Raw genomic sequence first — 104,550 nt, 5'->3', positions numbered from 1 at the left:
GGGCGTCGACGACGCCGGAGCCGCGGGTGCCTTGGCAGCCGGGGCGGCCGGCGCGGGGGCCGACGGCGTCGCGGCTGCCGGAGCAGCCTTCGGGGGCGCGGCCGGAGTCGCGCCGGTGGGGGCGGCCTTGGGGGCCGCCGGCTTGTTGTCGCCGCCGGAGGAGCCTTCCCGGGGGAAGGTCTCGATGATCTTGCGGACGACGGGGGGCTCGATGGTCGACGATGCCGACCGGACGAACTCTCCCTGGCTCTTCAAGTGTGCGAGCAGTGTCTTGCTCTCGACTCCGAGCTCCTTGGCGAGCTCGTAGACCCGGACCTTAGCCACATCTCTCCTGTTCCTGGTCCGGCCTGAACAGGGTGTGGCCGAACCGTGGGTTATTGCTGGGGCTTGCTCATCGCTGAGTACTCATCGGGTGCTCATAGCGTTTCAACCCGCCTTGTGGTTCGTTGACTGATCTCTGACTGATCCGGCGCGACCCCCGACGGGGGCGACGCCATGCGTGCTACGGGTGCTGGATCCCGAGGTGTCGTGCCACCGGTCCGACGTCGACCGCCACCTGCAGGCGCAGGGCACGTCCGAACGCCTTGCGGCGCACTGCCAGCTCGAGACAGTCGGGGGTCGGGTGCAACCATGCACCGCGTCCCGGCATCCGGTGCCGTGGGTCGGGGCGAAGCGTGACCGGGGGGTTGCCCCCGGAGTGCTCGTCCGTCACCGCGACCACTCGCAGCAGGGCCGACCAGCTATCCATTCCTCGACATCCCACACAGGTGCGGGACGGCTCAGCACGGAGTCCAGTCCGGTCGGCCACAGGAAAGTCTACCGCGTCCGGGCGGTCACCCGCTCCACGGGTGCCGCCGGACCGCCGGTCAGACGTCGTCGGGGGCCGCGTCGTCGCCACCACGGGGGGCGGGACCACCCGCCGCGTCGGTGTCGGGGCGGATGTCGATGCGCCAGCCCGTCAGCTTGGCGGCGAGACGGGCGTTCTGCCCCTCCTTGCCGATCGCGAGGCTGAGCTGGTAGTCCGGCACCACGACTCGAGCCGCGCGGGCCGACGCGTCGACGATCTCGACCGACTGCACCCGGGCCGGTGAGAGCGCGGCCGCCACGAACGTGGCCGGGTCGTCCGCGTAGTCGACGATGTCGATCTTCTCGCCACGCAGCTCGGTCATGACCGCGCGCACGCGGGCCCCCATCGGACCGATGCAGGCACCCTTGGCGTTGACCCCCGCGACCCGGCTGTGGACCGCGATCTTCGTGCGGTGGCCCGCCTCACGGGCCAGGGCCGCGATCTCGACGGTGCCGTCGGCGATCTCGGGGACCTCGAACTTGAAGAGGGTGCGGACGAGGTTGGGGTGCGTACGGCTCAGGCCGACCTGCGGCCCCTTCGGCCCGCGCTTGACGCTGACGACGAAGCAGCGCAGGCGCTCCCCGTGGACGTAGCGCTCGCCGGGCACCTGCTCGGCGAGGGGCAGGATGCCCTCGACCGTGCCGAAGTCGACGAGGACGTTCCGCGGGTCCTGGCTCTGCTGGATGATGCCCGAGATCACGTCGCCCTCGCGACCCTTGAAGTCGCCGAGGATGGCCTCGTCCTCGAGGTCACGCAGGCGCTGCACGATGACCTGGCGGGCGGTCGACGCGGCGATGCGGCCGAACCCGACCGGGGTGTCGTCGAACTCGGGACCGGGCTCGCCACGCTGCGGGCGCTCGCCCTCCTCGGTCACGGGGAGCAGCTCGCCCTCCTCGCGCGCCCAGACGATGACGTGGCCCGTCTTGCGGTCGAGCTCGACGCGGGCGATGCGCTGGCTGCCGTCGGTGCGGTGGTAGGCCACGAGCAGGGCCTGCTCGATGGCCGGGATGAGCACGTCGAGGCTGATGTCGCGTTCTCGTTCGAGGGCGCGCAGGGCTGCGAGGTCGATGTCCATCAGTGGTCCCCTTCCAGGGCGGACGTGTCGTCCGAGTCGTCGGTGTCGGTGGTGTCGTCAGCGGCCGCGGCGTCTGCGGCGGTGTCTGCGGCTCCGGGCCGGGTGAACTCGACCTGCACGGTGCCTCGCTGGACCGTGTCGAGATCGAGCTCGAGGCGGCGCGAGGGTGTCTTCTTCGTGGCAGGGACCTCGAGGACGAGCGTGTCGGAGCCGACCTCCACGAGTCGTCCGGTGTCGGTGCCGCCCTGGTGGACGACCTCGACGAGGCGGCCCACCTGGCGGCGGAGCTGGTCACGCGAGGCGAGCGGTCGACCGACGCCGGGTGAGGACACCTCGAGGACGTATGCCGTCTCACCCAGGACGTCGCTGTCGTCGAGCATGTCGCTCACGGCGCGCGTCGCCTCGGCGACGGCGTCGAGCGAGAGCGGCGTCACGGTGCTGCTCGTGTCGGCGACGTCGAGGCTGCTGATGTCGGAGTCGACGAGCACGCGTACGAGACGGCGTTTGCCGGCGGGCGACACGGTGACGTCCTCGACGACGAGCCCGAGGGGCTCGAGCACCGGCTCGAGCGTCGCTCTGATCTCCTGGGCCGTGCTCATCAGTCGACGCCTCCTGCTCTTCTCGAATGTCCGGCGCAGACGTCCCGTGGGCAGGGACGAGCGCCGCGTGCCCTCCACTCTATCGGCGCCCGGGTGTCGTCGCCGACCGCCGCTCGCGTGCGAAGATCTCGGCATGGACGGCGACACCCGTGGGCTCGGGTCACGGGTGGGGGACGGCATGGGCCGTCCCTCTCGCCGTCTCTTCGCGCTCGGGGCGGGCGCCGCCGTCCTCGCACTCCTCGTCGACCGGGGGCTGCGGCTGGACGTCCCCCCGCCGCCTCCGCCCGTCCCCACCCGACGCCCGGCGCCCGACGAGGCCCTTCTCCTGTCGGCCGTGGTCGACCTCGACCACGTCGTCAGGGCCGAGACCGCGGCGCTCGCCGGCCCGGACGCAGGGCCTCTCGTCCGGCAGCTGCGCTCGGTCAACCGTGAGCAGCTCACCGTCCTGCGCGGACGACTGACGAACGCAGGGGTGCCCACGGCGGTCATCGACGCGGCCCTGGCCCGCGGCCCGCTGCCGGCCTCCTCCGCGTCGACCCCCTCGTCGTCGAACCCGAGCGCCACCACGAGCGCGACCGGGACGCCCACGCCGAGCCGTTCCACGGCCCCGTCGGCACCGTCACTCCCCCGTACCAGCCGGGAGCTCGCCACTCTGCTCGACTCGATCGGCCAGGAGGACTGGGTCGCCGCGAGCACCGCCACCCCGGGCACCCGTGAGCTGCTGCTCTCGGCCTGGTCCCAACGCCTGGCCGGGGCCGCCCTGCTCGGCCGTGACGTCGCCGTCGCCGCACCCAGTCCCGTCCGGCCCGCGATCATCGAGCGCACCCAGCCCCTCGTCTACGCCTTCCAGGTCGTGGCGGCGCAGAGCACCGGCAGCCAGCAGGTGACGGCCCTGCGCACGCTCGACGCCCTGACGCGGCTCGAGATCGCCGTCGCAGGCTCGACCTCGACGACGCCGGCCGGCTGGGCGCTGCCCCACCCCGTCACGACCCCCGCCGAGGCACGCCGCCTCGCCACCGAGACGCTCGCGGCCGCCGTCGAGGCCGGCACCGAGATCGCCGGACCCCGGCCCAGCCCGGCCACCCTCGAGGACGTCGCCCGTTGGAGCGCCGACGTCCAGGCCGTCGCGGCCGACTGGAACGTGCCACCGACCGCCTTCCCGGGAGCCACTGCATGAGCTACGACCCGATGTACGACCTCATCCCGGCGCACTTCGCCCATGCGGTCAGCTCCTACGAGCCGGACGGGCACGCCTCGGGTGACGACTGGATCGACGCGCTCCCGGGTCTCATCCGCGACCTGCTCGCCGAGTGGGAGCTCGAGCCGATCGGCCGCAGCTCGAGCGGCGTGTGTGCCGTGGCGATCCCCGTCCGCCTGCTCGGGGCCGGGCGCGACGTCGTGGGGGTCAGCGGCGAGGGCGTCCTCAAGATCACCTGGCCCCACCCGGAGGCCGCCACCGAGCACCTGGCCCTGCAGACGTGGAACGGGCACGGCGCCGTGCGCCTCGTCCGCGCCGACCCCTCCCGCTTCGCCATGCTCCTCGAGCGCCTGCACACCCGCGACCTGAGCCGGGTCGACATCGACGACGCCTGTGGCGTCATCGGCGACCTCCTCTCGGTGCTGCGGCGCCCGCCGCACCCACGCGTGCCCAGCCTCACGGCATACGCCCTCAGGCAGGCCGACGAGCTGCGGGCGGCGCCCGCGGTGCTCCCCCGGCGCTACCTCGACCAGGCGGCCGCGCTCGCCCGGGAGCTGACCGACCGCACGGCGACGGAGGACCGTCTGCTCCACACCGACCTGCACTACACCAACGTGCTCGCCGCCTACCGGTCACCCTGGCTCGCCATCGATCCCAAGCCGATGGCCGGCGACCCTGCCTTCGAGGTGGCCCCCGCACTCTGGAACCGCGCCGACGAGCTGGGCACGGGGTCCGATGTGCGCTGGTCGCTGCGACGTCGCCTCGAGATCATCTGCGAGCGCGCCGGGCTCGACGAGGGTCGGGCGCGGGCGTGGACGATCGTGCGCGAGGCCGACAACGCCCTCGACGCCGCGGAGCAGCTCTCGGACAGCCCGGCCGACGACGCCTGGGCGCACGACCGCATCAGCCTGGCCGTGACGATCATCAAGGCGATGAACGACTGACCTCCGCAGCCGCGACGACACGACGCGGGCGCGCCGGTCAAATCGTTTCGACTCACGGCCCGACACGCCGTAGCCTTGACGCGCTCCCCCACCTCGTTGTCGAAAGGCACTCGCATGCCTCGCCCTGCCATGCCCGTCTCCCGCGACCGTCGATCGGCACCGCCGACGCCGGCCCGTGAGATCGCGCGCATCGCCGTGCCGGTGAGCATGGAGTTCGTCCTCATGCTGGTGCTCAACTTCGTCAACCAGATCGTCGTCGGCAGCCTGGGGGCGACCGCCATCGCGGCCGTGGGCTTCTCCAACAGCCTCACCTTCATCCTCGCGGTGACGCTCGGCTGCCTCGGGACCTCGGTGAGCATCCTCGTGGCCCGGGCGCACGGCGCCGGCCGGCGCGGCGACCTCGACCACACCGTCACGGCAGCGCTGCTCGTGGCGGTCGGGCTCGGCGTCGTCGTCTCGCTCGTGCCCTGGTTCTTCGCCGACCACCTCATGTCGCTCGTCGGGGCCTCGCCGTCGGTGGCGGCCGCGGGCACCGACTACTTCCGCCTCACCGTGCTCGCGACCCTGCCCGTCATGCTCAGCGCGATCCTCTCCGGCGTGCTCCGCTCGGCCGGACGGCCGACGAGCCCGATGATCGCGACGATGGTCACCGTCGTCGCAAACTCGGTGATCGCCTACTCCCTCGTCGTCGGGCTCGGCCCACTCCCGTCGCTCGGGGTCGCCGGCGCCGGGTGGGCCACCCTCGTCACGGCGGTCGCCAAGGCGCTCATCCTGCTGTGGATGGCCTACGGCCGGCGTGGTGTCGTCGGCTGGAGCCTGCCCGACAGCCTGCGCCAGTGGCGCGCCGTCATCGTGCCGCTCTTCGTGCTCGCGCTGCCGCTCGGCGTCACCGAGCTCTTCTGGACGGTGGGGACCTTCCTCTACAACGTCGTCTTCCAGAAGCTCGGCGACGAGGCGCTCGCGGCCGCCCAGATCGTCACGACGCTCGAGGGCGTCTTCATCGTCGGCAGCATCGGGCTCATGAGCGCGACGACGACCCTCGTCGGGCGATCGGTCGGCCGGGGCGACGTCGACGACGCGATGGCCTGGGTGCGGCGGCTCACCCGCGCCGGCATCGGGACGGCTGCCGCCTTCGGTGTGCTCTTCGCCGGCTCGGTCCTGCTGCTCGACGCCCTGTTCGGCGAGGCCGGGCGCGACGTGCGCACCATGGCAGGGGTGGGCATCCTCATCAATGCCGCCTTCCAGGTGGTCAAGGTGCGCAACATGATCGTCGGCGCCGGCGTCCTGCCCAGCGCCAACGACGTCCGCGGGGTCATCATGGGCGACGTCGTGGGCGCCTTCGCCATCGGGCTCCCGCTCGCGGTGCTGCTCGGGCTGCACACGCCGCTCGGCTACGTCGGCATCTTCGTCGCGCGCATCCTCGAGGAGCTGGCGAAGCTGGCGATCTTCACCTGGCGGGCCAAGCGGGTGCGCTGGGACGTGCTCGTGGCGAAGGCGGCTCCGTCAGCCGTCCAACCGACTCAGCCGGTGACGACGAGCTCCTGACGCATCCCGTCGGCGTAGTGGTTCTGCAGGTTGCAGACGAGCTCGTAGCGACCCGGGGCCAGCGTCAGGGTCACCCAGCCCACTGACCCGGAGGCGATGCCGTCACCGGGGCCGGCGGCGCACGAGCGGGAGGCCTCCCCGAGGCTCCCCTTCTCGTCCACCTTCCCGTCCGGCCCGACGGCCCGCTGCCCGACGACGGTGCCGGCGGCCATGGGGAGGACGACGACCTCGTGGGTGCGCCAGCCCGCATTGTCGACGACGACGCTGACCCGGCTGCCGTGGACCGTCGCCGGCTGTGCGGTGAGGAACATCCGGGCGCCCCTGGGTGCGGTGCCGCCCATCATGCGTGACATGCCCATGTCGGTCAGCGTCACCGTGACGCGTTCGCCTGGCAGGTCGACGGGTGCGGCGCACGTCAGCGGAGCCGCCATGCGGATGCCCGGCACCGGCGCGGACCGCAGCACGGCGGTGCCGCCACCCATCGGGCCCATGCCGCCCGCGGGACCGGTCGTGACGTCGGTCGTCGAGCAGCCGGCCAGCACGCCCCCCACCGCGAGGACAGCGACCCAGCGCAGCAGCGAAGCAGGGATGTCAACGCCCGTTTCCATACCTCGACGGTAACCCCGGGGGGTATCAGTGAGCGCGCACTGTGACGCACCAGTCCACGGAGCGCGACGGGCGTGCGCGAGAGTGGGTGTCATGCCCAACCGCCTCGGAGCCGCCACCAGCCCGTACCTGCTCCAGCACCGCGACAACCCGGTGGACTGGCAGGAGTGGGGCGACGAGGCGTTCGCCGAGGCCCGTCGGCGCAACGTGCCCGTCCTGCTGTCCGTCGGCTACGCCGCCTGCCACTGGTGCCACGTGATGGCCCACGAGTCCTTCGAGGACGAGGCGGTCGCCGCGGTCCTCAACGAGCGCTTCGTCTCGGTCAAGGTCGACCGGGAGGAGCGGCCCGACATCGATGCCGTGTACATGTCCGCGGTCACGGCGACCACGGGTCACGGCGGGTGGCCGATGACGGTCTTCCTGACCCCCGAGGGCGAGCCCTTCTTCTGCGGCACGTACTTCCCCCGTGACCACTTCCTCACCGTGCTCGGCGCGCTCGACGAGGCGTGGCGCACCCGCGAGGAGGAGGTGCGTGCCTCCGGTACGCACATCGCCACGAGCCTCGCCGACGCTCTCCGGCCGCCGACACCGTATGCCGTGGAGCCCGCTGCGCTCGACAGCGCCGTCGACCTCCTGGCGCGCCAGTTCGACCGCGTTGCAGGCGGTTTCGGTGGCGCACCGAAGTTCCCCCCGTCGATGGTGCTCGAGTTCCTGCTGCGCCACCACGCCCGCACCGGCGACGAGGCGTCGCTGGACATGTCGACCCGGACTCTGGAGGCGATGGCGCGCAGCGGACTCTACGACCAGCTCGCCGGCGGCTTCGCGAGGTATGCCGTCGACGCGCAGTGGGTGGTGCCGCACTTCGAGAAGATGCTCTATGACAACGCCCTGCTCCTCCGGGCCTGCACGACGTGGTGGAAGGTGACCCGCGACCCCCTCGCCGAGCGGATCGCCCGGGAGACCGCCGACTTCGTCGTGCGCGACCTCGGCACCCCTGAGGGCGGGTTCGCGTCGTCCCTGGACGCCGACGCCGACGGCGTGGAGGGACTGACCTACGCCTGGACGCCGCACCACCTGCGCGAGGTCCTCGGGGACGACGCCGACCGCGCCGCAGGGCTCCTCGTCGTCACCACGGAGGGGACCTTCGAGCACGGGTCGTCCACCCTGCAGCTGCCCGTCGACCCCGACGACGCCGTGTGGTTCGAAGGGGTGCGGTCACGCCTGCTTGCTGCGCGCGCCCAGCGGCCCCAGCCGGGACGCGACGACAAGGTCGTCACGTCGTGGAACGGGCTCGCCGTCGCCGCGCTCGCCGACGCCGGTGCGACGTTCGACCGTCCCGACTGGGTGGCCGCGGCGGCCCGGTGCGCCACGCACCTCCTCGACGTCCACGTCGTCGACGGTCGGCTGCGGCGAACCTCGCGCCGGGGTGAGGTCGGCACGGCCCGCGCCGTCGCCGACGACCACGGCAACCTCGCGGAGGGCCTGCTGCTGCTCCACCAGGTCACCGGCCGCCTGCCCTGGCTCGAAGCCGCCCGCGCGGTGCTGGACGCGGCTCGGGACTTCGCGGCCGACGACGGCGGCTTCCACGACACGGCCGGGGACGCCGAGGCGCTCTACCTGCGCCCCCGCAGCGCGGCCGACAACGCGGAGCCGTCCGGACAGTCCGCTCTCGCCGGGGCCCTCGTGATGCTCGGCGCAGTGACCGGCGACCCGGCGACGCTCGACGCCGGGGCCCGAGCCACCGCGGCCGGACTTGGGCTGGCTGTCCGCGAGCCCCGTTTCGGCGGCTGGTCCCTCGCCGTCGCGGAGGCCCTCGTCGCAGGTCCGCGCCAGGTCGCCGTCGTCGGGTCGGGGCCTGCGGCGGACGACCTCGAACGGGTTGCTCGCCGTGCCCCGGCACCCGGGCTCGTCGTCCTCCGGGGCGAACCGGACGCCCCCGGCATCGCGCTGCTCGCCGGCCGCCCCCTCGTGGGCGGCGCCCCCGCGGCATACGTCTGTCGCCACATGGTCTGCGAGCTGCCCACGACGAGCCCGACCGAGCTGCTCGTGCGGCTCGGTCGGGCCTAGGGTGGACGATCGGCGGAGGCGCGAACCGCCCATCCTGCGGATCTGTCGGGCCAAACCCTCGCATTCTGCAAGAATCACCGCATGATGGGCTCCGAACGCACCGCAGTCGTCGTCGAGGACGACGACGACATCCGCGAGCTCATCACGCACAGCCTCACGATGCAGGGCTTCGACGTGTCGACCGCGTCGTCCGGTCAGGCGGGCATCGAGCTCGTCGTCGCCACCGACCCGGACCTCGTCACGCTCGACCTCGGGCTGCCCGACCTCGACGGCATCGAGGTGTGCCGTCGGGTGCGAGACGTGAGCCAGGCCTACGTCGTCATGATCAGCGCGCGCACCGACGAGATCGACCGCCTCATGGGGCTCGAGATCGGCGCCGACGACTACCTCACGAAGCCCTTCAGCCCCCGCGAGCTGCAGGCCCGCGTCAACGCGATGTTCCGCCGGCCGCGCACCGTGGGCTCGGCCACGGTCGCGGAGTCCGCCGCCGCGGCGACGCCCGACGGGGCAGCAGCACCGGTCTCGGTCGCCACCGCGGAGGCCACTCCTCCGGAGACCGACCACTCCCTCGTCAGACACGGCCGCATCGCGGTCGACCCCGAGGGTCGAGTCGTCACGGTCGACGACCAGGAGGTCGACCTGACGCGCACCGAGTTCGACCTGCTCAGCACCCTGCTCAGCGCACCACGTCGGGTGTGGTCCCGCGCCGTGCTGCTCGACAGCCTCTGGGGACCGGGCTGGTCCGAGGAGCACCTCGTGGAGGTGCACGTCGGCAACCTGCGCCGCAAGCTGAGCCGGCTCGGTCCCGACGGCCTGCGTGCCCCGATCCGGACCGTGCGTGGCGTCGGCTACCGCATGGAGGAGCCCGACGCCTTCTGACGCCGTGGCCCCCGGCGGCACGCGCTCCTCAGAGTGGGCGGTCGACGACGGGCCGTAGGTGCGGGACCACCACGTGCGGGTGCTCGAGGTGCGCGTCACGCCGCACCTCGAGCTGCGTCTCGAGGTGCGAGCAGAGGGCCAGTCGGGCGCCGTCCGCCAGACCGCGCATCGACGCCCCCCGCTGCCTGGCCAGCTCGTGCTCGCCACGGCGCACGGCGTCGATGACGCAGCGCACGGCGGACTCCAGTCGCACGAGTCCGACGGTGGCGGACGAGACGCGCAGGCTGAGCAGCACGTCCATGGCCGCGACCTCGTCGCGACGCTCGAGCGCGGAGGCGGCGCGGGTGAGCCGAGCGTCGAGCATCCGCAGGTAGGTGTGCGCGATGGACCGGGCGAGCTCGTCGCTCTCCAGCTCGGACGCGAGGCGCGTCAGGGCGCCGGGATCGAGCTCCTCGGCCGTGAGCCCGTGACAGACCGGGCCCGACAGCTGCTCAGCGGCCACGTTCGGCGCCGGTGACGCAGGGCGCCACGGCGGACGCACGGCCGCGCGCGGCACCTGCTGACGGCTGGTTCGGAGCGGGCCGGCCTCCCACCGGCCGGCCCACCCCGATCCGGATCCATCCCCCCAACGGAGTCCTCGAGTGGGCCCGCCGTCCGGGGCGGGCGCCGTGTCCGCGCTCCGTCGCTGCAGGGTCAGTGACGGCGCTGGCGGTCATGGCGCTCCTCTCCCCGGATCGGCGGGCTCTCGCCCGAAGGTCTCTGTGCCAGCCGGCGGTCCCCCGACCGTTCCTGCTGGTGAGGACGACTCTGCCGGGCCAACTGCAAGGCCCGAACCGCGTGCCGCGCATGGTTTGCGCAAGAAAGTCGCAAGCACGTCCCGGTTGCTGGCGGAGTGCGGCTTTCGTCCCGGCGCCCCGCGCCTCCCTGCCCCCGGGCGCGGCCCGCTGGTGTCGGCGCAGACGGGGTCAGAGCGCCGTCGACAGGTAGTCGGTCGCCCGGGTGGCGAAGGCCTCGCTCGTGCGCTGCGAACCGACGAAGAGGGCCGTGGCCCAGATGTCGGCCCACAGCAGGGTGGGACCGGTCACGGTGACCGAACCGGGCCGGCCGACGAGCTCACGCGCCGCAGGGTCGTAGAGGTGGGCGCCTCGCGCGGCCGTGCCGGAGGTCGCCACAGCGCCCCGCGCCAGGGTGAGGGTGCTGGCGATCCGTTGCTGGTCGAGCGGGTCCTCGACCCCGACACGCCACATGACGGCCCCGGCGCCCGTGGTCGGCATGTCCGGGTGCGCGCCGATGAGGATGTCGCCGCCGGCGTTGATGCAGAACGAGACTCCCTCGAGCGTCAGCAACGGGACGGAGGCCCGGTCGACCGCCCACCCCTTGACGAGGCCGGTCGGGTCGAACGCCAGGTCACCGTCGCCCGTGGGCAGCAACGTCGTGAACGCCCCCTCGGTGGCGACCTCGGCCTCCTGCCCGATGCGCAGCGCCTCCTCGACGAGTGGGCTGCACTGCGACACCTGGACCTCCTCGCGGCGCAGCCGCATGAGATCGGAGTCGTCGCGGTAGGTCGAGAAGATCGAGTCCATCTCGCGCAGGATCCGGAAGGACTCGGCCACGGCGGCCTGCGCCTCCGGGCGGTCGACGTCCTCGCCGCGCAGGTGGATCGAGATCGGCATCCCCATGATCTGCTGCACCCAGGCGCGCCGAGCCGGAGCGGCGGGCACCTCCGCAGCCGGAGGACGGGACAGGGTCGACAGGGCAGACAGGGCTGGGAGGACGGGCTTGACGGGCTTGTCGGACCGGCCCTGTGGTCCGGGCCCGCCGGGCTGGATGGGGGTCGATGGTCTGCTCATGGGTGGCTCCTTCGTCGCCTGGTCCAAGACTGCCTCACAGGTGGGCCTGGTCGATGGCGGACTGGAGGGACTGGGTGTAGCCGTCCCACGTGAAGGTCGCGCCGGAGACGACGTCGATCTGGGCCGACTGCGCGCTCACGGCCTCCTGGTTGTAGACCGGCACGGCCGAGGAGTTGATCATCTGGTCGTGGCGGTCGTTCATCGGGACCTGCAGCACGTCTGCCGAGGTGATCTTGCCGTTCTGGACGGTGATCTGGACCTGGACGTTGCCGTAGCGCGTCATGATCGCGTCGCCGGCGTACGTCTTGGGCGCCGACGTCGTGGCCGTCGGCTTCGGGGTCGACGAGGTCGTCGACGTCGACTTCTTGGAGGAGGCACCGCTCGACGAGCTCGACGCGGTGCCGGTCCCCGTCGAGGTGTCGGTGGGCTGCTGGCCGGACGAGTCGGTGGCGGACGCGGACGAGGACCCCGAGCCGGAGCCGTTGCTCCCGGACGACTTGCTCGTCGTCGTGACGGTGCGGGTCTCGGCGGCCACGAGGGTGGTCGAGCTGCGGGAGGTGCTGTAGCTGAAGAGGAGCACGAGCACGGTCAGGGTGCTCATGGCCCAGAGGACGATGCGTCGCATGGCGGTGGGCTCGTTTCGTGTGGTGCGGACGCGGGTGCGTGGTCGCAGTGGGTCAGGACGTGGGTCGGTATGTGGGTCGGTATGTGGGTCGGGGTGGGTCAGTAGCTGAAGCGTTCGTGATGCACGGCCCGGTCCGGCACGCCGGCCTCGTGGGCCGCGGCGATGACGGTGTCCATCCAGGCGGGGTTGCCGCACACGTAGACGTCGCGCTCGGCGATGTCGGGCACGATCCGGGTCAGGGCCTCGGCGTCCGTCAGGTGCCGCGAGTCCACCGGAAGCCAGCTGGCGCGCTCGCGGTTGCGGTGGCCGACGACGGCGACGACGCGCCCACCCTTGGCCCGCGTCAGGTCGAGCAGCTCGTCGGCGAGGACGATGTCGGACTGGCTGCCGACGCGGTAGATGACGACGACGCCGTCCGGGGCGGCCGGGAGCGCCTCGAGGATGGCACGGAGCGGCGTGATGCCGATGCCGGCACCGATGAGCACGGCCTTGTCGCTCGTGCGCACCCCGGCGTGGAGGCGACCGTAGGGGCCCTCGACGAGCACCTTCGTGCCCAGACGCAGCGACGCGAGTCGGGCGCTCGAGGCGCCGACGGCCTCGGCCGTGATGCGCAGGGAGCGCCCGTCGGGCGCTGCCGACAGCGAGTAGGGGTTGCCCCGCGTCCAGCCGGCGCCGTCGAGGAAGCGCCACTGGAAGAACTGCCCGGCGCGGACCGGCAGCCGGTCGAGGCGGCGACCGGTCATGACGACGGAGGTCACCGTGGGTGACTCCGCGACGACCTCGGCGACGACGAGGCGGTGGCGGCTCGAGCGGATGAGCGGCAGACCGATCCGGTAGACGAGGACCGCGACCAGGGCGAAGGCGTACAGCCCCCACCAGAACACGGTGGCCGTGACGTTCGCCTTGAAGTCCTGGCCGGTCCACAGCTGGTGCGGCAGCGCGAGGCCGGCGCCGAGGTAGGCGTAGAGGTGCAGGAGGTGCCACGACTCGTACTTCAGCTTCGCCCGCGCCTTCTTGACCGAGGTCACGACGACCATGACGAGCGCGATGGTGCCGGCGAGTGCGAGGAGCATGCCCGGCGAGTGCAGCACCTGGTCGACGAAGGTGGCGATGACGCCGAGGTCGGTGCCGGCGCTGTAGCCGATCGTCGTGAGGACGATGTGCACGATCATGAGGTTGAAGGAGGTGAAGCCGACGAGCCGGTGCACTCGGGCCAGCTCGTCCTGCCCCCAGGCCTGCTCGACCATCGGGATGCGGGCCATGAGCAGCACCTGCAGGAGCATGAGCACCGAGGCCACGAGACCGGTGAGGCGACCGATGTTGGTCAGGCCCTCACCGAGGGTGCTGAAGGCCGTCAGGCCTCCGCCGGCGACCCAGAGTGCGACGACGAACAGCGTGACGCCCCAGGCGAACACGGCGGACGCGTCACGCCACCAGATGGGCGTGGGGGCGAGGGCCTGACGCCGCGACGCGGCCGGCACCGAGAGGTCGCGGCTCTCGGGGAGGGCGAGTGAGGTCATGACACAGAGATTCGTGCTCGACCCTGTGCGTGTGCTGTGTCACACGGATGTCACGGGTGTGAGTCAGGGGCCACCGTTGCGCGCTCCGTTCGGCGCCAGCGCGAGAGGTCGGTCGCGCGGGGCACGACGCCGAGCCGCTCCCGCAGCAGGGTCGTGTCGAAGACCCGGCTGACCGCGAGGTGCGACACGGCGTATGCCGTCAGCACCGGAGGAGCGGAGGCGCGGGAGAGCCTGGCTGCCCCTTCGAGGGCGAGAGCCGCGGCCCAGGCGGTGGGCGGCCCGGTGAAGAGCGGGCGCTCGGACCAGCAGTTGGCGCCGGCTACGCCCTCCGCGACGGCCGCGAGGCGCAGGGGTTGCGCGTCGGCCACGTTGACGACCTTCGGGCTGCGGGGGTTCTCGCAGGCTGCCGCGACCGCCTCGGCGAGGAGGCGGACGTCCGTGAGATGGACGAGGGTGTCGGCTCCCCCGGGGCACACGAGCCGTCCGCGACGACGGGCTCGCGCGAGCCGCGGCAGCAGCGTCGGGTCGTCGAGGCCGTGGACCGCGTGGGGCCGGAGCACGACCGCGCCGGCGCGGTCGAGGACGAGCCGCTCCTGGGCGGCCTTGGCACGTGGGTAGGCCGAGAGCGGGTGCCGGGTCGGTGGCACGTCCTCGCTCAGGAGGTGTCGCGGGTCTCGGGAAGCCCGGAGGGGGTAGACGCTGCACGACGACACGAGCACGACCCGGGCGCCGGGCCACGTCGTCAGCACGGCGCGGGTGCCGGCGACGGTGACCGCCTCGTGCACGGCCCAGGGGTCCCACTCGTCGACGTGGGCGGCCGCGTGCACCACGACGTCGACCGGTGGAGGGTCCGCGAGCGGACCCGTCGTCAGGTCCCACCGTCGGTGCTCGAGGCCGGCCCGAGGCGCCACGGGGCGGCGGCTGACCGCGAGCACGTCGTGGCCCCGCGACAGCAGCACGTCGAGGACCGCGCCGCCGACGAAGCCGCTGGCGCCCGTGACGGCGACCCTCATCCCGACACCGTCGGGAGCCGGCAGGAGAGGACCGATCGAAGGGCGTCCAGGTCGACCGCCGCGGACCGGCCCCGGCGCGGGACCGCCTCGACCGCGACGACGTCGTCCGGGCGCCAGGCCTCGTCGGCGAGGCTCTGCCACACCCGGTGCACGCGACGCGAGAGGGCCGCCTCCCCCGTTCGTCGGGAGGCATCGGTGGGCACCAGGGCGAGCACGACGCGCTCGTCTCCCGTGACCGAATCTGGTAGGCCGACGAGCGCACCATCGGTCACGACGTCGCGGAGGCTGTCGAGCAGGAGCGGCTCGACGAGCTCGGGATAGATGTTGGCCTGCCCCCGGATGATCATGTTCTTGGCGCGCCCCGCGAGCAGCAGCCGTCCGTCCCCGTCGAGCTCTCCGAGGTCTCCGGTGTGCACCTCGGCCCCGGCCTGCTCCCCCGCCAGTCGGTGGCGCGCCTGTGGCCCGTGCACGACGATCTCACCGACCCCGTCGGGGCCGTGTGGCTCGATGCACACCGTCACCCCGGGCACGGGGTGTCCCAGACAGGTGCGCCCGGGTGGAGAGGCGAGCACCTCCTCTCCTGTGGCGACGGCGACGGGCAGTGCCTCGGTGAGGCCGTACACCGCCCGCACCTCCACGGTGGGCGCGAGGGAGCCCAGCCGGCGCACCGTGACGGGCAGGACGGGCGCACCTCCCGTCGCCAGGTGGCGGACCGAGGGCGGCAGGCCGTGGGTGGCAGCGGCGAGCAGCTTGGCCGGGACGGCATACGCGTGCGTGGCCTGCTCGGCGGCGGCCTGCCGCAGCCACGCTCGTGTCGACGCCGTGACGGGCGGCAGCGACCACACCCCGCCCGCGGCGAGCGTCGGCAGGCCGATCATCAGCTGGTCGGTGTGCATGACGACCCGCTCGTCGAGCTCGAGGGCCGCGACGGCCGCACGCACCCCGGCGGAGAGGGAGCCGAGGGTGTGCACGACAGCTCGGGGGGCCGCCGTCGAGCCGGACGTGAACACGACCAGCGCGTCAGCGGCCGGGTCGGCGGCGACGCTTTGCGGGACGACCTGCGGCAGGTGCTCCCACCGCGTGGCACCACGCGGTACCCCGGGCAGCCGTGGTCCGGTCACGACGTGCACGAGGCCGGGCGTCGACAGGTCGGGCAGGCGCAACCCCGCCGTGGCCGGCAGGCGAGCGAGTATGGACGACAGTGGTTTTCGCGTCGCGGAGTGCACGACCGTGTCGGCGACCGCGGCCCGCACGGGGACCGTCCGGCGGCGGACGTCGAGGAGGGCCTCGCCGGCACCCGGGTCGGCGACGACGACGACACCTCCGGCTCGGACCACCCCGAGCGCCGCGGCCACGGCGCGGGGTGAGGGCCGGACGGCCAGCAGCACGCCGTCGCCGGCGCCGAGGCCGTGCGACGTCAGGTGCGCCGCGACGCCGTCGATGCGTGCGGCGAGCTCGCCGAACGACACGGAACGGCGCCGATGGTCGCGGATGGCCACGCGGCGCGGCTCGTCCGCGGCCCGGGCGAGGATCGCCGTCACGAGGTCGTCCGTCGGGGTCATGCTGCCCGACCCGTCCGAGGCGCCGCACGGGACGGCGACCGCCCCCGCGGCGCGCGCACGGTCAGCTCCGCGTAACGCGGGACGAGCACTCGACGGGCGGCCCGTCGAGAGGTCACGACGAGTCCCTGCTCCGCCGCCACCTCGAGGAGCATCGCGGTCATCACGTGCAGCTCGGCGAGGGCCAGGGGCGCGCCGAGGCAGAAGTGGGAGCCTGCGCCGAACCAGAGGTGGCGCAGGTCGCCGGTGGCAGGACGTCCCGGTTCGAAGCCACCGTCGCGGCGGGTGGCCCACCACAGCAGCACGACGACGCGCTCGTCGGTAGCCAGGGCGACACCGCCGAGATCAGTCGGGGCGATGCACCGCCGCAGCGTCGCCGGGCTGGGCGTCGTCATGCGCAGGCCCTCGGTGACGACGTCGTCGACACGACACGAGGCGGCACCGGCTGGGACGAGGAGCCCGGCATCGGCGAGCTGCGCGGCGATCCGTGGCAGCGCGCTGCTGACGGTGCCGGTGCCGGTGAGGAAGAGAGCGGCCGCCAGTGAGCGTGCCTCGGCCAGCGATGCGCCTCGACGTGCCAGCCGACCCATGACGGTGTCGGGCTCCCCTGCGGCGTGGGCTGATTCGGCGGCATCCTGGACCACGGCGAGCGAGGCGCGGGCACGCGCCACCGCGCTGTCGTCGAAGGATCGCGTGCGCCACGTGACCATCGACTCGATGGCGTCGCTCGCCTCGAGCAGCACGGAGGGTGGCGCCTCCCGGTCGAGACCCACCACCTCGCCGATCACGGCGGCCGAGACCTCACGTGCGAGGCGGACGACGTCGAGGGACTCCCCTCGCCGCAGCCTGGCCGCGGCGTCCTCGACGAGCGGGCCGGCTGTGGCGTCACAGACCTCGCGCACGACGCGCGGCGAGAAGAGGTCGGTGAGCGAACGCCTGAGCACCCGGTGGTCGTGCCCCTCCATGTTGAGCAGCACCCTCTCCCCGAGGACCGGCGTCCAGAGCGCGCCCGACGAGCCGGGGCCGTTCTTGGCGAAGCGGTCCGCGTCCGTGAGCACGAGCCGCGCGACTGCCGGGTCGGCCACGAGCACGCCCACGCCGGGCAGGCGCACCACCCCACGACGGGACACCGCGGCGTCGACCACCCGCGCCACCACGGGGTGCGCCGAGCGGATCAGCCGTGCCTCCCAGCGGCTCCCCGCGTCCCCGCGCGCCAGGGCTCTCACGCGATGTTCCGGACGTCGACGACGTCAGGGTGGTGGCCGTGGTCGAGGTACCACCGCAGGGTGTCGCGCAGGCCGTAGGCGCGCAACCGCCGCACCGAGGCGTGCACGGCGAGGTCGCGGTGGTACTCCACGCGGGTGCTGACGCGACGGACCCGGTTGACGAGCTCGCGGTCCTCGTGGAGCTCCTCGATGGCCGTGCGCGGGAAGCCCCCGCTCGCCTCGTAGGCAGTGGCGCTGACACCGATGTTGCAGCCCGGGCTCATCCGGTAGGGGCCCTTGAGCTCCGGCGCACGGTTGCTGGGGCGGAACCTGCCGAAGGTCTGGCAGAGACCGATGACGCCCGGCAGCACGACGCGCTCCCACGGCCGCAGACGCACCTCGTCGGTGCGCGCCCGCATGGGACCGGTCACGAGGTCGGCCCCGGCTGCGAACGCCCGGCGCCCGGCCGCGGTCCACCCCGGGTCGGGCAGCGTGTCGGCGTCGGTACGCAGCACGTGCGTCGCACCGTGGGCGATCGCGTGACGCACCCCCGTGTCGGACGCCGCGCCCGTGCCCTTGCGACTCTCCATGACGACGACGACACCGAGTCCGTATGCCGCACAGGCCTTCTCGGTCTCGGCCGCGGTGCCGTCGGTGCTGGCATTGTCGACGACGACGAGCCGGAAGTCGCGGTCGTGCTGGGCGGCCAGTGCGGCGAGGGTGCGAGCGATGCCGGCACGCTCGTCGAAGGCCGGGACGACGACCCAGAGGCGGACGCCACCGGCCCCCAGCGGTGCCGGAGTGGTCACCAGCGCACCGCGATCGTGCCGACGCTGATGCCGCCCGCGAGTCCGACGAGGAGCACGGGACTGCCGGGCTCGGCGAGATGGAGTCGCTCGACCTGCTGCCACTGGAGAGGCAGGGTGGCCGAGGCGCAGTTGCCGTGCTCGGGCAGCGTCTCGACGACGAGGTCCCGGCGCAGGCCGAGGCGCGCCGCGAAGACGTCGAGGTAGGGCATCGCCACCTGGTGCACGGCCACGGCGACGAAGTCCTCGACGCCGAGGCCGTCGGACTTCAGCGCCCGGTGGATCTCCTCCACGTCGACGCTGTCGAAGGCCCGGCGCAGGCGTGCGCCGTCCATGACGAAGTAGCCCTTGTCGACGTCCCGCGGGTGGCGAGTGCCGCCGGCCGGGAGCTGCCCCACGGACCAGTGGCGCGACTCGGCGGTGAACCAGCGGTGCAGGATCTCGCCGCGGTCTCCAGGCGAGGTTCGCTCGACGAGGCACGCGGCGCCGGCGTCACTCATCGTGTAGCCGGGCACCGACTCGACGAACTGGGCCGCGTCACGCACGCTCCACCTGGCGGCGCGGGACGGCATCTCACCGGTGACCACGAGGACGCGGTGGTACTGCCCCATCGCGATGAGTGCCTCCGCGACCTGCACCCCGTTGAGCCACGAGTTGCAGGCGTTCTTGACGTCCATGACGGGGCAGCGGCCCCCGAGCAGGTCGGCCACGATGTGCGACGTGGCGGGCTCGACCATGTCCTGTGATGCCGACGCGAACACGAGCAGGTCGACGTCGGCGACGTCGAGGCCGAGCGAGGCCAGGGTGGTGCGAGCCGCAGCGGCGGCGAGGTCGGACGCCTGGGTCTCGGTCCCGGCGTGGTGGATGCGCCGCACGCCGGTCAGGCGGCCGAGGACCCCACTGGGCGGGAGGAACCCGTCACTGGACTGGCTGATGCGGGCCTCGACCTCGTCGATCGTCAGGGCGTTCTCGGCGACGTGGGCGCTCACGCCGGCGATGCGAACGGACATGTTGTCCTGCCCCTCCCCTGGCTCTGCGACGCTCTCCCGGTGGAGCCGTGCCGGAAGTTTACGGTGAGGGCGCCGGGCGCGTGGTGAGCCGACGTACTCACCCGTGGCACGGCGTGACCCGGACCCGTCAGGGCCACCAGCCGACGAGGCTCCCGGCGATCTTGACGATGAAGGCGCTGACGATGAGGACGAAGACCGCCCGGACGAAACCGCTCCCCCTCGCCACCGCGGTCCGGGCTCCGACGTAGCCACCGAGCAGGTTGGCCCCGGCGATGACGAGGCCGACCTTGATGATGACGAGACCCATGGGGGCGAAGACGGTCAGCGCTCCGAGGTTCGTGGCGAAGTTGGCGATCTTCGCCTTGGCGCTCGCCTCGAGGAAGTTGTAGCCGAGCAGTCCGACGAGGGCGAAGACGAGGAAGCTGCCGGTGCCCGGGCCGAGCGCCCCGTCGTAGGCTCCGATGACGAAGCCGGTCAGCATGGCGAGGACGGTGTGCCGGGCGCCGTGGAAGCGTCGGATCGACTCGGACCCGAGGTCGGGCTTGAAGAGCGTGTAGGCGCCGACGAGGACGAGGAGCACGAGGATGATCGGGTTGAAGGCGGCCTTGGGGATGTGCAGCCCGATGAGCGCCCCACCGATGGACCCGACGTAGGCGACGGCGGCCATCGGCAGGGCCGTGCGCAGGTCGGGCCGCACCCGGCGGTAGTAGGTCACCGAGCTCGTCGCCGTGCCGAAGATCGAGCCGAACTTGTTCGTGGCGAGCAGCTGCGCAGGCGAGGCACCGGGCAGGCCGATGAGGAGGGCCGGGAGCTGCACGAGGCCGCCGCCCCCGACGACGGCATCGATCCAGCCGGCGACGAACGCTGCGGCGGCGAGCAGGGCCAGAGTCGTGAGCGTGGGGTCGCTCACGCCTCACCCGCCTCCCTGGCCTCGTGGTTCCAGAGGGCGACGATGCCGGCGACGTCGAGCAGCTCGTGGGCGACGGCGTCGGGGCGCGCGTCGACCGCCGTGCGCTGGTTGGCCGGGATGTCGGAGTGGGGCACGAGGATGGCGCGCATCCCGACCTGCTGTGGGCCGTGGACGTCCTCGAAGATCCGGTCCCCGACGTAGACCGCGTGCTCCGGGACGACGTCCAGGGCCTCGCACACCGCCCGGAAGGCGTCGGGGTGCGGCTTCACGACGTGGATCTCCGAGGAGTAGACGTCGGCATCGAGCAGGTCGAGCACCCCGTCGCGCTCGAAGACCTCACGGTGGTAGTCGCGGGTCCAGATGGTGTTGGACAGCACACCGACGCGAATGTCCTTGCGCTGCAGGGACTCCCACAAAGGGCGCACCTGCTCGTCGGTGTGGGTGTGCGGCTCCCAGAAGCGCTGGTAGGCCGCGAGCGCGAGGTGGTGCCGGTCGTGCTCCGGGTCGACACCGGCAGCCTCGAGGATCGCGGCGATCGATGCGCTCTCGTGCGTCTCGCGTCCCCGTCGCCAGGCGCGCTCCTCGGCGTCGTGGATGCGCATCGCGAGGGAGTCCGCCTCGGCGAGGTCCTCGGCAGGCATGGCCGGGTCCTCGACGGGGAGACCGTGGACCGTGCGGGCGAAGACGCGCCACTGCTGCGGGAGGTCGACCTCGTGCCAGGGCGTCAGCGTGCCTCCCCAGTCGAAGACCACCGCCTCGACGGGCCGGGGCGACGCCGTCACGAGCGCTCGACCTCGGCCGTGACCTCGGCCGTCAGGGCCGCGACGGCGTCGTCGACGGCGACCTCGCGTCGCTCGCCGCTGCGGCGGTCCTTGATCTCGACCTTGCCGTCGGCGAGCCCGCGGCCGATGACGAGGATCGTCGGGATGCCGATGAGCTCGGAGTCCTTGAACTTCACGCCGGGGCTGACGCCCTTGCGGTCGTCGACGAGGACGGAGAGGCCCTGCACCTCGAGCTCGCGGGCGATCTCCTCGGCCTTGACGAAGAGGGCTTCGTCCTTGCCGGCTGCGACGACGTGCACGTCGGCGGGCGCCAGCTCGCGGGGCCAGATGATGCCCGACTCGTCGTGGTTGCCCTCGACGACGCAGGCCACCGCGCGGGAGACGCCGACGCCGTAGGAGCCCATGACGACGGTGACGAGCTTGCCGTTCTGGTCGAGCACCTTGAGGTCGAGCGCCTCCGCGTACTTCGTGCCGAGCTGGAAGACGTGGCCCATCTCGATGCCGCGGGCGGCGGAGAGCGTGTGGTCGCAGGTGGGGCACGGGTCTCCGGGGCGCACCTCGGCCGCCTCGATGGTGCCGTCGGCGGAGAAGTCGCGGCCGGCGACGAGGTCGATGACGTGCTGCCCGGCGACGTCGGCCCCGGTGACCCACCGGGTCCCCTCGGCGATGCGGGGGTCGAGCAGGTAGCGGATGCCGGACGAGCCCTCCAGACCCAGGGCGCCCGGGCCGATGTAGCCCTTGACGAGCGCCGGGTTGGCGGCGAAGTCGGCCTCGGTGAAGGCCTCCACCTCGGCCGGCTCGACCTGGGCCCCGAGGCGCTTCTCGTCGACCTCGCGGTCGCCGGGGACGCCGATCGCGAGCGGCTCGCGCGTGCCGTCGGGGTTGACCAGGGTGACGACGACGTTCTTCAGGGTGTCGCCGGCCTCCCACGGACGGTCGTCCCGCGGGAAGCGCTCGTTGAGGTGGGTCACCAGCGTGTCGATGGTGGGGGTGTCGGGGGTGTCCTCGGCGTGCGCGGCCGGCACGTCCTCCCACCCGACCGGGCTGGGAGCGGGGACGCGCACGGCCTCGACGTTGGCGGCATACCCGCAGCTCGTGCAGTGGACGTAGGTGTCCTCGCCGACCTCGGCCGTGGCGAGGAACTCCTCGCTCTTGCTGCCACCCATGGCGCCCGCCATCGCCTCGACGATGACGTAGTGGAAGCCGAGGCGGTCGAAGATGCGGACGTAGGCCTCGCGGTGCAGCTGGTAGCTCTTGTCGAGGCCGGCGGCGTCGACGTCGAAGGAGTAGCTGTCCTTCATGACGAACTCACGGCCCCGGAGCACGCCGGCACGGGGACGTGCCTCGTCCCGGTACTTCGTCTGGATCTGGTAGATCGACAGCGGCAGGTCCTTGTAGGAGCTGTAGAGGTCCTTGACCGTGAGGGTGAACATCTCCTCGTGGGTCGGGCCGAGCAGGTGGTCGGCGCCCTTGCGGTCCTGCAGGCGGAAGATGTTGTCGCCGTACTCGGTCCAGCGGCCGGTGGCCTCGAAGGGCTCCTTAGGAAGAAGGGCGGGGAAGAGCAGCTCCTGGGCGCCGATCGCGTCCATCTCCTCGCGCACGATCTTCTCGACGTTGCGCAGCACGCGGAGTCCGAGCGGCAGCCACGTGTAGACGCCGGGGCTGACGCGTCGCACGTAGCCGGCCCGGACGAGCAGGCGGTGGCTCGGGACCTCTGCGTCCGCCGGGTCCTCGCGAAGGGTTCGCAGGAACAGGGACGACATGTGCAGGGCCACCGGGTCTCCTCTTGTGGTGCTGGCTGCACGGCGAGTCTCACGCGCGCAGGTGCGGAACCTTGGAAGGATATCGGCCGTCCCGAGAGGCCGCTGGCCAGCGCCGTGTCCGGTCATTGTCCGGACCGGACAAGAAGTGGTCATGTCCTTGACCGCGAGCACGACCACCGGTTCAGTGACCGTGCCGGACGGTGACGGCAGACCTCGTCCAGAGATCGTGACGTCCTTGTGACGAAACGACGCGGTGTTCGGCCACGTGGGCCCGAGCCGTGAGGAACAATCAGGACGGGCCTTTGCGCCTCACGAACACCACAAAGGAGTGTTGACGACCAGATGAGCAACCCCTCCATCCCGGCTCCTGGGTCATCGGGTGCCGACGCGACCGGCGCCGGGGCGACCGAGGTCACCCCGCCCGGGAGCGTCATCCTCGAGATGCGATCCATCACCAAGGAGTTCCCGGGCGTCAAGGCCCTCTCCGACGTCTCGATGGCGGTCCGCCGAGGCGAGGTGCACGCGATCTGCGGGGAGAACGGCGCCGGGAAGTCCACCCTCATGAAGGTCCTCTCCGGGGTGCACCCCGCCGGCACCTACGACGGTGAGATCCACTTCGAGGGTCGGCTGTGCGAGTTCAACAACATCCGCGACAGCGAGCACGCCGGCATCGTCATCATCCACCAGGAGCTCGCGCTCATCCCGGAGATGTCGATCGCCGAGAACATCTTCCTCGGCAACGAGACCGCCTCCGGCGGGGTCATCGACTGGCTGGCCACCCGCGTCAAGGCGCGCGAGCTGCTCGCCCGCGTGGGCCTGGAGGAGGAGCCCGACACCAAGATCCGCGACATCGGCGTCGGCAAGCAGCAGCTCGTCGAGATCGCCAAGGCTCTCTCCAAGGACGTCAAGCTCCTCATCCTCGACGAGCCGACGGCAGCCCTCAACGAGGGCGACTCCCAGCACCTGCTCGACCTCATCGCCGGTCTGCGCTCCAAGGGCGTGACCTGCATCATGATCAGCCACAAGCTCAACGAGATCGAGCAGATCGCCGACTCCATCACCATCATCCGCGACGGCAGGTCCATCGAGACCCTGCGCGTCAAGGAGGACGGCGTCGACGAGAACCGCATCATCCGCGGCATGGTCGGGCGCGACCTCGAGTCGCGCTTCCCCGACCACACGCCGGAGATCGGCGAGGTCTTCTTCGAGGTGAAGAACTGGACCGTCCGGCACCCGAGCGTGCCCGACCGCCTCGTGGCCAAGCACAGCGACTTCTTCGTCCGCCGCGGCGAGATCGTCGGTTTCGCCGGACTCATGGGGGCCGGTCGCACCGAGCTGATGCGGAGCCTCTTCGGCCGCTCCTACGGCACCTACGTCGAGGGGCAGATCATCAAGGACGGCCACGAGCTCCGGCTCCGGTCCGTCTCCGACGCCATCGACGCCGGGCTGGCCTACGTCACCGAGGACCGCAAGACCCTCGGCCTCAACCTCCTCGACGACATCAAGCGCACGACGGTGTCTGCGCGGCTCAAGCGCATCACCCGCGGCTTCGTCGTCGACGAGCGGGAGGAGTACAACTTCGCCGAGTCCTACCGGAAGTCCTTGCGCACCAAGGCCCCGAACGTCGACGAGGGCGTCGCCAAGCTCTCCGGCGGCAACCAGCAGAAGGTCGTGCTCGCCAAGTGGCTCTTCACCGAGCCCGACCTGCTCATCCTCGACGAGCCGACCCGCGGCATCGACGTCGGCGCCAAGTTCGAGATCTACGGGATCATCCAGCGCATGGCCTCGGAGGGGAAGGGCGTCATCCTCGTCTCCTCCGAGCTGCCCGAGCTGATCGGCCTGTCCGACCGCATCTACACCATCGCCGAGGGTGCGGTCACCGGCGTGCTCTCCCGCGAGGAGGCGGATCAGGAGTCCCTGATGCGCCTCATGACCCGGCGGACCCACGGCGGCTCGCAGGCGACCACCGAAACGCGCGAGAGCGCGTGAGCGCCGCGCCGACGCCGACCACTCCCCCATCCACCTCCAAGACAGCCAGGACTGCACCCATGGACAAGGTCAAGAAGATCTTCGGTGGCGACACCCGTCAGCTCGGCATGATCTTCGCCCTCGTGGCGCTGATCATCTTCTTCCAGATCTGGACCGGCGGGCTCACGCTCACACCGGACAACGTCATCAACATCTTCCAGCAGAACTCCTACATCCTCGTGCTCGCCATCGGCATGGTGCTCGTCATCATCGCCGGCCACATCGACCTCTCCGTCGGCTCCGTCGCGGCGTTCGTCGGCATCTGCGTGGCCATCGCGATGCGTGACTGGAACCTCAGCTGGTGGGTGGGCATCCTGCTCGGCCTCGGCATCGGCGCCCTCGTCGGCGCCTGGCAGGGCCTGTGGACCGCGTACGTCGGCATCCCCGCCTTCATCGTCACGCTGTCGGGCATGCTCCTGTTCCGCGGCGCCAACCAGTACGTCGGCAAGTCGAACTCGGTGCCGGTGTCCGACGACTTCCAGGTCATCGGCGGCGGCTACCTGCCCGAGATCGGCCCGAACACCGGCTACAACAACCTCACGGTGCTCATCGGCCTGCTGCTCGCGGTCGGCATCGTCATCGGTGCGATGCGCAGCCGACGCGCGCTCGTCAAGCTCGGCGCCGAGGTCGAGGAGGCCTGGATCATGTGGGTGCGCCTCGGGCTCATCTGCGCGGCCATCATCGGCGCCACGCTGCTCTTCGGCTCTGGCCGTCCCGGCACGTCGTTCCCGATCTCCGGCATCATCCTCGCGGTGCTCGTGCTCCTCTACGGCTTCATCTCCAACCGCACCGTCATCGGCCGTCACATCTACGCGGTCGGTGGCAACCGGCACGCGGCCGAGCTGTCCGGCGTCAAGAGCAAGAAGGTCAACTTCCTCGTCATGATGAACATGTCGATCCTGGCGGCCCTGGCCGGCATGATCTTCGTGGCTCGCTCGACGGCGTCTGGTCCCTCCGACGGCGTCGGCTGGGAGCTCGACGCCATCGCCGCCGTCTTCATCGGTGGCGCGGCCGTCACCGGTGGTGTCGGCACCGTGGTCGGCTCGATCGTCGGTGGCCTCGTCATGGCCGTGCTCAACAACGGCCTGCAGCTGCAGGGCATCGGCGCCGACGCGACCCAGATGATCAAGGGGCTCGTCCTGCTCGTCGCCGTCGCCTTCGACGTCTACAACAAGTCGCAGGGACGGGCCTCGCTCATCGGGATGATGATGAAGAACTTCCGCCGCAACGACGACGACTCCTCTGCCCCGCCGCCCCCGTCGGCGGCGACCGAGACGACGCCCGTCAGCGAGACCATCCGTCAGTCCAGCTGACGGATCCCGGGCCGGCGGCCTCCCGCCGCCGGCCCACCCCGGCCGACACCGGGACCCACTGAAAACGCACCACCCACAGACCCGGTCAGGGCGCCGCCCGAGACCGAGAAGGATCCGCGTTCCGCCCGGACGCGATGAGAGGAAAGAGAGCACATGCGTACCTTCACCAAGGTGCTGGGCGTCACGGCTGTGGCCGCCCTTGTTCTGACCGGTTGCGGTCGGAGCAGCGACACCGGCACGACGCCGGGCGCATCCAACGGGGGCGCGGCCGCGGCCGGCTTCCCCGCCGACGCGGTCATCGGCATCGCGCTGCCGCAGAAGACGTCCGAGAACTGGGTGCTCGCCGAGCAGCTGTTCAAGGACGGCCTGTCCGCGGCGGGCTTCAAGGGCGACGTGCAGTTCGCCAACGGTGGCGTGTCCGAGCAGCAGAACCAGATCTCGGCCATGGTCACCAAGGGCGCCAAGGTCATCGTCGTCGGCGCCATCGACGGCTCGCAGCTGGGCACCCAGCTCAAGGCCGCCAAGGACGCCGGCGCCACGGTCATCGCCTACGACCGTCTCGTGAAGAACACGGCGGCCGTCGACTACTACGTGGCCTACGACAACTTCAAGGTCGGCGAGCTGCAGGGCCAGGCCCTGCTCGACGGCATGGCCAAGAAGAAGCCGAACGGCCCGTACAACATCGAGCTCTTCGCCGGCTCGCCCGACGACGCGAACGCCCAGGTCTTCTTCGACGGCGCCATGAAGGTGCTCAAGCCGAAGATCGACGCCGGAACGCTCAAGGTCGTCTCGGGCCAGAAGGACTTCAACCAGGTCGTGACGCAGGGCTGGAAGGCCGAGAACGCGCAGAAGCGCATGGACACGCTCCTGTCGGCCAACTACCAGAGCGCTGCGCTCGACGGCGTCCTGTCGCCCAACGACACGCTGGCCCGCGCGATCATCACGTCGGTCAAGGCCGCCGGCAAGCCCGTCCCGGTCGTCACCGGTCAGGACTCCGAGGTCGAGTCGGTCAAGTCGATCATGGCCGGCGAGCAGTACTCGACGATCAACAAGGACACGCGCAAGCTCGTCAAGGAGACCATCGCCATGGTCTCCGCCCTCCAGAAGGGCCAGAAGCCGACCGTCAACGACACCACGTCCTACAACAACGGTGTCAAGGTCGTCCCGGCCAACCTGCTCCCGCCGGTCATCGTGACCAAGGAGAACGCGGCCGAGGCCTACGCGAACGACCCCACGCTGGAGCCGCTCACCAAGTGAGCTGACTCAGCTGCACCACCGCTCTCGGTGAAGGCCCGTCCCGTCAGGGGCGGGCCTTCGTCGTGCTCCGCCCGGGCCTGCGTGGACCGGCGTGGACCGGCGTGGACAGGCGCCACCACCCCGTCCCGAGCGGCGTAGCGTCCCGTCATGGCCGATGTCTACGTCCACGGGCACCACGCGAGCGTCCTTGCCTCCCACGGTGCGCGCACCGCCGCCGACTCGGCGGCCTACCTGCTCCCCCACCTGCGCGAGGGCCTCCGGGTCCTCGACGTGGGCTGCGGTCCCGGCACGATCACGCTCGACCTCGCCGAGGCAGTCGGTCCCACGGGCGAGGTCGTCGGGATCGAGAACGTCGCCGGCCCCCTCGAGCACGCGCGCGGGCACGCAGCAGCCCGGGGCGACACACGGACGCGTTTCGAGCTCGCGGACGTCATGGCGCTGCCGCATGCCGACGAGTCCTTCGACGTCGCCCACGCCCACCAGGTGCTCCAGCACCTCACCGATCCCGTCGGAGCCCTCCGGGAGATGTCGCGGGTGACGCGTCCCGGCGGCATCGTGGCGCTGCGCGACGTCGACTACGACTCGATGGTGTGGCACCCGGCGTCAGACGGGATGACCCGCTGGCTCGAGGTCTACCGCCGTCTGGCGCGCCTCAACCACGCGGAGCCCGACGCCGGGCGGCACCTCGTCGCGTGGGCGCACGCCGCGGGTCTCGACCGGCTCACGTCGTCGGCCTCCCTGTGGACGTACGCGACGCCGGAGCAGTGCGCGTGGTGGGGCGCCACGTGGGCCCGCCGGGCGCTCGAGTCGACCTTCGCCACCGAGGCCCTCGACCAAGGCCTGCTCGACCGCGCCGAGCTGGCGCAGGTCGGTGCGGCCTGGCAGGCCTGGTCGGTGCACCCGGACGCGTGGTTCGCGATGACCCACGCCGAGGTCGTCGCGCACGTCTGACCCGCGGGCAAATGCGCTCGCGGGCGCCGCTGCAGGTTTGCCAGAGTGGGCGTATGCCGTCCCCTTCCTGCACGTTCGAGCTCGTCACCGAGCCGGCCGCCGCACAGACGCGCTTCGCCGGCCTCGTCGCCGCCGAGCCGGAGGCGCTGAGCGTCCTCGCGAGCGTGACCGGCGCCCTCGTCGCGGATCCCGACCACCACGTCGGCGCGCCCGGTGGTGGGCGGGGGTGGACCCGGCCGGCGAGGTCGTCGCCGCCTTCATGCACACCCCGCCGCACCCGCTGCACGTCGCGCTGGCGACGCCGGCTCAGGCACGGGCTCTGGCCGCCCACCTCGCAGGGACCGGCGACCGGCCGCCGGGCGTGGGCGGTCTGCGCGGGGCGGCCGAGGCGTTCGCCGACGAGTGGACCGCACGCACGGGCGCCTGCGCGACGGTGACCATGGAGGTGGGGCGCTTCGACCTGCCGGTGCGTCCTCGGGTGCCCTTCGCCGTCGCGGGGTCCTTCCGGCCGGCCACCGTCGCGGACGCGGCCCTGCTCGAGCTGTGGCACCAGGACTTCGTCGACGCCATCGAGGGCGGGGGCCGCGCCGCCTCCTCGCTGGAGCGTCACGTCGCGGACGGACGGGTCGGGCTGTGGGAGGTCGACGGGCGCCCGGTGTCCATGGCGTACGCCTCGCCGGCCAGCGGAGGGGTCACGCGCATCTCGGGGGTGTGGACCCCGCCCGGCCGGCGTGGCCACGGTTACGCGAGCGCCGTCGTCGCCGCCCTGAGCAGCGCCCGGATGGACCGGGGTGAGGCGTGCATGCTCTTCACGGACCTCGCCAACCCGACGTCCAACGCCATCTACCGGGCGCTGGGGTACCGCAGGGTCGGTGACAACATCAGCATCGTCTTCTCGTCGGCGAACGGCGCGTTCGCGACGGACCCGTCAGCGCATGACCCCGCCGGCGCGCAGAGCCGTGCGGATCATCGGCCACTGGAGCGGTAGCCGGGCCACGGTCGCGGCGAGGTAGCCCTGCCGCTTCGCGTCGTCCGGGGCGCGGTCGAGCCGTCGCTTGGCCTGGCCCGTCATCGTGACGTTGGCCGGGAAGACGGCGACGAGGAGGGCCGCCGAGACGAGGCCCGCGACCCGTCGGGTGCGCGGGACGAAAAGGCCCACCGCGCAAGCGATCTCAAGGGCGCCGGACGCATACACCAGACCCCTGCGTGACGGGAGCTGCTGGGGCACCATCGCCTCGAACGGCTCGGGCTTGACGAAGTGCATCGTGCCTGAGGTCAGGAAGAGGGCGGCGAGGCCGATGACGTCCTTGCCGAGCGGTGCGTTGGTCGCGGTCTTCATGGGCCCACCCTAGGCGCCCGGCCCGCTAGAGCAGGACGGTGGTGAACGCGCCGACGTCGTGGAACCCGCAGCGCGCGTAGGTCGTCCGGGCCGCGACGTTGAAGTCGTTGACGTAGAGCGAGACCTCGTCGGCCATGCCCGACAGGACCTGCTCGACGACGCTCGCCATCGCCGGCACCGAGAGCCCCTGTCCACGCAGGCGCGGGTGCAGCCAGACCCCCTGCACCTGGGCACAGCCCAGCGCGAGGGAGCCGACGTCGGCCTTGAAGACGACCTCGCCGTCCTCGACCTTGACGAACGTGTGCCGAGCCCGGACGAGGGAGGCGATGCTCGCTCGGTAGCTGCGGTCGGAGCCGAAGTAGGGCGGGTAGCCGATCTCCTCCGTGAACATGGCGGCCGCCGCCGGCAGCACGAGGTCGACCTCGTCGACGCGCGCCGGCCGGACGTCGGGGTCGACGTCGAGCCCGAGGACCGAGGGCAGCGTCCGGGTCGTCAGCAGGGGCTGGTGGGTGCGGATGGCCCGTACCGGTCCCCACGTCGGACCGAGCCGGCCCCAGAGGCCCATGACCTGGTCGCTCGGGCCGAAGATCGAGGCGCACTGTCGACGCATGCGCATGATGCGCGTCGCGACGGCGGCCACCCCTTCCTCGTCGAGCTCGACCGGGACGACGTTCGCGCTCACCCAGGCCAGGCCACGCAGCTCACCGTCGGCCCAGTGGCCGAGGAACGAGCCGGGTGACGTGCGCAGGGACCCCTCGACGATGCGCGCCGCGACGAAGGCGTTGGCCACGCGGTCACGCGCGCAGACCTCGAGCGCAACGTCGTGGTCGGCCGCCGACAGCGGGCGCACGGGGAGGCGTTGTCGGAGCACCTCCCAAGAGTGCCTGTCCACGGGCCGGGTGTCACCCCGGCGCGCCTCACGAACGCGTCACAGGGCGCTCGGTGTCAGCCGGCGGCGTGCAGCACCGGTCGCTCGAGGTCGGTGTTGTCGAGCACCCACGTCGCGTGCGACCGGGGGTCGACGGCGGCGAGGTAGAGACGCTGCCCGTCGACGTAGCGTCGGTTGGGCTCGGCCTCCGGGTCGGGGTCGTGACCGTCGCCGAAGCGGGCGTTGCCCCGGGGCACCGAGACGGCGAAGGGCACGTCGACCCAGACGGCTGCGTCCCAGACGTCGGCGAGCTCCGGTCGCTGGAGGAAGATCCCGTCGACGAGCAGGACGGTGTCGGTCCCGACGGCGACGGGGTCGGGGTGCACGGGCGCGTCCGCGTCGACGTCGTTGACCGCGGGTGTCACCGGCTCCCCACGACGGAACGGCTCGACGACGGCGCGCCGGAACGCGTCGTAGTCGTAGGAGTCCTCGTAGAACGTCTCCGGGCCGCGGCCCCGAGCGACGCGCTGCTCCCGCGGCCGGTGGAAGCCGTCGATCGAGACGCGCAGCACGTCACGCGCCGGTGCCACCCCACCGATGACCTCGGCGAGCTGGTCGGCGAGCACCGTCTTGCCGGCACCGTCGAACCCGTCGACCGCCACAGCGACGCGCTCGCCCGGCCGCAGCGCGACGACCCGGTCCGCGAGGTCGCGCAGGACGGCATACCGCTCGGTGGAGCGGACGGGCGCACGCACCTCAGCTGACGGTGACGCTGGGGGCCCCGGCCGACTCCTCGTCGACCGGCTCGCCCATCTCCTCGGCGAGGCGCATGGCCTCCTCGATGAGCGTCTCGACGATCTGCGCCTCGGGGACGGTCTTGATGACCTCGCCCTTGACGAAGATCTGGCCCTTGCCGTTGCCGGAGGCCACGCCGAGGTCGGCCTCGCGGGCCTCGCCCGGGCCGTTGACGACGCAGCCCATCACGGCGACGCGCAGGGGCACGGTCATGCCCTCGAGCCCGGCGGTGACCTGGTCGGCGAGCGTGTAGACGTCGACCTGAGCGCGGCCGCACGACGGGCACGACACGATCTCGAGCTTGCGCGGGCGCAGGTTGAGGCTCTGGAGGATCTGGATGCCGACCTTGACCTCCTCGACCGGCGGGGCCGAGAGGGAGACGCGGATCGTGTCGCCGATGCCGCGCGAGAGGAGCGCGCCGAAGGCCGTCGCCGACTTGATGGTGCCCTGGAAGGCGGGGCCGGCCTCGGTGACACCGAGGTGGAGCGGCCAGTCGCCGCGCTCGGCGAGCAGCTCGTAGGCACGCACCATGACGACGGGGTCGTTGTGCTTGACCGAGATCTTGAAGTCGTGGAAGTCGTGCTCCTCGAAGAGGCTCGCCTCCCAGACGGCCGACTCGACGAGCGCCTCGGGCGTCGCCTTGCCGTACTTCTCCATGATCCGCTTGTCGAGGCTGCCGGCGTTGACGCCGATGCGGATCGAGACGCCGGCGTCCTTGGCCTCGCGCGCGATCTGCTTGACCTGGTCGTCGAACTGGCGGATGTTGCCGGGGTTGACCCGCACGGCCGCGCAGCCGGCCTCGATGGCCGCGTAGACGTACTTCGGCTGGAAGTGGATGTCGGCGATGACCGGGATCTGGCTCTTGCGCGCGATGGCGGGCAGCGCGTCGGCGTCGTCCTGGCTCGGGCACGCGACGCGCACGATGTCGCAGCCGCTGGCCGTGAGCTCGGCGATCTGCTGGAGCGTGGCGTTGATGTCGGTCGTGGGCGTCGTCGTCATTGACTGCACCGACACCGGGAAGTCGCTCCCGACCCCGACCTTGCCGACCTGGATCTGGCGGGTCTGGCGCCGCGGGGCGAGGACCGGCGGGGGCAGGGGCGGCATACCGAGGGAGACGCTCATGTGGCCATTATGACCGCCCTCGGGGCCTCGGCCCCCGAGCACCCCCGAAAGCCCCCGGAGCGCCCGTGCGCCGGCCCCGCCGAACTGCCCCTCAGCCGAAGAGCTTGATCGGCTTGACGATGTCGGCGTAGATGAGCAGGACCGACATGGTGATGAGCACGAGGCTCATGCCGTAGGCGATCGGCAGACCCTTGGCCACGTCGACGAAGCCCGGGTCGGGGCGGTTGCGCAGGCGCGCCCAGCCCTTCTTGACCGCCTCCCAGATCGCGCCGGCGACGTGTCCGCCGTCGAGGGGCAGCAGGGGCACGAGGTTGAAGACGAAGAGCGCGAGGTTGAGCGACGCGATGAGCAGGACGAGCTGGGCGAGCTTGACCCAGTTGCCGCCCTCGTCGGCGGGGATGTCGAGCGCGGCGACCTCGCCGCCGATGCGCCCCACGCCGACGACGGAGATGGGGCCGTTGGGGTCTCGGGCCTCCGAACCGAAGGCGGCCTGGAAGACGCCCGTCATCTTCTCGGGGATCTTGACGATGATCGAGGCCGTGTCGACGACCCGGGCCCAGACGAACCCGGGAGCCTCGGCGATGGGCGTGCGCACGAGCTCCTGGCCGGGGGTGATCCCCGCGAAGCCCATCGACGCGAGGACGGGCTTGCCGTCCTTGGCGACGGGCTCGCCCTGAGCGTCGTAGGTGGCGCGCTCGAGGACGGCCGGCGTGATCGAGATCGAGACGTCCTTGTCGCCGCGCTGGACGACCCACGTCATGGTGCGGCCCTTGCTGTCGCGGATCGCCGTGGTGACCTGGTCCCACGTGGTGACGGCCGTGCCGTCGATGGAGACGATGCGGTCGCGCGCCTGCAGGCCGGCGGCCTTGGCCGGGGCGACGGGGTCGCCCGGCTTGCACGTCGGCTGGGGCACCTGCACCGTCGGGGCCGTCGTCGGGACGCAGGCGGAGAGGGCGCCGACCTTCGGGGCGACCTGGGGCAGGCCGTAGAGCGTGATGACGCCGGTGATGAGCACGAAGCCGATGAGGAGGTTCATCACCGGGCCGCCGAGCATGATGACGATCTTCCTGCCCGGGCTCAGCTTGTAGAAGACGCGGTCCTCGTCGCCCGGCTGGACCTCCTCCATCGAGTCGGCGCGGGCCTGGTCGACCATCTGGCTGAAGCGTCCGGTCGAGAGGGTGCGCAGCTCACCGGGCTTGTCGCCGGGTCGGGGCGGGAGCATGCCGATCATGCGCACGTAGCCGCCGAGCGGGATCGCCTTGATGCCGTACTCGGTCTCGCCGCGCTTGCGCGACCAGACGGTCGGACCGAAGCCGACCATGTACTGGGTCACCTTGACCCCGAACTTCTTGGCCGGCACGAGGTGGCCGATCTCATGCAGCGCGATGCTCAGCGCCACGCCGACGACGACGACCAGGACCCCTAGGAAGAACAGCACCCCTTCATTGTCACATCGTCTCCCTGTGATTCCGGTGTCGACGTGGTCCGCGGCGACGGGCGACCCAGGACACCTTCACCCCGGGCCTAGCCGGAGATGACGTGACGGGCCGCCGAGCGGGCCCAGTCGTCGGCGCCGAGGACGTCGGCGAGCGACAGGTCGGTGACCCGTGAGGCCGGCTCGGCGGCATACGCGTCGACCACCTGCGACACCGTGTCGACGATGTCGACGAAGCCGATGCGACCCTCGTGGAAGGCGTCCACCGCGACCTCGTTCGCCGCGTTGTAGACCGCGGGCCACGTGCCTCCGGCCTCGCCCACCCGGCGGGCGAGCGCGACGGCCGGGAAGGCCTCGTCGTCGAGCGGCTCGAAGTCCCACGACTGTGCCCGGGTCCAGTCGACGGGGACGTCGGCGTCCGCGATGCGCTCGGGCCAGCTCAGGCCGAGGGCGATCGGCACGAGCATCCGCGGCGGCCCCGCCTGGGCGATCGTCGAGCCGTCGACGAACTCGACCATGGAATGGATCATCTGCTGCGGGTGCACGACGACGTCGATGCGCTCGAAGGGGATGTCGAAGAGCAGGTGCGCCTCGATGACCTCGAGACCCTTGTTGACGAGGGTGGCGGAGTTCGTCGTGATGACCCGGCCCATCGAGAAGTTCGGGTGCGCCAGGGCCTGCTCGGGCGTGACGTCGGCGAGCTCGGCGCGGCTGCGACCGCGGAACGGGCCGCCGCTCGCGGTGACGACGAGCCGGCGCACCTCCTCGGCGCGTCCGCCGCGCAGGCACTGGGCGATGGCGCTGTGCTCCGAGTCGACGGGGACGATCTGGCCGGGAGCCGCGAGCGCCTTGACGAGCGGGCCGCCGATGATGAGCGACTCCTTGTTGGCGAGCGCGAGCGTCGTCCCGGCGCGCAGGGCGGCGAGCGTCGGCTCGAGCCCGATGGCCCCCGTGATGCCGTTGACGACGACGTCGGCCTCCCGGGCGGCGAGCGTCGTGCTGGCCTCGGGGCCCACGAGCAGCTCGGGGTCGTATGCCGTCACGCCGGCCGCGTCGGCCGCGTCGGCGAGCGCTGTGGCGAGGTCGTCGTGCGTCCCGCTCGCGACCGCGACGACGGGGACGCGGAGGGCGACGGCCTGCTCGGCGACGAGCCGGAGGTTGGCCCCGGCCGAGAGCCCGACGACCTCGAACCGGTCACGGTTGCGCTGGACGAGGTCGATCGCCTGCGTGCCGATCGAGCCGGTCGAGCCGAGCAGGACGATGCGCCGGTGGGCCGAGATGTCAGTCACCCCGGCATTGTCGCGCAGGCCACGGTGCGACGAGTCAGCGGCGCGTCAGCGGCGGGTCAACCGGCGGGTCAGCGCGGGTCAGTCGGCCACTCCCCTGGTCCGGAGCAGCTCGTCGCGCTTGAAGGCGTAGGCGACGGCCCAGGTCATGCGCAGGCGGTACATCCGGATGTCGTCGCCCCAGGAGTACGGGCTGCTGCCGTAGTGCGCGGTCCAGTGCGCGTCGACCTCGTCCCGGTCCGGTCCGGGTCCGATGAGCTCGGCACGGCCGTGGCTGAAGAGCGCGAGCTCCTCGCCGTCGACGTGGGCGACGCTCACGGCGGGCCGTGCCGCGAGGTGCTTCGCCTTGGCCGACGTGCCGGCGGTGCCGAACGTCCACGTCCCGTGGAGGAAGTGCCCGTCGAGGGCACTGATGCGCGGCTCTCCCGCCGCGGTGACGGTGGCGACGGACAGCACCTTCATGCCGGTCAGCAGCGCGACCAGCTGCTCGGCGGTGAGGGTGCGGTCGTCGTCGATGATGCTGCGCAGGTGACCCGACGCCCGTGCGTGCGAGGCGTCGAGCAGCGCCTGGAGGGCGGCCGTCTCGTCAGGTGTCTCGAGCATCCTCCGACGCTAGCGCCTGGCACCGACGGCGCACCCCGTCGTCGTGGTGGCCCTCGAGTGCGTCACCACCACGAGGCCTCGCCGGCGGCGTAGAAGCCGTCATCGGTCCACAGCCGCCACGGCCCGACGTCGTAGCCGGCGGCCGGCGCCGCGACGTGGGGCGGCGGAAGCAGGACGCTCGACGGCACGGACGGGCGAGCCACGACCGGGTCCGGTCCCGGACCCGCGGGCACCTGCGGACGCGTCATCGGGCTCGGCAGGTCGCTCGACGGGGCGCCCGTGGGGGCAGGCAGGTCGGGCACCTGACCGGGCGGCAGGAATCCGGTGCTCGGGTCCCGCTGCGGCACCACACCGGCCTCGGCGAGGTTCTTGACGACGGCGAGGCGCGTGGCCATCAGCGCGGCGATGCCGGATCCGTCGACGACCCGTCCCGGCCCGGCGGGCAGCCACCCCGTGAAGGTCTCGGTGAGGCGGGTCCCGCCCTCGCACGCCTCGACCGTCGTGACGACGTCGGCCTCGTGGGAGGAGGTGAGGTCGCGCTCGACGGTCCGCCCGGCCTCGGACGTCGGGGTGAGGAGCGAGACCGAGCACGCCCGGCGCCCGTCGGCCTGGCGGTGGACGGCGAGCACGTGCTCGCGTCCTGGCTCGTCCGCGAGCTCGAGTCGCACGAGCTGCTCGAGCGACGGCTTGAGCAGCTGCTCGGCCGAGGGCTGCTCGAGCAGCTCCCGGAGCCGGTCGGGTGCGACGGCGATCTCGATCGACGCGGTCTCGCGCACGGGCATGACCCCTGGCCCGCCGGCTGTGGCGACGCCGTGGCCGACGAAGCCGCTCGCCATCGCGTCCGCGACGGGTCCGTCGGCCGTCGGGTCGGCCGTCCGGCTGCGCGCGGTGCCCTCGACGTCGGCCTTGAGCCCGAGCAGCGCCCGCGCCATCCAGGCCCGCGCGAACTCCGCGACGGCGTCGGTCGGCGCGAGACCGTCGAGCCGCTGGGCGACGACGCAGCCCCCGTCGAGCGCCTCCACCGTCGTGGTCAGGGTGAGCGCCGTCGCGCCGTCCGCCGACCGGGAGACGACCTGCACGCCGTGCTCGACGTCGACGACCGTCGCGAGCCCGACCCAGAGCCGGCCGTTGGACCGCCGCCACACACCGGCGAACTCGGGCAGCGCGGCGGGGCCCGGGGCCGGTAGCGCGAGCACCCGCACACAGTCGACGCCGAGCTCGGCGCCCGGCTCCGGGGCGACGAGGTGCGGCCAGACCTCCGCAGGAGGACGCTCGATGAAGACCCGGTGACCGACGTCGCGCACGACGACGGCTGGGGCCGGCTCGTCACGGCGACCGCCCCGGTCCCCGAAGAGGTCGCGCAGAAGGCTCACGCCCGGCAGTCTCCCCCCAGCGCGCCGCACCCGTCAGAGGATTCCCGGTTTTCGCGCCTGGGGCATGATGAGGGCGTGAAGACGCTCGGCTCGCGTCAGGTGCTGCTCGGCGTCCTCGCCGTGGCCCTCGTCGTGCTGGCCTGGATCGTCGTCAGAGGCGCCCAGGGGCCGACCTCGCCGTCGACGCCGGGTGGCCAGGGGGCGGCCGCCACCGCCGGTCCCACGCCTCGCCCCTCCGGGACCGACCCCGACTCGGGACTCCCGTGGGTCAACGAGTCGGCCCTGCCGCGACAGGCCCAGGACACCCTGGCCCTCATCCGCGCCGGCGGCCCCTTCCCCTACCCGCGCAGCGACAACCAGACCTTCACCAACCGGGAGGGCCTGCTGCCGGCGAAGGCCCGCGGCTACTACCGCGAGTTCACCGTCGTGACACCGGGATCGGCCGACCGCGGGGCCCGACGCATCATCACGGGCAGCCGGGGCGAGACGTACTGGACCGACGACCACTACGCGTCGTTCAGCCGCATCAGGGAGGGCACGTGACGACGTTCCTCGGCCGGCACAGCGAGGCCGACGACCACATCGCGCAGCTGCGCTGGCTGGGCCATGACGTGCGCGTCGTCTCCGGCGGCGGCGACAAGGCCGGCGTGCTCGAGGCCTTCGCCTCCGGGCTCGACCTGCCCGACTGGTTCGGGCACAACTGGGACGCCCTCCTCGACGCGCTGCGCGACCTCGACGGCGCGCGAGGTGTGCCCATCGAGCTCGTCTGGGACCACGCGGCCACGCTGCGGGAGCAGGACCGCGACGCCTACGACACCGTCGTGGAGATCCTCGAGCAGGTCGCCGACGAACGGGACGACCTCCACGTCACCGTCGTCACCCGCTGACGCCCGAGTGCGTATGCCGTCACGGGGCCGTCGCACGAGGGTGCCGTTCTCGCACGTCCTCGCGACACGGCATACGACCGACCGAGGTCAGGAGACGAAGACCCGGTCGTCGATGAGCCGTTCGGTGACCTCCTGGCCCTCGGTGTGGAAACGCCCGTGCTCGAAGTCCTTGGCGAACTCGAGCTCGACGTGGGCCTTGCCGTGGCGGTTCTTCTCGACGCTGACGACCGACCAACCGCGGAAGCGCTGGATGTTGCCGAGGTCGTAGACGAGGTGTTCGCGCGAGACGATGTCGACCTTGTCGTTGACGATGAGCACGACGTCGGCCTCGAAGGCGAGCGCCGACGAGCCACGCAGGTCGTGGGTGCGCATCCGGTGGCCCGCGGCCAGGGCGTCCTTGTCGGCGGCCGAGATCGCGACGACGGGCACCCGTGCCGACAGGGCAAGGTCCTTGAGGCCCTCGGCGGCCGCCGTGATGCGCTCGTCCTCACCGTCCCGGTCGACGGGCAGCTTCTGGATGTAGTCGAGCAGGACGAAGGGGGCCTGGCCCGTCGCCTCGGTGACGCGGTCGACGGTCGCCCGGATCTGCTCGAGCGTCGTCGTCGCCCCGGACGACTCGTGGATCTGGAGCCGGTCGCCGTAGCCGACGAGCGCCGCGTGCGCTCGGGACCCCCCGGGCAGGCCGCCGAGCAGCGCGTCGAGCGACGCGCCGTCCAGGGCGGTCTCCAGCGCCCGGCGCACGTCGATGACGCCCGCCACCTCGCCGGGGTCGCCCTCGGCCGCCTCCATCGAGATGAGTCGCTCGAGCAGGGTGTGGCTCTCGTGCTCGTAGGAGAAGACGAGGGCGGTCGAGCCTGCGGCGACGACGTTGCGGGCGAGCTGGACGCCGAGCGTCGTCTTGCCGTGGCCTGCCGGCCCGCCGAGCAGGACGAGCTCGCCGGAGCGGAAGCCTCCCGTGAGCACGGTGTCGAGCGCCGCGAAGCCGGTCGACCAGACGCGCGCGCCGGCCGGGGCGCCACGACGCAGGACCTCGTCCGTCTCGCTGAGGAGGGCATCGAGCGGACGCAGGGATCCGGCGTCACGCGGACCGGCTGGTGTCACCATGCGCAGATTGGACCACAGCGCGGCACGGTGACGGGCCGGTTCGGCGAAGGTGCCCCGTCAGAGGGCGATGCCGACGTACTTCGTCTCGAGGTACTCGTCGATGCCCTCGAAACCGCCCTCGCGGCCGACCCCCGAGGCCTTGACGCCGCCGAAGGGAGCCGCCGGGTTGGAGACGATGCCCTGGTTGACGCCGACCATGCCGTACTCGAGGGCCTCGCTCATCGTGATGGCGCGGGAGAGGTCCTTGGTGAACAGGTAGGCGACGAGGCCGTACTCGGTGTCGTTCGCGAGGCGGATGGCCTCGGCGTCGGTGCGGAACGTCGTCACGGGCGCGACGGGACCGAAGATCTCCTCGCGCGCCATGTCGGCGTCGGCCGGGACGTCGGCGAGCACGGTCGGGTTGTAGAACCATCCGGGGCCCTCCGGCGCCGAACCCCCGACGAGGACCTTGGCGCCCTTGGCGACGGCGTCGTCGACGAGCGCCGAGACCTTGTCGCGGGCCTTCTCGTCGACGAGGGGGCCGACGTCGACGCCGTCCTTGGTGCCCTTGCCGAGGGTGAGGGCCCCCATCCGGCGCGCCAGCTTGGCGCTGAACTCGTCGGCGAGCGACTCATGGACGTAGAAGCGGTTCGCGGCGGTGCACGCCTCGCCCATGTTGCGCATCTTGGCGAGCATCGCGCCCTCGACGGCCTGGTCGACGTCGGCGTCGCCGAAGACGAGGAACGGGGCGTTGCCGCCGAGCTCCATCGAGACGCGCAGGATGCCCTGCGAGGCCTGCTCCATGAGCGAGCGGCCCACGGGCGTCGACCCGGTGAAGGTCAGCTTGCGCAGGCGCGGGTCGCGGATGAGGGGCTCCATGACGTCACCGGTGGTGCCGTGCGTCGTCATGACGACGTTGAGCACGCCGTCGGGCAGGCCGCACTCGCGGAGCAGCTCGGCGAGGGCGAGCATCGTGAGCGGTGTCTGGCTCGCCGGCTTGACGACCATGGTGCAGCCCGCGGCGATGGCCGGACCGATCTTGCGCGTGCCCATCGCGAGCGGGAAGTTCCACGGCGTGATCATCAGGGTCGGGCCGACCGGCTGCTTCATCGTCATGAGGCGGGTCGCGCCGTTGGGCGCCGTCGACCAGCGGCCCGAGATGCGCACGGCCTCCTCGGAGAACCACCGGAAGAACTCGGCGCCGTAGGCGACCTCACCGCGGCTCTCGGCGAGGGTCTTGCCCATCTCGAGCGTCATGAGCATCGCGAACTCCTCCGCGCGCTCGGTGATCTTCTCGTATGCCGTGCGCAGCAGCTCGCCACGCTCGCGCGGTGCCGTCCGGGCCCAGTCGGCCTGCGCCGCCACGGCGGCGTCGAGGGCGGCCCGACCGTCCGCGACCGACGCTGCGGCGACGTGGGTGAGCAGCCGGCCGTTGGAGGGGTCGTCGACCGCGATGGTCTCCCCGTCGCTGCCGTCCCGCCACTGCCCACCGATGAGCAGGCCCTTGGGCACTGCGTCGATCACTGACTTCTGTGTCACCGCTGCCATGACTGAAACCCTAATCCTGTCGTCGTGGTGGTCGTCGCCGGCCCTGCGGGGCCGGCGGGACGTGCCCGCTCAGCGCTCGTCGATGCCCCAGGGAGAGCCGTAGCCCTCCGGCTTCGCGGCGGCCAGCAGGTCGAGGAACGGCACCGCGTCGAAGGCCTCGGGCCCGAGGACGCCCGCACCCTTCCACGTGCCGCGGGCGAGCAGCTCGAGGGCGACGACGGGGTTGACCGCCGTCTGCCACACGACGCACTGGGCGTCGTAGCCCGCCATCGTCTCGGCGTTGTCGACGACGTGGTAGAGGTACGTCCGGCGCGGCCGGCCGTCCTTGCCGGTGCCGGTGACGTAGAGCCCCGCGCACGTCTTGCCGGTCATGCGCGGTCCGATGGTCGCGGGGTCGGGCAGGGCGGCCGCGACGACGTCGCGCGGCGAGACCTCGACGCCCTTGACGGTGATCGGCGACGTGCGGTCCAGGCCGAGCGTGTTCAGCACCTTGAGGATGCCGATGAACTCATCGCCGAGGCCGTACTTGAAGGTGACGCGCCGGGCGTCGACCCAGCGCGGCATGAGCAGGACCTCCTCGTGCTCGACGTTGACGCACTCGACCGGCCCGATCCCCTCCGGGAAGTCGAAGACCTCGGGCTCGCTGAACGGCGCGGTCGTGAACCACCCCCGGCCCTTCTCCCACACGACGGGTGGGTTGAGGCACTCCTCGATCGTCGTCCACATCGAGAAGCTCGGGGCGAAGACTTCGTTGCCGTCGTCGTCGTGCACGACGAGGTTGGCGCCGTCGCGCGTGCCCAGCTCGTCGATCTGCTCGAACAGGTGGTCGGCGGCATACCGGGCGAAGACGTCCGACAGGCCCGGCTCGACACCGATGCCGACGAGGGCGAGACGCCCCTCGGCCTCCCACTCGTCCGCGACGGCGAACTGCTCGTCGCCGAGCATGACGCCGACCTCCTCGTAGGGGCGCTCCGGGTGACGCTGCGACAAGCTCATCGCCATGTCGAGGTAGTCGGCGCCGGCAGCCCTGGCCCCGTCGAAGATCGACATGTTGAACTTCGGGTCGACGGCGTTGAAGACGTGCGTCGCCGAGTGCTCCAGGGCGAGCTGCGTCACGGCCTCGGCCGACGACGCGTCCACCTGGGCCGAGACGAAACGCCCCTCCCCCGCACGCCGTCCGACCACGGCGGCGACGGTGCGCTCGGCACGCGTCACGTCGTAGTCGGCGACGACCCAGCGCTCGAAGAAGTCTCGCTCGGACGCGATGCGCGCAGCGGCGTCACCGACCCCACCGGAGCCGATCATGAGGACACGCAAGAACATTCACTCCAGAGGTCAGGCCGCGACCCCGCGACGTCGGCTCCCGATGATCTGGGCGGCGATGACGCAGAGGACGGCGATGAGGAACATCGAGAACCCGATGACGTTGGCCTGGGCCGGGATGCCGCGGGTGTAGGACACGTAGACGAACTTCGGGAACGTCGTCTCGTTGCCGGAGACGAAGTTGGTGATGATGAAGTCGTCGAACGACAGCGAGAAGGACAGCAGCGCTGCGGCCACGATGCCCGGCAGCGCGAGCGGGAAGGTGATCCGCAGGAACGTCGTCCTCGGGTTGGCGTAGAGGTCCGACGCCGCCTCCTCCAGGCGCGGGTCGAGACTCTGCAGCCGGGCCTTGACGGTCACGACGACGAAGCTGATGCAGAACATGATGTGCGCGATGACGACGGTCCAGAAGCCGAGGTCCATGCGGAAGCCCTGGATGAAGATCGTCAGCAGGCTCGCCCCGAGCACCACCTCGGGGGTCGCCATCGGCAGGAAGACGAGCACGTTGGTGGAGCTGCGGCCACGGAACACGTAGCGCACGAGGGCGAACGCGATGAGGGTCCCGAGGATCGTGGCCACCAGCGTCGCGAGGGCACCGATCTTGATGCTCTCGACGAGAGCCGGGCAGACTCCGGGCGCGCCGCACGGGTTGGCCCAGTGCTTCAACGTCGGGCTCCCCTCGGGGTTCCACGTGATGTTGGACCGACGGTAGTTGTTGAAGGAGAAGACGAACGTGTAGAGCACCGGCAGGAAGAGGTAGACGAGGACGGCGACCGCGATGATCATCGCGAGGTGGTCGCTGACCCAGGACCGTGTACGACTCACAGGACCTCCTCCGTCCCGAAGCGGCGGACGTAGCCGAGGACGAGCACGAGGATCAGGATCATGAGGCTGATCGAGAGCGCCGCGGCCGTGGGATACCCACCGAGCACCGTGAAGAACTGGCTGTTGATGACGTTGCCGACCATCTTGGTGCTCGTGTCCGAGCCGAGCAGCTCGGCGTTGACGTAGTCGCCGGCCGCCGGGATGAACGTGAGCAGGGTGCCGGCGAGGATGCCGGGCGCGGCGAGCGGGATCGTGACCGTCCGCAGCGTCGTGAGCCGGTCGGCGTAGAGGTCGCGGCCCGCCTCGAGCAGACGGGGGTCGGCGCGTTCGAGGCTCGTGTAGATCGGCAGCACCATGAACGGCAGGAAGTTGTAGGTCAGGCCGGCCACGACCGCGACCCACGTCTCCGTGATGTGTCCACCCGGCAGCAGGTGCAGCGCGTTGAGCGTCCGCGCGAGCGGTGCGTCGTCGGCGAGGATCTGGCGCCAGGCGATGGTGCGCAGGATGAAGGACGTGAAGAACGGCGCCACGACGAGGATGAGCATGACGTTGCGCCACCGGCCGGCCTTGAACGCCATGGCGTACGCGAGCGGGAAGGCGATGACGAAGCACAGCACCGTGGCCAGACCCGCGTAGGCCAGCGAGCGCAGGAAGTGCACCCCGTAGCTGCTCAGGGCGTCGACGTAGTTGCCGACGTTGACGTCGCGGTAGTAGTAGCCGGGCGCGCCGGGCCACTGCGACTGCAGGCTCGCCGAACCGAGCTGGACGAGCGGCACGATGAAGAAGAGCGTCAGCCACAGCAGGCCGGGCACGAGCAGCAGATAGGGGGTCCATCCCCGTCGCCTGCCCCCGCGGCGCGGCGGCGTCAGCTGCGGGTCACCGGCCTCGCGTGCACTCGCAGCGAAGGCGGTCGTCATGCGCCGTCCTCCGCGAGGGCGGCCTTGCGACCGTCCTCGTCGACGGGGACCCCGAAGGCGTGCGTCGGGTCCCACGACAGCCACACGTCGTCGCCGGGCCGGAGGCTGATGGGCTCGACGTCGAGGTTCTGCTCGTAGACGGTCCAGTTGGCGCCGCTCGGGACGGTGACGAGGTACTGCGTGGCCACGCCCGTGAAGGAGACGTCGGTGACGACGGCCCGCACGTCGTTGCCCGTGCCGACGGGCTGCGACTCGTGGATGCGCACCTTCTCGGGACGCACTCCGAACATCACCTGGCCGTCGTGGATCTCGCTGCGCTGCTTGGGGATCCGGACCTTCGTGTCGCTCACCTCGGCGACGATGAAGTCACCGTCCGTACCGTGGATGCGTCCGACCCCGAGGTTGGACTGCCCCACGAAGTTGGCGACGAAGGCGGTCTGCGGCAGGTCGTACAGCCGCTCGGGCGGTCCCATCTGCTCGATACGGCCACGGTTCATGACGGCGACGGTGTCGGCCATGGTCATGGCCTCCTCCTGGTCGTGCGTCACGTGGATGAAGGTGAGCCCGACCTCGCTCTGGATGCGCTTGAGCTCGACCTGCATCTGGCGGCGCAGCTTGAGGTCGAGGGCACCGAGGGGCTCGTCGAGCAGCAGCACCTCGGGCTGGTTGACGACGGCTCGGGCCAGCGCCACGCGCTGCTGCTGCCCACCCGAGAGCTGACCGGGCTTGCGGGCCGCCAGGTGCGAGAGCTGGACGAGCTCGAGCGCGTCGTCGGCCAGACGCATCGCGTCGGCGGCCTTGCGCCGCTTGGGCCCGAAGGCGACGTTCTCCCGGACCGTCAGGTGCGGGAAGAGCGCGTAGCTCTGGAAGACCGTGTTGACCGGCCGCTCGTGCGGACGGGTCCCCGTGATGTCCGTCTCGCCGATGAGCACCCTTCCGCCGGTGGGCTGCTCGAGACCGGCGACCATGCGCAGGGTCGTGGTCTTGCCGCAGCCCGACGGTCCGAGCAGGGCGAAGAACGAGCCACGGGGCACGACGAGCGACAGGTCGTCGACCGCCGTGAAGTCGGCGAACTCCTTGGTGACGTTCTCGAGGACGAGGTCGCCGTGCGCCTCGCGGGTGTTCGTGGCCATCAGTTGCCCACCGCCTTGCTCCAGATCTGGGAGAACTTCTGGTCCTCGGCCGGTGACAGCGCCCGGAAGCTGCGCGTCTCCTTCCTGAGGTACTCCTCCGTGGGGAAGATCATCGGGTCGTCGACGAGGGTCGGGTCGACCTTCTTCATCTGGTCCTGGGCACCCTCGACCGGACAGATGTAGGCGACGTACGCGGCGACCTTCGCTGCGACGAGGGGGTCGTAGTAGTAGTCCATGAGCTTCTGGGCGTTGCGACGGTGCCGCGAGGTGATGGGGACCATCATGTTGTCGCTCCAGAGCGTGCCCTTGCTCTCGGGCATGACGAAGGTCCAGTTGTCGTCCTTGGTGTTGGACTGCAGCTGAGCGATGTCGCCGCTCCACACGATGCCGGCGATGGCGTTGCCGCTCGTGAGGTCCTGGAGGTAGGAGTTGCCCTTGATGCGGCGGATCTGACCGTCGGACACCTGCTTCGTGACCTCGTCGACGGCCTTCTGGAACTGGGCCTCGGTGAAGCTCTGGGAGATGTCGACGCCCTGCCACAGCATGATGAGGCCGACGGTGTCGCGGAACTCCGACAGCGCGGTGATCTTGCCCTTGAGATCGGGAGCGAAGAGGTCGTCGAGCGTCTTGAGCTCACGACCGACCTTGCCCTTGTGGTAGCCGATGCCGGCGAACCCGCTCTGCCACGTCAGCGAGTGGTTGCGACCCGGGTCGAACGACACGTCCTGGAGGATGGGCCGGATGTTCGCCGCGTTGCGCATGCGGATCAGCTCGAGCGGCTGGACGAAGCCCCGCTGGATCATCCGGTTGGCCATCCAGTCGGTGAAGACGAAGATGTCGCGGTCGATGTCCTGCTTGGCCTGCAGCTGCGGCTCGATCTTCGTCTCGTAGGAGTCGTTGTCCTCGATGTCCTCCGAGTAGGTGACCGTGATCCCGGTCTTCTTCTGGAAGGCCTCGAGCGTGGGGTAGGTCTTCGTCTTGTCGTCGTAGTCGAGGTAGGCCGTCCAGTTCGCGAACTTGACGATCTTCTCGGTGTCCGAGACGTCCTTCGGCAGCTGGAGCACCGGGGCCCCGCCAGCCGAGCTCGGTGGCGCGGGAGGGGCGCAGGCGGACAGGCCGAGGGCGGCGAGGCCGGCCGCGCCGCCCCCGAGCAGACCGCGGCGGGAGAGGCCGGACGAGGCGGCCAGGGAGATCAGGGACCGGATACCCGGGTCCGAGGGGGGACGACGGCTGTTCACGCCTTCTCCTTCACGTGCTGGTGAACACTCCCGGTCCGAGCGGACCGGGAGTTCGGACGTCTCTGTCCGTCGGTGCTGCTGCCCCTGTGGCGACCCGGTCAGGAGTCGATGTTGGCCATGACGTGCTTGATGCGGGTGTAGTCCTCGAGGCCGTACATCGACAGGTCCTTGCCGTAGCCGCTGTGCTTGAAACCCCCGTGCGGCATCTCGGCGACGACCGGGATGTGGGTGTTGATCCAGACGCACCCGAAGTCGAGCCGCTTGCTCATGCGCATGGCCTTGCCGAAGTCGCGCGTCCACACGGACGACGCGAGGCCGTACTGCACCCCGTTGGCCCAGGCGAGCGCCTCGGCCTCGTCCGAGAACCTCTGCACCGTGATGACGGGGCCGAAGATCTCGTTCTGGATCTGCTCGTCGTCCTGGCGGAGGCCGGCGAGCACCGTGGGCTCGAAGAAGAAGCCGTCACCGAGCCCCTCGGCGCGGCGGCCGCCGGCCTCGATGCGGGCGTGGTCGGGCAGACGGTCGATCATGCCCCCGACGTGGGCGACCTGGTTGGGGTTGTTGACCGGGCCGAAGAGCGCGTCCGGGTCGTCGGGCATGCCGACCTTGGCCGAGTTCTTGGCGTACTCGGCGAGCGCGGCGACGAAGTCGTCGTGGATCCGGGGACCGGCGAGGACGCGGGTCGCGGCGGTGCAGTCCTGCCCCGCGTTGAAGTAGCCACCGATGGCGATGCCCTCGACGGCCGCCTCGATGTCGGCGTCGTCGAAGACGATGACGGGCGCCTTGCCGCCGAGCTCGAGGTGGACGCGCTTGAGGTCGCGCGACGCGCTCTCGGCCACCTGCATGCCGGCCCGAACGGAGCCGGTGATCGCGACGAGGGCGGGCGTTGGGTGCTCGACGAGCATGCGGCCGGTCTCGCGGTCACCCGTGATGACGTTGAAGGTGCCAGCGGGCAGGAACTCCGAGGCGAGCTCGGCGAGCAGGAGCGTCGTCTCGGGGGTCGTGTCGGACGGCTTGAGGACGATGGCGTTGCCCGCGGCGAGCGCCGGGGCGATCTTCCACATCGCCATCATCATCGGGTAGTTCCACGGCGTCACCTGCCCGACGACACCGATCGGCTCGCGCCGCACGAAGGAGGTGTGGCCCTTCATGTACTCGCCGGCCGACTTGCCCTCGAGCACGCGCGCCGCACCCGCGAAGAAGCGCAGCTGGTCGAGCATCGGCGGGATCTCCTCGCTCGCCGTCAGGGCGTGCGGCTTGCCGGTGTTCTCGGCCTCGAGCCGCACGAAGTCGTCGGCGTGGGCCTCGATGGCGTCGGCGAACTTCAGCAGGGCCGCCTGGCGCTCGCCCGGGGTCGTGTCGCCCCACGTCTCGAACGCGGTCGACGCCGCGGCATATGCCCGGTCGACGTCGGACTGGGTGCTCACGGGGGCCTTGGCGACGACCTGGGCGGTCGACGGGTCGACGATGTCGGTCGTCGCGTCGCCCTCGGGGTCGACGTACTGGCCACCGATGAAGTTGCGGAGCTGGCGGGGCTGGGAAGTCATGCGGGAATGCTAGACGCAGACCTTCGCAATCAGGAAGAGTTAGCGACAAGAAACTTCGGAATCAGTTGCGAAGGGACTTGCCAACAGCGTGTTCCACACGTCAAGATCGGCGCATGACGACCATCCGTGGCGTGGCCAACGCGGCCGGCTCCGGGGGCAACGGTGCCAAGAAACCCTCGGTCAACCTCGACGACGTGAGCAAGACGATCATCGAGCTTCTCCAGCACGACGGGCGCAAGTCCTACGCGTCCATCGCCCAGGAGGTCGGCCTCTCCGAGGCGGCGGTGCGCCAGCGCGTGCAGCGCCTGCTCGACGCCGACGTCATGCAGATCGTCGCCGTGACGGACCCGTTGCAGGTCGGGTTCCAGCGCCAGGCGATGGTCGGCCTGCGCGTGTCCGGCGACATCACGCCGGTGACCGACGCGTTGTCGGGCATCGACGAGGTCGGCTACGTCGTCACCACGGCTGGCAGCTTCGACGTGCTCGCCGAGGTCGTCTGCGAGGACGACGACCACCTGCTCGAGCTGCTCACGGGCCGCATCCGGCGCCTTCCGGGTGTGACGGCCACCGAGACGTTCGTCTACCTGAAACTCAACAAACAGCTCTACAACTGGGGTACACGATGAGCATCAACCCGAACGAGGTCTGGGAACCCACCTCGGACCACCGCACGCCGGCCGGCACGCTCCACTCGGAGGCGGCCCGCGACCACCTGTGGATGCACTTCACCCGCCACTCGGTCTTCGAGGACCGCAGCGACGGCGGCCTCGGCCACACGGTCCCCATCATCACCAAGGGCCAGGGCTGGAAGATCTGGGACGACCGCGGCAACGAGTACATCGACGGGCTCGCCGGCCTCTTCGTCGTCCAGGTGGGCCACGGCCGCGAGGAGCTCGCCGAGGCAGCCGCCAAGCAGGCCAAGGAGCTCGCCTTCTTCCCGCTGTGGAGCTACGCGCACCCCAAGGCGATCGAGCTCGCCGAGCGGCTCGCGAGCCACGCCCCCGGCGACCTCAACCGCGTCTTCTTCACCACCGGTGGCGGCGAGGCCGTCGAGACCGCGTGGAAGCTGGCCAAGCAGTACTTCAAGCTGACCGGCAAGCCGACGAAGCACAAGGTCATCTCGCGCGCCGTCGCCTACCACGGCACGCCCCAGGGCGCCCTGTCGATCACCGGCATCCCGGCGGCCAAGGAGATGTTCGAGCCGCTCGTGCCCGGCGCGCACAAGGTCCCGAACACGAACCTCTACCGCGCTCCCGAGCACCTCCAGGGCGACGAGAAGGCCTTCGGCCGCTGGGCCGCCGACCGCATCGCCGAGGCCATCGAGTTCGAGGGTCCCGACACCGTGGCCGCCGTCTTCCTCGAGCCGGTGCAGAACTCCGGTGGCTGCTTCCCGCCGCCGGCCGGCTACTTCGAGCGGGTCCGCGAGATCTGCGACGAGTACGACGTGCTGCTCGTGTCCGACGAGGTCATCTGCTCGTTCGGCCGCATCGGCTCGATGTTCGCGTGCGACGACTTCGGCTACGTGCCCGACATCATCACCTGCGCCAAGGGCATGACGAGCGGCTACTCCCCCATCGGCGCCATGATCGCGAGCGACCGGCTCTTCGAGCCGTTCAAGTCGGGCACGACATACTTCCCGCACGGCTACACCTTCGGTGGCCACCCCGTCTCCGCCGCGGTGGCGATGGCCAACCTCGACATCTTCGAGCGCGAGGGCCTCAACGACCGGGTCAAGCAGAACGCCCCGATCTTCAAGGCGACGCTCGACAAGCTGCTCGACCTGCCGCTCGTGGGTGACGTCCGAGGCGCGGGCTACTTCTACGGCATCGAGCTCGTCAAGGACAAAGCCACCCGCGAGACCTTCAACGACGCCGAGTCCGAGCGTCTGCTGCGCGGCTTCCTCTCCAAGGCCCTCTTCGACGCCGGCCTCTACTGCCGCGCCGACGACCGCGGCGACCCCGTCATCCAGCTCGCGCCGCCGCTCATCATGGGTCCGGAGCAGTTCGACGACATCGAGTCGCGCCTGCGCTCGGTGCTGACGGAGGCCGAGAACCACCTCTGAACCAGCAGGTCCCCGTCGCCGTGCGTATGCCGTTGGGGGGTGTCGCCGGGCACGAAGCCACCCGTTCGCGGGTGGCTTCGTGCGTTCCCGGCGGGTTCAGGCCGTGCGCCGCCGGAACGCTCCCACCCGCCGTTCGTTGGGGTAGGTACCCGACGAGTGCGACGCCGACGCACCGCCGACACCAGGAGACGACATGGGATTCCTCGACAAGCTGCTCGGACGCGAACCGCTCCAGCAGCAGACCCAGCCCTCACAGCAGCAGCCCCCACAGCCCCCGAGCGGGCAGCCGTATGCCGTGCCCGCGCCCCACGGTGGCGCCTCCAGCGAGGACGAGCGCGCCATCGCCCGCTACCGGTACCTCCTGCGCACCGCACCTCCCGAGGACATCGAGCGGGTGCACACCGAGGCGTTCGCCACGCTGTCGCCCGAGCAGCGCCAGATGGTGCTCCAGCGCCTCAACGAGGACCTGCCCGAGGGCGAGCGGCCGCGCAGCGACCAGCCCGCCGACCTCGCCCGCAGCGCGACCCGTGCCGAGATGGGGCGCCCCGGCTACCTCCAGGGTGCGTTCGGCGGCGGACGGCCCGGCGGGATGGGCATGGGCGGGATGATCGCGGGCTCGATGCTCGGCACCATCGCCGGCGTCGTCGTCGGGTCCGCCCTCGCCGACATGATGCTCGGCGGGTACGACTCCTCCCCCGAGGCGCAGGAGGCCGGTGGCGCGACGGCCGACGCCGGTGACGGTGGAGATGCCGGTGGAGACGCCGGTAGAGACGCCGGTGGAGACGCCGGCGGAGACGCCGGTGGGTCCGACTTCGGGGACTTCGGTGGCGGAGGGGACTTCGCCGGTGGAGGCGACTTCGGGGGCGACTTCGGCGGCGGGGACTTCGGCTTCTGACCGATCCGCAGCCCGACGCCCGGAGCGGCGTTCGGTTCCAGCGGTGCCCGGGCTGTTCGGGCCTGCGGAATCGGACGCCGCTCCCGCGTGTGGGGTCCCTGCGCGTCAGGCGCGCGCCGGGGCCGCGCTGGGGAAGCCCCAGACGTAGGACTGGTCGAACATCCGGACGCGGTACTCCCGCACGGCGGAGACGGTGTAGCGGTAGGAGTAGCGCCCGAGGTCGTCGGCATAGACGTTCTTCAGGCCGTGCCAGGCGGTCGTCCCGGTCGTGCGCCACTCGATGACGCCCGTGGCACGGCCCCACGGGCCGAAGGCGTGCGTCGAGGTCCAGTAGCGGTAGGAGCGGGTGCTGACGGTCACCGTCGCGCCCGAGCGCCGGGCTGCGACGTAGCTGGCGGACCCGAGCCGCACGTCCATCCGGACCGTGTTGAGGTCGGCGAGTGCCAGGGGCGGCAGCGTGCGCTGAGGCGTCCACGTCCAGACACCGAGCCGCGCGGTGTCCGGCACCTGAGGGTACTCATCGATCCCCCGGGTCACGGTGCTGGCGGACGTCGTGAAGATGACGGTGCCCTGGACGGCGCCGCCGGCGACTCCGACCCACGAGTCCCACGTGTTGGTGAAGTACTCGAAGTCCTGGCAGTCCGTCGTCACCGTCGCCGCCAGGGTCCGGTACGGGACGGAGAGCACGACCTTCGGCTGCACCGACAGGTGCGCGTAGGTGCACGGTCCCGCAGCGGTTACCGTCCGCTCGGCGGCGACGGCCCCTGCTCCCGTCATCGCCACCACCGCGCTCGCCAGCGCGACCGACACCGACCGGACCACACCCCTGCGACTCCCCATGAACCGGAGGCTACGCCGCTGCGCGGCCTCGCAGATGGGATCGGCTGACGAGGATCCTCAGACTCCCGCGAAGCCGTGGAAGAGGGCGGCGATCGCGAGGATCACGGGCACCGAGACGAAGGTGCTGACGAAGATGACGTCTCGGGCGAGGTTGACCTCGCGGCGGTAGCGGACGGCATACGTGAAGATGTTCTGCGCCGTCGGGAGGGCGGCCGTCACGACGACGGCGAAGAGCGCCTCGCCGCGCAGCCCGAGGGCGATCCCGACGCCGAACGCGATGGCCGGCATGAGCAGGGTCTTGAGGACGACGATGGTCCAGACGTGTCCCGCCGCGCGACCGGTCGCCGGACGCGGCCCGCGCCGCAGCGAGATGCCGAACGCGACGAGCATCGACGGCACGGCCATGGCACCGAGCAGGTCGATCGGCGCCGCGACGACGCGGGGCAGGTGGATGTCGAAGACCGCGATGAGCAGGCCGGCGACCGCGCCGAGGGTGATGGGGTTGCTGAACATCCGGCGCAGGCTGCGGCCGAGCGTCGGACGCTCGCCGCGCGCGTCGCTGTCGAAGAGCGCCATGGAGACCGGCGTGATGATGAGCAGCTGCATGAGCAGGGTGGGCGCCACCCAGGCGACGTCTCCGAGGACGTAGAGGGCGATGGGGATGCCGAGGTTGCCCGCGTTGACGTATGCCGCCGAGAGGCTCCCGATGAGCCGTGACCCGAGCGCGCCTCCCGCCCAACGCCACCGGGCGAGAACCAGGTAGACGCCGACGACGATGGTGAAGCTGATGAGCGAGGTCACGAGGTTGGCCGACAGCACCGCGGCGAGCGACGTGCGCTGCATGACGGTGAGCAGCAGCGCCGGGGACGCGACGTGGAACGCCAGGCGGGAGAGGTTGACCTGGGCCGAGTCGTCGAGGACGCGACGGTCGGCGAGCAGCCACCCGACCGCGACGATGATCGCGATCGTCGTGAAACCCTCGAGCACCCCGACCATGCCGCTGATCCTTGCAGCGGTGGAGCACCGAGCGTCGCGCGGGTCCGCTCCTCGGCGGGTCGCGGAGGGCAGGATGGGGCCATGGAGATCGAGACGCTGGAAGAGCTGGACGACCACCTCGACTCCGACGGATCCCTGCGCGGCCTGCGGCTGCAGGACCTCGACCTCACGACGTACGGTGACCGGCTCGCGTCCCACGGGGACCTGACCGGGCTCGTCGTGCTCGGAGGCGTCGTCCCGGTGGCGGTGGCCGAGCTGCTGCTCACGCGGGGCGCCATCCTCTTCCCCGGCGTGGCCGACGCGCCGGTCGACCCCTGGCGTGGGCTGTACTTCCCCAGCGACCTCTACGCCGACATCGAGCGCGGCTACCCAGCCACCCCGGACGCCCTCGCCTACGACTGGTTCGTCGACGCCCGGCTGCGCACCGACGCCTACTGCACGCTCGTCAGGGCCATCCACGACGACTCCGTGACCGACGAGCTCGACGAGTTCGTGCAGGGACGCTCCGTCGTCGGCATCATGGGCGGTCATGCGCTGCAACGGGACTCGCATGCCTACGCGGGGGCAGCCGGGCTCGGTCATGCGCTGGCGCAGGAGGGTCACCTCGTCGCGACCGGAGGCGGGCCGGGCGCGATGGAGGCGGCCAACCTCGGGGCGCTGTGCCGGTCCGCGGAGGCCGTCCAGGAGGCGCTCGGTCGCATCGCCGGCGTGCCCGGCTTCCGACCCGACGTCACGTCCTGGGCCACCACGGCGCTCGCGGCCCGCGAGGTCGTCGTCGGCGACGAGCCGCAGTTGCCCTCGGAGACGCTCGGCCCGTCGGCGCGCTCCCTCGGCATCCCGACGTGGTTCTACGGCCACGAGCCGCCGAACGTCTTCTGCGACGTCATCGCGAAGTACTTCTCCAACGCGATCCGCGAGGAGGGCCTGCTCGCGCGGTCGAACGCCGGCATCGTCGTGCTCGACGGCGCGGCCGGGACGGTGCAGGAGATCTTCCAGGCCGTGACGCCGCTCTACTACGCACCGGAGGGCTCCCCGCTACCGCCGCTCGTGCTCGTGGGCCGCGCCCACTGGACCGAGACCGTGCCCGTCTGGAGCGCTCTGCAGGCCCTCGCCGCCGGACGCCCCATGTCGGAGGTCATCCACCTCGTCGACTCGGTGGAGGAGGTGCTCCCCCTGCTGGCGCCCCACCCGTGACCCGGGGTGGTCGCGGCAGCCAGGTCCGCGCCGGGACCACCTCGAGCGGGCGTCAGGCGGAGGGCCCGCGCAGCACCGGGGTCAGGGTCTCGAGCACCGACGCGTCCTCGATCGTGGCAGGGACCGCCGGCGTCTTGCCGTCGGCCAGCTCGCGCATCGTCTTGCGCAGGATCTTGCCCGAGCGCGTCTTGGGCAGCCCGGCGACGATGTCGACCTGGTGCAGGGCGGCGACCGCGCCGACCTCGGCGCGGACCCGGGCCACGAGCTCGCGCCTGATCCGCTCGCCGTCGGCGTCGGCGTCGACCCCGGACTTCAGCACGACGAGGGCGCGCGGCACCTGACCCTTGAGCTCGTCGTGCACGCCGATGACCGCGCACTCGGCGACGGCCTCGTGACCGGCCAGGGCCGCCTCGAGCGAGCCGGTCGAGAGGCGGTGCCCGGCAACGTTGAGCACGTCGTCGGTGCGGCCCATGACGTAGAGGTACCCGTCCTCGTCGAGGTAGCCGCCGTCGCCGGTCAGGTAGTAGCCGGGGTAGGCCGACAGGTAGGAGCTGACGTAGCGGTCGTCGTCGCCCCACAGGGTCGGCAGCGTGCCGGGCGGCATCGGCAACTTGATGCAGATCGCGCCCTCCACACCCGGCTCGACCGGCGTGCCCGCCCCGTCGAGCACCTGCACGTCGTAGCCCGGAACGGGCACCGTCGGCGACCCGGCCTTGATCGGCAGCAGGCCGATCCCCTTGGGGTTGCAGGCGATCGGCCATCCGGTCTCGGTCTGCCACCAGTTGTCGACGACCGGCTTGCCCAGGGCGGCGGAGGCCCACTCGTAGGTGTCGGGGTCGAGGCGCTCCCCCGCCAGGAAGAGCGCGCGGAAGCGTGACAGGTCGTGCTCGGCGACCTTCGACGCGCTCGAGTCGTCCTTCTTGATCGCCCGGAAGGCGGTCGGGGCGGTGAAGAGGCAGACGGCGCCGTACTCCGCGATGACACGCCAGAAGGCACCGGCGTCGGGGGTGCCGACCGGCTTGCCCTCGTAGAGCACGGTCGTGGCGCCGGTGAGCAGGGGCGCGTAGACGATGTAGGAGTGGCCCACGACCCACCCGACGTCGCTCGCGGTGAACATCGTCTCGCCCGGTGCGACGTCGTAGAGGTTGGCCATCGACCAGCGCAGCGCCACCGCGTAGCCACCGCTGTCGCGGTAGATGCCCTTCGGCTTCCCCGTCGTGCCGGACGTGTAGAGGATGTAGAGCGGGTCGGTCGCCGCGACGGTGACGCACTCGCTCCCCTCGCGGGCCGCGTCACCGGACTCGAAGTCGCCCCAGTCGAGGTCGCGCTCCCCGAGCTCGGCGACGAGCTGCTCTCGCTGGAGGACGACACAGTGCTCCGGCTGGTGCTCCGAGCGCCGGATCGCCTCGTCGAGGAACGGCTTGTAGGGCACGATCCGGGTGGGTTCGACGCCGCAGGACGCCGACAGCACGACCTTGGGCGCGGCGTCGTCGATGCGTGCCGCGAGCTCCTGCGGCGCGAACCCCCCGAACACGACGGAGTGGATCGCCCCGATCCGGGCGCAGGCGAGCATGGCGATGACGGCCTCGGGAACCATCGGCATGTAGATCACGACCCGGTCGCCCCTGGCGACACCGAGGCCGCGCAGGCCTCCGGCCACGGCGCGCACCCGCTCGAGCAGCACGGCATACGTCATCGTGCTCTTGGTCCCGGTCACCGGGGAGTCGTAGTGGATGGCCGCCTGCTCGCCCCGTCCGGCAGCGACGTGCCGGTCGACGGCGTTGAAGCACACGTTGAGCTCGGCGTCGGGATACCACCGGTAGAACGGTGCCCGCGAGTCGTCGAGGATCCGTGACGGCGGCGTCACCCAGTCGATGCCCTCGGCCGCCGTGCGCCAGAACGCCTCGGGGTCGCGCAGGCTCGCGTCGTGGATGCTCTCGTATGCCGTCACAGCGCCGTCGCTCGTGGGCTCGCTCATGGGCTCACTGTGCCGCCGGCGGGGCCTCCGCGCCAGAGGCCGTGCGCCGAGGTGACGCATCTGACAGACGAGCGGTCGTGATCGCGACGCACATGACGGCGGCCACGAGGCACAGGGCACCGGCGACGTGCCAGGCCAGCGTGTAGGTGCCGAGATGGTCGCGCACGAGCCCGGCGCCGAGTGCCGCGGCGGCCGCACCGAGCTGGTGCGAGGCGAAGACCCAGCCGAAGACGATCGGGGCGCGCTCGCCGTACGCGCTGCGGCACAGGGCGATCGTCGGGGGCACCGTCGCCACCCAGTCCAAACCGTAGAAGAGGACGAAAGCGAGCATGTTGACGTGCATCGAGTCGCTGAAGAGCGAGGGCAGCAGGAAGAGGGAGCCGCCGCGGAGCGTGTAGTAGGCGGCGAGCAGGATCCTCGGGTCGACGCGGTCGGTGAGCCAGCCGGAGAAGATCGTGCCGACCACGTCGAAGACCCCGACCAGGGCGAGCAGGCTGGCCGCCGTCGTCGTCGGCATGCCGTGGTCGTGGGCGGCCGGGATGAAGTGGGTGCCGACGAGGCCGTTGGTCGAGGCCCCGCAGACCGCGAAGCTTCCGGCGAGGAGCCAGAACACCCGGGTGCGGGCGGCGTGGCGCAGGGTGTCGACGGCGAGGCGCGCGGGGTGGCCCGTCGGCCTCGGCGGACGCGCCACGGGGGTGCCCGCGGGAGCGCCGTAGGCCGTCAGGCCGAGGACGCTCGGGTGGTCGTGCAGCTTCCACAGCACGAGCGGTACGACGGTCAGCGCGGCGACGGAGGTGGCGACGGCAGCGCTGCGCCACCCGTGGTCGGACGCGAGCCAGGCGAGCAACGGCAGGAAGACGAGCTGCCCGGTCGCGCCGGCAGCGGTGAGGATGCCGGTGACGAGGCCCAGCCGTGCGACGAACCAGCGGCCGGCGACGGTCGCGACGAGTCCCATCGACATCGCGCCGGTGCCCATCCCGACGACGATTCCCCAGCAGAGCACGAGCTGCCACGACTGCGTCATCCAGATCGGCAGCAGCGAGCCGGCGCTGACGAGCAGGAGCGCGACGGCGATGACCCGCTGGATGCCGAGCCGCTCCATGAGGGCCGCGGAGAACGGCGCCGCGAGGCCGAAGAGCACGAGGTTGACCGAGACCGCGCCGCCGATGACGCCCATGGGCCAGCCGAACTCGTCGTGCAGCGGGGTCATGAGCACGCCCGGGGTCGAGCGGAAGCCGGCGGCCCCGATGATCGTCAGGAACGTGACCACCGCGACCCACCAGGCCGGGTGGATCCGGGGCGGGGAGGCGGCGGGCTGCGTGGCGGACGGAAGGGTCTCGTCGGCGGAGGAGTGTCGGTCGGTGAGGCTCACGGGTCAAGCCTGCGGCACACGTCACGCGGCGAACGAGTGGCCGGAAGGACATCATGTGCAAGGATCTGGCCATGCGACATGCGCCGGGTCGATCACACCTCGTCGTCGTCCTCGCCCTCGAGACCGCCATCGCGTTCGAGATCGGGCTCCCCCACCGTTTCCTCCGGGCCGGTGCGCTCGACCCGAGCGGGCCCGAGGTGGCCACCGGCGCGGTCCCGCCCTACGACGTGCGCCTCGTGACCCTCGACGACGGGCCGGTGACGACGTCCGCGGGGTATGCCGTGGTGCCCACCCACCCGAACACCGAGATCGCCCGGGCCGACACCATCGTCGTGCCGGGCATCAACGGCGACATCGTCGGGACCGGCGTGCTGCCCGAGGCGCTGCACCGGCTCGCCGCGACGGCACGGCCCGACGCCCGCTGGATCTCCATCTGCACCGGCGCCTTCGTGCTCGCCGCGCTGGGCAAGCTCGACGGACGCGAGGCCACGACGCACTGGTGCCACGTCGAGGCGTTCCGCCGGCACTTCCCGCACGTCCGGCTCAACCCCGACGTGCTCTACGTCGACCACGGCGACGTGCTGACCTCCGCCGGCAACGCGGCGGGCATCGACCTGCTCCTGCACGTGCTGAGGTCCGACCTCGGCACCGAGGCCGCCAACCGGGTCGCACGCGGCGCGGTCGTCGCGCCCTGGCGCGCCGGCGGCCAGGCCCAGTTCATCGACCGTCCGGTGCCCGACGAGTCCGAGGCCGGCACCGGGGCCACCCGCGCATGGGTGCTCGAGCACCTCGACGAGCCGATCACGTTGTCGGACATGGCCCGTCACGCCGGGACGAGCGTGCGCACCTTCACCCGCCGCTTCCGCGAGGAGACCGGCGAGACGGCGGGCACGTGGTTGTCGCGCGCGCGTGTCGACCGCGCCCGGCACCTGCTCGAGACGACCGACCTACCCGTCGACCGGGTCGCTGCCGCAGCCGGTTTCGGGACCGGTGCGTCCCTGCGCCAGCACCTCGCCGCGGCGGTCGGCGTGTCACCGCTCGCCTACCGCCGGACGTACCGCGCCGAGTCCGCCTGACCGACGCCTGACCGCCGTTCGAGCGACGCCCGAGCGCCGCCCGAGCGGCCCCGGCCGCTCAGGTGGCGAGTGGCAGGTGAGGATGCAACGGCGAACGGCCCTGGAACGACAGGATGGCCGGGTTCTGGACCACGCCGTCGCGGATCTCGATGGCGCGACGGATCGTGGGGTTGGCGTCCCACGCCTCCGGGCCGGCCATGACGGTGGGCAGGAAGGGCAGCAGACCCTCGCTGATCTCCCACGTCGCGGCGTCCCAGAGGTAGGAGGGGCTGTGGTCGACGGCGTAGTAGAGCACGTGGTCGCCGACGACGAACGTCGGCGCCGTGAAGGTGGTCGGCTTCGCCCACGTGAAGCCCATGCCCTCGTCGCACGACACGTCGATGACGAGGCTCCCGGGCGTCATGCGCTTGAGGTCGTCCTCGGTCATGAACGTCAGCGGCGCGTCGGTGTCCTGCAGCACGCAGTTGACGACGATGTCGTGCTCGGCGAGGAACTCGCCCAGTGCCACCGCACCGTCTTCGGTGACGGCGTGACTCACCCGCGAGGTGGTCTCGTCGGTGTCGAAGTGCACGATCGTGGCGGAGTGGATGGGCGACGCGACGGCTGCCTTCTGCCGGTGGGTCAGCACGTCGACCTCACCGATGCCGAGCGCGTTGAGGGCCGTGACGGCTCCACGGGCCGTGGCGCCGAACCCGATGACGACGGCGCGCCGGTGGGGGCCGTAGTCGCCGGAGATGCCGGCGAGCGAGAAGGCGTGCAGCACCGAGCAGTAGCCGGCGAGCTCGTTGTTCTTGTGGAAGACGTGCAGGTTGAAGGAGCCGTCCTTGTTCCAGTGGTTCATCGCCTCGAAGGCGATGAGCGTCAGCTGCCGGTCGATGGCGACCTGGGTCAGCTCGGCGTCCTGCACGCAGTGTGGCCAGCCCCAGAGCACCTGGCCGACCCGGAGGGCGGAGATGTCGCTGAGGAGCGGCTTGGGCGCGAGGATGACGTCGCACTCGGCCACGAGCTGCTGACGGCTGCGGAAGCCCCCGACGAACCGCTCGAGCTGGTCGTCGGCCACCCCGTGGCGCTCGCCGTAGCCGTGCTCCAGGAAGACCCCCGCCCGCAGTGCCTCGGGGATGCGGTGGAGGTGCTTGGGGTGCAGGGGCAGCCGGTGCTCGTTCTCCTTGGCCGACCGGGCCGTGACTCCGACGCTGAGCTGGACCATGCGCGAACCTCCTGGTGGGCCGGGACGCACCCTGCCCCGCCGGCCTGCGGCGGGGACGCACGGACGCGGACGCCCCAGGTCGCGAGGGGCCCTGGGCAGGCCCGACCTGCCCAGCCTACGCGCGTCAGGCGGTCGAGGCGGCGAGCTGGCCGCAGGCCCCGTCGATGTCCTGGCCGCGCGTGTCGCGGATCGTCGTCGGGATGCCGTGGGCGCGCAGGCGCTCGACGAAGTTCTGCTCGACGCCGGGGCGGCTCGCGGTCCACTTCGAGCCGGGCGTCGGGTTGAGCGGGATCGGGTTGACGTGGACCCAGCCACGCCCGCGCCTGTTGAGCTTCTCCCCCAGCAGGTCGGCGCGCCAGCCCTGGTCGTTGATGTCGCGGATCAGGGCGTACTCGATGGAGACACGGCGCCCGGTCGCCTCGAAGTAGCGGTAGGCGGCGTCGAGCGCCTCGTCGACCGACCAGCGGGTGTTGATCGGCACCAGCTCGTTGCGCAGCTCGTCGTCGGGCGCGTGCAGCGACAGCGCGAGCGTCACCGGGATGCCCTCCGCCGTCAGCTTGTCGATGCCGGGGACGAGCCCGACCGTCGACATCGTGATGCCGCGCGCCGACATGCCGAGACCGTCGGGGGCGGGGTCGGTGAGGCGCCGGATCGCGCCGACGGATGCCTTGTAGTTGGCGAGGGCCTCGCCCATGCCCATGAAGACGACGTTGCTGACGCGCAACGGCTCCTCGCGGTCGCCGTCATCTCCGCCGGCGAGCTCGCCGCGTCGCAGCGCACGGGCCGCCCAGACGACCTGCTCGACGATCTCCCCGGCCGACATGTTGCGGGTCAGGCCGGCCTGTCCGGTGGCGCAGAACGGGCAGTTCATGCCGCAGCCGGCCTGGCTCGAGATGCAGATCGTGACGCGCTTCGGGTAGCGCATGAGCACGGACTCGACGATCGCCCCGTCGTGCAGGCGCCACGCGTACTTCATCGTCCTCCCGTCGTCGGCGACGCGCTGGACGATGGGGGTGAGCAGCGTCGGCAGCAGGTCGGCGACGAGCTCGGACCGCATCGCCTTGGGCAGGTCGGTCATCTGCTCGGGGTCGTCCTGGAGACGCTCGAAGTAGTGCGTCGAGAGCTGCTTGGCCCGGAACCCCGGGTGCCCCAGCGACTCGACGGCCTCCCTGCGCTCGGCCGGCGTGAAGTCGGCGAGGTGCCGCGGCGGCTTGCCCCGGCGCGGCGCCGTGAAGGTCAGCTGTCCGGGGGTGGGGCGGGTGGTCGTCGGCTCGGGCAGCGCGACGGGCGCACCCTCGGTGGCGGGGGCTGGGGTCTCGGTCATCTCCCCTCCAGTGTCTCAGGTGGAGTCAAAACGCGGCGACCCGCGCGACCGAGCACGGATGCCGCCCTCCCGGAGGGTGCGACGTCGGCTCAGTCGGTGCGGGGCGAGCGCTGCTCGGCGACGCCGTTGCCGCCGTCGACGACGAGGACCTGGCCGGTGACGTAGGAGGACTCGCGGCTCGCGAGGAAGGCGACGGCAGCCGCGACCTCCGCGGCGGTCCCGGACCGTCCGAGCGGGGTCGCCCGCCCCTCTCGCGCCTCGTCGTCGGTCTGCGAGCCGGTGGCGACCCAGCCGGGCGCGACGGCGTTGACCGTCGTGCCGTGCTGGCCCTCGTCGACGGCCAGGGCCCGCGCCAGGCCGAGGAGGCCGGCCTTGGCCGTGGCGTAGGCGACCTCGCCGCGCATCGCCATGACGCCGCCGGTCACGCTGCTGACGAGCACGAGGCGTCCCTCGCCCGAGGCGCGCAGGTGCGGCAGGGCCGCCCGGCTCACGAGGTAGGCGGTGTCGAGGTTGCGCGCGAGGGACCGGTGCCAGCGCTCCGGGTCGGTGCGCGCCGCGTCGCCGCCGAGGGTGTCGGGTTCGGCGGCGCTGGTCATGCCGGCGTTGGCGACGAGGACGTCGAGTCGACCGTGCGCGTCGATGCAGGACCGGACGAGGTCGCGCGCCGCGGTGGCGTCGGTGAGGTCGCCGACGTGCCCGCTCGCGGCGATCCCCTCGCGCCGCAGCTCCTCGACCCGCACGTGGACCCGGTCCGTCGTGGCCGCGATGACGACCGTGGCATCGAGGCTGCCGAGCAGGCGTGCGGTGGCGAGGCCGATCCCGCTGGGGCTGCCGGCCCCCGTGACGAGGGCGACGCGTCCGACCTGGTCGAAGGCGGTCATGCCGGGGCGCCCGCGGCGGCGCCCGACCGGTCGAGGTGCACGGTCAGGCCGGCTTGGCGGCGAGCAGCGTCAGCACGGCCCACACGATCGGGGCGACGACGACGAGCGAGTCGAGGCGGTCCATGACGCCACCATGGCCCGGGAGGACGTTGGACATGTCCTTGATGCCGAGGTCGCGCTTGATGAGCGACTCCATGAGATCACCCACGGTGGCGGCCACGGCCACGCCGACGCCGAGCAGGATCCCGATGACCCACGAGTGGTCGAGCAGGAGGTGGACGGTGAGGGAGCCCCCGACGACGCAGAAGAGCACCGAACCCGCGAAGCCCTCCCACGACTTCTTGGGGCTGATGGTCGGCGCCATGGGGTGCTTGCCGAAGAGGACGCCCGCGGCATACCCGCCCACGTCGCTGCAGACGGTCGTGATGAGGAAGACGAACATGCGTCCCACGCCGTCCTCCGGTGCGAGGAGCAGCACGGCGAAGCCGACGAGGAACGTCGGGTAGGTGGCGACGAAGACGCCGCCGAGCACGTCACGGCCCGCCCCGTCGAGGCGACCCGTGCCACGCCACAGCACGACCGCCAGGCACGTCAGCGCCCAGGCGACGACGAGGCCGGCAGGGCCGTGGACGTAGGCCGCCCACAGCATGCCGACCATGCCGACCACCGGCGGGGCCAGCGGCGCGTGGACACCCGCGTTGCGCAGCGCCGCCCGCAGCTCCCAGATGCCCACGGCCACGGCGAGCGCGACGAGGACGACGAACGACTCCTTGCGGATGAGCAGGGTCGCGATGATGAGGACGCCGAGGCCGACCCCCACCCCGATCGCGGCCGGCAGGTTGCGACCGGCGCGGCTCTGCTTCTTCTCGAGGACCTCCTCGGCCGGCAGGCCGGCGAGGTCGTCGAGACTCGGGTCGTAGGGGACGGGATCGAGCGGACCGGGTCCGTCGTCGCCACCCTGCGCGACGGGCGCAGGGTCCACGGGGTCCGACGGGGAGTCAGTCGTCATCATCGGGTCGAGCATCGAGGTCACACCTCGAGCAGCTCGGCCTCCTTGGCCTTGACGAGGACGTCGACGAGGTCGGTGTGCTTCTTCGTGAGCCCGTCGAGCTCCTTCTCGGCGCGCGTGCCGTCGTCCTCGCCCACCTCGCCGTCCTTGACGAGCTTGTCGATGTCGGTCTTGGCCTTGCGGCGGATGTTGCGCACGGAGACCCGGGCGTCCTCGGCCTTGCCGTTGGCGAGCTTGATGTACTCGCGGCGGCGCTCCTCGGTCAGCTCCGGCATGACGCACCGGATCTGGTTGCCGTCGCTGCTCGGGTTGACGCCGAGGTCGGAGTCGCGGATGGCCCGCTCGATCTCGTGCATGGCGGACTTGTCGAACGGGATGACGAGGATGGTGCGCGGCTCGGGGTTCTGGAACGAGGCGAGCTGCTGCAGCGGCGTCGGCGCACCGTAGTACTCGACCGTCAGCTTCTTGAACAGTCCCGGGTTGGCGCGGCCGGTGCGGATGCCCGCGAAGTCCTCCTTGAGGACCTCGACGGCCTTGTCCATCTTCTCCTCGGCCTCGAACATCGTCTCTTCGATCATGGGTCTTCGGTTCCTCGTCCCTCGTTCGTCGTCGTATGCGGTGCAGCGCTGCTCGCGTGGTCACGCGACCGGGCGCGGCGGCCGGGCTCAGGCGTTGGTGACCAGCGTGCCGATCTTCTCACCGAGCAGGGCGCGCGTGATGTTTCCCGCGCCCTCCATGCCGAAGACGACCATGGGCAGCTTGTTCTCCATGCAGAGGCTGAAGGCGGCGGCGTCGACGACCTTGAGGCCCTCGACGATGGCGTCCTGGAAGGTGACCGTCTCGAGCTTCTTGGCGTCGGGGTTGGTGCGGGGGTCGGAGTCGTAGACCCCGTCGACGCCGTTCTTGGCGATGAGCACCGCGTCGCACTTGATCTCGAGCGCGCGCTGGGCGCTGACCGTGTCGGTGGAGAAGAACGGCATGCCGGCGCCGGCACCGAAGATGACGACGCGGTTCTTCTCGAGGTGGCGGATCGCGCGGCGCGGGATGTAGGGCTCGGCGACCTGCTGCATGGCGATCGCGGACTGCACCCGGGTCTCGACGCCCTCCTTCTCGAGGAAGTCCTGCAGGGCGAGGCAGTTCATGACGGTGCCGAGCATGCCCATGTAGTCGGCACGGGTGCGGTCCATGCCGCGCTGCTGGAGCTCGGCCCCGCGGAAGAAGTTGCCGCCGCCGATGACGACGGCCACCTCGACGCCGCCGTGCACGGCGTCGGCGATCTGCTTGGCGATCCCGGCGACGACTGCCGGGTCGAGGCCGATGCGGCCACCCCCGAACACCTCGCCGGAGAGCTTGAGAAGGACCCGGTGGAACGGGGTCGTCGGGGCGTCGGTCATGGCGCAGGGCCTCCTCGTGGGCAGCGTTCCGGCGGTCGGTCGATCTTTCCACACCCCGGCTGCATCGACAGCATCGGGCTCAGGGGGTGCCGACCGTGGCCCTGACGGTGTCGAGGACCGCGGGAAGGGCCGCGGCGAGGCGCTCGTAGTCGCTCTCGTCGTTGTAGGGGGCCGCTGCGAGGCGGAGGTAGCCGCGCCCCTCGAAGGCGATGGGAGGCACGACGAACCCGACGGCATACAGGCGCTGCCACAGCTGTTCGGCGGCCTCCGTCGTCGTGGCCACGCCGTCCGGCAAAGCGACGAGCCCCAGGCACGGGGCCGACGGTGTGCCGCCCTGCGGGTGCTCGGTGCCGAGCGCCGCGCGCACGTGCTCGGCGCCGCGCGCGAGCAGCTCCGCGTTGCGCCCGACCTGCTCCCACCCGCCGAGCTCGCGCCACGCGGCCAGTCCGTCGGGGACGGCGACCCACGACGAGTGGTCGACCGTGCCCTGGAGGTCGAACCGCTCGGGATAGGGCAGCCCGTGGCTCCACGAGGTGACGAGGGGACGCATCGACGCGCGGTGCTCCGCTGCCACCCACAGCGTCGCAGCCGCTCGCGGCGTGTAGGCCCACTTGTGCAGGTTGCCCGCCCAGAAGTCCACGCCCAGCGCCTCGATGTCGAGCCCGGGCAGGGCGCCCGGCACGTGCGCGGCGTCGACGAGGACCGGGACCGGCGCCACGGCCGCCGCCACCGCTGCCACGGGCAGGACGAGGGCCGTGGGCGAGGTGATCTGGTCGATGACGACGAGCCGGGTGCGATCGGTCAGCGCGGCCACGAAGGCCGCCACCACCGCGTCGGGGTCGGCGTCCACGGGGAAGACCGCCGTGCGCAACGTCGCGCCGCGTGCCTCGGCCGACCAGCCTGCGGTGAGGTAGCCGTGGTTGCTGACGACGACGTCGTCTCCCGGACCGATGTCGAGGCCCTGGAGCACCACGCCGACCGCCTCGGTGACGTTGCGCACGAGGGCGGTCGACCCCGCGGGCAGCCCGAGGAAGCGGGTCGCCGACTCCCGCGCCGCGGCGAGGAGCTCGGGCAGCTCGTCACGGAAGGCGCGCATGGGCGCCCGCTCGATGCGGGCCCGCGCGCGGTCCTGGGCCTGCCGGACCGCCCGGGGCACGGCGCCGAACGCACCGTGGTTGAGGTGGGTCAGCCCTGGGTCGAGCTCGAACTGCTCGGCGATGTCGCGACGCACCGGGCCATCCTGCCAGCGGGCGCGACATCAGGGGACGGGGGTCGGCCGGTCCGTCTGCCAGAACGTCGAGCAGGACGAGTCGGCCGCCGGCTGGGCGAGGCCCGGGAGGGCCGCCGCCCGGCTGCGACCGAGGTTCCAGGACAGGCCGTCGTCCGGGCCCGACGCCCCCTGGTGGCTGATGATGCAGTCCGCCAGCGCCGTGGGCAGCCCACCGCCGACGATCGTCGGCGCGGCGTCGGCTCCCAGCGTCGAGAGGTAGACGCTGTCGATCCTGCCGGTCTCTTGGTATCGGTCGATGTTGCGCTGGGCGACCCACGCCTCGGGGTTGGCCAGGCCGCCGACGAGCACGAACGCGGCGGCCGAGACGAGCGCGGCACGCGGCAGCCACCATCCCGACAGCCGCACCCCGGCCACGAGGACGAGCACGACGAGCAGCCCGAGCCAGAGCTCGAAGGCGTCGACGAGCACGCGGAGCAGGGTGAAGCCGTAGGCCTGCTGGTAGAGGTCCATCCGGTGCAGGGCCGACGCGACGACGACGAGGGTCAGGGCGCAGAGCGCGCCGAGCGCCACCCGCAGCACGAACCGCTCGCGGGCCGTCGACCGCGGCGCCTTGCGCACGGCTAGCGCGACGGTGGCGAGCGTCAGCACCGTGGCGGTAGTGAGCTGGCCGAAGCCCTCGTGGACGTACTCGGCATACGTCAGGCCGGTCGTGCGCTGCACGTAGTCGTGGCCACCGAAGAGCGCTGCGGCCTGCGCCACGACGAAGGCGGCGAAGAGCGCGACGACGAGGCCGACCGGGACGACCCACTCCCACAGCCGCACGACCGGGCGTCCCCCCGGCAGGGCCACCCGATCGACGCGTGGCGGGTTGAGGGCGACGTAGCCGGCCGCGAGCAGCGCGCCGCCCATGACGAAGCCGACGAAGAAGCGGAACGTCAGGCCGTCCCAGGCCAGCTGCGGCACGAGCGCCTGGGCCCACGAGCCGAAGACCGCGTCGCCGGAGGCGAACAGGCCGCCGAAGACGACGAGTGCGACGAGCGAGATCGCCACCGTGCGCACGACGGGCCACAGGACCTGGATCCGGCTCGTGACGGCCACGGTGCGTCCCAGCAGCGGCAGCCCGCGGACGGCTGCGAGCGGCCACGACGCGACGCCGGCCACGAGGGACAGCAGGCCCTTGGCATCGGTGAGCGCCGTCGTCAGCACGACGACGCCCAGCAGGACGGCGATGACGGTCAGCCACTCGGCGGCGCGCAGCACCGACAGCGAGGCGAGGGCCACGCACAGCACGCTGCTGAGCACCGACCACCGCTCCCTGCGACGCTCGGTGGTGCGCCACAGCACGACGCCACCGACGAGCAGCACGACGAAGAGCGCGACACCGATGCGGCGATAGGGCAGCACCACGCCCGACAGGACACCGACACCGAGGCACAGCAGCAGGAGGCGCACCTGGGGCCGGAGGCCGGCCTCGGGCCAGAGGTCACCGAAGAGCCCGTCGATGACCGGTCTGGGCACACCGGTGGGGACGCCCGCGTATGCCGTGTGCCCGGGACCGGGGCCGGCTGACGTGCGTGGCGTGGATCCGGCTGCGGCTGGGACGGGTGCAGGCACGGTGGCCTCCTCGGTCGGGGCGTCGGTGGACGGGGTCGATGTGATGGGCGGCTGCAGCGGCGGGGACGGGTGACGGTCGGCAGCCGGCAGGGTCGGCGGCACGGGGGTGCGCGGGAGGACGGCGCGGATGCGCGCGCCCGCCTGACTCCCCGGTGGGGCGACGGCGGCGATGGACCCGCCGTGCAGCTCACACACCCAGCTCGCGATGGCGAGGCCGATGCCGGTCCCGCCGCCCGCGTCGTCACCCGAGCCGAACCGGTCGAAGATGCGGTGTGCGTGCTCGGGCGGGATGCCCGGTCCCTCGTCGGCGACCATGAGCCACCAGCGGTCCGGGCCGTCGGGACCGGCGCTCACGGTGACCCGGCCACCGGGCGGGCTGTGCCGGTCGGCGTTGTCGATCAGGTTGGCGAGCACCTGCTCGAGTCGGGCCCGGTCCCCGGTGACGTGCAGGTCGGCGGGCACGTCGACGACGTGGACGGTGCCGCGGCGGGAGACGCCGGCCTCGGCCACCGCCCCGTCGACCAGCGCCCGGACGTCGACCGGCGCGAGGTCGAGCGGCGCCCGTCCCCCGTCGACCCTGCTGAGGTCGAGCAGGTCGCCGACGAGCGTCCCGAGCCGTTCAGCCTGGGCGAGGGCGGTCCGCAGCACCGCGTCGTCGGGGCGCACGACGCCGTCGACGAGGTTCTCGAGGAGGGCCTGCTGGGCCGTGAGCGGGGTGCGCAGCTCGTGCGAGACGGTCGCCACGAGCTGGCGTCGCTGCTGGTCGGCCCCGGCGAGGTCGGCGGCCATCGTGTTGAAGGCGTCGGCGAGGAGACCCACCTCGTCGGCCGAGGTCGCCGTGACCCGGCGGGAGTAGTCGCCGGTCGCCATCCGCGACGCGGCGACCGTCATCTCGCGCAGCGGGGAGGTCATGCCCCGGGCCAGCCAGTGCGTGACCCCGAGTGCCGCGGCGATGGTCACGGGCAGGGTCAACCAGCCCGGCACGCCGGCGCGGTCGCCGATGACCGAGACGAGCGAGGCCGCCACGATGCTGGCCGCGACGAGCAGGCCGAGCTTGGCCTTGATCGAGCGGATGCCGTCGAGGGGCCGGTCGGCGTTCACGGCTGGACCGGACCGTCCAGCTCGTCGGTGGCCACCGGACCGGTCTCGAGCGCGTAGCCGACGCCGTGGACGGTGCGCACGCGCTCGCCACCGACCTTGGCGCGCAAGGACTTCACGTGGCTGTCCAGGGTGCGCGTGCCACCGGCGTCGGCCCAGCCCCAGACCTCCCGCATCAGCTCGTCACGCCCTCGCACGGCACCGGGATCGGAGGCCAGCGCCAGCAGCAGGTCGAACTCGAGCGGGGTCAGGTGCACCTCGCTCCCCCGCACCGTGACGCGGCGCGACCCGCGGTCCACGAAGAGGTCACCGACGGCGAGCACCGGCGGCTGCTCCAAGGCCAGCTCCCGGGCGCGGTCCACCCTCCGGAGCAGGGCCCGGATCCGGGCGACGACCTCGCGCATGCGGAACGGCTTGGTCACGTAGTCGTCGGCGCCGACACCGAGGCCCACGAGCAGGTCGGTCTCGTCGGCACGTGCCGTGAGCATGAGGACCGGCACCGGGCGCTCGCCCTGGATGCGCCGGCAGACCTCGAGGCCGTCGAAGCCGGGCAGCATGAGGTCGAGCACGACGAGGTCGGGAGCGTGCTCGCCGTGAGCGGCGACCGCGCCCGGGCCGTCGAAGGCCTGGACCACCCGGAAGCCTTCAGCCACAAGGCGATCGGTGACGGCTTGGTTGATCGTCGGGTCGTCCTCGACGACGAGCAGCGTCGGAGCGGCGGCGCTCGCCGACGATGCGGCATACCCCTGGTTCATGTCCCCGAGCCTAGGAGCGGGCGCGGGGGCGGCGAGGGTGCGACGTGTGGAGATCGTGTGAAGGTCGGCCGGGCCCACACCGGCCCGGTCGACTCCACTCCCCCACGGCCGCTCAGATGAAGAGCAGCTGCGCCCCGTCGGTCAGCTCGATGAAGTCGGACGCGGAGATGATGCCCTCGACGTCGTCGCGCAGGTCCGCCTCCGTCAGGTGCTGCATGTCCGCCGACATGCGGCAGGCCCACAGGTGACCGCCCGAGGCGACGATCTGGTCGAGGAACTCCGGCACCTCGGGGACGTCGAGGTCGGCGATGGCCTTCTTCATCTGCGAGGTGGCGAGGTGCGTCATCCCGGGGATGCCGCCGAGGCCCTGGGGCAGGTGCGTGGCGGTGTTGCCGAGCATCGTGAACTTCAGGTCGCCGGAGGTCTTCGTGTTGATCATGTCGAAGCCCCAGAAGGTGAAGAAGAGGTGCGTCTCCACCCCCTCACCGAGCGCGGCGTTGGCCAGGATGAGTCCCGGGTAGGCCATGTCGAGGTTGCCCTTGCTGCAGATGATCGCGAGCTTGCGACCCTGCGACTCCGGCGCGTCGAACGACGGCACGAACGGTGCGGTCTCGGGCGTCCGGTCGGTCTGGGTGGTCATCACACACATCCCTTCGGCTTGGGCAGCCCTGCGACGTAGGCCATCTTCTTGGCCGGCTTGCCGGGGAAGAGCTCGAAGAGCGACTTGACCGGGGTGCCGGTCCGGGTGCTGACCCGTCGCAGGGTCGCGGTCTCGCCCTGCTCCGCGAAGTCGTCGCGGAGGAAGTGGACGAGCTTCCAGTGGTCGTCGGTCAGCTCGATCCCGATGAGCCGCGCGAGCTCGCTGCCGAGCTCGTCGGACCACTGGTCCGGGCGGGTCAGGAAGCCCTCGTCGTTGACCTCGACGGCATGGCCGGCGATCGTCGTGGTGGGCATGGGGTCGCTCCTTTCAAGCGCTCACGGCGGCGGGGACCTTCCCCGCCATCGACATCTGCGCGGGCAGGCCGAGAGGTCGTCCGGGGAGCAGGAGGTTCCAGTAGAGGTGTCGGAACGCGAGCTTGCCGAGGTGGTTGGCGCGCGACTCCTTGAGCAGGGTCATCGGGCCGAGGCGCGGCAGCGGGAAGGTTCCGGTGAGCGGCTCGGTGTCGTAGTTGAAGTCGAGGAGCATGGCCTTGCCGCCGCCGGACTCGACGAAGCAGTTGGCGTGCCCGTCGAACGAGTGCGTCATCGCCTGGCCGCGGGCGTGCTCGACGAAGTTCTCCGCGAAGACCTCGACGGAGAAGTGCGCGACCGAGCCTGCCTTGGAGGTCGGGATGTTGCTCGCGTCGCCGAGGACGAAGATCGACGGGTGCTCGGTGGACTGGCTCGTGTGCTTGTCGACCGGGACGTAGTTCAGCTCGTCCCCGAGGCCCGACCGTGCGACGAAGTCGGCGCCCATGTTGAGCGGGACCGTCACGAGCTGGTCGTAGGGCACCTCGCGCTCGTCGTAGGACACGAGCACCCGGCGCTCCTGGTCGACGTGCTCGACCAGGAAGTCCGTCTCGACGGTGATCCTCTTGTCCGCGAGCAGGTGACCCAGCTCGCGACTCGCGACCGGCTTGGTGAAGGCGCCGTCGAGCGGTGTGACGAAGACGATCTCCGTGCGGTCACGCAGACCCCGACGCCCCAGGAAGTCGTCCGCGAGGAAGGTGAACTCGAGCGGCGCCACGGGGCACTTGATCGGCATCTCGGTGACGTGGACGACGAGCCGGCCCCCGGAGAAGGCGGCGAGCGACTCACGCAGCGCCAGCGCCCCCTCGTAGGTGTAGAACTCACCGACGCTGCGGTGCCACTCCGGCCCGAGCATGCCCGGCGTCTGGTCCGGGCGTGGCGTGGTGCCGGTGGCGATGACGAGCTCGTCGTAACGGAGGGTGCGCCCGTCCAGGAGGGAGACCTCGCGCGCCGTCGGGTCCACCCGGTCGACGTCGCCGAGCACGAGCTCGACGCCCTCCGTGATGAGCGCGTGCCGGCTCCGCCTGACCTGGTCCGGCTCGATGAGCCCGAACGGCAGGAACAGGTAGCCCGGCTGGTAGTCGTGGGCGTCGTCCCGGTCGACGACGGTGATGCGCCACTCGGTGGTGGGGAGACGGTGCCTCAGCTTGTTGACGACCATGGTGCCGGCCGTGCCCGCTCCCAGAACCACGAGCGACCTCGTGGTGGTGGTCATGATCCGAAAGTACCCCCACGGGTATCCCGAGCGCTGTGAGCCACCAGACAGCGCGGCTGTGACGTGCGAGACAAACGCCTGCACCACAAGGGCTTTCGCAGGATCTGCCCGACATCGACCTCAGTCGCCCCGGAGCCACCTGCCGAAGAGCCGGGTCACGAACGGCAGGAGGACGTAGGTCATCCACGGCGTCGCTAGGAGGGTCGTCACGAGGACCCGGAGCACCACCGGCCAGTGACCGGCGACGGGCAGCAGGAGGTAGGTCAGGGCCAGGCTCGTGGGGAAGAACGCGATCCAGATGACGCTCGCCTGCTTCCAGCGAGGCGGCGCCGTCGCGCCGGGCGTCTCGCCCGCGCCGGGCTCGTGCACCGACGACGAGGCCGGTTCGTCGAACCAGCCCTCGATGCCGGTGCGGTACTCCGTGCGTCGGTGCTCGACGAGGTCGGCCGCCGACCGCAGCCACCGGAGCCGCTCGGGCGAGCGCTCCCAGGCGTCGAGGTGGGCGCGCGAGTCGAAGCGGTAGAGCATGTGCCAGTCCTCGCTGCCCGACCGCACCCAGCCGGCGCCGAGGAAGCCCTCGAAGCGCTCGGCCATCGACGTGCCCGCGTGGACCCACGCCTGCATGAGCAGCTCGTCCTCCGGGGCGACGCGGCGGGTGATCGAGACGGTCAGGGGGCCGTCCTGCGCGACGGCGCCGGGCGTGTCGGTGCTGGTGCTCATGGAGCTCCTCCTGGGGACTGGGTCCCGGGACAGCCGGTGACGGCCCCGGAACGCGACGATGCCGGCCGCCCCGATGGGGGCGACCGGCATACGTCGTCGTGATGCGCGGGTTCTGCGCTACGCGTGCTGCGGTGGCACGAGGGAGGTCAGGACCTCACTGGCCGACGCGGAAGCGCGCGAAGGACGTCGCCGTGGCGCCGCCCTCCTCGAGCACCTTGCCGACGGTCTTCTTGGCGTCCTTGGCGAAGGCCTGCTCGAGCAGGACGTTCTCCTTGAAGAAGCCGTTGACGCGACCCTCGACGATGCGGGGAAGAGCAGCCTCGGGCTTGCCCTCCTCCTTGGCCGTGGCCTCGGCGACGCGACGCTCGTTCTCGACCGTCTCGGCCGGGACCTCGTCACGCGTCAGGACGGTCGGGCTGAACGCCGCGATGTGCATCGCGACGTCGCGGCCCACGGTCTCGTCGCCACCCTCGAGCGCGACGAGGACGCCGATCTGCGCGGGCAGGTCGGGGCTCGTCTTGTGGAGGTAGGACACGACCTTGTCGCCCTCGAGGCGCGCCACGCGGCGGACCTCGATCTTCTCGCCGATGGTGGCGTTGGCCTCGTCGAGCAGCTCCTTGACGGTCTTGCCGTCCTCGAGCGTGCTCGCGAGGAGCGAGTCGGCGTCGGTGGCGCCGGCGGCGACGGCCTGCGTGAGGACCTGGTCGGCCAGGGCGATGAACTTCTCGCCCTTCGCGACGAAGTCGGTCTCGCAGTTGACCTCGACGAGGGTGCCGACGCCGTCGGTGGCCGAGGCCGCCACGAGACCGTTGGAGGCCGAGCGGCCCTCACGCTTCGTGACGCCCTTGAGGCCCTTGACGCGAAGGATCTCGACGGCCTTGGCGCGGTCGCCGTCGGCCTCGTCGAGCGCCTTCTTGACGTCCATCATGCCGGCGCCGGTCTGCTCGCGCAGCGCCTTGATGTCAGCGGCGGTGTAGTTCGCCATGCTCTGTATCGCTCTTTTCGTCAGTGGAGATTGACTCGTGTGTCAGCTGGTCGGGCTGGTGCGGAAGGCCGTCAGGCCTTCTCGGCACCGGCCGTCGCCTCGGCGGCCGGAGCCTCGGTCGCGGGAGCCTCGGCGGCGGGGGCCTCGGGAGCCTCAGCGGCCGGAGCCTCGGGAGCCTCAGCGGCCGGAGCCTCGGTCGCCTCGGCGGCCGGAGCCTCGGTCGCGGCGGCGGCGTCCGCGTAGAGCTCGCGCTCCCACTCGGCCAGCGGCTCCTCGGCCTGCGCGTCGGAGCCGGACTTGCCGGACGAGCGCTGGACGAGACCGTCGGCGACGGCGTCGGCGATGACCCGGGTCAGCAGCGTGACGGAGCGGATCGCGTCGTCGTTGCCGGGGATCTTGTAGTCGACCTCGTCGGGGTCGCAGTTCGTGTCGAGGATCGCGATGACCGGCAGGCCGAGCTTGCGAGCCTCGTCGACCGCGAGGTGCTCCTTCTTCGTGTCGACGATCCAGACGGCCGAGGGGACCTTGGACATCGTGCGGATGCCACCGAGGGTCTTCTCGAGCTTGATCATCTCGCGCTTGAGGATGAGCAGCTCCTTCTTCGTGTAGCCCGAGCCGGCCACGTCGTCGAAGTTCAGCTCCTCGAGCTCCTTGAGGCGCGTGAGGCGCTTGGAGATCGTCTGGAAGTTGGTGAGCATGCCACCGAGCCAGCGGTGGTTGACGTACGGCATGCCGACGCGCGTCGCCTGCTCGGCGATGGGCTCCTGGGCCTGCTTCTTCGTGCCGACGAAGAGGATGCTGCCGCCGTGGGCGACGGTCTCCTTGACGAACTCGTAGGCGTTGTTGATGTACGTCAGCGACTGCTGCAGGTCGATGATGTAGATGCCGTTGCGCTCGGTCATGATGAAGCGCTTCATCTTGGGGTTCCAGCGACGGGTCTGGTGCCCGAAGTGGACGCCGCTCTCGAGGAGCTGGCGCATGGTGACGACGGCCATGCCGTGTTCTCCCTAGCTGTTGTGTGTTGTCAGTTGTGCGTGGGCGCTGTCACCGACAGGGTCACGTAGACGACGTGGCCCGGCGGGCGGCATACGACCTCACTCCTGGCGCCTGACGCACCCCGCCCCTCCGCGAGCGGGGGGACTGCCGTGGTGCGACCCGGTCCGGCGGACCGGTAGAAGACGCGCGAATTTCGGTCCCGCGTGACGAGCACACGTGACCGCCGACCATCGTACGTCCTGACCCGGGTGGTGGAGAAATCGTGGCGACCCGACAGAATGGCCCGCATGGCGCACTGGGTGGAGACGATCCCGGCCTTCGTCGTCCTCTCGGTCGTGCTGTTCCTGCCCGGCTGGCTCGTCGTGCGGGCGCTGGGGGCGCGAGGCCTCGAGGCGCTCGCGGTCTCTCCCGCCGTCTCCGCCGGCCTCATCGCCGTCTTCGCGACCGTGGCCCAGCGCGTGGGCGTGCGCTGGGGGCTCGGGCCGCTCCTCGTCGTCACGCTGGTCGTGACCGCCCTCGCCTGGGTCGGGATGCGGCTCTTCGGTCGGCACGACCCGGAGCTCGGCACGGCCCGCCGGCTCCTCGGCCGCCCCCGCCCCGACGCCGTCGTGGCCATCGTCATCGGTGCCGTGCTCGCCCTCGTGACGATCCTCCCGGCGATGGGCCGACCCGACGAGCTCGTCGACTCCCCCGACGCGGTCTACCACCTGAGCCGCATCAAGACCTTCCTCGAGACCGGCAACTTCTCGATCGCCAACCCGACGTTCTACCCCAACGGCTTCCACTCGTGGGTCGCGACCGGTCTGCTGCCGGGAGTCGCCGACGTGCTCCCGGGCACCAACGTCGCGACCATCGTCCTCGCGGCGCTGGTCTGGCCCCTCGGCTGCGTCGCGCTCGTGCGTCACGCGCTCGGCACCTCACGTCTCGTGACGTATGCCGCAGGCTTCGCCTCCGCCGCCTTCATCGCCTTCCCGACGATCCTCCTCGGGTGGGGCGTGCTGTGGCCCAACCTCATGGCGACGGCCCTGACCCCGGGTGCGCTGGCCCTCATGCTCCAGGCCGCGCGTTCGAAGCGGGTCGGGCAGTGGCTCGGCTTCGTCGCCGCGATGCCGGGCCTCGCCCTCATCCAGCCCAACGCCCTCGTCGCGCTCGTCGTCTTCGCGCTCGTGTGGTTCGTGACGGCCCGCCTCCGCGCCGGCCTGCTCGGCCACCTCTCGTGGTGGGTCGTCGTGCGCGACCTCGCGGTCGTCGCGGTCGTCGGGGTCGCGGGCCTGGTCGCGGCCCCGATCGTCTCCGCGCAGCTCGCCTCGACCCAGTCCTACGAGTGGAAGGACCGGGTGTCGGTCTGGACCGCGCTCGTCGAGGTGGTGGGCGGCCGGCTGCAGGTCCCCGACGTGCTGTGGGGCCTCATGCTGCTCCTCGCCCTCGGGATCGGGTGGATCGCCCTTCGGGTCCGGGCCGCGCTGCCGGTCGTGGCGATGTGGGGGGCCTGCGTCCTGCTCTACGTCATGGCGGCGTCCTCGACGGCGTCGTGGACCTCGCTCGTCACCGGCTACTGGTACAACGACAAGGTCCGGCTCGCCTCGCTCGCCGCCGTGCCCGGTGTCGTCCTCGTCGCGGCAGCCGCGCCCGCCCTGCGCGAGCTGCTGCGCAAGGTGCCCGGCCTCGGGTCGCGTCCGGTCCTCGTCGGCCTCGTCGCCGTGCTCGTGCTCCCGCTCCTGACGCTGGGCCTCAACGGGGGCACCCGCAACAGCATGCTGAGCGGCTTCTTCCGGCCGAGCGCGCCGGAGCGGGTCATCCTCTCGTTCGACGGCCAGGACTCGCTGCGCCGGCTCGCCGCGCTCATCCCCGCCGGCCAGGGCGTCGTCGGCCGGCCCGAGAACGGCTCGCCCCTGATGTGGCCGCTCTTCGGCACGAACACCCTCTACCGGTCCATCCCCATCCCGACGACGGGCGACGAGATCGTCATCGGCACCGGGTTCAACGACATGGCCCACCGTCCGGACGTGTGCGAGGCGATGGCCCGCCACGACATCCGGTGGGCGATCGACTCCACGCACGTCTACTGGCTCGACCGGCCCGAGCGGTCCTCCGGCCTCGCCGACCTGGCCAAGGTCGACGGCGTCGAGCCGGTCCGCACCGACGGCAACTACACGCTCTACCGCGTGACCGGGTGCGGGCTGGGCGCGTCAGCCGCCTCCTGAGCCGGCGGCACGGCATACGCCCTGCTGTCCGATGAGTGCTCTCGCGTCACGTCGCGGACGGTGCGTAACGCTTTGCGTCCGTGAGCGATGGTGTGGGTGGAGATCCCACACGGACCCCCTGACCGGGTGGGATCTCCACGTACGTCCCGCGACACACCCCTCCACAGACGTCGCGAGTCGTGGGAGCCCTCGCCGACGTGCCCCCGGCGGGGGCTCTCGCGCGTCCGGCGCCGGATCGCGCCACGGCTACGCTCGGGCCATGAGCTCGCCGCTGATCTCGCGCATGCAACCGTTCGGGACGACGATCTTCGCCGAGATGTCGGCGCTCGCGACGCGCACCGGTGCGATCAACCTCGGGCAGGGCTTCCCCGACACCGACGGCCCGCGCGAGATGCTCGAGGCGGCCAGGGCCGCGATCGACGGCGGTCGCAACCAGTACCCGCCGGGTCCCGGTGTGCCGGAGCTGCTCGAGGCGGTCGCGGCCCACCAGCAGCGCTTCTACGGCATCTCGCTCGACCCGGCCACGCAGGTGCTCGTCACCGCCGGCGCGACCGAGGCGATCGCCTCGGTCGTCCTCGCGCTGTGCGAGCCCGGTGACGAGGTCGTCACCTTCGAGCCCTACTACGACTCGTATGCCGCCACGATCGCCCTCGCCGGCGCCACCCGCCGCACGTCGGTGCTGCGTTTCCCCGACTTCGCCGTCGACGAGGCGTCGCTGCGGGCGGCCTTCTCCTCGCGCACCCGGCTCGTGCTGCTCAACACGCCCCACAACCCGACGGGCAAGGTCTTCTCGCGTGCCGAGCTCGAGCTCGTCGCCGACCTGGCCCGCGAGCACGACGCCTGGGTCGTCACCGACGAGGTCTACGAGCACCTCGTCTTCGACGACGCCGAGCACGTGCCGATGGCGACCCTGCCCGGGATGGCCGATCGGACCATCACGATCAGCTCGGGCGGCAAGACGTTCTCCGCCACCGGCTGGAAGGTCGGCTGGCTGAGCGGTCCCGCCGAAGCCGTCGCGGCGGCGCGCACGGTCAAGCAGTTCCTCACCTACGCCGCGTCCGGTCCGTTCCAGCCCGCGGTCGCGCTGGCCCTCGGTCTCGGCGACGAGGTGTATGCCGGTCTGCGCGACTCGCTGCAGGCCAAGCGTGACCTGCTGTGCTCCGCCCTCGAGGCGTCGGGGCTGCGGGTGGCCCGGCCGTCGGGCACGTACTTCGTCATCGCCGACGCGGCGCCCCTCGGCGCGGTCGACGGGTTGGAGTTCGCGCGACGGCTGCCCGAGGTCGCTGGGGTGGTCGGCGTGCCGGTCTCGGTCTTCCACGACGACCAGGACGCGGCCCGCACCCTGGTGCGGTTCGCCTTCTGCAAGAAGGATGAGGTCCTGCTCGAGGCGAGCCGCCGCCTCGCCGGCGCAGGCACCGGCGCACGGTCCTCCGCCACCCCCTGACGACGATCGCAACCCCACGCCTCGAGCGGCCCGTGCCCGCCCGTCCCGGCCACACGTGCTGGCCGCCCGTCGTCCACACCCTCGCCCCGCAGCGCGCACCCTCCACAGGCGGCCGGTCGCACGATCCGGTCAGGTCCGGACGGGAACGACCATGGGGCCATGTCCTTCGGCTCGACCCTGCTGGGTGCCGTGCTCGCCGCCGTGTCGGTGACGGGCGCCGGCGCCGTTTCCACCGCTCCGCCCACACCGGCCGTCGGCGGTGCCCACCAGGTCACCGCATCAGCGACGGCAGGTCGCTGGGCCTGGCCGCTGGACCCGGGGCCGCAGGTGGTCCGGCGCTTCGACCAGCCCGACCAGCCCTGGTTGCCGGGTCATCGCGGCGTGGACCTCGCCGGGTCGGTCGGGCAACCCGTCCTCGCGCCGACCGACGGGCGCGTCTCGTGGTCGGGCGTCATCGCCGGACGCGGTGTCGTCGTCGTGAGCCACGACGACGGACTGCGGAGCACCTTCGAGCCCGTGGGTGGCGCTCCCGTCGTGGGCACGACGGTGCCGCGTGGAGGCCGGGTCGGCGAGATCACCGGCACCGCCGGGCACTGCGCCCCGAGGACCTGCCTCCACTGGGGAGTGCTCAGGGGCGAGACCTACCTCGACCCGCTGTCGTTCGTGGGCCGGGCCCGCGTCATCCTGCTCCCACTCCCCTGACCTGACCCCACTCGCCTGCGGGTGCCGTCAGGCCCGGGGGTGAGCCTGTTCGTAGCTGCGCCTCAGGCGGTCGACGGACACATGGGTGTAGATCTGGGTCGTCGCCAGGCTGGCATGACCGAGGATCTCCTGCACCATGCGCAGGTCCGCTCCCCCTTCGAGCAGGTGGGTGGCGGCGCTGTGACGCAGTCCGTGCGGTCCGAGGTCGGGGGCGTCGGGCAGGTGCGAGAGCAGCTCGTGCACGGCGGACCGCACCTGGCGCGCGTCGACGCGCCGGCCTCGTCGCCCGAGGAACATTGCCGGCCCCGAGTGCTCGCCGACGAGGCGGGACCGGACCGCCAGCCAGCCCTCGATGGCGCGCCCGGCCGGCGCCCCGAAGGGGACGATCCGCTCCTTGGCGCCCTTGCCCATGACCCGCACGACACCCTGGGCCAGGTCCACGTCGTCGATGTCCAGCGCCGCCAGCTCGCCGACGCGGATGCCACTGGCATAGAGCAGCTCGAGCACGGCGCGGTCGCGGACGTGGATCGGGTCCGCGTCGTCGGCGCGTACGGCCGCGAGGTCGAGCATCTCGCTCGCCTCCCCCTGGCGCAGGACGCCGGGGAGGGTCGCGTGACGTTTGGGTGCCACGAGGCGCAGCGACGGGTCCGAGGTGATCCGTCCCGTGTGCTCGGCCCAGCGCAGGAACGTCCGGGCCGAGGCGGCGCGGCGGGCGAGGGTCGCGCGCGCGGCGCCGACGTCCGCCTGGCTGCCGAGCCAGGCCCGGAGGTCACCGATGCGCAGGTCGCCGATCTCCTCGATGCCACGACCGGCGGCGAAGGCGAGCAGGTGGCGGACGTCGCCGAGGTAGGCACGCCGAGTATGCACCGAGCGCCCGCGCTCGGCCCCGAGGTGACGGGCGTACGCATGGAGCATCTCGGCGTGCCTCTCGAGCACGTCGGCGTCCGCGTTCACCACATCCGTCACTCCCGCACCATCGCAAACCCGTCGGCCGCTGGCAAGTGCCGCGCCGCACCGCCTCAGCCGAGTGGCAGCCGGGACCGCTGGGGTCGCTTGCGCCACGTCCCGGCGGACTCGCCCACGAGGCCGAGCCGCTCGAGACGTCCGAGTGCCGCTCGGACGGTGAGGGGCGCCTGGGCCACCTGCCGGACGACCGCGTCCAGGGTGAGCCCGGAGCGGAACGGCACGACCTCGAGGACCGCCGCGTCGAACGGGGACAGGTCGTCGCCGGGCAGCACCGGTCCCCGTCCGGGTTCGTGGGCGTCGTCGCCGAGGTCGCCGACGAGGTCGATCACCTCCTCGGCGCTGGTGACGAGCACCGCCCTCTGGTCACGGATCTCCTGGTGGCAGCCGGACGAGGTCATCGACGTGACCGGACCCGGCACCGCACCGACGTGCCGGCCGGCCTCGATCGCGTGCTTGACGGTGTTGCGCGAGCCCGACCGGAGGTCCGCCTCGACGACGACCGTGCCCCGCGTCATCCCGGCGATGAGCCGGTTGCGGGCCAGGAACCGGGACTTCATCGGGGCCGACCCCGGCGCCACCTCCGAGACCACGAGCCCGTCCCTCGCGATCCGCGACAGGAGCGCGGCGTGCCCCGACGGGTAGGGGCGTTCGACCCCGCCCGCCAGCACCGCGACCGTGGCCCCGTCGACCGCCAGCGCGCCGCGGTGGGCGCTCCCGTCGATGCCGAAGGCCGCACCGGACACGACGGCCCAGCCCCGCTGGCAGAGGCCCGCGGCGAGGTCGGCGGCGACCTGCTCGCCGTAGGCGGTCGCCGTCCGTGAGCCGACGACGGCGACGGACCGCTCGACGGTCTCCGCGAGGTCGAGCGGCCCGCGCACCCAGAGGCAGTAGGGCGGGACCGGCACCTGGCCGAGCCGCTCGGGCCACTCGTCGTCGTCGGGCACGACGACCCGTGCGCCGACCTTGGCCGCGATGTCGAGGTCGCGCTCGGTGTCGAGCACCGCCAGCCGCGCCGCGAAGCGCGCCAGCGTGCCGCGACCGGCCCGGATGCGCTCGAGCGTCTCGACGGCACCCAGCTCGGCGACGAGGCCCGGGACCTCCCTGTCGCACGGCTCTGCGACGCGGGACAGCGCCGCCCGGGCGAACCGGTCAGCATCCATCGCCGGTCTCCGTCCTGTCGTCCGTGGGGAGGTCCTTCGCGGCAAGGCCTTCCGTGGTGAGCTCTTTCGGAGGCACGTCGTGGACCCTCGGCCGGTCCCGGCCCTCGGGGATCACGCGGCGACCCCCGCCCGGTGGCGGAGGGACAGGGCAAGGTCGACCTGCTCGAGGCCCGGGCGCTGCAGGCCCAGGACGTCGGCGATGGTCCATGCGCACCGCAGCGTGCGGTCGTAGCCGCGCAAGCTCAGCGCGCCTCGCTCGAGGGCCCGGTCGAGGGTCGTCGTCGCGGAAGTGGGCAGCCGCCACGGACGACCGCGCAGGACCGAGCCGGGAACGTCCGCGTTGACCCCGCGGCGCCCCAGCACCTCGCGCCACCGCTGCCCCTGCGCCGTGCGCGCGGCGGCGACCCGCTCCGCGACTGAGGCGGTGGACTCCCCTGCCGGCGCTCCGGCCATCGACAGCCCGGGGGGCTGCACGTGCACCTGGAGGTCGACGCGGTCGAGCAACGGGCCGCTGAGCTTGCCGAAGTAGGAGCGGCGCATGAGCGGTGTGCAGGTGCAGTCGAGACCCTTGCCCCAGCCGTGGCCGCACGGGCACGGGTTGGCCGCCAGGACGAGCTGGAAGCGCGACGGGAAGGTGACGGTCTCCTGTGCCCGCGCGATCGAGACCGATCCGCGCTCGAGCGGCGTGCGCAGCGACTGCAGCACGCCCTTGTCGAACTCCGGGGTCTCGTCGAGGAAGAGGACGCCGTGGTGGGCCTGGGTGATGGCGCCGGGGCGGATGTGGCCGCTGCCGCCGCCGATGACCGCAGCCTGCGACGCCCCGTGGTGGGGCGCCACGAACGGAGGACGGGAGATGAGGCGCGCCTCGTGGCCGGAGCCGAGCGTCCCGAGCACCGAGTGGATGGCCGTGACCTCCATCGACTCGGCCTCGCCGAGAGCCGGCAGCAGGCCCGGCAGCCGCTCGGCCAGCATCGTCTTGCCGGCTCCGGGCGGCCCGGCGAACAGCAGGTGGTGCCCGCCGGCCGCCGCGATCTCGAGGGCGAGCTTCGCGTCGGCCTGCCCCATGACCTCGCTGAGGTCGCGCACCGGCTCCGGTGGTGCGGCGGCGACGAGGGGCACCGGAACCTCCTCGACCCCGTGCCCCTTGCCGAGCGCGCCGTAGCGGCGGACGAGCTCGGTGACGTCGGCGACGGGGTGCACGTGCACCCCCGAGACGAGGCGGGCCTCGCCGGCGTTGGCGACCGGGACGACGACGTGACGCACCCCGACCAGCGAGGCGGCGCGCACGAGCGGGAGCACACCCGGCACCGGACGGACCGTCCCGTCGAGGCCCACCTCGCCGATGTGCACGACGTCGCGGACGACGCCCACCTGCACGAGGTCCATCGCCGCCGCGACGGCGATGAAGATGCCGAGGTCGAAGCCGGTGCCCACCTTGCGCTCCCCCGCCGGCGACAGGTTGACGGTGACCCGCCGCTGGCTCACCGGCATCTTCTCGATGAGGGCGGCCGCGGCCCGGATGCGGTCCGACGACTGCTTCACCGCCGAGTCACCCAGGCCGCTGATGGCGAAGCCGGGCAGACCCTGGGTCACGTGCGCCTCGACGTCGACGACGAAACCGTGCACCCCGCGCAGCCCGACCGAGCGCGTGCGTCCGAGGGCCATCAGCACACCGCCCTCAGGTGCTCGAGGCTCGCCCGTCCTGCCGGCGGCCTCAGGATGGAGATGACGTCGATGCGCAGCGCGAGACCTCGCGCGAGGGCGTCGTGGTCGTCGCGCCACAGGCCGGCCAGACGTCGCAGGCGTCGCTGCTTGCGCCACGTCACCGCCTCGAACGGGGCGCCGTAGGCCTCGCTCGTGCGGGTCTTGACCTCGCAGACGACGAGCTCGCCGCCCTCGACGGCGACGACGTCGATCTCGCCGCGGGCGCACCGCCAGTTGCGGTCGAGGATCGTCAGCCCCTGCGCGAGCAGGTAGCGGCACGCGAGGCGTTCACCGTAGTCGCCGAGGGCACGGGTGGAGAGGTCCATGACGACCACCCTCGCGGCGCCACCCCAGCGAGGACACCGCCCAGGGGCAGGCTGTGGACGGCATACGTGACCGGTGAGGGGGTGTGGACGAGCCGGACGCGGAGCCCGGCGTCAGCTGAAGTCGCCGCTCTCCGGGAGCTTGATGTCGGGCTTGGGCAGCTCCTCGACGTTGACGTCCTTGAACGTCACGACGCGCACGTTCTTGACGAAGCGCGCCGGACGGTAGATGTCCCACACCCAGGCGTCGGCCATGGTGACGTCGAAGAAGACCTCACCCCCGTCGCTGCGCACCTTCACGTCGACGGAGTTGGCGAGGTAGAAGCGGCGCTCGGTCTCGACGACATGGGTGAAGAGGCCGACGACGTCGCGGTACTCCTTGTAGAGCTGGAGCTCCATCTCGGTCTCGTACTTCTCGAGATCTTCCGAACTCACCTGATCGCCGTCCCTGTCTGCTCTGCCGTCGTGGGCACCGGAGCGAGGTTCTCCGTCCCCTCATTCAACACCCCGACCGGCCCGTCCACGTGGACCCCGGGCAGTCGCCACGACCGCCGGTGCAGCTCGCACGGCCCGAGGCGCGCGAGGGCATCCATGTGCTCGGGCGCCGAGTAGCCCTTGTTGAGCGACCAGGCGTATGCCGGGTGCTCGGCCGAGAGCGCCACCATCATGGCGTCGCGCTCCACCTTCGCCAGCACGCTGGCCGCGGCGACCGACGAACACTTCATGTCGGCCTTGATCATCGTCGTGACCGGGGGCGTGCACGGCCCTGCACCCTCGCCGGCGAAGGCGAGGAGACCGACCTCGCCGGGGTCGGTGAGCCAGTCGTGGTTGCCGTCGAGGATGACGAGGTCGGGCACGACACCGAGCGCGCCGAGGGCCCGCGTGCCGGCCAGGCGCAGCGCCCTCATGATGCCGATCTCGTCGATCTCGTCGGCGCTCGCATGGCCGACGGCGTGGGCCACGGCCCAGCGCTGGATGCGGGGCAGGAGCACGGTGCGGGCCTTCTCGGTCAGCAGCTTCGAGTCCTTGACCCCGATCGGCGCCGACCGCACCGTCTCGTCGATGACGACGACACCGACGCTGACGGGGCCTGCGAGGGCGCCGCGACCGACCTCGTCCATGCCGGCGAGCAGTCGGTGCCCGGAGCGCTGCAGGGCGCGCTCGACCCGGAGCGAGGGTTTCGTGGAGGGTGCGGGACGTGCCATGGTGCGGGGGCTGCCGATCAGCCGGCCTTCGTCGTCGACGCGCTCGGCTTGCTGCCCTGGCCGGGGTTGACCGTGGCCTTCTTCGTCGGCGACGTCGACGGCGTCGTGGCCGTCGGAACCTGGGAGAAGGTGCGCTCGGGGACGCCGAGCCACGTCACGTGGTCGATGGGCCACACGACGAACAGGGCCCGGCCGACGATCTTGTCCATCGGGACGGAGCCGGTGGCGCCGGTGCCGTCGTCGTGCCAGCGGCTGTCGGACGAGTCGCTGCGGTGGTCACCCATGACCCAGATGCGGCCCGCCGGGACGGTGATGTCGAACTTCTTGCCCTCGCTGGGGTAGTCGCCCGGCTTGACGTAGGGCTCGGTGATCTCGACGCCGTTGACCTTGATCTTGCCCGTGTCGCCGTCGGCCTGGACGTGATCGCCGGGCAGCCCGATGACGCGCTTGATGAGGTGGTTCTCGGAGTCCTCGGGGAGGAGTCCGACGAAGACGAGCGCGTCGTGGAAGGGACCGCCGACCGTGCTGTGCTGGGCGCTCAGGTCACCGAGCCAGGGGCTGGGCACGCCCGGGTCCTCGAAGACGACGACGTCGCCGCGCTTGAGGTCGAACGGGCCCGGCGTCAGCTTGCTGACGATGACGCGGTCGTCCTTGACGAGGGTGTTCTCCATCGAGCCGGACGGGATGTAGAAGGCCTGGAAGAGCCACGTCTTGACGACGAACGAGAGCGCCATGGCGAGCACGACGACGATGACGAGCTCCTTGATGCCGGCCAGGACCGCCGCGCCGAAGCTGCGGGGCTCGTCGTCGTAGTCGTCGTCGAGGTCGTCGTCCAGCTCGTCGGTGTCGTCAGCAGTGCGCCCGCGCGTCGGGTCTTCGGGGCGTCCGGTGTACTGCGACATCACTCACCATTTCGTGGGACGGAGGCAATTTGTCCTTGGTCGACCGGTCCGAGCCGATCGAGCGGCCAGTATCGCACCCAAACCTTGCCGATCATGTCGTCCCCCGGCACCATGCCGCCACCCGGATCCCCGAGGTGCGCACGCGAGTCCGACGACGAGCCCCGGTTGTCTCCCATGACCCAGAACCGGTCGGGTGGGACCGTCACGTCGAAGGTGAGGTTGCTCGGCTTCTGGCCCGGGGCGATGTACGGCTCGGTCACCGCGACCCCGTTGATCTCGAGCCGGCCGTCGGCCGAGCAGCACCGCACGTGGTCGCCCGGCACGCCGATGACGCGCTTGACGTAGTCGGTGGGCTGGCCCTTGCCGGCCAGGCTCTCGACGGCCTCGACGAGCGTCTGGACGACGCCCCGCTCGGGCACGCGCAGGTTGAAGGCCTGCGAGGCGTCGAAGACGACGATGTCGCCCCGCTGGAGGTCCGTCGGCGCGGTGGTCCGGCTCACGAGGATGCGGTCGCCGATGAGCAGCGTGTCCTCCATCGATTGGCTCGGGATGCCGAACGGCGTCACGAGGAAGGCGCGCACCACGACGACCGCGAGCAGCAGCAGCGCGGGACCGAGCAGCCACCGGTGACGCCGGGCCGCGGCATACGCCCCGCCGCGCCCTGCCGCACGGGTGTCGGTCGCCGCGGACTCCCCCGGACGCGACGAAGGCGCGGTGGACCCCGAGGTCGAGGTCGTCCCGGATGTCTCCGGGGCGTCCCCTTCGGGGCCCATCGCGCCTCGCGTCACTGGACGGACGGCTGCGTCAGCAGGTCGTCAGCTCTTCGCGCCGGCCTTGGCCGGGATGCTGTCGCGCTTCTCGCGGATCTTGGCAGCCTTGCCGCGCAGGCCACGCAGGTAGTAGAGCTTGGCGCGACGGACGTCACCGCGGGTCACGACCTCGATCTTGTCGATGACGGGCGTGTGCACCGGGAAGGTGCGCTCGACGCCGACACCGAAGGAGATCTTGCGGACGGTGAAGGTCTCGCCGATGCCGCCGCCGTGGCGACGGATGACGATGCCCTGGAACACCTGGACACGCGAGCGCGTGCCCTCGATGACCTTGACGTGGACCTTGAGGGTGTCGCCGGCGCGGAACTCGGGAACGTCCGAGCGCAGCGACGCAGCGTTGATGTCGTCAAACGTGTGCATGATGCTTCGCTTTCCTGGGTGCCACAGGCCACCTCGTCACAAGATGTGGACGCGTCCGTCGGGCCGCGTCGAGTCACCGGTGCTGCTGGGTCGTGCGGGGTGGTGACCCGACTCCCCCTGTGGCAGGGGCCGTCGTGTGCCGGACGCAAGGAGCAAGTCTGCCAGAGCACACGGCATACCAGAAATCGGTGGGACGGGCGCAGGCCGGCCGTGCCCTAGCGTGGGCCCGTGAGCGTCTCCCCCGGCTGGCCCGTGTACCTCTGTCTCGCCATCCTCCTCCTCGTGACGGTGGTCGCCAACCGCGTCAGCGGCATCGGCCTGGGCCGGCAGTCGGCCGTCGCAGGCGCTCGCGCCGTCGTGCAGCTCTCGCTCGTCGCCCTCGTCATCACCGCGGTGGTCGGGTCGCTCTGGTGGTCGTTCGTCGCGGTGACCGCGATGTTCGCGACGGCCGTGGCGACGACGTCCAAGCGGGTCGGCGCCCCGGGCACCTGGCCGTGGGCGGCCGCGGCGATGGCGTGCGGCATCGTCCCGGTGGTCGCGGTCGTGCTGGCGACGGGGTCGGTGCCACTCACGGGGATCGCGGTCATCCCGGTCGCGGGCATCGTCATCGGCAACACCATGACCGTGCACACGCTCGTGGGGCGCCGCACGTTCGCGGCCCTGCGCGAGGAGCACGGGCAGTACGAGGCCGCCCTCTCGCTCGGACTCACCTCCAGCCAGGCGATCGACGAGATCATCGCCCGACGCGTGCCCGAGGGCATCGTCCCCAGCCTGGACCAGGTGCGGACCTCGGGCATCGTCACGCTCCCGGGCGCCTTCATCGGCGTCATGCTCGGCGGCGGGAGCGCCGTCCAGGCCGCGACGGCGCAGGTGCTCGTGCTCTTCGCGATCATGGCCACCCAGTCGATCACCGCCGGGGTGCAGGCCGCCCTGATCCGCCGTCGCCTCCTGCTGCCGGTCGACCTCGGCACCGCCCTCGTGTCGTGAGCCGTCTCAGCGGCGGCGCTTGACGAGCGTGACCGCGCCGGGGATCGGGGCCGCGGCCTCCGCGACGCGGTAGCCCGCCTTCTTGTACATCCGCAGGTTGTCGGCGCTGCGTGCGCCGGTCACCAGGGTGAACGTGCGGATGCCGCCCGGCGCGGTCCCCTCGGCGTGCTCGAGCAGGTGTCGGCCGAGCCCACGACCCTGCAGGTCGGGCACGACGCAGAGGCGACCGATGAACCAGTCGGTGTCGGAGGACCCCGGCGAGGTGCGTACGGCACCGACGAGGCGCCCGCCGCTGCGGGCGAGCCAGGTCTGCGTCGTGTCGATCGCGGCCCTGACGTCCTCGAGGCTCTCGTGCAGCGCGGGGATGTCGAGGGTGTCGTTGGCGAGGGCCTCCTGCACCCAGCAGGCGCGCGTCAGCACGGCGAGCTCGGGCACGTCGCCCGCCGTCGCCGCGCTGATCTCGACGTCGCGGCCGTCGGTCGCGTGCGAGGCGTGGAGCAGGTCCGGCCGGCGGGCCGCCGTGCGGGCCAGCCGCTGCGCGTGGCGCCACTCGGCGATGGCGCCGTGGTTGCCGGAGAGCAGGACCGGGGGCACCTCGCGGCCGTTCCACGAGCTCGGCTTGGTGTAGATGGGGTACTCGAGCAGCCCGTCCTCGTGGGACTCCTCGACGAGCGACTCGGCGTTGCCGATGACGCCGGGCACGAGACGACCGACGGCCTCGACCATGGCGAGCACGGCCACCTCGCCGCCGTTGAGCACGTAGTCGCCCAGGCTGACGACGGAGACCTCGAGGCCGAGGTCCTCGCGGGCGTGGTCGTAGACGCGCTCGTCGATGCCCTCGTAGCGCCCGCACGCGAAGGCGAGCCACGGCTCCCGGGCCAGCTCGCGCGCGAGTGCCTGCGTGAACGGCTGGCCGCCGGGACCCGGGACGACGAGACGCGGCTTCGCCCCAGACGGGTTGTCCTGCGCGAGGACGTGGTCGAGCGCCTCCGACCACGGCTGCGGCTTCATGACCATGCCCGCCCCGCCGCCGTAGGGCGTGTCGTCGACCGTGCGGTGCCGGTCGTGGGTGAAGTCGCGCAGGTCGTGCACCCGGACGTCGAGCAGCCCGTCCTCGCGTGCCTTGCCGATGAGCGACAGGTCGAGCGGTGCGAGGTAGTCGGGGAAGATCGTGACGACGTCGACGCGCATGGCCGGCGCCTGCGGCTCGGCGCCCATCACTCGGTGCCCTCGCGGTAGAGGTCGAAGAGTCCGGCCGGCGGGTCGACGACGACGTGGTCGTCGGCGACGACGGGCACGATGCGCTTGACGAAGGGGACGTAGGCGGTGACCCCGTCGGTGAGCGTGACGACGAGGCGGTCCTGGGCCGGACCGATCTCGAGGCCGCTCACGGTGCCGACCGTCTCGCCGTTCGGGTCGCGGACCTCGAGCCCGACGAGGTCCTCCTCGTAGTAGGCCTCGTCCTCGGCCTGGGGATCGGACTCGGGCAGGACGAGCCGGGTGCCCCGCAGGCCCTCGGCCCCGGTGCGGTCGGGGATCTCCTCGAAGGTGAGCAGCCAGATGCCGCGGTGCACGCGCGTCGAGGCGACCGTGAGCGTGACCGGCACCCCGGACCCCGCCTCGGCCTCGGTCGCGATGACGGTACCAACGGCGAACCGCGTCTCGGGGTCGTCCGTGTGCAGCTGGACCGTCACCTCTCCCTGCAGGCCGTGGGGTTTGCCGATGCGGGCCAGGACGACGTTCATGGGCCGAATCCTCTCAGTTCTCGCGCGCACCGGAGACCAACGGGCCGGGAGGTGGTGTCGGGCACGACGAGAGGGGCGCCCCGGAAGATCCGGGACGCCCCTCTCGGTGACTCGGGTGGAGTCGTCGGCGCTCAGCGTGCGCGGTCGGTGTCGACGATGTCGACGCGCACGTTGTTGTTGCCCGCGAGGGCGCCCACGACGGTGCGCAGCGCGCTCGCCGTCCGGCCGGAGCGGCCGATGACACGGCCGAGGTCGTCGGGGTGGACCCGGACCTCGAGCAGCTCACCGCGACGCAGCTCCTTGCGGCGCACGACGACGTCCTCGTCGTGGTCGACGATGCCCTTGACGAGGTGCTCGAGCGCCTCCTCGAGCATGCTCAGGCCTCGGCCTTCGCGGACTCGTCGGCAGCAGCCTCGGCCTTCTCGTCAGCCTTGTCGCCGGCCTTGTCGTCAGCCTTGGCCTCGGCCTTGGGCTCGGCCTTCTTCGCGGCCTTCTTGCGCGGGGTCGAGCCCTCGGTGCCGGAGTCGTTCTTGCCACCGGCAGCGGCGATCGCGGCCTCGTAGAGGTCCTTCTTCGGGGTCTTCGGCTCCTTGGTCTGGAGCTTGCCCTCGTCGACGATCTTGATGAGCGCGGCCACGGCCTCGGTCGGCTGCGCGCCCTGGCCCAGCCAGTAGTGCGCGCGCTCGATGTCGATGTCGATGAGCGACGGCTGCTCGGTGGGGTGGTACTTGCCGATCTCCTCGATCGCACGGCCGTCGCGCTTGGTGCGCGAGTCCATGACGACGACGCGGTAGAACGGTGCACGGATCTTGCCCATGCGCTTCAGACGGATCTTGACTGCCATGGTGGCGGTCTCCTCAACCAGTAGTGAGCGCGGCGAGACCGACTGGGTTCAGCCGGGGTGCCGACGCTCGGTGTGTAGGCGTCCGGTCCAGCCGAGAGGGGGCCGGACGGGTACAGCCCTCCATTCTGCCAGACGCGAGGGGGTGCTCCGGACACGCCCTCGTGAGGACGTCGGGGGGCGTATGCCGTCCGCCTCGTCAGGCGTGGGCGGCGCGGACCGCGAGCGCGTGCCTCACGACCTCCGGTCGCGCCACGTCGACGGCGTGGTCGAGGACCGGCACGCCCGACGGCTCGTAGCCGGCCCGGGCGAGACCCATGCGCAGCTCGGGAGCGGGCAGGCGGCACTCGAGGACTCCCCCGACCGGCGAGCAGCGGAGCAGCTCGAAGAGCGCGGCAGTGCTGTCGACGACGGTCGAGGAGAAGAGTGGGATGCCGAGCTCGGCGGCCAGGGCGGCGGCGAGGCTCGTGCCGCCGTAGCCGTGGTCCGCCCCGCCGGAACCGATGACGACACAGGCGATCCGGCGATGTCCGAGCGGGCGGTAGGGCACGGCGGGCCAGTCGCTCGAGAGCATGGTGAACCGCTCGTGGTCGCGCCAGTCACGGCGTCCGTCGATGCCCGGCAGGTGCAGGAAGTCGCGGGAGAAGCCCTCGTGGACGAAACCCAGCGAGCGCACGAGCCCGGCCGAACGGTGGTTGGCCGGCTGGATGTTCGCCTCGACCCGGTGCAGCCCCATGCCCTGGGGCGGGTCGGCGAAGACGAGGTCGAGCGTGAGCCGCAGTCCCTCGGAGAAGAGGCCGCGGCCGGCATACGGGTCGTAGGAGTCGTAGCCGACGCTCGCGCTGCGGAAGGACCCGCCGACGACGTTGGCGACGTTGATGCGACCGACGAGCCCGTGCGAGCCCTCGGGGTCGAGCGCGTGGACCATGAAGGTGCGGTACGTCGCCGACTGGTTGTCGAGGACGACCGGCAGGTTGTGCGGGTCGGGCATGGCGAAGTCGGAGAGTCTCCGCTGCGAGAGGGTGACGGCGGCGGTGTACGCCCCGATGTCGGCCGTCGAGGGCGGGCGTACCTCGACGCGCTCCCCCGTCGCCGTGAACGGCGGGTCGTCGGCGGCCGGCTCCGACGGGTGCTCAGCGGACAACGCGGCCTCGCAGGACGACACCGAGCGGGTCGGCGACGACGGTGACGTCGGCGCGAGGGTCGGACGCGTAGACGACGAGGTCGGCGTCCTCGCCCTCGGCCAGACCGGGGCGGCCGAGCCAGTCGCGAGCCCCCCACGTGGCGGCGGAGACGACCTCCGTGCCGCTCAGTCCTGCCTTGGTCAGCTCGACCATCTCCTGCGCGACGAGCCCGTGCGGGAGGCTGCCGCCGGCGTCGGTGCCGACGTAGATCGGCACGCCGGCCTCGTGCGCCGCGCCGACCGTGGCGTAGCGCCGCTCGTGCAGGTCGAGCATGTGGCGGTGGTAGTCGGGGAACTTCTCCTTCGCCGGCGCCGCGAGGTCCGGGAACTGAGCGATGTTGACCAGGGTCGGCACGATGGCGATGCCCTGGGCCGCGAAGGTGTCGATGGAGTCCTCCTGCAGGCCGGTCGCGTGCTCGATGCAGTCGATGCCGGCGGCGGCGAGGTCGCGCAGGGACTCCTCGCCGAAGCAGTGGGCGGTGACGCGCACGCCCTCCTCGTGGGCTGCGGCGATCGCGTCGGCGACGGCCTGGCGCGACCAGCTCGGGGCCAGGTCGCCCACGTCGCGGTCGATCCAGTCGCCGACGAGCTTGACCCAGCCGTCGCCCCGGTGGGCCTCGAGGCGGACGTGGCGGGCCAGCTCCTCCTCCTCGACCTCGTGCGCGTAGTTGCGGATGTAGCGCCGGGTCCGGGCGATGTGGCGGCCGGCGCGGATGATCTTCGGCAGGTCCTCGCGCTCGTCGACCCAGCGCGTGTCACCCGGCTGGCCCGCGTCGCGGATGAGGAGGGTGCCCCGGTCCCGGTCGGTGACCGCCTGCTGCTCGGCCTCCTCGCGCGGGACGGCGCCGTGCGGACCCAGCCCGACGTGGCAGTGGGCGTCGACGAGGCCGGGGAGCACCCAGCCCTCCAGCGTCTGCACGTCGCTGCGGTCGGCCGGTGGCGTGAAGGAGATCCGGCCACCGACGACCCACAGCTCGTCGACGACCTCGTCGGGCCCGACGAGCACCCGACCGCGGACGTGGAGCACCGGTGCACTCATGGCACCGACCCTAACCTCCGAGCGACGCCCGTCCGAGGACGCCGTGCCCGACCTGCGGACCGTTCCGGGTCAGCGACCGCCGAGGAACTTCTCGAAACCCTTGGGCAGGCTCGACGGGTCGAAACCGGCCAGCGGGTCGGCGTCCTGCCCCGCACCGTCGGAGTCGGGGCCCGGAGCACCGAACGCGCTCGCGGCCGACGCGGCACGGCCCGAGGCGGCCTTCTCCGCGGCGGCCCGCTCCTCGGCGGCACGCTTGGCGGGGTTGCCACTCTTGCTCTTCTTGCGCTGCGGCTGCTGCTTGCCGCGCTTGCCGGCCCCGGGGATGCCGGGCATGCCCGGCAGACCGCCGCCACCACCGCGGGCCATCGACTTCATCATCTTCTGGGCCTGGCCGAAGCGCTCGAGCAGCTGGTTGACCTCGGTGACCGTGACGCCGGAGCCCTTGGCGATGCGGGCCCGGCGCGAGCCGTTGATCTGCTTGGGGTGCGTGCGCTCGAACGGCGTCATCGAGCGGACCATCGCCTCGACGCGGTCGAACTCGCGGTCGTCGAAGGCGTCGAGCTGGTCGCGCATCCCCTGCATGCCCGGCATCATCTTGAGCATCGACTTGAGCGAGCCCATCTTCTTGATGGCGTTCATCTGCTGGAGGAAGTCCTCGAAGGTGAAGTCCTCCTCCGCGAGGAACTTGCGCGCCATCTCGTCGGCCTGGCGCTTGTCGAACGCCTTCTCGGCCTGCTCGATGAGCGTCAGCACGTCACCCATGTCGAGGATGCGGCTCGCCATGCGGTCGGGGTGGAAGACCTCGAAGTCGGTGACCTTCTCACCCGTCGAGGCGAACATGATCGGCTCGCCGGTGAGCTCGGCGACCGAGAGGGCGGCACCACCGCGGGCGTCGCCGTCGAGCTTCGAGAGCACGACACCGGTGAAGGCGACGCCCTCGTGGAAGGCCTGGGCGGTCTCGACGGCGGCCTGGCCGATCATCGCGTCGAGGACGAAGAGCACCTCGTCGGGCGCGATGGCCGCGCGGATGTCGCCGGCCTGCTGCATGAGGTTGGCGTCGACGGCGAGCCGGCCGGCGGTGTCGACGATGACGACGTCGTACTGCCTGGCGCGGGCCTGCTCGATGCCCAGGCGCGACACCGAGACGGGGTCACCGAACGACCGGGTGCCCTCGCCGGAGTCGAGCACGGCGTCGTGGCCGCCCATGTTGCCGCGCTCGGGCGCGAAGACCGGGATGCCGGCGCGCTCGCCGACGACCTCGAGCTGCGTGACGGCGTTGGGGCGCTGGAGGTCGGCGGCCACGAGGAGCGGGGTGTGACCCTGGTCCTTGAGCCACTTGCCGAGCTTGCCGGCGAAGGTCGTCTTGCCCGAGCCCTGCAGGCCCGCGAGCATGATGACGGTCGGCGGCTGCTTGGCGAAGCGGATGGTGCGGGTCTGCCCGCCGAGGATCCCGACGAGCTCCTCCTGCACGATCTTGACGACCTGCTGGGCCGGGTTGAGCGCCTGGCTGACCTCGGCACCGAGGGCACGCTCGCGCACCGAGCCGGTGAAGCGCTTGACGACGGGCAGCGCGACGTCGGCGTCGAGCAGGGCCAGGCGGATGTCGCGGATCGTCGCGTTGACGTCGGACTCCGTGAGCCGGCCCTTGCCGCGGAGGTTCTTGAACGTCGCGGTCAGGCGGTCAGACAGGGATGCAAACACCGGGCAAGGCTATCCGCTCCGGCGCGTGGGTCCGACCCGACGCCCGAGGAGGTATGCCGTGTGCGCCCTGACGCACGCCGGTTACGTTGGTCCGATGGCTGAGCTCATCGACAAGATCGCATGGATCCACGTCGTCGACCGGCGGCTGCTCGTCGCGCGGAGCGCCGGGCGCGAGCTGTTCTACGTGCCGGGCGGCAAGCGCGAGGCGGGCGAGAGCGACGCCGAGACGCTCGTCCGCGAGATCGGGGAGGAGCTCGGGGTCCGGATCGACCCCGCGAGCGCCGTCCACCGGCTCACGGTCGAGGCACCGGCCGACGCGCGTCCGGACAGCCGCGTCGTGCGGCTGACATGCTACACCGCCGACCACGCCGGCGACGTCGCGCCGTCCCGCGAGATCGAGGAGATCGCGTGGCTCGGCTCGGCCGACGCCGATCGCGTCTCGCCCGCCAACCGGCTCGTCCTCGAGCACCTGCGCGAGGCCGACCTCGTCGACTGACGACCGATCGACCGATCGACCGATCGACCGGCGTCGAGCCGGGACCGTTGACGGGACGGTCAGGGCGAGCCACGCCCGGTGGAGCGCGCCTCACGGCCCTGCGTCCCGTCAACCGCCTCGTCCACGCGCTCCGGCGGGTCAGTCGGCGTCGCAGGTGTCGATGATCATCGCGACCGCCTGCGCAGCCCGGGCCGGCGCGAGCTGTCCCCCGCCGAACTCGGTCACGTAGAACGTGTCGAGCGTCTGGCCGGCATACGTGGCGATGTGGGCCGAGCGCACCGACAGCGACGCCCGGGCGAGCGTGATGCCGATGTCCTGGAGCAGCCCCGGCCGGTCGGTCGCGCGGACCTCGATGACCGTCGCGCTCTCGGACGCGCTGCTGATGACCATGGCCCGCGTCGAGTCGACCGAACCCGAGCCGGGGCTGCGCACCCCGCTGGACTTGCGCCGCTGGAGCTTGCCCAACGGTGAGCGGTCGCCCTTGCCGACCCGTACGAGGTCGCGGGCGATGACCGGTGGCAGCGGCGTCTCGCCGCCCGGCGAGTCGACCCACCACTCGTTGACCGCGAGGCCGTCGACGGTGCGCACGATGGCCGACCGCACGACGAAGCCGTGTGCGGCGAGCAGGCCCGCGGTGTCGGCGAACAGGCCCGCGCGGTCGCGGTCGATGATGTCGATGCGGTGTGCGCCACCGAGGGACGACACGGTGACGTAGGGCTCTCCGGACGCGATCAGGTCGAGGGCGTCGTCGGAGAGCGACAGGGTCTCGATCGGTTCCACGACGAGCGCCCCCTCTCCTTCGGTCTGGTTGCTCTGGGCGGTCAGGGCCGTGCGACAGGCCTCGTAGAGCCGCTGGACGAGTCCGGCTCGCCAGTCGCTCCAGGCCTTGGGGCCGGCCGCCGACGCGTCCGCCTCGGTGAGGGCGCGCAGCAGGTCGAGGGTCGTGGCCGAGCCGCCGACGGCGTCGGACAGCGCGGTGATGGTCGCGGGGTCCTCGGGGTCCCGGCGGGTGGCGAGCTCGACGAGGGTGAGGTGCTCGCGCACGAGGCTCACGACGATCCGGCGGTCGGCGTCCGTGACGCCCATCCGCTGGAGCACCGTGTCGGCGAGCTCGGCCCCCGTCACGGAGTGGTCCTGCGACCCCGGCACCTTGCCGATGTCGTGGAGGACCGCCGCGAGCATGAGCAGGTCGGGGCGCGCGACGTCACGGACCATGCCGCTCGCCGCGACGACGGTCTCGATGAGGTGCCGGTCGACGGTGTGGCGGTGGACGGCGTTGCGCTGCGGCCGGCTGCGGACCGCCTGCCACTCCGGGATCCACCGCTCGACGACGCCGGCGAGGTCGAGGCCCTCCCAGACGGTGACGAGCCCGGGGCCAGAGGCCAGCAGGTCGGCGAAGAGGTTGCGGGCGACCTCGGGCCAGGGCTCCGGCAGGCCCGGCGCGGTCGCGGCGAGGTTCTTCAGCGTCGTCGGCGACAGCGGGATGCCGCTTCGGGCGGCGACGACGGCGGCGCGCATCGGGATGATCGGGTCCGACGACAGGTCGGCCGACGGCCCGAGGACCGCCTCGCCGTCGTGCCGGTAGAGGCCGTAGCCGAGCGGCGCGAGCTGCGGGCGCCTCGGCCCGACACGCAGCGTCCTCGCCCGCTGGGACTGCATGGCGCGACGCAGGGTGCCGTCGACGGCATACGCGATCGTGCGGGCCGAGGTCGAGAGGTCGGTGAGGAGGTCGTCGGCGTCGGTGTAGCCGAGCAGCGCGGCGCACGCGTCCTGGTCGTCGCGGGTCAGCCGGTCCCGGCCGCGCCCGGTGACGACGTGGATGGCGTCTCGCACGTCGAGGATGCGCTCGTAGGCCTCGTCGACCTCACCGTGGGGCCGGTCGGTCAGCCACGCCGCCGTCAGGGCCCGCAGGACCGACATGTCGCGCAGCCCGCCGTGGGCCTCCTTGAGGTCCGGCTCGATGAGGTGGGCCAGATCTCCCTGGCGGGCGTGCCGCTGGACCACCGAGTCCTGCATCTCGCCGAGACGGGTGCGGGCGTTGGCCCGCCAGTCGTGCGCCACCGTCGAGCGGGCGGCGTTGACGACGTCGGCGTCACCCGCCACGTGCGTCAGGTCGAGCAGTCCGACCGCGGCCGACAGGTCGTCGGACGCGACGGCCCGGCAGTCGGCCACGGTGCGGACGCTGTGGTCGAGCCGCACCCCGGCGTCCCAGATCGGGTACCAGAGCTTGTCGGCGAAGGCGCCGACCTCCTTGCCCGACAGGCCACGCGGGTGGTGCACGAGCACCAGGTCGTAGTCGCTGAGCGGTCCGCCGTCGCCGCGGGCCAGGGAGCCGACGGCGGCGAGGGCGACGCCCTCGTGCCGGCGTCCGGCGCAGGCCTCGCGCCAGAGCTCCTGGAGCCAGCCGAACCCGAACTCCGCGAGCGCCCGGCGCCGGGTCTGGCCGGCGCCGGGCGTCGCGAAGGTGCGGGTGCCGGCGAGGTCGAGACGTCGTGAGGTCACATCCGTCATGTCAGGTCTCGCCGTCCCCTTGTGGTGCGTGTGTGGTGGTCTTCGGTGTCGTGCCGAGTGGTGCGCCGACGCTCAGAGAGCGTCGACACCCCGCTCGCCGGTGCGGACCCGCACCACGTCGTCGACCGGGACGGACCAGATCTTGCCGTCCCCGATGCGACCGGTCTGGGCCGCCTTGAGGATGACCTCCAGGACGTCGGTCGAGTCGACGTCGTCGACGAGGACCTCGAGGCGCACCTTCGGCACGAAGTCGACGGTGTACTCGGCGCCGCGGTAGACCTCGCTGTGGCCGCGCTGCCGGCCGTAGCCGCTGGCCTCGCTGATGGTCATGCCGGCCACCCCGAAGGCTTCCAGCGCCTCCTTCACCTCGTCGAGCTGGTGCGGCTTGATGATGGCGGTGATGAGCTTCACGCGGATGCCCCTTCCTTGGAGGACGGCTCGTCGGCGACGGGCTGTCGGGTTCGCTCGGCCACGATGCCCGAGGTGGGCAGGCTACGGCTGCCACCCGTGAACGAGCCGAGGTCGTACGCGGTCTCCGCGTGCTCCAGCAGGTCGATGCCGCTGACCTCCTCCTCTTCGGAGATGGTGAAGCCCATGGTCTTGTGCAGGACCCAGCCGATGGCGAAGGTTACGACGAAGGAGTAGATCAGCACCGCGACCGCCCCCAGGGTCTGGGCCCACAGCTGTCCGAGGCCTCCGCCGAAGAAGAGACCGTCGTTCATCTTCAGGCCCGCCGTGCCGGTCGGGCTGTTGGTCGCGTCGGCGAAGAAGCCGATGAGCAGGGTGCCGATGAGGCCGCCGACGAGGTGCACGCCGACGACGTCGAGGCTGTCGTCGAAGCCGAAGCGGAACTTGAGGCCGACGGCGAGGGCACAGCCCACACCGGCCGCGAGACCGACGACGAGCGCGCCCCACGGGGAGACGGTGGCGCAGGCCGGGGTGATGGCGACGAGACCGGCGACGACACCGGAGGCCGCACCGAGGGAGGTGGCGTGGCCGTCACGGATCTTCTCCGTGATGAGCCAGCCGAGCATGGCCGTGCAGGTGGCACCGAGGGTGTTGACCCAGACGCCGGAGGCCAGGGTGCCGGCGCTGAGCGCAGAGCCGGCGTTGAAGCCGAACCAGCCGAACCACAGGATGCCGGCACCGATCATGACGAGGGTCAGGTTGTGCGGACGCATCGGCTCCTTGGGCCACCCGACGCGCTTGCGAAGCAGGATCGCGAGGGCGAGGCCGGCGACACCGGCGTTGATGTGGATGGCCGTGCCACCGGCGAAGTCGTAGGCGCCGGCGCCACCGAGGAAGAGCCCGTCCGCCTTGTTGGCGATCCAGCCGCCCGTCTCGGCCGCGAAGCCGTTGAAGGCGAAGACCCAGTGGGCCGCGGGGAAGTAGACGAGCGTCGCCCAGATGACCGTGAAGACGGTCCACGTGACGAACTTGGCCCGGTCGGCGATGGCGCCGGAGACGAGAGCCACCGCGATGATGGCGAAGACGACCTGGAAGGCGACGAAGGCACCACCGGGGATGCCGCCCGCTGCCGGCGTGCCACCGGCGGCCGGTACGAAGCCGTAGATGGCATCGAGCACGCCCTTGAGCCCGAAGTGTTCGAAGGGATTGCCGATGAGGCCACCCGCGACGTCGTTGCCGAACGTCTCGCTGTAGCCCCAGAGGATCCACACCGTGCCGACCGTGCCCATCGTGATGAACGACATCATCATCATGTTGAGGACGCTCTTGGTGCGGACCATGCCGCCGTAGAAGAGGGCGAGACCGGGCGTCATGAACAGGACCAGGGCGGCCGCTGCCAGGACCCACGCGGTGTTCCCGCTGTCGGTGAACGGCTTGTCCGCCGTCACGTAGGTAAGTGCGCTCATGGCGAGAACGATGGACGGGCCGGATGTCGGGCGACGGCGCCGTTTGTTACAGGCATGTCAACAACGGGTGGGCCGTGTTAGCGGATGGTTTCCCCCTCCGTGGACGTCCGGATCGTGGACTCCCCCGACCGCCCGCTGGACGGTCCCGCACACCGGACGCCCCGCGGGGCGCACGTATGCCGCCCGGCTGGGCCGGACGGCATACGCGGGGTGGCGACGTGGCGTCGCGACCGGCAGAGTCACATGACGATGGCGTCGACGAAGGCCTCGGGGTCGAAGGGTGCGAGGTCGTCGGGTCCCTCACCGAGACCGACGAGCTTGACCGGGACGCCGAGCTGGCGCTGGACCGCGACGACGATGCCACCCTTGGCGGTGCCGTCGAGCTTGGTCAGCACGATGCCGGTGACGTCGACCGCCTCGGAGAAGACCTTGGCCTGCTGGAGCCCGTTCTGGCCGGTCGTGGCGTCGAGGACGAGCAGGACCTCGTCGATCTCGCTCTGCTTCTCGATGACGCGCTTGACCTTGCCCAGCTCGTCCATGAGGCCGACCTTGTTGTGCAGGCGGCCGGCCGTGTCGATGATGACGACGTCGACCTCCTCGTCGATGCCGGCCTTGACCGCGTCGAAGGCGACGGCGGCGGGGTCGGCGTTGTCCTTGTCGGAGCGGACGGTCGCGACGCCGACACGGGCGCCCCAGGTCTCGAGCTGGTCGGCCGCCGCGGCGCGGAAGGTGTCGGCGGCGCCGAGCAGCACCTCACGGTCCTCGGCGACGAGGACGCGCGCCAGCTTGCCGACGGTCGTCGTCTTGCCGGTGCCGTTGACGCCGACGACGAGGATGACGGCGGGCCGGTCACCGACGCGGCTGCTCGCGATCCGGCGGTCCATGTCGGGCTGGACGAGGGCGAGCAGGTCCTCACGGAGCCAAGCCCGGACGGTGGCCTCGTCGGTCGTCCCGTCGACCTTGACGCGGGTGCGCAGCGAGTCGACGAGCTCCATCGTCGCCTCGACCCCGAGGTCGGAGGAGATGAGGGTGTCCTCGACCTCCTCCCAGGCCTGCTCGTCGAGCTTGCCGCGCGAGAGCAGGGCCAGCAGGCCCTGGCCGATGGAGGAGTTGGAGCGCGCGAGCCGCGCACGGAGGCGCTGCAGGCGCCCGCGCGCCGACTCGGGGCGCTCGAGGGTCGGCTCGGGGGCGGTGGGTGCGGTCGGCTGCTCGACCTCAGCCGGTGCACCCGGCGCACCCGGCGCCTCGGGCGCCTCGACGGTGTCGGTGCCTGCGGTGGGTGGTCGGCGGTCGAGGTCCTCGGCGGGCAGGCCCGGCCGCGCGGGAGGCGCCTGGCGCTCGAGGGTGCGGCCGCGTCCGCGGAGGAGGCTGACGCCGTAGCCGACGGCTCCGAGCACGATGGCGACGCCGAGGATGACGTAGATCAAGACTGTGTCCACGTCAGCCATCCAACCACGGCCGCGGCGGCCTCCTGTCCGCCCGCGAGCCGGGCGGAGAGGCTGTGGCCGGCGCGTGCCGAGGACCTGCAGCGAGCGTCGGGAGGGTGCCGCGGAGGCACGGCCGAGGCGGTGGCGGAGGCCGGGCCGCGATGCCCGGATACGGCTCGACCACCGGTGGGCGCCGGTGGTCGAGGGTGGTGGGCAGGCGGTCGGTTGCGGCCCTAGTGGGTGCGGGCGCGCGGTCGACCGAGGGTGGCGGCGCGGCGACGTGCCGAGCGCGCGACCCCTTCCCCCTTCGAGGTGAGCAGGTCGCGGCCGCCACGGTGCGCCGGCACCGCGACGACGCCGACGACCGCGACACCGAGCACGGTGACGACGAGCATCGAGATGACCAGGAAGACCATGTGACAAGAGTGACGCATGTGACTGGCGTGGCGCAAATAGCATGAAGTGACGATTTGGCAACTCCAAAGCGCCCGTCCCCGACCCGAACGGGCGTTGGGGCAGGGGACGGCCGGGCGGCGTCAGGCCGAGCAGCTAGGCCGAGCGGTCGGAGACGTCGCGCAGACGCTGGCTCACGACCGTCGTGACCCCGTCGCCGCGCATGCTGACGCCGTAGAGGGCGTCGGCGATCTCCATCGTCTTCTTCTGGTGCGTGATGACGATGAGCTGGGAGCTGTCGCGGAGCTCCTCGAAGAGGGTGATGAGCCGGCCGAGGTTGGCGTCGTCGAGGGCGGCCTCGACCTCGTCCATGATGTAGAAGGGCGAAGGGCGGGCCTTGAAGATCGCGACGAGCAGGGCCACCGCGACGAGCGAGCGCTCGCCACCGGAGAGCAGCGACAGCCGCTTGATCTTCTTGCCCGGAGGCCGGGCCTCGACCTCGAGGCCGGTGGTCAGCATGTTGGACGGGTCGGTCAGCACGAGCCGGCCCTCGCCGCCCGGGAAGAGCCGCTGGAAGACGCGCTCGAACTGGACGGCGGTGTCCGCGAAGGCCTCGGCGAAGACGCGCTCCACGCGCTCGTCGACCTCCTTGACGATGTCGAGCAGGTCGCGCTTGGAGTTCTTGAGGTCCTCGAGCTGCTCGGTGAGGAACTTGTGGCGCTCCTCGAGCGCGGTGAACTCCTCGAGCGCGAGCGGGTTGATCCGCCCGAGGGCGCCCAGCTTGCGCTCGGCCTGGCGCAGGCGCTTCTCCTGGACGTCGCGGACGAAGGGCACGGGGTCCGGCCGGGGCGCGTCGGGGTCGGCGTCGGGGTCGGGCACGGGCGGGACGAGCTGGTGCGGCCCGTACTCCTCGACGAGGTCGGACGGCGCGATGCCGAGCTCCTCGACGGCCTTGGTCTCGAGCTGCTCGATGCGCAGGCGCTGCTGGGTGCGGGCGACCTCGTCGCGGTGGACCGTGTCGGTCAGCTCGCGCAGCTCGGCCTGCAGGACCGCGATGTCCCGGCGCACGATGGCCAGCTCGGCGTCACGCTCGGTGCGCTCGGCCTCGCCGGCGGCGCGGGCCTGCCCGGCCTGCTCGGCCGAATCGACGAGCAGCTCGTGGGCCCACGTCGCAGCCGTGCGCACGGCATCGGCGACCGCGGCCTCGCGGGCGCGGCGCGCGGTCTTCTCGGCGAGGCGCCGGCGGGTCTCCTCCTCGTGCCGGGCGCTGCGCTCGAGCGCGTCCCCCCGGTCCTTGAGGGCACGCGCCCGCTCCTCACGGGTGCGCAGCGCCAGGCGCAGCTCGGTCTCGGAGGCCCGGGCCTCGCGGGCCACGGCCTCGAGGCGGTCGCGCTCCTCGGTCGACGGCTCGTCGGCGAAGTCACCCTCACCGCTCGCGGCCTCGAGCCGCTCGAGCAGGGCGGCGTGCTCGGTCTGGTCGGCCTCGAGGGCCGTCATCGCGTCGGCGATGGCCTTCTCGGTGCGCTCGACCTCGGCGCGGGCGGCCCGCAGGGTCTGTCCGAGCGAGCCGAGTTTCTCGGCGATCGCGGCCATCCGCGCATCGCTCTCGTTGAGCCGCTCCAGGGCGGTCTCGACCGCGTCGGCGAGCTCGGCCCGGTTGGCCTCGGCGCCGGCCACGCGGAAGCGGGCCTCCTCGCCCTCGCGAGTGGCCCGGGCCATCGCGTCCTGCGCGTCGTCGAGCGCGGCCTGCAGCTCGAGCAGGCTGGGCGCACTCGTGCTGCCGCCGCGCACCGCGCCGGGTGCGTAGACGTCGCCGCCGCGCGTCACCGCCGTGACTCCGGCGTGGCGGCGCACGAGCGCGCGAGCAGCCGAGCCGTCGGTGACGAGGGCGACCCGCTCGAGCACCTGCTCGACGGCCGGACGCACGGAACCGGGGCACTCGACGACGTCCCGGGCCCAGCGGGCCCCGTCGGGCAGGGCGGGCCAGGACGCGTGGTCGACCCCGGTGGCCGACTCCGCGACGAGCAGGCTGGCGCGGCCGTTGTCGCCGTCCCGCAGGGCGTCCAGCGCGGCGGCCGCGGCATCGAGGGAGCCGACCGCGAGCGCCTCGGCGGCGGACCCGAGCGCGGCGGCGACGGCATTCTCCAGACCGGGCTCGACGGTGACGAGCGAGGCGACGGACCCGAGGATCTCGTGGCCGTCGTCGGCGGCGGCGAGCAGGGCGGCGGCGCCGTCCTTGCGGCGCAGGCTGAGGCCGAGGGCCTCGACGCGGGCGGCGGCCGTGGTGCGGGCGCGCTCGGCGGTGGCCTCGGCCTCCTTCCAGCGGGCCAGCTCGGCCTCGGCGGCCTCGAGGCGCGCGGCGGCCTCCTCGTAGGCGGTGTCGAGACCCTCCTCGCCCTCCTCGTCCTGCGCCACGCTCGACTCGAGGCGCGAGAACTCGTGCTCGGCGTCGGCAGCCCGGGCCTGGGCGGCCTCGATGGTGCTCCGGAGACGACCGACCTCGGCCTCGCGGGCCTCGATGCGCGAGGCCCGGGCGCCGACCTGGCCCCCGAGCTTGGCGAGACCCTCACGGCGGTCGGCGGCGGCACGGGCCTCGCGCTGGAGACGTGCGGTCTCCTCGGCGTGGCCGCGCTCGGCGTCGGTGCGGTTCAGGACGGCTTCCTCGAGGGCTGCCTTGGCCTCGGCGATCTCCTCGAGGAGGTACGCCTCCTGCTCGCGGACCTCCGCGGCCTGGGCACGCAGCTGCTCGGGGTCGCGACCCTGGCCTGCGGCCGCCGACTCGTCGTCCTCGCTGAGCAGGCGCACCCGCTCGGCGGCGAGCGACCGCGTGGACGCCATGCGCTCGACGAGCCGGCCCAGCGAGACGTACTCGTCCTGGGCTCGGGTCAGGGCCGGACGGGCGGCCTCCGCCGCCTCCTCGAGGGTGGAGAGCCGGTGGGCGAGGTCCCCGATGGACTCCTCGACCTCGGCGCGTCGCTCGATGAGGGCCGACTCGTCGGCGACCTCCTGCTCGAGCGTCGAGGTCAGCTGGACGAGGTCGTCCGCGAGGAGGCGCAGCCGTGCGTCGCGGGCGTCGGTCTGGATGACGGCCGCCTTGCGCGCCGTCTCCGCCTGCCGGCCGAGGGGGCCGAGCTGGCGGCGGATCTCACCGGTGAGGTCGTGCACCCGGGTGAGGTTGGCCTCCATCGTGTCGAGCTTGCGCAGCGCGCGTTCCTTGCGCTTGCGGTGCTTGAGGACGCCGGCCGCCTCCTCGATGAAGCCGCGGCGCTCCTCCGGGGTGGCCCGCAGGACGGTGTCGAGCTGCCCCTGGCCGACGATGACGTGCATCTCGCGCCCGATGCCGCTGTCGGACAGCAGCTCCTGCACGTCGAGCAGGCGGCACGGCGTGCCGTTGATGGCGTACTCGGAGCCGCCGTTGCGGAACATCGTGCGGGCGATCGTCACCTCGGTGTAGTCGATCGGCAGCGCACCGTCGGTGTTGTCGATCGTCAGCGCGACCTCGGCGCGACCGAGGGGCGCGCGGCCGGAGGTGCCGGCGAAGATGACGTCCTCCATCTTGCCGCCGCGCAGGGACTTGGCCCCCTGCTCCCCCATGACCCAGGCGAGCGCGTCGACGACGTTGCTCTTGCCGGAGCCGTTGGGGCCGACGATGCAGGTGATGCCGGGCTCGAGACGCATGTGGGTCGCCGAGGCGAAGGACTTGAAGCCCTTTAGGGTGAGGCTCTTGACGTACACGACCCGAGAAATCCTTTGTCCAGCCAGCCAGCGATCCCGGTCAGCGTACTAGCCGGTGGGTGCTGCTCCGGGGAGGCGAGCGCCGTGCGCGTTCGCACGGGCGCCGGCGTGACGGCATACCGCTGCCCCACGACGGCTCACACGACAGCGCACGACGACACCCGACGGCCTACCGTGGACGGGTGGACGCCCAGGACCCCGTGACCCCTCACCTGACCGACGAGCATGCCGTCACCTCGCTCGAGCGCCTGCTCGAGGTCTACCCGGGCACGCCCGCGGCCAACAGCCTCGCCAAGGAGTCGCGGACGATCACCCCGAGCCACGCACGCATCATCGGCGCCGCTCCGTTCGTCGTCGTGGCGACGGTGGGCGACGGCGGACTCGACCAGTCGCCGAGGGGCGACGCCCCGGGCTTCGTCGCCGTGCGCGACGAGCGGACCCTCGTCATCCCCGACCGGCGGGGCAACCACCGCCTCGACACCCTGCGCAACGTCGTCGCCGACCCTCGGGTCGGGCTGATCTTCCTCGTGCCGGGCCTCGGCGAGGAGCTGCGCGTGCGCGGCACCGCGGTCGTCTCGACCGACCCGGAGGAGCTGGCCCGGCACGAGGTGCGTGGCGTCCTGCCGGCCTCGGTGCTCGTCGTCACGGTCGAGCGCATCTACTTCCAGTGCGCCCGAGCGGTGAGGCGGAGTCACCTGTGGGACAGCGATGCCCGCGTCGACCCCGCGTCCCTGCCGACGGCGGGCACCATGACCCGCGAGGCCGGGGGCTTCTCCTCCGACGAGGAGGCGGCTGCCTACGACGCGGCCCTTCCCGAGCGCCAGGAGGCGACGCTCTACTGACGCCGCTGCGCCACCCGGGGCCAGGCGCGCCTACGCGTCGCCGTTGGCGATGCGCTCGTGGTGGTGGATGACCTCGGCGATGATGAAGTTGAGGAACGCCTCGGCGAAGACCGGGTCGAGGCCGGCGCTGTCGGCGAGTGCACGGAGCCGGGCGATCTGCCGCTCCTCGCGCTGGGGATCCGCTGCGGGCAGGTGCTGTTCCGCCTTGAGCCGCCCGACCTGCTGGGTGCACTTGAAGCGCTCGGCCAGCAGGTGCACGAGGGCGGCGTCGATGTTGTCGATGCTGCTGCGCAGCCGAGCGAGCTCGGCAGGGACCTCTGGCACGTCGCTCACGCGGTCAGCCTAGGTGGCCTAGCGCTCGACGAAACCCGTGGTCCCGTCCCTCGGAACGCCCGCCTGCACGACGACGCTCTCGACGTGGCCGGGCCGGCGCGTCGTCGTGGGGCTCTCG

General features: G+C 71.9%; 99 protein-coding genes (1 of these 99 cut by a window edge). 23 read left to right on the top strand and 76 right to left on the bottom strand.

What is annotated here, in order from left to right:
- The 4 genes from TAE01_RS03905 to rimP form a co-directional block, all read right to left on the bottom strand.
- The coding region (locus tag TAE01_RS03905; RefSeq protein ID WP_186815023.1) for a translation initiation factor IF-2 N-terminal domain-containing protein at positions 1 to 324 on the bottom strand (324 nt) is incomplete at its 3' end.
- A gap of 178 nt (positions 325 to 502) precedes the next feature.
- Positions 503 to 763 (bottom strand): YlxR family protein, encoded by a 261-nt coding sequence (locus tag TAE01_RS03900; RefSeq protein ID WP_281289262.1) that lies wholly within the window; start codon positions 761 to 763, stop codon positions 503 to 505.
- Positions 764 to 866: 103 nt separating this feature from the next.
- Positions 867 to 1,922, bottom strand: coding sequence for a transcription termination factor NusA (nusA, locus tag TAE01_RS03895; protein WP_147063571.1), 1,056 nt, complete (start codon positions 1,920 to 1,922; stop codon positions 867 to 869).
- Complete coding sequence (gene rimP, locus TAE01_RS03890) at positions 1,922 to 2,521, bottom strand: ribosome maturation factor RimP (protein ID WP_147063569.1); 600 nt, start codon at positions 2,519 to 2,521, stop codon at positions 1,922 to 1,924. The genes nusA and rimP overlap by 1 nt, the downstream gene beginning before the upstream one ends.
- 133 nt (positions 2,522 to 2,654) lie before the next feature.
- Between rimP and TAE01_RS03885 the strand changes: the two genes are divergently transcribed.
- The 3 genes from TAE01_RS03885 (at position 2,655) to TAE01_RS03875 (ending at position 6,208) form a co-directional block, all read left to right on the top strand.
- Complete coding sequence (locus TAE01_RS03885; RefSeq protein ID WP_147063567.1) at positions 2,655 to 3,698, top strand: hypothetical protein; 1,044 nt, start codon at positions 2,655 to 2,657, stop codon at positions 3,696 to 3,698.
- Complete coding sequence (locus tag TAE01_RS03880) at positions 3,695 to 4,663, top strand: aminoglycoside phosphotransferase family protein (RefSeq protein WP_147063564.1); 969 nt, start codon at positions 3,695 to 3,697, stop codon at positions 4,661 to 4,663. The genes TAE01_RS03885 and TAE01_RS03880 overlap by 4 nt, the downstream gene beginning before the upstream one ends.
- A 114-nt stretch (positions 4,664 to 4,777) precedes the next feature.
- Positions 4,778 to 6,208: an MATE family efflux transporter gene (locus tag TAE01_RS03875; protein ID WP_246111116.1), complete on the top strand. Its 1,431-nt coding sequence runs from the start codon at positions 4,778 to 4,780 to the stop codon at positions 6,206 to 6,208.
- Here TAE01_RS03875 and TAE01_RS03870 read toward each other — a convergent pair.
- On the bottom strand, positions 6,184 to 6,816 hold the full coding sequence (locus TAE01_RS03870; RefSeq protein WP_147063563.1) for a hypothetical protein: 633 nt from the start codon (positions 6,814 to 6,816) through the stop codon (positions 6,184 to 6,186). The genes TAE01_RS03875 and TAE01_RS03870 overlap by 25 nt on opposite strands.
- 91 nt (positions 6,817 to 6,907) lie before the next feature.
- Between TAE01_RS03870 and TAE01_RS03865 the strand changes: the two genes are divergently transcribed.
- Both TAE01_RS03865 and TAE01_RS03860 read left to right on the top strand, forming a co-directional pair.
- Positions 6,908 to 8,881, top strand: a complete 1,974-nt coding sequence (locus TAE01_RS03865) for a thioredoxin domain-containing protein (RefSeq protein WP_147063561.1) — start codon at positions 6,908 to 6,910, stop codon at positions 8,879 to 8,881.
- A gap of 81 nt (positions 8,882 to 8,962) precedes the next feature.
- On the top strand, positions 8,963 to 9,760 hold the full coding sequence (locus TAE01_RS03860) for a response regulator transcription factor (RefSeq protein ID WP_147063559.1): 798 nt from the start codon (positions 8,963 to 8,965) through the stop codon (positions 9,758 to 9,760).
- Between the two features lie 28 nt (positions 9,761 to 9,788).
- Here TAE01_RS03860 and TAE01_RS03855 read toward each other — a convergent pair whose 3' ends face one another.
- The 12 genes from TAE01_RS03855 to TAE01_RS03800 form a co-directional block, all read right to left on the bottom strand.
- Positions 9,789 to 10,262 carry a hypothetical protein gene (locus TAE01_RS03855; RefSeq protein WP_147063557.1) on the bottom strand — a complete coding sequence of 158 codons (474 nt, stop codon included), beginning with the start codon at positions 10,260 to 10,262 and terminating at the stop codon, positions 9,789 to 9,791.
- A gap of 463 nt (positions 10,263 to 10,725) precedes the next feature.
- Positions 10,726 to 11,610 carry an FAD:protein FMN transferase gene (locus tag TAE01_RS03850; protein ID WP_147063555.1) on the bottom strand — a complete coding sequence of 295 codons (885 nt, stop codon included), beginning with the start codon at positions 11,608 to 11,610 and terminating at the stop codon, positions 10,726 to 10,728.
- A 34-nt stretch (positions 11,611 to 11,644) separates the two neighbouring features.
- Complete coding sequence (locus tag TAE01_RS03845; RefSeq protein ID WP_147063553.1) at positions 11,645 to 12,235, bottom strand: FMN-binding protein; 591 nt, start codon at positions 12,233 to 12,235, stop codon at positions 11,645 to 11,647.
- 98 nt (positions 12,236 to 12,333) lie between these two features.
- Positions 12,334 to 13,755, bottom strand: coding sequence for a ferredoxin reductase family protein (locus tag TAE01_RS03840; RefSeq protein WP_147063551.1), 1,422 nt, complete (start codon positions 13,753 to 13,755; stop codon positions 12,334 to 12,336).
- Positions 13,756 to 13,805: 50 nt separating this feature from the next.
- On the bottom strand, positions 13,806 to 14,768 hold the full coding sequence (locus TAE01_RS03835; RefSeq protein WP_147063549.1) for an NAD-dependent epimerase/dehydratase family protein: 963 nt from the start codon (positions 14,766 to 14,768) through the stop codon (positions 13,806 to 13,808).
- On the bottom strand, positions 14,765 to 16,330 hold the full coding sequence (locus tag TAE01_RS03830; RefSeq protein ID WP_147063547.1) for a class I adenylate-forming enzyme family protein: 1,566 nt from the start codon (positions 16,328 to 16,330) through the stop codon (positions 14,765 to 14,767). The genes TAE01_RS03835 and TAE01_RS03830 overlap by 4 nt, the downstream gene beginning before the upstream one ends.
- Positions 16,327 to 17,553 (bottom strand): cytochrome P450, encoded by a 1,227-nt coding sequence (locus TAE01_RS03825; protein ID WP_147063545.1) that lies wholly within the window; start codon positions 17,551 to 17,553, stop codon positions 16,327 to 16,329. Before TAE01_RS03825 ends, TAE01_RS03830 begins: the two co-directional genes overlap by 4 nt.
- Positions 17,550 to 18,341 (bottom strand): glycosyltransferase family 2 protein, encoded by a 792-nt coding sequence (locus TAE01_RS03820; protein WP_147063543.1) that lies wholly within the window; start codon positions 18,339 to 18,341, stop codon positions 17,550 to 17,552. The genes TAE01_RS03825 and TAE01_RS03820 overlap by 4 nt, the downstream gene beginning before the upstream one ends.
- A complete protein-coding gene (locus TAE01_RS03815) occupies positions 18,338 to 19,348 on the bottom strand; it encodes a 3-oxoacyl-ACP synthase III family protein (RefSeq protein WP_147063541.1) in 1,011 nt (336 codons plus the stop codon). The genes TAE01_RS03820 and TAE01_RS03815 overlap by 4 nt, the downstream gene beginning before the upstream one ends.
- 127 nt (positions 19,349 to 19,475) lie before the next feature.
- Positions 19,476 to 20,258, bottom strand: coding sequence for a TSUP family transporter (locus TAE01_RS03810; protein ID WP_147063539.1), 783 nt, complete (start codon positions 20,256 to 20,258; stop codon positions 19,476 to 19,478).
- Entirely contained in the window at positions 20,255 to 21,040 is a 786-nt protein-coding gene (locus TAE01_RS03805) for an HAD family hydrolase (protein WP_147063537.1), read from the bottom strand. The genes TAE01_RS03810 and TAE01_RS03805 overlap by 4 nt, the downstream gene beginning before the upstream one ends.
- On the bottom strand, positions 21,037 to 22,815 hold the full coding sequence (locus TAE01_RS03800; protein WP_147063535.1) for a proline--tRNA ligase: 1,779 nt from the start codon (positions 22,813 to 22,815) through the stop codon (positions 21,037 to 21,039). The genes TAE01_RS03805 and TAE01_RS03800 overlap by 4 nt, the downstream gene beginning before the upstream one ends.
- Before the next feature lie 429 nt (positions 22,816 to 23,244).
- Between TAE01_RS03800 and mmsA the strand changes: the two genes are divergently transcribed.
- The 5 genes from mmsA (at position 23,245) to TAE01_RS03775 (ending at position 29,340) form a co-directional block, all read left to right on the top strand.
- Entirely contained in the window at positions 23,245 to 24,792 is a 1,548-nt protein-coding gene (gene mmsA, locus TAE01_RS03795) for a multiple monosaccharide ABC transporter ATP-binding protein (RefSeq protein ID WP_147063632.1), read from the top strand.
- 59 nt (positions 24,793 to 24,851) lie between these two features.
- Positions 24,852 to 26,144, top strand: coding sequence for a multiple monosaccharide ABC transporter permease (mmsB, locus tag TAE01_RS03790; RefSeq protein WP_147063533.1), 1,293 nt, complete (start codon positions 24,852 to 24,854; stop codon positions 26,142 to 26,144).
- Between the two features lie 153 nt (positions 26,145 to 26,297).
- Positions 26,298 to 27,401, top strand: a complete 1,104-nt coding sequence (locus tag TAE01_RS03785; protein ID WP_147063531.1) for a substrate-binding domain-containing protein — start codon at positions 26,298 to 26,300, stop codon at positions 27,399 to 27,401.
- Between the two features lie 147 nt (positions 27,402 to 27,548).
- A complete protein-coding gene (locus TAE01_RS03780; RefSeq protein WP_147063529.1) occupies positions 27,549 to 28,352 on the top strand; it encodes a methyltransferase domain-containing protein in 804 nt (267 codons plus the stop codon).
- A 226-nt stretch (positions 28,353 to 28,578) separates the two neighbouring features.
- Complete coding sequence (locus TAE01_RS03775) at positions 28,579 to 29,340, top strand: GNAT family N-acetyltransferase (RefSeq protein ID WP_246111115.1); 762 nt, start codon at positions 28,579 to 28,581, stop codon at positions 29,338 to 29,340.
- Here TAE01_RS03775 and TAE01_RS03770 read toward each other — a convergent pair.
- From TAE01_RS03770 to TAE01_RS03735, 8 genes are all read right to left on the bottom strand, one after another.
- Positions 29,281 to 29,691 (bottom strand): DoxX family protein, encoded by a 411-nt coding sequence (locus TAE01_RS03770; protein ID WP_147063527.1) that lies wholly within the window; start codon positions 29,689 to 29,691, stop codon positions 29,281 to 29,283. The two genes, TAE01_RS03775 and TAE01_RS03770, sit on opposite strands and share 60 nt — an antisense overlap.
- A gap of 25 nt (positions 29,692 to 29,716) precedes the next feature.
- The gene (locus TAE01_RS03765; protein WP_246111114.1) at positions 29,717 to 30,562 is read right to left on the bottom strand and encodes a GNAT family N-acetyltransferase; all 846 of its coding nucleotides are present in this window, start codon (positions 30,560 to 30,562) and stop codon (positions 29,717 to 29,719) included.
- Between the two features lie 74 nt (positions 30,563 to 30,636).
- Positions 30,637 to 31,314 (bottom strand): nucleoside/nucleotide kinase family protein, encoded by a 678-nt coding sequence (locus tag TAE01_RS03760; RefSeq protein ID WP_147063525.1) that lies wholly within the window; start codon positions 31,312 to 31,314, stop codon positions 30,637 to 30,639.
- Between the two features lies 1 nt (position 31,315).
- Positions 31,316 to 32,476, bottom strand: a complete 1,161-nt coding sequence (gene ispG, locus TAE01_RS03755; RefSeq protein ID WP_147063523.1) for a flavodoxin-dependent (E)-4-hydroxy-3-methylbut-2-enyl-diphosphate synthase — start codon at positions 32,474 to 32,476, stop codon at positions 31,316 to 31,318.
- 91 nt (positions 32,477 to 32,567) lie between these two features.
- The gene (locus TAE01_RS03750) at positions 32,568 to 33,914 is read right to left on the bottom strand and encodes a M50 family metallopeptidase (RefSeq protein WP_147063521.1); all 1,347 of its coding nucleotides are present in this window, start codon (positions 33,912 to 33,914) and stop codon (positions 32,568 to 32,570) included.
- A gap of 86 nt (positions 33,915 to 34,000) precedes the next feature.
- A complete protein-coding gene (dxr, locus tag TAE01_RS03745; RefSeq protein ID WP_147063519.1) occupies positions 34,001 to 35,200 on the bottom strand; it encodes a 1-deoxy-D-xylulose-5-phosphate reductoisomerase in 1,200 nt (399 codons plus the stop codon).
- Between the two features lie 78 nt (positions 35,201 to 35,278).
- Entirely contained in the window at positions 35,279 to 35,800 is a 522-nt protein-coding gene (locus TAE01_RS03740) for a pyridoxamine 5'-phosphate oxidase family protein (protein ID WP_147063517.1), read from the bottom strand.
- 62 nt (positions 35,801 to 35,862) lie between these two features.
- A complete protein-coding gene (locus TAE01_RS03735; RefSeq protein ID WP_147063515.1) occupies positions 35,863 to 37,173 on the bottom strand; it encodes a hypothetical protein in 1,311 nt (436 codons plus the stop codon).
- A gap of 75 nt (positions 37,174 to 37,248) precedes the next feature.
- Here TAE01_RS03735 and TAE01_RS03730 point away from each other — a divergent pair, with 75 nt between their 5' ends.
- Positions 37,249 to 37,716, top strand: coding sequence for a guanyl-specific ribonuclease (locus tag TAE01_RS03730; RefSeq protein ID WP_147063513.1), 468 nt, complete (start codon positions 37,249 to 37,251; stop codon positions 37,714 to 37,716).
- Positions 37,713 to 38,060: a barstar family protein gene (locus tag TAE01_RS03725; RefSeq protein WP_147063511.1), complete on the top strand. Its 348-nt coding sequence runs from the start codon at positions 37,713 to 37,715 to the stop codon at positions 38,058 to 38,060. The genes TAE01_RS03730 and TAE01_RS03725 overlap by 4 nt, the downstream gene beginning before the upstream one ends.
- Before the next feature lie 87 nt (positions 38,061 to 38,147).
- Here the strand turns inward: TAE01_RS03725 and TAE01_RS03720 are convergent, their stop codons facing one another.
- The 8 genes from TAE01_RS03720 to TAE01_RS03685 form a co-directional block, all read right to left on the bottom strand.
- Positions 38,148 to 39,164, bottom strand: a complete 1,017-nt coding sequence (locus tag TAE01_RS03720) for a DnaB-like helicase C-terminal domain-containing protein (RefSeq protein ID WP_147063509.1) — start codon at positions 39,162 to 39,164, stop codon at positions 38,148 to 38,150.
- A gap of 57 nt (positions 39,165 to 39,221) precedes the next feature.
- Positions 39,222 to 40,691, bottom strand: a complete 1,470-nt coding sequence (locus TAE01_RS03715; protein WP_147063507.1) for an NAD-dependent succinate-semialdehyde dehydrogenase — start codon at positions 40,689 to 40,691, stop codon at positions 39,222 to 39,224.
- Positions 40,692 to 40,760: 69 nt separating this feature from the next.
- Positions 40,761 to 42,008, bottom strand: a complete 1,248-nt coding sequence (locus TAE01_RS03710) for a saccharopine dehydrogenase family protein (RefSeq protein ID WP_147063628.1) — start codon at positions 42,006 to 42,008, stop codon at positions 40,761 to 40,763.
- Positions 42,009 to 42,026: 18 nt separating this feature from the next.
- Positions 42,027 to 42,800 carry an ABC transporter permease gene (locus TAE01_RS03705; RefSeq protein ID WP_147063626.1) on the bottom strand — a complete coding sequence of 258 codons (774 nt, stop codon included), beginning with the start codon at positions 42,798 to 42,800 and terminating at the stop codon, positions 42,027 to 42,029.
- Between the two features lie 35 nt (positions 42,801 to 42,835).
- Positions 42,836 to 43,756 carry an ABC transporter permease gene (locus tag TAE01_RS03700; RefSeq protein WP_147063506.1) on the bottom strand — a complete coding sequence of 307 codons (921 nt, stop codon included), beginning with the start codon at positions 43,754 to 43,756 and terminating at the stop codon, positions 42,836 to 42,838.
- Positions 43,753 to 44,889 (bottom strand): ABC transporter ATP-binding protein, encoded by a 1,137-nt coding sequence (locus tag TAE01_RS03695; protein WP_147063504.1) that lies wholly within the window; start codon positions 44,887 to 44,889, stop codon positions 43,753 to 43,755. Before TAE01_RS03695 ends, TAE01_RS03700 begins: the two co-directional genes overlap by 4 nt.
- Positions 44,889 to 46,127 (bottom strand): polyamine ABC transporter substrate-binding protein, encoded by a 1,239-nt coding sequence (locus tag TAE01_RS03690; protein ID WP_147063502.1) that lies wholly within the window; start codon positions 46,125 to 46,127, stop codon positions 44,889 to 44,891. Before TAE01_RS03690 ends, TAE01_RS03695 begins: the two co-directional genes overlap by 1 nt.
- A 98-nt stretch (positions 46,128 to 46,225) precedes the next feature.
- Positions 46,226 to 47,674 carry a gamma-aminobutyraldehyde dehydrogenase gene (locus TAE01_RS03685; RefSeq protein ID WP_147063499.1) on the bottom strand — a complete coding sequence of 483 codons (1,449 nt, stop codon included), beginning with the start codon at positions 47,672 to 47,674 and terminating at the stop codon, positions 46,226 to 46,228.
- Between the two features lie 113 nt (positions 47,675 to 47,787).
- Between TAE01_RS03685 and TAE01_RS03680 the strand changes: the two genes are divergently transcribed.
- The 3 genes from TAE01_RS03680 to TAE01_RS03670 all read left to right on the top strand — a co-directional run bounded on the left by TAE01_RS03680 (position 47,788) and on the right by TAE01_RS03670 (position 50,631).
- Positions 47,788 to 48,300, top strand: coding sequence for an Lrp/AsnC family transcriptional regulator (locus tag TAE01_RS03680; protein ID WP_222594050.1), 513 nt, complete (start codon positions 47,788 to 47,790; stop codon positions 48,298 to 48,300).
- Entirely contained in the window at positions 48,297 to 49,736 is a 1,440-nt protein-coding gene (locus TAE01_RS03675) for an aspartate aminotransferase family protein (protein WP_147063497.1), read from the top strand. Before TAE01_RS03680 ends, TAE01_RS03675 begins: the two co-directional genes overlap by 4 nt.
- Before the next feature lie 193 nt (positions 49,737 to 49,929).
- Complete coding sequence (locus TAE01_RS03670) at positions 49,930 to 50,631, top strand: hypothetical protein (protein ID WP_147063495.1); 702 nt, start codon at positions 49,930 to 49,932, stop codon at positions 50,629 to 50,631.
- A gap of 105 nt (positions 50,632 to 50,736) precedes the next feature.
- On the opposite strand, the gene TAE01_RS03665 is transcribed toward TAE01_RS03670, so the two are convergent.
- Positions 50,737 to 51,471, bottom strand: coding sequence for a hypothetical protein (locus TAE01_RS03665; RefSeq protein WP_147063493.1), 735 nt, complete (start codon positions 51,469 to 51,471; stop codon positions 50,737 to 50,739).
- A gap of 57 nt (positions 51,472 to 51,528) precedes the next feature.
- A complete protein-coding gene (locus TAE01_RS03660) occupies positions 51,529 to 52,467 on the bottom strand; it encodes an AEC family transporter (protein WP_147063491.1) in 939 nt (312 codons plus the stop codon).
- A gap of 81 nt (positions 52,468 to 52,548) precedes the next feature.
- Here TAE01_RS03660 and TAE01_RS03655 point away from each other — a divergent pair, with 81 nt between their 5' ends.
- Complete coding sequence (locus TAE01_RS03655) at positions 52,549 to 53,661, top strand: LOG family protein (protein WP_147063488.1); 1,113 nt, start codon at positions 52,549 to 52,551, stop codon at positions 53,659 to 53,661.
- 52 nt (positions 53,662 to 53,713) lie between these two features.
- Here the strand turns inward: TAE01_RS03655 and TAE01_RS03650 are convergent, their stop codons facing one another.
- On the bottom strand, positions 53,714 to 55,639 hold the full coding sequence (locus tag TAE01_RS03650; protein ID WP_147063486.1) for a propionyl-CoA synthetase: 1,926 nt from the start codon (positions 55,637 to 55,639) through the stop codon (positions 53,714 to 53,716).
- Positions 55,640 to 55,643: 4 nt separating this feature from the next.
- Positions 55,644 to 57,011 carry an MFS transporter gene (locus tag TAE01_RS03645; protein WP_147063484.1) on the bottom strand — a complete coding sequence of 456 codons (1,368 nt, stop codon included), beginning with the start codon at positions 57,009 to 57,011 and terminating at the stop codon, positions 55,644 to 55,646.
- Between the two features lie 71 nt (positions 57,012 to 57,082).
- Between TAE01_RS03645 and TAE01_RS03640 the strand changes: the two genes are divergently transcribed.
- Positions 57,083 to 58,087 carry a GlxA family transcriptional regulator gene (locus TAE01_RS03640; protein WP_147063482.1) on the top strand — a complete coding sequence of 335 codons (1,005 nt, stop codon included), beginning with the start codon at positions 57,083 to 57,085 and terminating at the stop codon, positions 58,085 to 58,087.
- A 58-nt stretch (positions 58,088 to 58,145) separates the two neighbouring features.
- Here the strand turns inward: TAE01_RS03640 and TAE01_RS03635 are convergent, their stop codons facing one another.
- The 15 genes from TAE01_RS03635 to rpsB all read right to left on the bottom strand — a co-directional run bounded on the left by TAE01_RS03635 (position 58,146) and on the right by rpsB (position 73,524).
- A complete protein-coding gene (locus TAE01_RS03635; RefSeq protein WP_147063480.1) occupies positions 58,146 to 59,294 on the bottom strand; it encodes a N(5)-(carboxyethyl)ornithine synthase in 1,149 nt (382 codons plus the stop codon).
- 124 nt (positions 59,295 to 59,418) lie between these two features.
- Positions 59,419 to 60,618: a dual-specificity RNA methyltransferase RlmN gene (gene rlmN, locus TAE01_RS03630; RefSeq protein WP_147063478.1), complete on the bottom strand. Its 1,200-nt coding sequence runs from the start codon at positions 60,616 to 60,618 to the stop codon at positions 59,419 to 59,421.
- 89 nt (positions 60,619 to 60,707) lie between these two features.
- Positions 60,708 to 61,499 carry an SDR family NAD(P)-dependent oxidoreductase gene (locus tag TAE01_RS03625; protein ID WP_222594049.1) on the bottom strand — a complete coding sequence of 264 codons (792 nt, stop codon included), beginning with the start codon at positions 61,497 to 61,499 and terminating at the stop codon, positions 60,708 to 60,710.
- A gap of 43 nt (positions 61,500 to 61,542) precedes the next feature.
- Positions 61,543 to 62,511, bottom strand: coding sequence for a phosphatidate cytidylyltransferase (locus TAE01_RS03620; protein WP_147063474.1), 969 nt, complete (start codon positions 62,509 to 62,511; stop codon positions 61,543 to 61,545).
- Between the two features lie 17 nt (positions 62,512 to 62,528).
- Positions 62,529 to 63,086: a ribosome recycling factor gene (gene frr / locus TAE01_RS03615; protein ID WP_147063472.1), complete on the bottom strand. Its 558-nt coding sequence runs from the start codon at positions 63,084 to 63,086 to the stop codon at positions 62,529 to 62,531.
- Positions 63,087 to 63,173: 87 nt separating this feature from the next.
- Positions 63,174 to 63,902: a UMP kinase gene (gene pyrH / locus TAE01_RS03610; RefSeq protein ID WP_147063470.1), complete on the bottom strand. Its 729-nt coding sequence runs from the start codon at positions 63,900 to 63,902 to the stop codon at positions 63,174 to 63,176.
- A 79-nt stretch (positions 63,903 to 63,981) separates the two neighbouring features.
- Positions 63,982 to 65,133 (bottom strand): aminotransferase class V-fold PLP-dependent enzyme, encoded by a 1,152-nt coding sequence (locus TAE01_RS03605; protein WP_147063468.1) that lies wholly within the window; start codon positions 65,131 to 65,133, stop codon positions 63,982 to 63,984.
- A gap of 27 nt (positions 65,134 to 65,160) precedes the next feature.
- Positions 65,161 to 67,848 carry a DUF4153 domain-containing protein gene (locus TAE01_RS03600; protein WP_147063466.1) on the bottom strand — a complete coding sequence of 896 codons (2,688 nt, stop codon included), beginning with the start codon at positions 67,846 to 67,848 and terminating at the stop codon, positions 65,161 to 65,163.
- Positions 67,845 to 68,600 (bottom strand): response regulator, encoded by a 756-nt coding sequence (locus TAE01_RS03595; RefSeq protein ID WP_147063464.1) that lies wholly within the window; start codon positions 68,598 to 68,600, stop codon positions 67,845 to 67,847. The genes TAE01_RS03600 and TAE01_RS03595 overlap by 4 nt, the downstream gene beginning before the upstream one ends.
- A 112-nt stretch (positions 68,601 to 68,712) precedes the next feature.
- Positions 68,713 to 69,240, bottom strand: a complete 528-nt coding sequence (locus TAE01_RS03590) for a DsrE/DsrF/DrsH-like family protein (RefSeq protein ID WP_147063462.1) — start codon at positions 69,238 to 69,240, stop codon at positions 68,713 to 68,715.
- Positions 69,240 to 69,554, bottom strand: coding sequence for a TusE/DsrC/DsvC family sulfur relay protein (locus TAE01_RS03585; RefSeq protein WP_147063460.1), 315 nt, complete (start codon positions 69,552 to 69,554; stop codon positions 69,240 to 69,242). Before TAE01_RS03585 ends, TAE01_RS03590 begins: the two co-directional genes overlap by 1 nt.
- 13 nt (positions 69,555 to 69,567) lie before the next feature.
- The gene (sqr, locus tag TAE01_RS03580; protein WP_147063458.1) at positions 69,568 to 70,824 is read right to left on the bottom strand and encodes a type III sulfide quinone reductase, selenoprotein subtype; all 1,257 of its coding nucleotides are present in this window, start codon (positions 70,822 to 70,824) and stop codon (positions 69,568 to 69,570) included.
- 120 nt (positions 70,825 to 70,944) lie between these two features.
- Positions 70,945 to 71,544, bottom strand: a complete 600-nt coding sequence (locus TAE01_RS03575) for an antibiotic biosynthesis monooxygenase (protein WP_147063456.1) — start codon at positions 71,542 to 71,544, stop codon at positions 70,945 to 70,947.
- Positions 71,545 to 71,698: 154 nt separating this feature from the next.
- The gene (gene tsf, locus TAE01_RS03570) at positions 71,699 to 72,529 is read right to left on the bottom strand and encodes a translation elongation factor Ts (RefSeq protein WP_147063454.1); all 831 of its coding nucleotides are present in this window, start codon (positions 72,527 to 72,529) and stop codon (positions 71,699 to 71,701) included.
- A 71-nt stretch (positions 72,530 to 72,600) separates the two neighbouring features.
- Complete coding sequence (gene rpsB / locus TAE01_RS03565; protein WP_147063452.1) at positions 72,601 to 73,524, bottom strand: 30S ribosomal protein S2; 924 nt, start codon at positions 73,522 to 73,524, stop codon at positions 72,601 to 72,603.
- A gap of 288 nt (positions 73,525 to 73,812) precedes the next feature.
- On the opposite strand from rpsB, the gene TAE01_RS03560 reads away from it, so the two are divergent.
- The 3 genes from TAE01_RS03560 (at position 73,813) to TAE01_RS03550 (ending at position 77,875) form a co-directional block, all read left to right on the top strand.
- On the top strand, positions 73,813 to 75,729 hold the full coding sequence (locus TAE01_RS03560) for a DUF6541 family protein (protein WP_147063451.1): 1,917 nt from the start codon (positions 73,813 to 73,815) through the stop codon (positions 75,727 to 75,729).
- Between the two features lie 259 nt (positions 75,730 to 75,988).
- The gene (locus TAE01_RS03555) at positions 75,989 to 77,173 is read left to right on the top strand and encodes a pyridoxal phosphate-dependent aminotransferase (protein ID WP_147063449.1); all 1,185 of its coding nucleotides are present in this window, start codon (positions 75,989 to 75,991) and stop codon (positions 77,171 to 77,173) included.
- Positions 77,174 to 77,332: 159 nt separating this feature from the next.
- The gene (locus TAE01_RS03550) at positions 77,333 to 77,875 is read left to right on the top strand and encodes a murein hydrolase activator EnvC family protein (RefSeq protein WP_147063446.1); all 543 of its coding nucleotides are present in this window, start codon (positions 77,333 to 77,335) and stop codon (positions 77,873 to 77,875) included.
- Positions 77,876 to 77,902: 27 nt separating this feature from the next.
- Here the strand turns inward: TAE01_RS03550 and TAE01_RS03545 are convergent, their stop codons facing one another.
- From TAE01_RS03545 to rplS, 9 genes are all read right to left on the bottom strand, one after another.
- Positions 77,903 to 78,832, bottom strand: a complete 930-nt coding sequence (locus TAE01_RS03545) for a tyrosine recombinase XerC (protein WP_147063622.1) — start codon at positions 78,830 to 78,832, stop codon at positions 77,903 to 77,905.
- Between the two features lie 62 nt (positions 78,833 to 78,894).
- Complete coding sequence (gene dprA, locus TAE01_RS03540; RefSeq protein ID WP_147063444.1) at positions 78,895 to 80,001, bottom strand: DNA-processing protein DprA; 1,107 nt, start codon at positions 79,999 to 80,001, stop codon at positions 78,895 to 78,897.
- A 111-nt stretch (positions 80,002 to 80,112) separates the two neighbouring features.
- The gene (locus TAE01_RS03535) at positions 80,113 to 81,666 is read right to left on the bottom strand and encodes a YifB family Mg chelatase-like AAA ATPase (protein ID WP_186815021.1); all 1,554 of its coding nucleotides are present in this window, start codon (positions 81,664 to 81,666) and stop codon (positions 80,113 to 80,115) included.
- Entirely contained in the window at positions 81,666 to 82,031 is a 366-nt protein-coding gene (locus TAE01_RS03530; protein WP_186815020.1) for a YraN family protein, read from the bottom strand. Before TAE01_RS03530 ends, TAE01_RS03535 begins: the two co-directional genes overlap by 1 nt.
- A gap of 111 nt (positions 82,032 to 82,142) precedes the next feature.
- A complete protein-coding gene (locus tag TAE01_RS03525) occupies positions 82,143 to 82,463 on the bottom strand; it encodes a DUF2469 domain-containing protein (RefSeq protein WP_030146655.1) in 321 nt (106 codons plus the stop codon).
- Positions 82,460 to 83,233, bottom strand: coding sequence for a ribonuclease HII (gene rnhB, locus TAE01_RS03520; protein WP_147063439.1), 774 nt, complete (start codon positions 83,231 to 83,233; stop codon positions 82,460 to 82,462). The genes TAE01_RS03525 and rnhB overlap by 4 nt, the downstream gene beginning before the upstream one ends.
- A gap of 17 nt (positions 83,234 to 83,250) precedes the next feature.
- Entirely contained in the window at positions 83,251 to 84,135 is an 885-nt protein-coding gene (lepB, locus tag TAE01_RS03515) for a signal peptidase I (protein WP_147063437.1), read from the bottom strand.
- Positions 84,135 to 84,908 carry a signal peptidase I gene (lepB, locus tag TAE01_RS03510; RefSeq protein ID WP_147063435.1) on the bottom strand — a complete coding sequence of 258 codons (774 nt, stop codon included), beginning with the start codon at positions 84,906 to 84,908 and terminating at the stop codon, positions 84,135 to 84,137. The genes lepB (TAE01_RS03515) and lepB (TAE01_RS03510) overlap by 1 nt, the downstream gene beginning before the upstream one ends.
- Positions 84,909 to 84,950: 42 nt before the next feature.
- On the bottom strand, positions 84,951 to 85,325 hold the full coding sequence (gene rplS, locus TAE01_RS03505) for a 50S ribosomal protein L19 (RefSeq protein ID WP_147063433.1): 375 nt from the start codon (positions 85,323 to 85,325) through the stop codon (positions 84,951 to 84,953).
- A gap of 228 nt (positions 85,326 to 85,553) precedes the next feature.
- On the opposite strand from rplS, the gene TAE01_RS03500 reads away from it, so the two are divergent.
- On the top strand, positions 85,554 to 86,312 hold the full coding sequence (locus TAE01_RS03500; protein WP_147063431.1) for an ABC transporter permease: 759 nt from the start codon (positions 85,554 to 85,556) through the stop codon (positions 86,310 to 86,312).
- Positions 86,313 to 86,318: 6 nt separating this feature from the next.
- Here TAE01_RS03500 and trmD read toward each other — a convergent pair whose 3' ends face one another.
- From trmD to ffh, 7 genes are all read right to left on the bottom strand, one after another.
- Positions 86,319 to 87,503 (bottom strand): tRNA (guanosine(37)-N1)-methyltransferase TrmD, encoded by a 1,185-nt coding sequence (trmD, locus tag TAE01_RS03495; RefSeq protein ID WP_147063429.1) that lies wholly within the window; start codon positions 87,501 to 87,503, stop codon positions 86,319 to 86,321.
- A gap of 26 nt (positions 87,504 to 87,529) precedes the next feature.
- A complete protein-coding gene (gene rimM, locus TAE01_RS03490; RefSeq protein ID WP_147063427.1) occupies positions 87,530 to 88,057 on the bottom strand; it encodes a ribosome maturation factor RimM in 528 nt (175 codons plus the stop codon).
- Positions 88,058 to 88,188: 131 nt separating this feature from the next.
- On the bottom strand, positions 88,189 to 88,431 hold the full coding sequence (locus tag TAE01_RS03485) for an RNA-binding protein (RefSeq protein ID WP_030146663.1): 243 nt from the start codon (positions 88,429 to 88,431) through the stop codon (positions 88,189 to 88,191).
- A 2-nt stretch (positions 88,432 to 88,433) separates the two neighbouring features.
- A complete protein-coding gene (gene rpsP, locus TAE01_RS03480) occupies positions 88,434 to 88,901 on the bottom strand; it encodes a 30S ribosomal protein S16 (protein WP_147063425.1) in 468 nt (155 codons plus the stop codon).
- A 196-nt stretch (positions 88,902 to 89,097) separates the two neighbouring features.
- Entirely contained in the window at positions 89,098 to 90,042 is a 945-nt protein-coding gene (locus tag TAE01_RS03475) for a GNAT family N-acetyltransferase (RefSeq protein WP_246111113.1), read from the bottom strand.
- A complete protein-coding gene (locus TAE01_RS03470) occupies positions 90,032 to 91,120 on the bottom strand; it encodes an amidohydrolase family protein (protein WP_147063421.1) in 1,089 nt (362 codons plus the stop codon). Before TAE01_RS03470 ends, TAE01_RS03475 begins: the two co-directional genes overlap by 11 nt.
- 69 nt (positions 91,121 to 91,189) lie before the next feature.
- On the bottom strand, positions 91,190 to 92,821 hold the full coding sequence (gene ffh / locus TAE01_RS03465; RefSeq protein ID WP_147063419.1) for a signal recognition particle protein: 1,632 nt from the start codon (positions 92,819 to 92,821) through the stop codon (positions 91,190 to 91,192).
- Positions 92,822 to 92,915: 94 nt separating this feature from the next.
- On the opposite strand from ffh, the gene TAE01_RS03460 reads away from it, so the two are divergent.
- A complete protein-coding gene (locus TAE01_RS03460; RefSeq protein ID WP_147063417.1) occupies positions 92,916 to 93,317 on the top strand; it encodes an NUDIX hydrolase in 402 nt (133 codons plus the stop codon).
- A 138-nt stretch (positions 93,318 to 93,455) separates the two neighbouring features.
- Here the strand turns inward: TAE01_RS03460 and TAE01_RS03455 are convergent, their stop codons facing one another.
- From TAE01_RS03455 to smc, 6 genes are all read right to left on the bottom strand, one after another.
- A complete protein-coding gene (locus TAE01_RS03455; RefSeq protein WP_147063415.1) occupies positions 93,456 to 95,828 on the bottom strand; it encodes a [protein-PII] uridylyltransferase in 2,373 nt (790 codons plus the stop codon).
- 72 nt (positions 95,829 to 95,900) lie between these two features.
- Positions 95,901 to 96,239, bottom strand: a complete 339-nt coding sequence (locus TAE01_RS03450; RefSeq protein WP_147063413.1) for a P-II family nitrogen regulator — start codon at positions 96,237 to 96,239, stop codon at positions 95,901 to 95,903.
- On the bottom strand, positions 96,236 to 97,702 hold the full coding sequence (locus TAE01_RS03445) for an ammonium transporter (RefSeq protein WP_147063411.1): 1,467 nt from the start codon (positions 97,700 to 97,702) through the stop codon (positions 96,236 to 96,238). Before TAE01_RS03445 ends, TAE01_RS03450 begins: the two co-directional genes overlap by 4 nt.
- A 239-nt stretch (positions 97,703 to 97,941) precedes the next feature.
- Positions 97,942 to 99,150, bottom strand: coding sequence for a signal recognition particle-docking protein FtsY (gene ftsY / locus TAE01_RS03440; protein ID WP_147063409.1), 1,209 nt, complete (start codon positions 99,148 to 99,150; stop codon positions 97,942 to 97,944).
- A gap of 212 nt (positions 99,151 to 99,362) precedes the next feature.
- On the bottom strand, positions 99,363 to 99,545 hold the full coding sequence (locus TAE01_RS03435; protein ID WP_147063407.1) for a hypothetical protein: 183 nt from the start codon (positions 99,543 to 99,545) through the stop codon (positions 99,363 to 99,365).
- 133 nt (positions 99,546 to 99,678) lie between these two features.
- The gene (gene smc / locus TAE01_RS03430; RefSeq protein ID WP_147063405.1) at positions 99,679 to 103,257 is read right to left on the bottom strand and encodes a chromosome segregation protein SMC; all 3,579 of its coding nucleotides are present in this window, start codon (positions 103,255 to 103,257) and stop codon (positions 99,679 to 99,681) included.
- A gap of 182 nt (positions 103,258 to 103,439) precedes the next feature.
- On the opposite strand from smc, the gene TAE01_RS03425 reads away from it, so the two are divergent.
- On the top strand, positions 103,440 to 104,099 hold the full coding sequence (locus tag TAE01_RS03425; RefSeq protein ID WP_246111112.1) for an MSMEG_1061 family FMN-dependent PPOX-type flavoprotein: 660 nt from the start codon (positions 103,440 to 103,442) through the stop codon (positions 104,097 to 104,099).
- Positions 104,100 to 104,129: 30 nt separating this feature from the next.
- Here the strand turns inward: TAE01_RS03425 and TAE01_RS03420 are convergent, their stop codons facing one another.
- Positions 104,130 to 104,432 carry a chorismate mutase gene (locus TAE01_RS03420; RefSeq protein WP_147063403.1) on the bottom strand — a complete coding sequence of 101 codons (303 nt, stop codon included), beginning with the start codon at positions 104,430 to 104,432 and terminating at the stop codon, positions 104,130 to 104,132.
- An 18-nt stretch (positions 104,433 to 104,450) separates the two neighbouring features.
- Positions 104,451 to 104,550 carry the 3' portion of an acylphosphatase gene (locus TAE01_RS03415; protein WP_246111111.1) on the bottom strand. The gene runs 215 nt beyond the window's last position, so only the last 100 of its 315 coding nucleotides appear in the window; its start codon lies beyond the right edge, outside the window; its stop codon occupies positions 104,451 to 104,453.

The sequence above is a fragment of the Terrabacter aerolatus genome (assembly GCF_007991735.1).
In the GTDB taxonomy this organism is placed as follows: Bacteria; Actinomycetota; Actinomycetes; order Actinomycetales; family Dermatophilaceae; genus Terrabacter; species Terrabacter aerolatus.
This window is presented reverse-complemented; position numbering and strand designations above follow the sequence as displayed.

Coding starts and splice junctions, on each gene's coding strand:
- nusA (WP_147063571.1), bottom strand. CDS start 1,922: ATGGACATCGACCTCGCAGCCCTGCGCGCCCTCGAACGAGAACGCGAC.
- rimP (WP_147063569.1), bottom strand. CDS start 2,521: ATGAGCACGGCCCAGGAGATCAGAGCGACGCTCGAGCCGGTGCTCGAG.
- TAE01_RS03885 (WP_147063567.1), top strand. CDS start 2,655: ATGGACGGCGACACCCGTGGGCTCGGGTCACGGGTGGGGGACGGCATG.
- TAE01_RS03880 (WP_147063564.1), top strand. CDS start 3,695: ATGAGCTACGACCCGATGTACGACCTCATCCCGGCGCACTTCGCCCAT.
- TAE01_RS03875 (WP_246111116.1), top strand. CDS start 4,778: ATGCCTCGCCCTGCCATGCCCGTCTCCCGCGACCGTCGATCGGCACCG.
- TAE01_RS03870 (WP_147063563.1), bottom strand. CDS start 6,816: ATGGAAACGGGCGTTGACATCCCTGCTTCGCTGCTGCGCTGGGTCGCT.
- TAE01_RS03865 (WP_147063561.1), top strand. CDS start 6,908: ATGCCCAACCGCCTCGGAGCCGCCACCAGCCCGTACCTGCTCCAGCAC.
- TAE01_RS03860 (WP_147063559.1), top strand. CDS start 8,963: ATGATGGGCTCCGAACGCACCGCAGTCGTCGTCGAGGACGACGACGAC.
- TAE01_RS03850 (WP_147063555.1), bottom strand. CDS start 11,610: ATGAGCAGACCATCGACCCCCATCCAGCCCGGCGGGCCCGGACCACAG.
- TAE01_RS03845 (WP_147063553.1), bottom strand. CDS start 12,235: ATGCGACGCATCGTCCTCTGGGCCATGAGCACCCTGACCGTGCTCGTG.
- TAE01_RS03840 (WP_147063551.1), bottom strand. CDS start 13,755: ATGACCTCACTCGCCCTCCCCGAGAGCCGCGACCTCTCGGTGCCGGCC.
- TAE01_RS03835 (WP_147063549.1), bottom strand. CDS start 14,768: ATGAGGGTCGCCGTCACGGGCGCCAGCGGCTTCGTCGGCGGCGCGGTC.
- TAE01_RS03830 (WP_147063547.1), bottom strand. CDS start 16,330: ATGACCCCGACGGACGACCTCGTGACGGCGATCCTCGCCCGGGCCGCG.
- TAE01_RS03815 (WP_147063541.1), bottom strand. CDS start 19,348: ATGTCCGTTCGCATCGCCGGCGTGAGCGCCCACGTCGCCGAGAACGCC.
- mmsA (WP_147063632.1), top strand. CDS start 23,245: ATGCGATCCATCACCAAGGAGTTCCCGGGCGTCAAGGCCCTCTCCGAC.
- mmsB (WP_147063533.1), top strand. CDS start 24,852: ATGGACAAGGTCAAGAAGATCTTCGGTGGCGACACCCGTCAGCTCGGC.
- TAE01_RS03785 (WP_147063531.1), top strand. CDS start 26,298: ATGCGTACCTTCACCAAGGTGCTGGGCGTCACGGCTGTGGCCGCCCTT.
- TAE01_RS03780 (WP_147063529.1), top strand. CDS start 27,549: ATGGCCGATGTCTACGTCCACGGGCACCACGCGAGCGTCCTTGCCTCC.
- TAE01_RS03770 (WP_147063527.1), bottom strand. CDS start 29,691: ATGAAGACCGCGACCAACGCACCGCTCGGCAAGGACGTCATCGGCCTC.
- ispG (WP_147063523.1), bottom strand. CDS start 32,476: ATGAGCGTCTCCCTCGGTATGCCGCCCCTGCCCCCGCCGGTCCTCGCC.
- TAE01_RS03740 (WP_147063517.1), bottom strand. CDS start 35,800: ATGCTCGAGACACCTGACGAGACGGCCGCCCTCCAGGCGCTGCTCGAC.
- TAE01_RS03720 (WP_147063509.1), bottom strand. CDS start 39,164: ATGGTGACACCAGCCGGTCCGCGTGACGCCGGATCCCTGCGTCCGCTC.
- TAE01_RS03715 (WP_147063507.1), bottom strand. CDS start 40,691: ATGGCAGCGGTGACACAGAAGTCAGTGATCGACGCAGTGCCCAAGGGC.
- TAE01_RS03705 (WP_147063626.1), bottom strand. CDS start 42,800: ATGATCATCGCGGTCGCCGTCCTCGTCTACCTCTTCCTGCCGGTGCTC.
- TAE01_RS03700 (WP_147063506.1), bottom strand. CDS start 43,756: ATGACGACCGCCTTCGCTGCGAGTGCACGCGAGGCCGGTGACCCGCAG.
- TAE01_RS03695 (WP_147063504.1), bottom strand. CDS start 44,889: ATGGCCACGAACACCCGCGAGGCGCACGGCGACCTCGTCCTCGAGAAC.
- TAE01_RS03685 (WP_147063499.1), bottom strand. CDS start 47,674: ATGACTTCCCAGCCCCGCCAGCTCCGCAACTTCATCGGTGGCCAGTAC.
- TAE01_RS03680 (WP_222594050.1), top strand. CDS start 47,788: ATGACGACCATCCGTGGCGTGGCCAACGCGGCCGGCTCCGGGGGCAAC.
- TAE01_RS03675 (WP_147063497.1), top strand. CDS start 48,297: ATGAGCATCAACCCGAACGAGGTCTGGGAACCCACCTCGGACCACCGC.
- TAE01_RS03670 (WP_147063495.1), top strand. CDS start 49,930: ATGGGATTCCTCGACAAGCTGCTCGGACGCGAACCGCTCCAGCAGCAG.
- TAE01_RS03665 (WP_147063493.1), bottom strand. CDS start 51,471: ATGGGGAGTCGCAGGGGTGTGGTCCGGTCGGTGTCGGTCGCGCTGGCG.
- TAE01_RS03660 (WP_147063491.1), bottom strand. CDS start 52,467: ATGGTCGGGGTGCTCGAGGGTTTCACGACGATCGCGATCATCGTCGCG.
- TAE01_RS03655 (WP_147063488.1), top strand. CDS start 52,549: ATGGAGATCGAGACGCTGGAAGAGCTGGACGACCACCTCGACTCCGAC.
- TAE01_RS03650 (WP_147063486.1), bottom strand. CDS start 55,639: ATGAGCGAGCCCACGAGCGACGGCGCTGTGACGGCATACGAGAGCATC.
- TAE01_RS03640 (WP_147063482.1), top strand. CDS start 57,083: ATGCGACATGCGCCGGGTCGATCACACCTCGTCGTCGTCCTCGCCCTC.
- TAE01_RS03635 (WP_147063480.1), bottom strand. CDS start 59,294: ATGGTCCAGCTCAGCGTCGGAGTCACGGCCCGGTCGGCCAAGGAGAAC.
- rlmN (WP_147063478.1), bottom strand. CDS start 60,618: ATGACCGAGACCCCAGCCCCCGCCACCGAGGGTGCGCCCGTCGCGCTG.
- TAE01_RS03625 (WP_222594049.1), bottom strand. CDS start 61,499: ATGACCGCCTTCGACCAGGTCGGACGCGTCGCCCTCGTCACGGGGGCC.
- TAE01_RS03620 (WP_147063474.1), bottom strand. CDS start 62,511: ATGATGACGACTGACTCCCCGTCGGACCCCGTGGACCCTGCGCCCGTC.
- frr (WP_147063472.1), bottom strand. CDS start 63,086: ATGATCGAAGAGACGATGTTCGAGGCCGAGGAGAAGATGGACAAGGCC.
- pyrH (WP_147063470.1), bottom strand. CDS start 63,902: ATGACCGACGCCCCGACGACCCCGTTCCACCGGGTCCTTCTCAAGCTC.
- TAE01_RS03595 (WP_147063464.1), bottom strand. CDS start 68,600: ATGAACCAGGGGTATGCCGCATCGTCGGCGAGCGCCGCCGCTCCGACG.
- TAE01_RS03590 (WP_147063462.1), bottom strand. CDS start 69,240: ATGACCACCCAGACCGACCGGACGCCCGAGACCGCACCGTTCGTGCCG.
- TAE01_RS03585 (WP_147063460.1), bottom strand. CDS start 69,554: ATGCCCACCACGACGATCGCCGGCCATGCCGTCGAGGTCAACGACGAG.
- sqr (WP_147063458.1), bottom strand. CDS start 70,824: ATGACCACCACCACGAGGTCGCTCGTGGTTCTGGGAGCGGGCACGGCC.
- TAE01_RS03575 (WP_147063456.1), bottom strand. CDS start 71,544: ATGAGCACCAGCACCGACACGCCCGGCGCCGTCGCGCAGGACGGCCCC.
- tsf (WP_147063454.1), bottom strand. CDS start 72,529: ATGGCGAACTACACCGCCGCTGACATCAAGGCGCTGCGCGAGCAGACC.
- rpsB (WP_147063452.1), bottom strand. CDS start 73,524: ATGGCCGTCGTCACCATGCGCCAGCTCCTCGAGAGCGGCGTCCACTTC.
- TAE01_RS03560 (WP_147063451.1), top strand. CDS start 73,813: ATGGCGCACTGGGTGGAGACGATCCCGGCCTTCGTCGTCCTCTCGGTC.
- TAE01_RS03555 (WP_147063449.1), top strand. CDS start 75,989: ATGAGCTCGCCGCTGATCTCGCGCATGCAACCGTTCGGGACGACGATC.
- TAE01_RS03550 (WP_147063446.1), top strand. CDS start 77,333: ATGTCCTTCGGCTCGACCCTGCTGGGTGCCGTGCTCGCCGCCGTGTCG.
- dprA (WP_147063444.1), bottom strand. CDS start 80,001: ATGGATGCTGACCGGTTCGCCCGGGCGGCGCTGTCCCGCGTCGCAGAG.
- TAE01_RS03535 (WP_186815021.1), bottom strand. CDS start 81,666: ATGGCCCTCGGACGCACGCGCTCGGTCGGGCTGCGCGGGGTGCACGGT.
- TAE01_RS03530 (WP_186815020.1), bottom strand. CDS start 82,031: ATGGACCTCTCCACCCGTGCCCTCGGCGACTACGGTGAACGCCTCGCG.
- rnhB (WP_147063439.1), bottom strand. CDS start 83,233: ATGGCACGTCCCGCACCCTCCACGAAACCCTCGCTCCGGGTCGAGCGC.
- lepB (WP_147063437.1), bottom strand. CDS start 84,135: ATGTCGCAGTACACCGGACGCCCCGAAGACCCGACGCGCGGGCGCACT.
- lepB (WP_147063435.1), bottom strand. CDS start 84,908: ATGGGCCCCGAAGGGGACGCCCCGGAGACATCCGGGACGACCTCGACC.
- rplS (WP_147063433.1), bottom strand. CDS start 85,325: ATGCACACGTTTGACGACATCAACGCTGCGTCGCTGCGCTCGGACGTT.
- trmD (WP_147063429.1), bottom strand. CDS start 87,503: ATGCGCGTCGACGTCGTCACGATCTTCCCCGACTACCTCGCACCGCTC.
- rimM (WP_147063427.1), bottom strand. CDS start 88,057: ATGAACGTCGTCCTGGCCCGCATCGGCAAACCCCACGGCCTGCAGGGA.
- TAE01_RS03485 (WP_030146663.1), bottom strand. CDS start 88,431: ATGCTCGAGGAGGCGCTCGAGCACCTCGTCAAGGGCATCGTCGACCAC.
- rpsP (WP_147063425.1), bottom strand. CDS start 88,901: ATGGCAGTCAAGATCCGTCTGAAGCGCATGGGCAAGATCCGTGCACCG.
- TAE01_RS03470 (WP_147063421.1), bottom strand. CDS start 91,120: ATGAGTGCACCGGTGCTCCACGTCCGCGGTCGGGTGCTCGTCGGGCCC.
- TAE01_RS03460 (WP_147063417.1), top strand. CDS start 92,916: ATGGCTGAGCTCATCGACAAGATCGCATGGATCCACGTCGTCGACCGG.
- TAE01_RS03455 (WP_147063415.1), bottom strand. CDS start 95,828: ATGACGGATGTGACCTCACGACGTCTCGACCTCGCCGGCACCCGCACC.
- TAE01_RS03445 (WP_147063411.1), bottom strand. CDS start 97,702: ATGAGCGCACTTACCTACGTGACGGCGGACAAGCCGTTCACCGACAGC.
- ftsY (WP_147063409.1), bottom strand. CDS start 99,150: ATGGCTGACGTGGACACAGTCTTGATCTACGTCATCCTCGGCGTCGCC.
- TAE01_RS03435 (WP_147063407.1), bottom strand. CDS start 99,545: ATGGTCTTCCTGGTCATCTCGATGCTCGTCGTCACCGTGCTCGGTGTC.